Source organism: Marinimicrobium sp. LS-A18 (genome assembly GCF_000463525.1).
In the GTDB taxonomy this organism is placed as follows: domain Bacteria; phylum Pseudomonadota; class Gammaproteobacteria; order Pseudomonadales; family Cellvibrionaceae; genus Marinimicrobium; species Marinimicrobium koreense.
Genome location: NZ_AWEP01000002.1, coordinates 1094191 through 1209533 on the forward strand (window position 1 = coordinate 1094191; position 115343 = coordinate 1209533).

The 115343-nt window shown below is 59.8% G+C and carries 100 protein-coding genes, 5 tRNA genes and 1 pseudogene (2 of these 106 only partly in view); 36 read left to right on the top strand and 70 right to left on the bottom strand.

What is annotated here, in order from left to right; all coding sequences use genetic code 11:
- The 9 genes from trpA to leuC all read right to left on the bottom strand — a co-directional run.
- On the bottom strand, positions 1 to 409 hold the 5' portion of the coding sequence (gene trpA / locus N645_RS0104820; RefSeq protein WP_024460383.1) for a tryptophan synthase subunit alpha. Its footprint begins 398 nt before the window's first position; 409 of the gene's 807 nt are visible here — the first part of the coding sequence; it begins with the start codon at positions 407 to 409; its stop codon lies beyond the left edge, outside the window.
- Positions 410 to 433: 24 nt separating this feature from the next.
- Positions 434 to 1678 carry a tryptophan synthase subunit beta gene (trpB, locus tag N645_RS0104825; protein WP_024460384.1) on the bottom strand — a complete coding sequence of 415 codons (1245 nt, stop codon included), beginning with the start codon at positions 1676 to 1678 and terminating at the stop codon, positions 434 to 436.
- Positions 1668 to 2306, bottom strand: coding sequence for a phosphoribosylanthranilate isomerase (locus N645_RS0104830; protein ID WP_036159871.1), 639 nt, complete (start codon positions 2304 to 2306; stop codon positions 1668 to 1670). Before N645_RS0104830 ends, trpB begins: the two co-directional genes overlap by 11 nt.
- An 80-nt stretch (positions 2307 to 2386) precedes the next feature.
- Positions 2387 to 3286, bottom strand: a complete 900-nt coding sequence (truA, locus tag N645_RS0104835; RefSeq protein WP_024460386.1) for a tRNA pseudouridine(38-40) synthase TruA — start codon at positions 3284 to 3286, stop codon at positions 2387 to 2389.
- Positions 3287 to 3434: 148 nt separating this feature from the next.
- Entirely contained in the window at positions 3435 to 6611 is a 3177-nt protein-coding gene (locus tag N645_RS0104840) for a FimV/HubP family polar landmark protein (protein WP_024460387.1), read from the bottom strand.
- Positions 6612 to 6971: 360 nt separating this feature from the next.
- Complete coding sequence (gene asd / locus N645_RS0104845) at positions 6972 to 8081, bottom strand: aspartate-semialdehyde dehydrogenase (protein ID WP_024460388.1); 1110 nt, start codon at positions 8079 to 8081, stop codon at positions 6972 to 6974.
- A gap of 245 nt (positions 8082 to 8326) precedes the next feature.
- Positions 8327 to 9406 (bottom strand): 3-isopropylmalate dehydrogenase, encoded by a 1080-nt coding sequence (gene leuB / locus N645_RS0104850; RefSeq protein ID WP_024460389.1) that lies wholly within the window; start codon positions 9404 to 9406, stop codon positions 8327 to 8329.
- A gap of 303 nt (positions 9407 to 9709) precedes the next feature.
- Positions 9710 to 10357 (bottom strand): 3-isopropylmalate dehydratase small subunit, encoded by a 648-nt coding sequence (leuD, locus tag N645_RS0104855; protein ID WP_024460390.1) that lies wholly within the window; start codon positions 10355 to 10357, stop codon positions 9710 to 9712.
- Positions 10354 to 11790 carry a 3-isopropylmalate dehydratase large subunit gene (leuC, locus tag N645_RS0104860; protein WP_024460391.1) on the bottom strand — a complete coding sequence of 479 codons (1437 nt, stop codon included), beginning with the start codon at positions 11788 to 11790 and terminating at the stop codon, positions 10354 to 10356. Before leuC ends, leuD begins: the two co-directional genes overlap by 4 nt.
- Positions 11791 to 11911: 121 nt before the next feature.
- Between leuC and N645_RS0104865 the strand changes: the two genes are divergently transcribed.
- Both N645_RS0104865 and N645_RS0104870 read left to right on the top strand, forming a co-directional pair.
- The gene (locus tag N645_RS0104865) at positions 11912 to 12778 is read left to right on the top strand and encodes a LysR family transcriptional regulator (RefSeq protein ID WP_024460392.1); all 867 of its coding nucleotides are present in this window, start codon (positions 11912 to 11914) and stop codon (positions 12776 to 12778) included.
- A gap of 100 nt (positions 12779 to 12878) precedes the next feature.
- A complete protein-coding gene (locus tag N645_RS0104870) occupies positions 12879 to 13622 on the top strand; it encodes a TIGR04219 family outer membrane beta-barrel protein (RefSeq protein WP_024460393.1) in 744 nt (247 codons plus the stop codon).
- Positions 13623 to 13748: 126 nt separating this feature from the next.
- Here N645_RS0104870 and N645_RS0104875 read toward each other — a convergent pair whose 3' ends face one another.
- The 3 genes from N645_RS0104875 to prmB form a co-directional block, all read right to left on the bottom strand.
- Positions 13749 to 14522, bottom strand: a complete 774-nt coding sequence (locus tag N645_RS0104875) for an amidohydrolase (protein ID WP_024460394.1) — start codon at positions 14520 to 14522, stop codon at positions 13749 to 13751.
- A 91-nt stretch (positions 14523 to 14613) separates the two neighbouring features.
- Positions 14614 to 15711, bottom strand: a complete 1098-nt coding sequence (aroC, locus tag N645_RS0104880; protein WP_024460395.1) for a chorismate synthase — start codon at positions 15709 to 15711, stop codon at positions 14614 to 14616.
- A 38-nt stretch (positions 15712 to 15749) separates the two neighbouring features.
- Positions 15750 to 16667, bottom strand: coding sequence for a 50S ribosomal protein L3 N(5)-glutamine methyltransferase (gene prmB, locus N645_RS0104885; protein WP_024460396.1), 918 nt, complete (start codon positions 16665 to 16667; stop codon positions 15750 to 15752).
- A 199-nt stretch (positions 16668 to 16866) separates the two neighbouring features.
- On the opposite strand from prmB, the pseudogene folE reads away from it, so the two are divergent.
- Positions 16867 to 17409 (top strand): annotated as a pseudogene (gene folE, locus N645_RS0104890) (GTP cyclohydrolase I FolE); the annotation flags it as partial.
- Positions 17410 to 17432: 23 nt separating this feature from the next.
- Here the strand turns inward: folE and N645_RS0104895 are convergent.
- From N645_RS0104895 to N645_RS0104925, 7 genes are all read right to left on the bottom strand, one after another.
- Positions 17433 to 18326 carry a DUF4892 domain-containing protein gene (locus N645_RS0104895; protein ID WP_238559202.1) on the bottom strand — a complete coding sequence of 298 codons (894 nt, stop codon included), beginning with the start codon at positions 18324 to 18326 and terminating at the stop codon, positions 17433 to 17435.
- A 106-nt stretch (positions 18327 to 18432) separates the two neighbouring features.
- Positions 18433 to 19314 carry an alpha/beta fold hydrolase gene (locus N645_RS0104900; RefSeq protein WP_024460399.1) on the bottom strand — a complete coding sequence of 294 codons (882 nt, stop codon included), beginning with the start codon at positions 19312 to 19314 and terminating at the stop codon, positions 18433 to 18435.
- Positions 19311 to 20252 (bottom strand): ABC transporter substrate-binding protein, encoded by a 942-nt coding sequence (locus tag N645_RS0104905; RefSeq protein ID WP_193744949.1) that lies wholly within the window; start codon positions 20250 to 20252, stop codon positions 19311 to 19313. The genes N645_RS0104900 and N645_RS0104905 overlap by 4 nt, the downstream gene beginning before the upstream one ends.
- 14 nt (positions 20253 to 20266) lie before the next feature.
- Positions 20267 to 20734: a phosphohistidine phosphatase SixA gene (sixA, locus tag N645_RS0104910; protein WP_024460401.1), complete on the bottom strand. Its 468-nt coding sequence runs from the start codon at positions 20732 to 20734 to the stop codon at positions 20267 to 20269.
- 9 nt (positions 20735 to 20743) lie between these two features.
- Positions 20744 to 21130 (bottom strand): DUF4389 domain-containing protein, encoded by a 387-nt coding sequence (locus N645_RS0104915; protein ID WP_024460402.1) that lies wholly within the window; start codon positions 21128 to 21130, stop codon positions 20744 to 20746.
- Complete coding sequence (locus N645_RS0104920; protein WP_024460403.1) at positions 21130 to 22149, bottom strand: NAD(P)H-dependent glycerol-3-phosphate dehydrogenase; 1020 nt, start codon at positions 22147 to 22149, stop codon at positions 21130 to 21132. The genes N645_RS0104915 and N645_RS0104920 overlap by 1 nt, the downstream gene beginning before the upstream one ends.
- Positions 22150 to 22637: 488 nt before the next feature.
- A complete protein-coding gene (locus N645_RS0104925; RefSeq protein ID WP_024460404.1) occupies positions 22638 to 23174 on the bottom strand; it encodes a flavin reductase family protein in 537 nt (178 codons plus the stop codon).
- A 175-nt stretch (positions 23175 to 23349) separates the two neighbouring features.
- Here N645_RS0104925 and N645_RS0104930 point away from each other — a divergent pair.
- The 8 genes from N645_RS0104930 (at position 23350) to N645_RS0104965 (ending at position 28343) form a co-directional block, all read left to right on the top strand.
- A tRNA-Pro gene (locus N645_RS0104930) sits at positions 23350 to 23426 on the top strand.
- Positions 23427 to 23451: 25 nt separating this feature from the next.
- A tRNA-Arg gene (locus tag N645_RS0104935) sits at positions 23452 to 23528 on the top strand.
- Positions 23529 to 23689: 161 nt separating this feature from the next.
- Positions 23690 to 23765, top strand: a tRNA-His gene (locus N645_RS0104940).
- 111 nt (positions 23766 to 23876) lie between these two features.
- A complete protein-coding gene (folD, locus tag N645_RS0104945; RefSeq protein WP_024460405.1) occupies positions 23877 to 24725 on the top strand; it encodes a bifunctional methylenetetrahydrofolate dehydrogenase/methenyltetrahydrofolate cyclohydrolase FolD in 849 nt (282 codons plus the stop codon).
- A 10-nt stretch (positions 24726 to 24735) separates the two neighbouring features.
- Positions 24736 to 25431: a pseudouridine synthase gene (locus N645_RS0104950; RefSeq protein WP_369755037.1), complete on the top strand. Its 696-nt coding sequence runs from the start codon at positions 24736 to 24738 to the stop codon at positions 25429 to 25431.
- On the top strand, positions 25424 to 26455 hold the full coding sequence (locus tag N645_RS0104955) for a methyltransferase (RefSeq protein WP_024460407.1): 1032 nt from the start codon (positions 25424 to 25426) through the stop codon (positions 26453 to 26455). The genes N645_RS0104950 and N645_RS0104955 overlap by 8 nt, the downstream gene beginning before the upstream one ends.
- Before the next feature lie 326 nt (positions 26456 to 26781).
- The gene (locus N645_RS16620; protein ID WP_024460408.1) at positions 26782 to 27198 is read left to right on the top strand and encodes a carboxypeptidase-like regulatory domain-containing protein; all 417 of its coding nucleotides are present in this window, start codon (positions 26782 to 26784) and stop codon (positions 27196 to 27198) included.
- On the top strand, positions 27195 to 28343 hold the full coding sequence (locus N645_RS0104965) for a lipase family protein (RefSeq protein WP_024460409.1): 1149 nt from the start codon (positions 27195 to 27197) through the stop codon (positions 28341 to 28343). The genes N645_RS16620 and N645_RS0104965 overlap by 4 nt, the downstream gene beginning before the upstream one ends.
- Positions 28344 to 28393: 50 nt before the next feature.
- On the opposite strand, the gene N645_RS0104970 is transcribed toward N645_RS0104965, so the two are convergent.
- Both N645_RS0104970 and N645_RS0104975 read right to left on the bottom strand, forming a co-directional pair.
- The gene (locus tag N645_RS0104970) at positions 28394 to 29143 is read right to left on the bottom strand and encodes a methyltransferase domain-containing protein (protein WP_024460410.1); all 750 of its coding nucleotides are present in this window, start codon (positions 29141 to 29143) and stop codon (positions 28394 to 28396) included.
- Between the two features lie 3 nt (positions 29144 to 29146).
- Positions 29147 to 29770, bottom strand: a complete 624-nt coding sequence (locus N645_RS0104975) for a DNA-J related domain-containing protein (protein ID WP_024460411.1) — start codon at positions 29768 to 29770, stop codon at positions 29147 to 29149.
- 241 nt (positions 29771 to 30011) lie between these two features.
- Here N645_RS0104975 and N645_RS0104980 point away from each other — a divergent pair.
- Positions 30012 to 30087: transfer RNA gene (locus N645_RS0104980), tRNA-Asn, on the top strand.
- A 260-nt stretch (positions 30088 to 30347) separates the two neighbouring features.
- Here the strand turns inward: N645_RS0104980 and N645_RS0104985 are convergent.
- From N645_RS0104985 to N645_RS0105005, 5 genes are all read right to left on the bottom strand, one after another.
- On the bottom strand, positions 30348 to 31247 hold the full coding sequence (locus tag N645_RS0104985) for an Abi family protein (RefSeq protein WP_024460412.1): 900 nt from the start codon (positions 31245 to 31247) through the stop codon (positions 30348 to 30350).
- Positions 31248 to 31533: 286 nt separating this feature from the next.
- Positions 31534 to 33039, bottom strand: coding sequence for an alpha/beta fold hydrolase (locus N645_RS0104990; RefSeq protein ID WP_193744950.1), 1506 nt, complete (start codon positions 33037 to 33039; stop codon positions 31534 to 31536).
- Positions 33040 to 33077: 38 nt separating this feature from the next.
- A complete protein-coding gene (locus N645_RS0104995; RefSeq protein ID WP_081665874.1) occupies positions 33078 to 34613 on the bottom strand; it encodes a bifunctional diguanylate cyclase/phosphodiesterase in 1536 nt (511 codons plus the stop codon).
- 322 nt (positions 34614 to 34935) lie between these two features.
- Entirely contained in the window at positions 34936 to 36141 is a 1206-nt protein-coding gene (locus N645_RS0105000; protein ID WP_024460415.1) for a glycoside hydrolase family 26 protein, read from the bottom strand.
- Between the two features lie 175 nt (positions 36142 to 36316).
- Complete coding sequence (locus tag N645_RS0105005; protein ID WP_024460416.1) at positions 36317 to 37072, bottom strand: AsmA family protein; 756 nt, start codon at positions 37070 to 37072, stop codon at positions 36317 to 36319.
- A gap of 129 nt (positions 37073 to 37201) precedes the next feature.
- Here N645_RS0105005 and N645_RS0105010 point away from each other — a divergent pair, with 129 nt between their 5' ends.
- The 3 genes from N645_RS0105010 to N645_RS0105020 all read left to right on the top strand — a co-directional run bounded on the left by N645_RS0105010 (position 37202) and on the right by N645_RS0105020 (position 40127).
- On the top strand, positions 37202 to 38755 hold the full coding sequence (locus N645_RS0105010; protein WP_024460417.1) for an FMN-binding glutamate synthase family protein: 1554 nt from the start codon (positions 37202 to 37204) through the stop codon (positions 38753 to 38755).
- On the top strand, positions 38748 to 39260 hold the full coding sequence (locus tag N645_RS0105015) for a DUF3806 domain-containing protein (RefSeq protein ID WP_024460418.1): 513 nt from the start codon (positions 38748 to 38750) through the stop codon (positions 39258 to 39260). The genes N645_RS0105010 and N645_RS0105015 overlap by 8 nt, the downstream gene beginning before the upstream one ends.
- A gap of 294 nt (positions 39261 to 39554) precedes the next feature.
- Entirely contained in the window at positions 39555 to 40127 is a 573-nt protein-coding gene (locus tag N645_RS0105020) for a TMEM165/GDT1 family protein (protein WP_024460419.1), read from the top strand.
- Between the two features lie 143 nt (positions 40128 to 40270).
- Here the strand turns inward: N645_RS0105020 and N645_RS0105025 are convergent, their stop codons facing one another.
- Positions 40271 to 40693, bottom strand: a complete 423-nt coding sequence (locus N645_RS0105025; protein ID WP_024460420.1) for an HIT family protein — start codon at positions 40691 to 40693, stop codon at positions 40271 to 40273.
- A gap of 573 nt (positions 40694 to 41266) precedes the next feature.
- Here N645_RS0105025 and N645_RS0105030 point away from each other — a divergent pair.
- Positions 41267 to 43096, top strand: coding sequence for a DEAD/DEAH box helicase (locus N645_RS0105030; protein WP_024460421.1), 1830 nt, complete (start codon positions 41267 to 41269; stop codon positions 43094 to 43096).
- A gap of 178 nt (positions 43097 to 43274) precedes the next feature.
- Here the strand turns inward: N645_RS0105030 and N645_RS0105035 are convergent, their stop codons facing one another.
- Positions 43275 to 43556 carry a hypothetical protein gene (locus N645_RS0105035; protein WP_024460422.1) on the bottom strand — a complete coding sequence of 94 codons (282 nt, stop codon included), beginning with the start codon at positions 43554 to 43556 and terminating at the stop codon, positions 43275 to 43277.
- 27 nt (positions 43557 to 43583) lie between these two features.
- The gene (rapA, locus tag N645_RS0105040; protein WP_024460423.1) at positions 43584 to 46508 is read right to left on the bottom strand and encodes an RNA polymerase-associated protein RapA; all 2925 of its coding nucleotides are present in this window, start codon (positions 46506 to 46508) and stop codon (positions 43584 to 43586) included.
- 185 nt (positions 46509 to 46693) lie between these two features.
- Between rapA and N645_RS0105045 the strand changes: the two genes are divergently transcribed.
- Positions 46694 to 47590, top strand: coding sequence for a D-hexose-6-phosphate mutarotase (locus tag N645_RS0105045; protein ID WP_024460424.1), 897 nt, complete (start codon positions 46694 to 46696; stop codon positions 47588 to 47590).
- Between the two features lie 127 nt (positions 47591 to 47717).
- On the opposite strand, the gene N645_RS0105050 is transcribed toward N645_RS0105045, so the two are convergent.
- The 6 genes from N645_RS0105050 to N645_RS0105075 all read right to left on the bottom strand — a co-directional run bounded on the left by N645_RS0105050 (position 47718) and on the right by N645_RS0105075 (position 56086).
- Positions 47718 to 48701: a malate dehydrogenase gene (locus N645_RS0105050; RefSeq protein WP_024460425.1), complete on the bottom strand. Its 984-nt coding sequence runs from the start codon at positions 48699 to 48701 to the stop codon at positions 47718 to 47720.
- 217 nt (positions 48702 to 48918) lie between these two features.
- Positions 48919 to 50103, bottom strand: coding sequence for a lipopolysaccharide assembly protein LapB (gene lapB, locus N645_RS0105055; protein WP_024460426.1), 1185 nt, complete (start codon positions 50101 to 50103; stop codon positions 48919 to 48921).
- A gap of 5 nt (positions 50104 to 50108) precedes the next feature.
- Positions 50109 to 50408 (bottom strand): lipopolysaccharide assembly protein LapA domain-containing protein, encoded by a 300-nt coding sequence (locus N645_RS0105060; protein WP_051174265.1) that lies wholly within the window; start codon positions 50406 to 50408, stop codon positions 50109 to 50111.
- Positions 50409 to 50435: 27 nt separating this feature from the next.
- Entirely contained in the window at positions 50436 to 50726 is a 291-nt protein-coding gene (gene ihfB / locus N645_RS0105065) for an integration host factor subunit beta (protein WP_024460428.1), read from the bottom strand.
- Between the two features lie 385 nt (positions 50727 to 51111).
- Complete coding sequence (gene htpG, locus N645_RS0105070; protein ID WP_024460429.1) at positions 51112 to 53013, bottom strand: molecular chaperone HtpG; 1902 nt, start codon at positions 53011 to 53013, stop codon at positions 51112 to 51114.
- 622 nt (positions 53014 to 53635) lie between these two features.
- Positions 53636 to 56086 (bottom strand): exo 1,3/1,4-beta-D-glucan glucohydrolase, encoded by a 2451-nt coding sequence (locus N645_RS0105075; RefSeq protein WP_304412286.1) that lies wholly within the window; start codon positions 56084 to 56086, stop codon positions 53636 to 53638.
- 194 nt (positions 56087 to 56280) lie between these two features.
- Here N645_RS0105075 and N645_RS0105080 point away from each other — a divergent pair, with 194 nt between their 5' ends.
- From N645_RS0105080 to N645_RS0105090, 3 genes are all read left to right on the top strand, one after another.
- On the top strand, positions 56281 to 56700 hold the full coding sequence (locus N645_RS0105080) for a secondary thiamine-phosphate synthase enzyme YjbQ (RefSeq protein WP_024460431.1): 420 nt from the start codon (positions 56281 to 56283) through the stop codon (positions 56698 to 56700).
- 89 nt (positions 56701 to 56789) lie between these two features.
- Positions 56790 to 57761, top strand: coding sequence for a DnaJ C-terminal domain-containing protein (locus N645_RS0105085; protein ID WP_024460432.1), 972 nt, complete (start codon positions 56790 to 56792; stop codon positions 57759 to 57761).
- A gap of 2 nt (positions 57762 to 57763) precedes the next feature.
- Positions 57764 to 58084 (top strand): chaperone modulator CbpM, encoded by a 321-nt coding sequence (locus N645_RS0105090; protein ID WP_024460433.1) that lies wholly within the window; start codon positions 57764 to 57766, stop codon positions 58082 to 58084.
- A 4-nt stretch (positions 58085 to 58088) separates the two neighbouring features.
- Here the strand turns inward: N645_RS0105090 and N645_RS0105095 are convergent, their stop codons facing one another.
- Positions 58089 to 58760 carry an RluA family pseudouridine synthase gene (locus tag N645_RS0105095; RefSeq protein ID WP_024460434.1) on the bottom strand — a complete coding sequence of 224 codons (672 nt, stop codon included), beginning with the start codon at positions 58758 to 58760 and terminating at the stop codon, positions 58089 to 58091.
- A gap of 35 nt (positions 58761 to 58795) precedes the next feature.
- Here N645_RS0105095 and N645_RS0105100 point away from each other — a divergent pair, with 35 nt between their 5' ends.
- The gene (locus tag N645_RS0105100) at positions 58796 to 59017 is read left to right on the top strand and encodes a DUF2970 domain-containing protein (protein ID WP_024460435.1); all 222 of its coding nucleotides are present in this window, start codon (positions 58796 to 58798) and stop codon (positions 59015 to 59017) included.
- Position 59018: 1 nt separating this feature from the next.
- Here the strand turns inward: N645_RS0105100 and N645_RS0105105 are convergent, their stop codons facing one another.
- Positions 59019 to 59501 carry a MarR family winged helix-turn-helix transcriptional regulator gene (locus N645_RS0105105; protein WP_024460436.1) on the bottom strand — a complete coding sequence of 161 codons (483 nt, stop codon included), beginning with the start codon at positions 59499 to 59501 and terminating at the stop codon, positions 59019 to 59021.
- A gap of 167 nt (positions 59502 to 59668) precedes the next feature.
- Positions 59669 to 59806, bottom strand: coding sequence for a hypothetical protein (locus N645_RS18145; RefSeq protein ID WP_170162818.1), 138 nt, complete (start codon positions 59804 to 59806; stop codon positions 59669 to 59671).
- Between the two features lie 373 nt (positions 59807 to 60179).
- Here N645_RS18145 and N645_RS0105115 point away from each other — a divergent pair, with 373 nt between their 5' ends.
- Positions 60180 to 61844 carry a nitrite/sulfite reductase gene (locus N645_RS0105115; RefSeq protein WP_024460437.1) on the top strand — a complete coding sequence of 555 codons (1665 nt, stop codon included), beginning with the start codon at positions 60180 to 60182 and terminating at the stop codon, positions 61842 to 61844.
- The gene (locus tag N645_RS0105120) at positions 61828 to 62337 is read left to right on the top strand and encodes a DUF934 domain-containing protein (protein ID WP_024460438.1); all 510 of its coding nucleotides are present in this window, start codon (positions 61828 to 61830) and stop codon (positions 62335 to 62337) included. Before N645_RS0105115 ends, N645_RS0105120 begins: the two co-directional genes overlap by 17 nt.
- Before the next feature lie 84 nt (positions 62338 to 62421).
- On the opposite strand, the gene N645_RS0105125 is transcribed toward N645_RS0105120, so the two are convergent.
- The 11 genes from N645_RS0105125 to N645_RS0105175 form a co-directional block, all read right to left on the bottom strand.
- Positions 62422 to 63531, bottom strand: coding sequence for an alkene reductase (locus tag N645_RS0105125; RefSeq protein ID WP_024460439.1), 1110 nt, complete (start codon positions 63529 to 63531; stop codon positions 62422 to 62424).
- A gap of 162 nt (positions 63532 to 63693) precedes the next feature.
- Entirely contained in the window at positions 63694 to 64716 is a 1023-nt protein-coding gene (gene yiaK / locus N645_RS0105130; RefSeq protein WP_081665876.1) for a 3-dehydro-L-gulonate 2-dehydrogenase, read from the bottom strand.
- 21 nt (positions 64717 to 64737) lie between these two features.
- Positions 64738 to 65907, bottom strand: coding sequence for an ABC transporter permease (locus N645_RS0105135; RefSeq protein ID WP_024460441.1), 1170 nt, complete (start codon positions 65905 to 65907; stop codon positions 64738 to 64740).
- A complete protein-coding gene (locus tag N645_RS0105140) occupies positions 65904 to 66659 on the bottom strand; it encodes an ATP-binding cassette domain-containing protein (RefSeq protein ID WP_024460442.1) in 756 nt (251 codons plus the stop codon). Before N645_RS0105140 ends, N645_RS0105135 begins: the two co-directional genes overlap by 4 nt.
- Before the next feature lie 12 nt (positions 66660 to 66671).
- Positions 66672 to 68198, bottom strand: coding sequence for an alpha/beta hydrolase (locus N645_RS0105145; protein WP_024460443.1), 1527 nt, complete (start codon positions 68196 to 68198; stop codon positions 66672 to 66674).
- A gap of 17 nt (positions 68199 to 68215) precedes the next feature.
- The gene (locus N645_RS0105150) at positions 68216 to 69361 is read right to left on the bottom strand and encodes a patatin-like phospholipase family protein (RefSeq protein ID WP_024460444.1); all 1146 of its coding nucleotides are present in this window, start codon (positions 69359 to 69361) and stop codon (positions 68216 to 68218) included.
- Between the two features lie 19 nt (positions 69362 to 69380).
- Positions 69381 to 71009 (bottom strand): AMP-binding protein, encoded by a 1629-nt coding sequence (locus N645_RS0105155; protein WP_024460445.1) that lies wholly within the window; start codon positions 71007 to 71009, stop codon positions 69381 to 69383.
- Between the two features lie 179 nt (positions 71010 to 71188).
- On the bottom strand, positions 71189 to 71995 hold the full coding sequence (locus tag N645_RS0105160) for a dienelactone hydrolase family protein (RefSeq protein ID WP_036159877.1): 807 nt from the start codon (positions 71993 to 71995) through the stop codon (positions 71189 to 71191).
- A gap of 108 nt (positions 71996 to 72103) precedes the next feature.
- Complete coding sequence (locus N645_RS0105165) at positions 72104 to 72415, bottom strand: YqfO family protein (protein WP_024460447.1); 312 nt, start codon at positions 72413 to 72415, stop codon at positions 72104 to 72106.
- 37 nt (positions 72416 to 72452) lie between these two features.
- Positions 72453 to 73310: a protein-glutamate O-methyltransferase CheR gene (locus N645_RS0105170; RefSeq protein WP_024460448.1), complete on the bottom strand. Its 858-nt coding sequence runs from the start codon at positions 73308 to 73310 to the stop codon at positions 72453 to 72455.
- Between the two features lie 49 nt (positions 73311 to 73359).
- On the bottom strand, positions 73360 to 74313 hold the full coding sequence (locus tag N645_RS0105175; protein WP_024460449.1) for a chemotaxis protein CheV: 954 nt from the start codon (positions 74311 to 74313) through the stop codon (positions 73360 to 73362).
- 213 nt (positions 74314 to 74526) lie between these two features.
- Between N645_RS0105175 and flgA the strand changes: the two genes are divergently transcribed.
- The 5 genes from flgA to N645_RS0105200 all read left to right on the top strand — a co-directional run bounded on the left by flgA (position 74527) and on the right by N645_RS0105200 (position 77229).
- Complete coding sequence (gene flgA, locus N645_RS0105180; RefSeq protein ID WP_081665878.1) at positions 74527 to 75297, top strand: flagellar basal body P-ring formation chaperone FlgA; 771 nt, start codon at positions 74527 to 74529, stop codon at positions 75295 to 75297.
- Positions 75298 to 75436: 139 nt separating this feature from the next.
- The gene (gene flgM / locus N645_RS0105185) at positions 75437 to 75754 is read left to right on the top strand and encodes a flagellar biosynthesis anti-sigma factor FlgM (RefSeq protein ID WP_024460451.1); all 318 of its coding nucleotides are present in this window, start codon (positions 75437 to 75439) and stop codon (positions 75752 to 75754) included.
- An 83-nt stretch (positions 75755 to 75837) separates the two neighbouring features.
- Positions 75838 to 76317, top strand: coding sequence for a flagella synthesis protein FlgN (locus N645_RS0105190; protein ID WP_036160249.1), 480 nt, complete (start codon positions 75838 to 75840; stop codon positions 76315 to 76317).
- An 89-nt stretch (positions 76318 to 76406) separates the two neighbouring features.
- Positions 76407 to 76482: transfer RNA gene (locus N645_RS0105195), tRNA-Arg, on the top strand.
- Between the two features lie 36 nt (positions 76483 to 76518).
- Entirely contained in the window at positions 76519 to 77229 is a 711-nt protein-coding gene (locus N645_RS0105200) for a 16S rRNA (uracil(1498)-N(3))-methyltransferase (protein ID WP_024460453.1), read from the top strand.
- A 10-nt stretch (positions 77230 to 77239) separates the two neighbouring features.
- Here N645_RS0105200 and N645_RS0105205 read toward each other — a convergent pair whose 3' ends face one another.
- The 3 genes from N645_RS0105205 to ttcA form a co-directional block, all read right to left on the bottom strand.
- Complete coding sequence (locus N645_RS0105205) at positions 77240 to 79684, bottom strand: bifunctional diguanylate cyclase/phosphodiesterase (RefSeq protein ID WP_024460454.1); 2445 nt, start codon at positions 79682 to 79684, stop codon at positions 77240 to 77242.
- 47 nt (positions 79685 to 79731) lie between these two features.
- The gene (gene ald / locus N645_RS0105210) at positions 79732 to 80844 is read right to left on the bottom strand and encodes an alanine dehydrogenase (RefSeq protein WP_024460455.1); all 1113 of its coding nucleotides are present in this window, start codon (positions 80842 to 80844) and stop codon (positions 79732 to 79734) included.
- A gap of 78 nt (positions 80845 to 80922) precedes the next feature.
- Positions 80923 to 81804, bottom strand: coding sequence for a tRNA 2-thiocytidine(32) synthetase TtcA (gene ttcA, locus N645_RS0105215; protein WP_024460456.1), 882 nt, complete (start codon positions 81802 to 81804; stop codon positions 80923 to 80925).
- A gap of 567 nt (positions 81805 to 82371) precedes the next feature.
- Between ttcA and N645_RS0105220 the strand changes: the two genes are divergently transcribed.
- Entirely contained in the window at positions 82372 to 83124 is a 753-nt protein-coding gene (locus tag N645_RS0105220; protein WP_024460457.1) for a flagellar brake protein, read from the top strand.
- A gap of 140 nt (positions 83125 to 83264) precedes the next feature.
- Positions 83265 to 84836 (top strand): PAS domain-containing methyl-accepting chemotaxis protein, encoded by a 1572-nt coding sequence (locus tag N645_RS0105225; protein ID WP_024460458.1) that lies wholly within the window; start codon positions 83265 to 83267, stop codon positions 84834 to 84836.
- A 16-nt stretch (positions 84837 to 84852) separates the two neighbouring features.
- Here N645_RS0105225 and gorA read toward each other — a convergent pair whose 3' ends face one another.
- The 10 genes from gorA to N645_RS0105275 form a co-directional block, all read right to left on the bottom strand.
- A complete protein-coding gene (gene gorA / locus N645_RS0105230) occupies positions 84853 to 86220 on the bottom strand; it encodes a glutathione-disulfide reductase (RefSeq protein WP_024460459.1) in 1368 nt (455 codons plus the stop codon).
- A gap of 247 nt (positions 86221 to 86467) precedes the next feature.
- Positions 86468 to 87889: a DUF3482 domain-containing protein gene (locus tag N645_RS0105235; protein ID WP_024460460.1), complete on the bottom strand. Its 1422-nt coding sequence runs from the start codon at positions 87887 to 87889 to the stop codon at positions 86468 to 86470.
- On the bottom strand, positions 87886 to 88932 hold the full coding sequence (locus tag N645_RS0105240) for a DUF2868 domain-containing protein (RefSeq protein WP_024460461.1): 1047 nt from the start codon (positions 88930 to 88932) through the stop codon (positions 87886 to 87888). Before N645_RS0105240 ends, N645_RS0105235 begins: the two co-directional genes overlap by 4 nt.
- Before the next feature lie 110 nt (positions 88933 to 89042).
- The gene (locus N645_RS0105245) at positions 89043 to 89276 is read right to left on the bottom strand and encodes a hypothetical protein (protein ID WP_024460462.1); all 234 of its coding nucleotides are present in this window, start codon (positions 89274 to 89276) and stop codon (positions 89043 to 89045) included.
- Between the two features lie 121 nt (positions 89277 to 89397).
- On the bottom strand, positions 89398 to 90795 hold the full coding sequence (gene cysG, locus N645_RS0105250; RefSeq protein ID WP_024460463.1) for a siroheme synthase CysG: 1398 nt from the start codon (positions 90793 to 90795) through the stop codon (positions 89398 to 89400).
- A gap of 199 nt (positions 90796 to 90994) precedes the next feature.
- Complete coding sequence (gene serS / locus N645_RS0105255) at positions 90995 to 92287, bottom strand: serine--tRNA ligase (RefSeq protein ID WP_024460464.1); 1293 nt, start codon at positions 92285 to 92287, stop codon at positions 90995 to 90997.
- A gap of 203 nt (positions 92288 to 92490) precedes the next feature.
- Positions 92491 to 92865, bottom strand: coding sequence for a fluoride efflux transporter CrcB (crcB, locus tag N645_RS0105260; protein WP_024460465.1), 375 nt, complete (start codon positions 92863 to 92865; stop codon positions 92491 to 92493).
- Positions 92865 to 94217 carry a replication-associated recombination protein A gene (locus N645_RS0105265; RefSeq protein WP_024460466.1) on the bottom strand — a complete coding sequence of 451 codons (1353 nt, stop codon included), beginning with the start codon at positions 94215 to 94217 and terminating at the stop codon, positions 92865 to 92867. The genes crcB and N645_RS0105265 overlap by 1 nt, the downstream gene beginning before the upstream one ends.
- On the bottom strand, positions 94217 to 94837 hold the full coding sequence (lolA, locus tag N645_RS0105270) for an outer membrane lipoprotein chaperone LolA (RefSeq protein WP_024460467.1): 621 nt from the start codon (positions 94835 to 94837) through the stop codon (positions 94217 to 94219). Before lolA ends, N645_RS0105265 begins: the two co-directional genes overlap by 1 nt.
- Positions 94838 to 95289: 452 nt before the next feature.
- On the bottom strand, positions 95290 to 97638 hold the full coding sequence (locus N645_RS0105275; protein ID WP_024460468.1) for a DNA translocase FtsK: 2349 nt from the start codon (positions 97636 to 97638) through the stop codon (positions 95290 to 95292).
- 264 nt (positions 97639 to 97902) lie between these two features.
- Here N645_RS0105275 and trxB point away from each other — a divergent pair, with 264 nt between their 5' ends.
- The 4 genes from trxB to infA all read left to right on the top strand — a co-directional run bounded on the left by trxB (position 97903) and on the right by infA (position 101137).
- Positions 97903 to 98850, top strand: coding sequence for a thioredoxin-disulfide reductase (gene trxB, locus N645_RS0105280; protein ID WP_024460469.1), 948 nt, complete (start codon positions 97903 to 97905; stop codon positions 98848 to 98850).
- 53 nt (positions 98851 to 98903) lie between these two features.
- Positions 98904 to 99608, top strand: coding sequence for a leucyl/phenylalanyl-tRNA--protein transferase (gene aat, locus N645_RS0105285; RefSeq protein WP_024460470.1), 705 nt, complete (start codon positions 98904 to 98906; stop codon positions 99606 to 99608).
- A 41-nt stretch (positions 99609 to 99649) separates the two neighbouring features.
- Positions 99650 to 100360, top strand: coding sequence for an arginyltransferase (locus N645_RS0105290; protein WP_024460471.1), 711 nt, complete (start codon positions 99650 to 99652; stop codon positions 100358 to 100360).
- Between the two features lie 558 nt (positions 100361 to 100918).
- Entirely contained in the window at positions 100919 to 101137 is a 219-nt protein-coding gene (gene infA, locus N645_RS0105295) for a translation initiation factor IF-1 (RefSeq protein WP_024460472.1), read from the top strand.
- A 113-nt stretch (positions 101138 to 101250) separates the two neighbouring features.
- Here infA and clpA read toward each other — a convergent pair whose 3' ends face one another.
- Positions 101251 to 103524 carry an ATP-dependent Clp protease ATP-binding subunit ClpA gene (gene clpA / locus N645_RS0105300; RefSeq protein ID WP_024460473.1) on the bottom strand — a complete coding sequence of 758 codons (2274 nt, stop codon included), beginning with the start codon at positions 103522 to 103524 and terminating at the stop codon, positions 101251 to 101253.
- Positions 103525 to 103547: 23 nt separating this feature from the next.
- On the bottom strand, positions 103548 to 103934 hold the full coding sequence (clpS, locus tag N645_RS0105305) for an ATP-dependent Clp protease adapter ClpS (protein ID WP_024460474.1): 387 nt from the start codon (positions 103932 to 103934) through the stop codon (positions 103548 to 103550).
- A gap of 275 nt (positions 103935 to 104209) precedes the next feature.
- Between clpS and cspD the strand changes: the two genes are divergently transcribed.
- On the top strand, positions 104210 to 104515 hold the full coding sequence (cspD, locus tag N645_RS18465) for a cold shock domain-containing protein CspD (protein ID WP_024460475.1): 306 nt from the start codon (positions 104210 to 104212) through the stop codon (positions 104513 to 104515).
- 118 nt (positions 104516 to 104633) lie between these two features.
- Here the strand turns inward: cspD and N645_RS0105315 are convergent, their stop codons facing one another.
- Positions 104634 to 106868: an NADP-dependent isocitrate dehydrogenase gene (locus N645_RS0105315; RefSeq protein WP_369755129.1), complete on the bottom strand. Its 2235-nt coding sequence runs from the start codon at positions 106866 to 106868 to the stop codon at positions 104634 to 104636.
- Between the two features lie 95 nt (positions 106869 to 106963).
- Here N645_RS0105315 and N645_RS16630 point away from each other — a divergent pair, with 95 nt between their 5' ends.
- Positions 106964 to 107545 (top strand): pseudouridine synthase, encoded by a 582-nt coding sequence (locus tag N645_RS16630; protein ID WP_036159882.1) that lies wholly within the window; start codon positions 106964 to 106966, stop codon positions 107543 to 107545.
- A gap of 474 nt (positions 107546 to 108019) precedes the next feature.
- On the opposite strand, the gene sucD is transcribed toward N645_RS16630, so the two are convergent.
- The 5 genes from sucD to N645_RS0105345 all read right to left on the bottom strand — a co-directional run.
- Positions 108020 to 108892 carry a succinate--CoA ligase subunit alpha gene (sucD, locus tag N645_RS0105325; RefSeq protein WP_024460477.1) on the bottom strand — a complete coding sequence of 291 codons (873 nt, stop codon included), beginning with the start codon at positions 108890 to 108892 and terminating at the stop codon, positions 108020 to 108022.
- A 122-nt stretch (positions 108893 to 109014) separates the two neighbouring features.
- Positions 109015 to 110178 (bottom strand): ADP-forming succinate--CoA ligase subunit beta, encoded by a 1164-nt coding sequence (gene sucC, locus N645_RS0105330; protein WP_024460478.1) that lies wholly within the window; start codon positions 110176 to 110178, stop codon positions 109015 to 109017.
- A 138-nt stretch (positions 110179 to 110316) separates the two neighbouring features.
- Positions 110317 to 111756 carry a dihydrolipoyl dehydrogenase gene (lpdA, locus tag N645_RS0105335; RefSeq protein ID WP_024460479.1) on the bottom strand — a complete coding sequence of 480 codons (1440 nt, stop codon included), beginning with the start codon at positions 111754 to 111756 and terminating at the stop codon, positions 110317 to 110319.
- Between the two features lie 112 nt (positions 111757 to 111868).
- Positions 111869 to 113146, bottom strand: coding sequence for a 2-oxoglutarate dehydrogenase complex dihydrolipoyllysine-residue succinyltransferase (gene odhB, locus N645_RS0105340; RefSeq protein WP_024460480.1), 1278 nt, complete (start codon positions 113144 to 113146; stop codon positions 111869 to 111871).
- Positions 113147 to 113198: 52 nt separating this feature from the next.
- On the bottom strand, positions 113199 to 115343 hold the 3' portion of the coding sequence (locus tag N645_RS0105345) for a 2-oxoglutarate dehydrogenase E1 component (protein WP_024460481.1). 690 nt of this gene lie beyond the right edge of the window; the window shows 2145 of its 2835 coding nt (coding positions 691-2835); its start codon lies off the right edge, out of view — the gene reads right to left on this strand; its stop codon occupies positions 113199 to 113201.

Here is a 115343-nt window from a genome sequence, read left to right on the forward strand (position 1 = left end):
CCGCCTCTTCCGGCGGCAGGTCAACCGTGAGCAGCCCGTCGACGCCCGCCTCGGAGGCCAACTGCGCGATGGTGTCGTAACCCATGCGCTCGATCGGGTTGGCGTAGCCCATCAGTACCACCGGTGTATCGGCGTCGGTTTCCCGAAACTGCCGCACCAGCTCCAGGGTGCCGCGCAGGCTGATTTTGTGCTCCAGCGCCCGCTCGTGGCCCCGTTGGATCACCGGCCCCTCCGCCATCGGGTCGGAAAAGGGAACCCCCAGCTCGATGATATCGGCACCCTGCCTGACCAGTTCGTGCATCGCGGGCAGCGTGGCTTCGGGGTAAGGGTCACCATTGACGATATAGGTCACCAGGGCTTTTCTTCCCTGCGAGCGCAGGTCCTGCAGGCGTTTGGCAATACGACTCATGAATTCTCTATCCTGATTCTGCGCTTACACTTCGATGCCATCAAGCTTGGCAACAGTAAGAATGTCTTTGTCTCCACGGCCGGAGAGGTTCACCACAATACTCTGATCCGGACGCATGGTCGGCGCCAGCTTTTCGGCATAGGCCAGGGCATGGCTCGACTCGAGCGCGGGCATGATGCCTTCTGTCAGGGTCGTTTTACGGAACGCCGCCAGAGCTTCCTGGTCATTGATCGCCACGTAATTGACGCGCCCCTGATCTTTCAACCAGGCGTGCTCCGGACCCACACCCGGATAATCCAGACCGGCGGAGACCGAGTGGGTCTCGATGATCTGACCGTTTTCGTCTTCCATCAGATAGGTCCGGTTGCCGTGCAGTACCCCGGGAATGCCGGCGCTCAGCGGCGCGGCATGGCGCCCGGTCTCAACGCCGTCACCGCCGGCCTCGACGCCGTACATTTCGACACTGTCATCCCCCAAGAAGGGGTGGAACAGACCGATGGCGTTGGAGCCGCCGCCCACACAGGCCACCAGGGCATCGGGCAGACGACCGGTCTGCTCCAGGCACTGGGCCCGGGCTTCGCGACCGATCACCGACTGGAAGTCGCGCACCAACTGTGGATAGGGGTGCGGACCGGCCACGGTGCCGATGATGTAAAAGGTATCGTCGACGTTGGTGGCCCAGTCGCGCATGGCCTCGTTCATCGCGTCCTTGAGGGTGCGGGAACCGGAGGTCACGGGAATGACTTCGGCACCGAGCAGCTTCATCCGATAGACGTTCAGGGACTGGCGCTGGACGTCCTCAGCCCCCATGTATACGCAACACTTGAGACCGAGCCGCGCCGCCACAGTGGCCGATGCCACGCCGTGCTGCCCTGCCCCGGTCTCGGCAATCACCCGCTGCTTACCGGTGAACTTGGCCAGCAGTGCCTGACCAATGGTGTTGTTCACCTTGTGGGCACCGGTGTGGTTCAGGTCTTCCCGCTTGAGGTAAATCTGGGCGCCACCCAGTTCGCGACTCCAGCGCTCGGCGTGGTACAGCGGGGATGGGCGCCCGACGTAGTAGGCCAGATCCTTGTCGAATTCCGCCTGAAAATCCGGATCGTTTTTCAGGTCGCCGTAGATGCGCTTGAGCTCATCCAGGGCATAAATCAATGTCTCGGACACAAACCGCCCGCCATAAGGGCCAAAGTGGCCATCGGCGCTGGGAAACTGGCTGTAGTCGGTGTCAGAGTACCGTTTGCTTGAAAACGCTTGAGTCTTAGAGTTCACCTTGATCACCGTTGAGGGCGTTAAACATAAACTGGTTTACTTTGCCGGCATCCTTGAGACCGGGCGACGCTTCTACCCCGCCACTGACATCCACGCCATAAGGGCGGGTCGCGGAGATCGCCTGACGGACGTTGTCGGGCGTCAGGCCACCGGCCAGAATGACCGGTCGTTCAGGGTTACGAGGCACCCGCTCCCAGTCAAAGGTTTCTCCGGTGCCACCCGGGACCCCTTTGCGGTAGGCATCCAGCAAAAAACCAGACGCGTGTGGATGCTCGGCCATGGCGGCCATCACATCCAACTCAGGACGCATACGCAACGCTTTGATATATGGACGCCCGTAGCGGACGCATTCGTCGGCCGTTTCATCGCCATGGAACTGCAGCAGCTGCAGGGGCACTTCGCTTAGCACCGCGTCGATCGTGGCCGGTGCGGCATTCACAAACAGCCCGACCAGGGTCGCGAACGGCCCTACGGTGCGGGCGACGGCTTTTGCCTGCTCAATGTCCACGGCCCGGGGGCTGGCCGGGTAGAACACCAACCCCAGGGCGTGAGCGCCGGCTCTGAGCGCCAGTCGGGCGTCTTCCGAGCGCGTAATGCCGCATATTTTAACCCGAATGTCCTGGCTCATGTCCGCCCTGTCTGCCGCTGTGAAAACAGACCGGGGATACTAGCAGAAATCCGCACAAATTGCTGCCAGAGGCCGCCGGATCAGGGATTTTCCATCAATCCACCCAGAGGCTCGGGCACAAAAATCGGACCCGGCTGACCGCTGGGCAGGCCAAAGGCCGCCGGGTAATCGACGTGGACCAGGTACAGTCCGAAGGGCCGCGCCGTCACCCCACCGGCGCTGCGGTCCCGGGCCGCCAGGATATCCGCCGCCCAGCCCACCTCCGCCTCACCGGCGCCAATGGCGAGCAGAACGCCCACGATATTGCGCACCATATGATGTAAAAACGCGTTGGCCCGGACTTCGAGCACAATCAGGTCGCCGCGCCGGACGAGATGCAGGTAGTCTATCCGGCGAACCGGGCTGCGCGCCTGGCACTGACTGGCCCGAAAGGAGGTGAAGTCGTGCTCCCCAACCAGGGCCTGGGCCGCCTCACGCATGGCCCCGACGTTCAACCGCTTGCGGGACCAGGTAATGTGCTGGTGGGTCAGCGCCGAGTAGGTGTCGCGATCGGAAATCAGGTAGCGGTAGGTGCGTGAGCGGGCACTGAAGCGCGCGTGAAAACCGGGCTCAACCGGCCTGGCCCAGCGTACCGCCATATCAAAGGGCAACTGAGCACGGGTGCCGAGCACCCAGGCCTTTTCCGGCCTCTCGGCCAGGGTGTCGAAGTGGACGATCTGACCGGTGGCGTGAACCCCCGCATCGGTCCGGCCGGCGCAGATCAGGGAAATCGGCTCGTTGGCCACGGCGCTGAGCGCCCGCTCCAGATGCCCCTGCACCGTCGGCACCCCACTGGGTTGAGTCTGGAATCCGTGGTAGTGGGTTCCCTGATACTCGACCGCCAACGCGATCCGGCGCATCCCCTCGGGCCACTCGGTATCGGGAAAGATTTCGGCGTTGCGCTTGTAGGCCCTGGGCTGGGTCTGACTGGTTTCGGTCATCACTTACTCTTGCCTCGACAATCGGCCGTTTTAGAGAACTCAACCAGCCCCAAAAAACCGCCAATCCTGAAAAACATTGCCACCCCTGAAAAAACAAAGCCCTGCGCACAGGATGCGCAAGGCTTTGCAGGAGAACCAGCCGGAAAAATCAGCTTTCGATTCGACCCAACAGCTCCTCCGCTTCCTGCTGCTGCTGTTCGTTGCCCTCCTGGCGCACCTCTTCGAGGATGTCCCGGGCACCGTCCGCATCACCCATATCGATATAGGCGCGGGCCAGATCCAGCTTGGTCGCGGCCTCATCGGTGTCGGCGAGGAAATCCAGCTCCGCGTCCATATCTTCATCGGACTCCTGAGAATCCGACTCCGTGGCCGCTGAATCATCGGAGGCCAGCCCAGACAACGCCTCTTCAAACACCTGGTCTTCGTCGACATCGGTCGAAGCCGGCTCTGGCGCCTGATCGGCGGTGTCCGTCTGAGGAGTGCTTTCAGGCTCTGAATCGGACGCACCTTCGAGGTCGGCATCCAGATCGCTCATTTCTTCATCCAGGGAGGACAGATCCAGATCACCGGTTTCCAGGGCATCCAGGTCAAGATCGTCACTGTCATCCGCTGCGGGCTTCGCCTCCACTCCGGGCTCCTGGTCACGCTGAGCATCAGACCAGTCTTCGGCCAATGCATCGTCCAGGTCCGCAAACGCATCCTGGCCCGCCTCCTGTTCATCCTCAGAGGTCGCGTCCCGGTCCAGGCCGGATTCGTGTACGGTCAACTCGTCATCCGCGTCATCCTGAAAATCCAATGACAGGTCGTCGTCTTCAGTGACCGCTTCAGAACCCTTGTCTGAATCCGCGCCATCCATCGGCTCCAACGTCAGGGAAGAGGTCTCCGCAGGCTCCTCGTCCAGTTCGGAAAGCGCATCGTCCAGAGCTTCGATACCACCCTCGGAGGAGGTCTCATCGAGCTCAAAATTCCAGTCATCATCGGTGCTGACGCTGTCGGTGACGGGCGCATCGCTTTCGCCCATTTCATTGTCCAGCTTGAGATCCAGCTCGGGGAAATCATCCTGATCGCCATCCCCCGCTTCAGCGGTCTGCTCCGACTGCAGGGTGACCTGATCATCTTCATCGTCCAGATCAAAGTCCAGAGAGAATTCCTCGTCAGCCGCCGCAGGCTCGGACTCGTCAAAGGACAGGTCATACCGGTTCGATGAGGCATCCAGATCCGACTCGGTGGTGACCGGCTCGACGGTTTCATCCTCGAGATCCAGATCATCGTCCAGATCGAAGTTGAAGTCATCGTCCAGGCTCAACTCATTGTCATCCGTGGACTTCGCGTCACTCTGCGACGCTTTGGGTTCATCGTCCAGATCGAGATTGAAGTCGAAATCATCGCTGTCGCTCTGTTCGAGCGAGCTGAAATCGTCCTGCTCATCAGCAGGCGCAGAGGCTCCGGTATCCAGTGCGTTGACATCAAACTCTCCGGCACCGGGAATCGTGTCCCTCAGTTCGCCGGCTCGCTGAATGGCCGACCGATCATCGGTACCCAGCAGGGTGGAATAGTGGCGATCAAACGCCTCTACGTCGCGATTTTCGGCGTAGACTTCCAGCAGCTTGGACAGGATGGCCGGAGAAGCGGGCTCTTTGTCCAGCCCCTTGAGCAGCAGCTCTTCCGCCTGATCCAGCTTGCCGTAGGCGATGTAAATATCCGCCTCGCCAACCACATCACCGGTTTCGGCTTCAACGGAATCATCGGTCTGCTCATCCCAGGCGTCCGGCTCCTCAGGTTCGGCGTCTTCCTGCGCCAGATCGATACCGGTCTCGTCACTGCCCACCTCATCGGAGTCGAACTCTTCCGCGAAACCTTCTTCATCGAACGCTGGCTCAAAATCGTCATCGCTGTCCCGTTCAACCGGGGCTTCACCACTCTGGCGTCGACGCAGCAGAGCAAACACACCCAGCAGAACGACCAGGACACCGGCACCGATCCACAGGAGGTTGTCCATTACGTGATCCATCAGGGTCTTTTCCTGAGGAATGGAGCGCACAACCCGCTTGCTGCGGTCCACCGGTTCTTCCTGCGCGGGCGCGGCAGCCTCAGAGGTGTCTGCCGCGGCGGCGGGTGACTCAGCCTCAGCTTCGGCCTCCGGAGACGGTTCGGCCGCAGCCACATCGGCGGCTTCGTCCTGGGCCTGCTCCGCTTCGCGGTTTTGTTGGGCGCTGGTCTGAAGGGCTCGCAACTGCTCATTGCTGGCTTCAATCAGGCTTTCCATGGTATCGATCTGCGCTTCCAGCTCTTCCACGCGAGAGGACAGTTCCCGGTTCTCACGGCGACTCTTTTCCAGTTCTTCCTGGGCGGCCGACAGCTCAGCCTGCAGCTCGGAGCCGGAATCCGTGCTGGCACCTCCGCCCTGCCCGGCCTCACCGGAGTTACCCTGGCTCGGCGCCGCCAGGCGCACCTGACCGCTGACATCGCTGGGACCGCTGCGCTGGCTGGTGCTGCGCTGACCGGCATCCAATTGGGCACCCAAAGCACCACCGGACCACTCACGATTGTGTTCGGCCACTTCTCGTACCGCATTCTGCGGGTTCAGGTTGCGAATTTCGTCTCGGTTGGGCAGGCGCAGAACCTGCCCCTCGCGGAGCAGATTGATGTTGCCATTGATGAAGGCTTCGGGATTTTTGCGCTGAATCGCCAGCATGGTCTGCTGAACCGACAGGTCGCGCCCTGGACGAACCCGCAGGGCAATCTCCCACAGGGTGTCGTTGGACGTAACCGAATAGGTGTCGCCGTCGTAGCCTGCCTGGGGGCGGGTATCAGATTCAGCACGCTGACGCGGCTGGGGGCGTGTTGCGGGTTGACGCTCGGCGGTCGACCGGGTGCTGCCCGAGGTGGCGGACTGCACCGGCTGGGCCTGACGCTCGTCATCGAAGGTGGGCAGATCCAGCAGGAAGGTGTACTCGCGCAGCAGGCGGCCACTGGCCCAGCGCGCCTCCACCAGGAAGTTCATGTAGGGTTCCCGCACCGGCTGCTGCGTGGTTACCCGCACAATCGGACCTTCGGGATGGTCCAGTAACAATTCAAACTCAAGCTGGCCGTAGAACGCCATGCGCTCAAGGCCGGCACGCTCAAAATCTTCCTGAGAAGCCAGCCGGACGATGATCTCGTTGCGACTCAACCCTCTGAGATTGGTCAACTGGATGTCCGCCTGGAAGGGCTGATTGAGCGCCGACTTCAACTCGGACTCCCCAAGCCCCAGGGCAAATCCCGGTTGAGCAACCAGCAAGGCGGCCAATCCGATTACAAAACTCAGCTTACGAAGCAGATGCATAGGACGATCCTTTATTATCTCCCTGGCCCCATGTGCCCGACTGAAGTCATCGACTCTCCCGTCGATTTTGACGGCACGGTGAACCTGTTTTGGCTTAGCAGGAGTTATAAAACCTAGAATAATTCTTCACTAATGGCTGTAAGTATTCATTATAAGTAGCTTTTTATCAACACTTAAGCCCGTCAACTGGGGGGCTTTATGGCATGTTTTTATACATTATTTGCACCGCCGCACAAAAAATAACGATTTTGACGCCGGCCGCGGGGAACTTTTCTGAGATCCGGATCGACCGCCCCACCCTTTTATACAAAAAAGCCCCGCGCGGTCAAACCGGGCGGGGCTCGTTTCAGCCGAGGACGATCAGGCCTCTTTGAGAATGCGCAACACGCGACGCAGCGGTTCAGCCGCACCCCACAGGAGCTGGTCGCCCACGGTGAAGGCGGACAGGTACTGAGACCCCATGTTCATCTTGCGCAGGCGACCCACCGGCACGGTGAGGGTACCCGTCACGGCCGTCGGCGTCAGGTCACGCAGGGTGGCGTCACGCTCGTTCGGCACCACTTTGGCCCACTGGTTGGCCTCAGCCAGCATGGACTCGATCTCATCCAGCGGCACATCTTTGTTCAGCTTGATGGTCAGCGCCTGGCTGTGGCAGCGCATGGAGCCGATACGCACGCAGAGCCCATCGATGGGCACCGGGTTGTCGCTGCGACCGAGGATCTTGTTGGTCTCGACGTGCCCTTTCCACTCTTCTTTGCTCTGGCGGTTGTCCAGCTGCTTGTCGATAAACGGCAGCAGGCTGCCCGCCAGGGGCGCTCCGAACTGGTCGGTCGGGAAGTCGTCGCTGCGCATGGCGGCGGCCACTTTGCGGTCGATATCCAGAATCGCCGAGGCGGGATCTTCCAGCTCACTGGCGACCGAGTCGCGCAGGCCCCCCATCTGGTTGAGCAGTTCGCGCATGTTCTGCGCACCGGCACCACTGGCGGCCTGGTAGGTCATGGAGGTGGCCCATTCGACCAGGTTGTTCTGGAACAGGCCACCGAGGCCCATCAGCATGAGGCTGACGGTGCAGTTGCCACCGACGTAGTTTTTCACGCCTTTGGCGATGCTGTCTTTGATGACGTCCAGGTTGACCGGGTCCAGCACCAGAGCGGCGTCGTCGGCCATACGCAGGGTGGAGGCGGCGTCGATCCAGTAGCCTTTCCAGCCGCTGTCGCGCAGTTTTCCGAACACTTCAGTGGTGTAGTCACCGCCCTGACAGGTGACAATGGCGTCGAGGGCCTTGAGGGCGTCCAGGTCAAAGGCGTCTTTCAGGGGCGGCACGCCGTCCACCACCGCAGGGGCTTTACCACCGGCGTTGGAGGTGGAGAAGAATACCGGCTCGATGTCCGCAAAGTCGTTCTCTGCCTGCATGCGCTCCATCAATACGGAGCCGACCATGCCGCGCCATCCGATAAAACCTACTTTCATAATAGTTCTCTCTTTCTCAGTGAGTGAATTCTGCTGTTGCCTTGAATGTTTGTCGTCTTACGGTAGTCCGGTCTGAGGTGGAGGATACCGTTCGAAGACCCGCCGTAAACCCATCCCTGGGGGCTTCTCATCGGCATCCATGCCTCAGAGAGTCTTCGAACGGTATCCTCCACCTCAGACCTCAGTGCCAAAGTTCGCGTAGGGCGGATAAGCGCGAAGCGCGCATCCGCCGTTACCCAACCAGACTAAGCTTTCAAAGCCGCAACCACCGCATCGCCCATTTCCGCCGTGGACACCTTGCGACTGCCCTCGGTGACGATATCCGCGGTGCGCAACCCCTGGTCCAGCACTTTGCCCACGGCCGCCTCAATGGCGTCAGCCGCATCGGTCATAGACAGAGAATAGCGCAACATCATCGCGGCGGACAGTATGGTCGCCAGCGGGTTGGCGATGCCCTGGCCGGCAATATCCGGGGCCGAGCCGTGGCAGGGCTCGTACATGCCGCAGCCATTTTTATCCAGGGACGCCGAGGGCAACATGCCGATGGAGCCGGTAAGCATGGCGGCGGCGTCGGAGAGGATGTCGCCGAACATGTTGCCGGTCACGATTACATCGAACTGCTTCGGCGCGCGCACCAGTTGCATGGCGGCGTTGTCCACGTACATATGAGACAGTTCCACGTCCGGGTACTCCGGCGCCAGGCGGTCCATGACTTCGCGCCAGAGCATGGTGGCTTCCAACACATTGGCTTTGTCTACCGAGCAGACTTTCTTGTTCCGCTTACGCGCCATTTCGAACGCGGTACGACCGATGCGCTCGATTTCGCTTTCGCTGTATTTGTAGGTGTTGAACCCTTCCCGCTCGCCATTTTCCAGAGTGCGGATACCGCGCGGTTCACCGAAGTAAATGCCGCCGGTTAGTTCCCGTACGATCAGAATGTCGAGACCGGAGACCACTTCCGGCTTGAGGCTGGAGGCCTCAACCAACTGCGGGTAGAGCATGGCCGGGCGCAGGTTGGCGTATAGCTCCAGGGAGGAGCGGATTTTCAAAAGACCTTTTTCCGGCCGGATGGCCCGATCCAGCTTGTCCCATTTCGGGCCGCCCACGGCGCCGAGCAGAATCGCATCGGACTGGCGGGCTTTTTCCAGGGCTTCGTCGGCCAGAGGTACGCCGTGTTTGTCGATGGAGCAACCGCCCATCAGGTCTTCTTCAAAGCTCAGGCCGAGCTGGAACTGGTCGTTGACCACATCCAGTACTTTTTTGGCTTCGGCCACGATTTCCGGGCCAATGCCGTCGCCCGGGAGTAGTAGAATCTGTTTTCCCACTGGGGGTCTCCTGTTTAATTCCTGGTAGATATTTGTAATCTTCGGTCTACGGTAAATTCGGATATTGTGTTAACGGCGGATGCGGGCTTCGCCCTCCGAGGCGTCGGACCGATCCGCCCTACGTGCACCTCGGCAGTTGGCCTTGGGTGACGGCGGATGCGCGCTTCGCCCTTATCCGCCCTACGCGAACTGCCGTGCTATTCGTAGGGCGGATCGGTCCGACGCCTCGGAGCGCGAAGCGCGCATCCGCCGAAACCTCACGGGATTACCGAGCGCCGCATCCGCCGTCACCCAACTATTTCTTTACCGCAATCCGTCAAAAAGCCAGGGGGCGTCTTTGCGGCGCTGCGCTTCGTAGGCCTCGATCGCATCGGCATGCTCCAGCGTCAAACCGATATCATCCAGACCATTCAGCAGACAGTGCTTGCGAAACTCATCGATCTCGAATGCAAACGACTCGCCGCTCGCTGTGGTGACCGTCTGCTGCTCCAGATCGATGGTCAACTGATACCCTTCCTGTTCATACATCTCGTTGAACAGGCGGTCGACAACCTTCGCATCCAGAACGATCGGCAAAAGACCGTTCTTGAAGCAGTTGTTGTAAAAAATCTCCGCAAAACTCGGCGCGATCACACAGCGGAAGCCGTAATCGTCCAGCGCCCAGGGCGCGTGCTCACGACTGGAACCACAGCCGAAGTTTTCCCGGGCCAGCAGTACCGTCGCCCCCTGATAGCGCTCAAAATTAAGCGGAAATTCCGGGTTCAACGGGCGCCCGGTGCACTCCTGATCCGGTTGCCCTTCGTCGAGGTAGCGCAGTTCGTCAAACAGGTTTTTGCCAAACCCGGTGCGCTTGATCGACTTCAAAAACTGCTTGGGGATGATCATGTCGGTATCGACATTGGCGCGATCCATGGGCGCCGCGATACCGGTCATCTGGGTAAAGGATTTCATGCGGCCTGCCCTCCAGTAATTTCACGCACATCGACAAAATGGCCCGCAATGGCGGCCGCCGCGGCCATTGCCGGACTGACCAGATGGGTGCGACCACCGTAGCCCTGACGTCCCTCGAAGTTTCGGTTCGAAGTGGAGGCACAGTGCTCACCGGCACCCAACTTGTCGGCGTTCATGGCCAGACACATGGAACAGCCCGGCTCACGCCATTCGATACCGGCGTCGATAAAGATTTTATCCAGGCCTTCTTTTTCCGCCTGAGCTTTCACGGTACCGGAGCCCGGTACCACAATCGCTTCTTTGACTGAATCGGCTTTGCGTTTGCCTTTGACCACCGCGGCCGCCGCCCGAATATCTTCAATCCGGGAGTTGGTGCAGGAGCCGATAAACACCCGATCGAGCTTGATGGAGCGCATCGGCTGTCCGGCCTGAAGCCCCATATACTGCAGGGCCCGCTTCATGCTTTCGCGCTTGACCGCGTCGGCTTCCGCTTCCGGGTCCGGCACAGAGTCGTCAATGGACACCACCATCTCCGGCGAAGTCCCCCAACTGACCTGTGGCTTGATGTCCTCACCGCGCATTTCCACCACGCGGTCGAAGTGCGCGCCTTCGTCGCTTTTGAGGTCGCGCCAGGCTTCCACGGCCTTGGTCCAGTTTTCGCCTTTGGGCGCATAGGGCCGACCTTCCACATAGTCGATGGTGGTCTGATCCACCGCCACCATGCCCGCGCGGGCGCCTGCTTCGATGGCCATGTTGCAGACGGTCATCCGCCCTTCCATGCTCATATTGCGGAACACATCGCCACCAAACTCGATGGCATAACCCGTGCCGCCGGCGGTGCCGATCTTGGCGATGATGGCCAGGACCACATCTTTCGGAGTGACACCGGGGCCGAGCTCACCGTCGACCCGGATCAACATGTTCTTCATTTTCTTGGCGACCAGACACTGGGTGGCCATCACATGCTCCACCTCACTGGTACCAATGCCGTGCGCCAAAGCGCCCAAGGCACCGTTGGTGGCGGTATGGGAGTCGCCACAGACGATGGTCATGCCCGGCAGACTGGCGCCGGACTCAGGCCCGATCACATGCACAATGCCCTGGCGCTGGTCGTTGATCTTGTACTCGGTGATCCCGTACTCGTCGCAGTTGTCGTCGAGGGTTTTCACCTGAATCAGGGACACCGGATCCTGAATACCGGACACGCCCGAGGCCCGCTCCTTCGAGGTGGTCGGGACGTTGTGGTCCGGCGTGGCCAGGATGGAATCGGCCCGCCAGGGTTTACGACCCGCCAAGCGCAGGCCTTCGAAGGCCTGGGGCGAAGTCACTTCGTGGATGATGTGCCGATCGATATAGATCAAGGCGGAGCCATCGTCGCGCTTTTGCACGAGGTGGGCATCCCACAATTTGTCGTAAAGGGTTCTGGCGCTCATAAGGGTTGTCTTCTCAAAGCAGATCACGATTTAGGCGTATTTTAAGGGGCCGCAACCAATAAAACAAATTTATAATTTTTATCTATTGCATTCCATTATGGAATGGATAGACTGACAGCTTATGGATACCCAGCATCTGCAAGCCTTTGTCGCCGTCGCCGAAACCGGCTCGTTTTCCGCCGCCGGCCAGCGCCTGCACCTGACTCAGCCCGCCGTGAGCAAGCGCATCGCCACCCTGGAGCAGCAACTGAACAGCCCCCTGTTCGACCGGGTGGGCCGGCAGATCAGTCTCACCCATGCCGGTTTATCGTTACTGCCCAATGCCAAGCGGATTCTGCAGGAGGTGGCGGACGCCGAACGCGCCATTACCGACCTTCAGGGCGAGGTGCGCGGCGCGCTGAGTATTGCCACCAGTCACCACATCGGCCTGCACCGCCTGCCCCCTACCCTTCGCCACTTCACCGAGCGCTACCCCGAGGTGAAACTGGACCTGCACTTTCTGGATTCGGAGCAGGCCTATGGGGAAGTGCTGCAAGGACGCTTTGACCTGGGCATTGTCACTCTGGCGCCGGAATCGGACCCTCGCATGGCCGAGGACATCATCTGGCGCGACCAACTGCACTTCGTGGTGTCGCACAATCACCCCCTGGCCCAGCGAAAGTCCCTGACATTGGCGGATCTCAGCCCCTGGCAGGCGATTTTGCCGGACACCAACACCTATACCACCCGACTCGTTCAGGCGCTGTTCGACGAGCAGTCCCTGACGCTTGATGTGGGCATGGTGACCAACCACCTCGACACCCTGAAGATGATGGTTTCGATTGGGCTCGGCTGGGGAGTGCTACCGCAAACTCTGCTGGGTGATGGTCAAGTACACCCTTTGCCCCTGGATCATACCGTGATCACTCGCAACCTCGGGGCCATTCATCACAAACAACGCAGCCTGAATAACGCCGCGCGGGTCTTCCTGCAGTTATTACAGGGATAATCCAGCCGCGCTGATTTGCTCTGCGTCACACTTTTTGTAGCCTGCTCTGCTAAGATACGGGGCAGTCCATTCACCCAACCAACACAATGGGAACGATGTTATGAAAAAAGTAATGCTTGCAAGTGGTCTGATGCTGGCTGCACCGCTCGCCTCAGCGGATTTTCTCGGCGTATACGCGGGCGCTGGCCAATGGCAAAGCGATTACTCCGGCGTCATCGGTGATGCCAATAACGATATTGATGTCAACGAGCTGGGCCTGAACGAAAGCGACAACAACTTCTTTTACGTCGCGTTCGAACACCCGATTCCGCTGCTACCCAATGTGCGTCTTCAGCACACCGACCTGAGCAGCTCTCAGTCGGCCACCATCGTCGACACCTTCACCCTGGACGGCGAGACTTTTACCCCCGGCGAAGTGGCCACAGACGTTGACCTGACCCATATCGATGGCACTTTGTATTATGAATTACTGGATAACTGGGTGAGCTTTGACCTGGGCCTGACCATCCGAAAATTCGATGGCTATGTACAGGCCGAAAGTGAAACGGTCGGCAATTCTCAGAACGTCGTGTTGGATGAAGCCATTCCCATGGTGTACGGCAAGGCCCGTTTTGATCTGCCGTTGACCGGCCTGTCTGTGGGCGGCCAGGCGAACGTGATCAATTACGACGACAACAGCCTGAGCGACATGAGCGTCAACGTGGCTTATGACTTTATTGACTCTATGGCGCTGGATCTGGGTATTGAAGTCGGCTACCGGCAGATGAATCTGGAGATCAATGAGGACGTGACCGCTGATGTGGAATTGAGCGGGCCTTATGCGTCGTTGAATCTGCATTTTTAAAGGGTGGTATTCGGAGTTTGGTAACGGCGGATGCGCTTCGCTTATCCGCCCTACGCCACCTCCGTAGCCAAGCGTAGGGCGGATAAGGCGAAGCCGCATCTGCCGTTACCAAATACGACATCACGCTCACCGCAAAATCTCAAACCCATCCGCATCCAGATGGGCGGGAAATGACTCACGATATTGGGTCAGCCTTTCCGCACTGAGCACTGCAGTAAAACACCCTTCGCCATCCTCTGCATCGACCAACACCTCGCCAGCGGGACCATAAATGGCACTGTCACCACAGTAGTCCTGATCCTTCTCATCCACGCCGATACGATTCACGCCCGCCACGTAGCTCAGGTTTTCAATCGCCCTCGCCTGCAGCAGGCGTCGCCAATGTAACGACCGGGCGGCCGGCCAATTGGCGACATACAGGGCCAGGTCATAATCGCCCCGATTGCGACTCCACACCGGGAAGCGCAGGTCATAGCAGATCATCGGCAGAACACGCCAGCCATTCAACTCGACCAACACCCGCTCCTGTCCCACGGCGTAACGCTTGTGCTCGCCGGCCATACGAAACAGGTGCCGCTTGTCATAGTGTACCCAGCTACCATCGGGGCGCATCCACATCAGGCGATTACTGTATTGGTCATTGTCCTTCACCACCAGAGAGCCGGTCACCACAGCATTCAGCTCGGACGCCCAGTGCGCCAGCCACTGCCAGGCGCGCCCGCCCACAACTTCAGCGTGGTCCCGCGCCGTGGCGCTAAATCCGGTGGTGAACACTTCGGGGAGTATCACCAGGTCACTGCCCCGGGCCCGCTCCAGCCAGGGTTCATAGCCGGCCAGGTTACGCTCGGGGTCATCCGGTGCGATGGGGGTCTGAATCAGGGATAAAGTGAGGTCTTGCATACACAGGCTCCCGGAGATTCTCGGAGCCCGGCAGGTCAGGAAGGTGGCATGCCGGGATAAAGGCCCAGCATGCCACAGTCACCACGGGGAATCACGACTGTGCGGGAATCACCGGCGTATCGACACGCACGTCCGCATTCTGTGCCCGGTGACGCAGGCAGTGATCCATCAGCACCAGAGCCAGCATAGCCTCGGCAATGGGGGTTGCGCGAATGCCCACGCACGGGTCGTGACGTCCGGTGGTGATCACCTCCACCGGTTCGCCCTGGACGTCAATGCTGCGCCCGGGCACCCGCAGACTGGAGGTGGGTTTGAGGGCCAGATGAGCCACAATGTCCTGGCCGGAGGAAATGCCGCCCAGAATGCCGCCGGCGTTGTTGGAAGTAAAACCTTCCGGGGTCAGCTCGTCACGGTGCTCGGTGCCCTTCTGGGCCACGGAATCAAAGCCCGCACCGATCTCCACCCCTTTCACGGCGTTGATGCTCATCAGCGCGTGGGCGATATCGGCATCCAGGCGATCAAAAATCGGCTCGCCCAGCCCCGGCTGCACGCCGCTGGCCACCACAGTAATCTTGGCGCCCACAGAGTTGCCCTCTTTGGCCAGCGCCTGCATGTAGGTCTCCATTTCCGCCACCTTGGAGGCGTCGGGGCAGAAGAAGGGGTTCTCGCTGATCTGATCCCAATCCACCGACTCGATCGCAATGGGCCCCAACTGCGACAGGTAACCGCGCACTTCGATGCCGTAGCGCTCGCGCAGGTATTTTTTCGCGATTGCACCGGCCGCCACTCTCATGGCGGTTTCCCGGGCGGATGAGCGGCCGCCGCCGCGATAGTCGCGCACGCCGTACTTGTGGTGATAGGTATAGTCCGCGTGAGCCGGGCGGAACTGATCCTTGATCTTGGAGTAATCCTTGGAGCGCTGATCGGTGTTTTCAATCAACAGGCCAATAGGCGTACCCGTGGTTTTGCCCTCGAACACGCCGGACAGAATCCGCACCTGATCGGCTTCGCGCCGCTGAGTGGTATAGCGGGACTGACCGGGCTTGCGCCGGTCCAGGTCGAGCTGCAGGTCTTCCTCGGACAGCGCCAACCCCGGAGGGCAGCCATCCACCACAGCGCCCAGCGCGGGGCCGTGGCTTTCGCCAAAGGTGGTCAGGGTAAACAGTTTGCCAAAGCTATTGCCGGACATAATCGGTTCCGAATTTCTCTTAAACGCAAAGGGAGGAATTATACCTCAGAAAAGGCCGCCAGCGCCCGAGCGCTCAGCACGAACACCCCGTGACCGCCCCGCTCGAACTCCACCCAGGTAAAGGGCAGCTCGGGAAACGCCTGCTCCAGAGCCACCTGGGAGTTGCCCACTTCCACCACCAGAACCCCATCCTCGGTCAAATGCCGGGGGGCCTCGGCGAGCAGGCGCCGGGTGAAGTCCAGGCCATCATCCCCAGAGCCCAACCCCAGCTCAGGCTCGGCATGATACTCCGCCGGCATGCTGGCCAGATCGCGGGCATCCACATAGGGCGGATTGCTGACGATCAGATCGTAGCGACGCTCACCGAGGGCCGCGAACCCATCGGACTCCAGGGCCTCAACCCGCCCCTCCAACTGATGAGCCTTGATGTTGGCCCGGGCGACGTCCAGCGCATCCGGGGAGATATCGCTCAGGTCGACCTGAGCCTCGGGAAAGGCATAGGCACAGGCAATACCGATGCAGCCGCTTCCGGTACACAGATCCAGCACCCGCTCCGGCTCCACTTCCAGCCAGGGCTGAAAGCCGGCTTCAATCAACTCGGCGATGGGCGAGCGCGGGACCAGCACCCGCTCGTCCACCGCAAAACGCAGACCACAGAACCAGGCTTCGCCGGTCAGATAGGCCGCCGGCACCCGCTCGCGGATGCGTCGATCCAGCAGCGCGGCCACGGTCTCCCGCTCGGAATCGGTCAAGCGCGCATCCAGCCATTCCTGACGACTGTTCTGCACCGGCAGGTGCAACGCATGCAACACCAGTTGGACTGCCTCATCCCAGGCGTTGTCGGTGCCGTGGCCGAAGAACAGCCCCTCGGCATTGAAGCGACTGGCACCCCAGCGAATAAAATCTCGAACGGTTTTCAGCGGTGCCCAGGGCGGCACGACATCGGCAGATGACACGAGGCGGATCCTTTGTAATGCGGTAAAAAACCGCTATTGTACCGGTTCTGAGGCGTCGATGGGTCGCATTTCACCAAACCGGAACCGGTGATCCCGAACGACCGTCAGGCCGTAAAAAACCCTTTACCAATTTGGCCGCTTGACGTAGGGTAGCCGCCCTCCTGATAAGCTTGCAGGCCCCTACAGGGTTGAGGAACAGACAATGAAAGAACATTTTGCCCGGATTATTGAAGGCATCGGCGAAGATCTGACGCGTCCGGGACTGGTGGATACCCCCAAGCGGGCCGCCAAAGCCTTCCAGTTTTTGACCAAAGGCTACGAGCAGGACCTGGAGGAAGTCGTCAATGGCGCCCTCTTCCCCTCCGAGTCCAGCGAAATGATCATGGTCAAGGACATCGAGCTGTACTCCCTGTGCGAGCACCATCTACTGCCCTTTATCGGCAAGGCTCACGTCGCCTACATTCCCACCGGGCATGTGCTGGGCCTGTCAAAGGTCGCCCGGATCGTGGACATGTTCGCGCGCCGGCTGCAGATCCAGGAGCAACTCACGGTACAGATTGCCGAGTCCATCCAGAACATTACCGGCGCCTCGGGCGTGGGCGTGATCATTGAGGCACAGCACATGTGCATGATGATGCGCGGCGTGGAAAAGCAGAATTCGGTGATGAAAACCTCGGCCATGCTGGGCACCTTCCGCAGCAACCAGGCGACCCGCACCGAGTTTCTGTCACTGCTTCGCTAGCGCGTCTCAACGCTGTCCGATATTCAGCGCTCGGGTAACCGCACCACTTCCACCCGGGCGCTGCGCTCCCCCTTACCCGCCGGAGACAGACTTCCCAGCCCAAAGACCGGGAGGCGCTGCTCACTGACTCCCTGCGCTTTGAGTTTCTCCCGCACTTGCTCGGCGTAGTGTAGCGACTGGGATTGCTGCGCCTCCAGGGAGTCCGCGGCGTAATCATGACCGACCAGCGCCACCACCCAATCGGATTCCTGCCGCAACAGGGTGGCCAGCGCGTCGATGGCCGGTTCGGAAACCGACACCTGCCAATCCTGCGCAGAACCCACCACATCAAACCCGGGCAGCACAAAATAGCCCGCCTCACGCAAGCGTTCACCCAGCACCGCAGGACTCAGGGTCAGCGCCGGCCGATCCACTTCCGGCATCTGCACCAGATCCAACTGGACGTAAACCCTCCGGTTGCCCCGACGCACCGCGTACAGACTCGCGTAGTAAACCGTGTCATCGCGCACGACTTCATACACACTGTAATACTGAAATTGATCCAGACCGTATAACTGAATCACGTTGAAGTGATTGTTGGCCCAGTTGATACTCCCACCGCACTCGCGCTCCTCACAGGCAAACAGCTCACGGGCACGACCACTGGTCAACTGCTCTTCGTAAAATCGGAAACCTTCACGAGCGCTGAAACCCGACGGCAACTCCAGCGTGCGCCTGAGCACATTGCCCTGAACGCGCTGCTCCCGCTCCGCTGACCAGGTTCCGCCAACTTTCTTGAAGGTGGACAGCGCCAGGACATAGGTCTGATCCGGGCGGTACTCACGCATCATGACCCGGGCTTCCGGAAAATCCTCCAGTCCAAGAAATTCCGGTACTTGCGTACTACTCTGCGCAACCGCGACGGTTGTGGCCAACAAAAGGGCCCACCCCGCCACCGCCAACATCACAATGAAAGGCAGAGTGCGATAACACCTCAAACGCATGTCATTCTCCCATCAAGACCGGACCACCGAGTGGAGCTATTCATTGGTGGAGTTCATTCCATCCCAACGCCTGACCGTTGAAAAACCGGCGTAAACATTCGGCCACCTGTGGCGCCTGGGACTCCAGATGCAGGTGATGCCCTCCCGGCAACTCAATCCAGTTGAGTCGATCGGGAAACCGCTGCAACGCCTCCCGATAATGACTGAATAATCGCGGAATGCCGTCCCGCCCGAGAATCATCGCCATATCGGCCGTGGCACTGGTCAGAAACGCCTCGATATAATCCTCGGTCAGTTTTACCGCGGACGGCGCGAGCAGCCGCTGATCGGTACTCCAGGAGTAGCCACCGTCAACGGCTTTGGTCCCACGCTCGGTCAGCGCCCGGGCCGCGTCGATACTCAGCGGAAACATGCCTCTGGCACGTGCTTTGGCCGCCCGGGTCAGATCCCGGTAAACACTGAGCGGTTTATTCCGCAGCGCACTCATTTCCAGGATCGAACGGGCCAGTTGTCGCGGCGCCGCCTGGGGTTGATGCACTTCCGGCCACAGCGCTTCAATCAGTGCCAACCGGGTAATACGCTCGGGAAACGTGCCTGCCGCGATCATGCCGATAATCCCGCCGCGCGAGTGCCCCAGCAGCGAAAACCGGTCCCACCCCAGTTGATCCGCCACCTCAAACAACTCCGAAACATCTTCCCAGATATTGTAGGGGCCGACACCGGCACGGTGTCCGCTGCGACCGTGTCCGGCGAGATCCAGCGCGACGATGTGGGTGCCCGGAAGCAGCGGCGCCAGCGCATTGAAGGTCGCGCTGTTATCAAGCCAACCGTGCAGCGCCAGAATCGGTTCACCGCCCGGCTCACCCCATTCCTGAGCCGCCAGGGTCATGCCCGGGAGAGTAAAGATCCGCTCGTGACTCATGGACGACCCGCTTTGTGCTGCGCCGAATCAGCGGTGGCATCGTCCGTTATGTCGGGGTGCCACCACAACTCGGAACGATCCAGAGGCGTGCGCTCCGGCAGCAGCGGATTGGTCAGTTTCAGCACGTGGCGCTCATTCAACGCCGCGCGCTCAAAAATCGGACGCTGACTCGGGTGCTGAAAGAACAGCTCATCAAAACTGCCGTCCGCGATCGCCCGCTCGAGCCCCTGCTCCAGCCGCTGCGCAAGTGCCGCGTTCTGGCGGCGCACGAAAAAGTAACTGGCCGCCGGGTAGTGCAGCAACAGACTCGGCTCAACCTTAAGATCGAGCTCCGGACGCTGCGCCACTTCCGCCCAGGGTTCATTGAGAGCACGGGGGATATAATCAATGCGTCCGTGCCGCAACATGGTGAACAGGGAAAAATAACCACTCGTGGTCACGGGCAGCTCATTGTGCCGAAGGATATCGGTATCCGGCCAATCCGCCGCTTGCCCGGCCACATGTCGGGCAAGCGCTTCCAGTGTTGTCGCGTCGGAAAAACGGGCATGATCGTCGCGTCTGACCACAAGCAACCGGTAACCCGCCATCCCCTTGGTCAGTGGGATGCGCACGGGTCGTAAATGGCGCTCGCGATTGCGCGTGGTCATGCTCCAGAGCACGTCGATTTTTTCACCCGCAGAAAGCAACCGGAGGATGCGCCCCTGGGGAACGCGCAAGGGCACCGCCTGCAGACGGTAATCGCCAAAGTCTTCCCGGGTTTTCTCCATGGCCAGGCGTAGCAGTTGCTCGAAATAGTCGTTTCGCTGGTCCAGGGGACTGCTCATATCCGGGTAGCGCACCACCAACGGCTCGCCGCCTTCGGTCGACGCCAGCGAGGCTCCACTCCAGAGGATAAGGGTGGCAATTCCGGCACACAAGATTCGAGACCAGGTCGCCACCGGAGCCACCATGATCAGTCTTCCCGGTGACGGAGCCAGCGTAATTCTCCGACACCACCGGCGACCACATCCAGGGTCAGACAGGCGACGGACGCCGTACCCATGGTATAGCGACCCGGTTCGGCGCCAGTCAGATAATGAATAAGATCGCCGACCAATGGCATGTGACTGACCAGCATCAGGTTATCCTCCTCACAGGCCTGCAACTGGGCACACAGCGCCTCGAGGTCGGCCTCCGGGGTCAGCAGCTCGGTTTCAACCGGCTCGGCCCCGCGGCCCAGGACCTGATTGACGATTGCGGCCGTCTGCCGGGCGCGGCGGTAAGGGCTGACCCACAACTGATCCAGATCGGACAGCTCGTCGCTCAGCGCGTTGGCCACCCGCTCGACATCCGCCTCACCCCGGGCGGTCAGGGGGCGCTCGGCATCGGATGACGCTTTGGCCTGAGCCTGACCGTGACGCATAATGAACAGGGTTTTCATTCAAACACCTCAGTTGCGCGAACGATCGTCGCCGGTCTCTTCCCGCTCGTCTTCTCGGGATGCTGGTGACTCAGTCTCCGCAGCCCGGGGGCTGCTCGCAGGTGCGGATGACACCTCTGAAGCCTCCGGCCAGTCACTGAATGGGAATGGCTTGCCATCGCTACTGTAGGTGAGAAACTCCAGAGCGCGATAGATATACAGCGCCAGGGATTTTCCAAACTGGCGCAGGTTCCGATTGGGGCTTCCGGTCAGCAGCGCAAACAGGAATTGCAGTACGATCACAACCCCCATAACCACCCCGGCGACATAAAGCAGTACGGCAAACAACAGCATATAGACCAATCGCAGCCAATGCTTGCCCGAGGTCACATTGGTTTTCAGAGTTTCGCTATCCATCAGTCTGCTCCCATATATTCCACGTCGTGGTTTTGTTCACCCAACATCAGCTTTCGGGCGACATCGGCGATTGCCTCACCTTCGAATAGTACCGCAAATAGCCCCGAAACCAGAGGCATATAAACACCCAGCTCGTCCGCCTTCTGTTTGACCTGGCGCAGGGTGTTGACCCCCTCGGCCACCTGCCCCAACCCCTGGATGACCTCCTCCAGAGGCTGTCCCTGCCCGAGCGCGTAGCCTACCCGGTAATTACGGCTCAGGTCCGAGGTGCAGGTGAGGATCAGATCGCCCACACCCGCCAACCCCAGAAAGGTCATTGGGTTCGCCCCCATGGCGGCAGCAAAACGCCCCATTTCCGCCAGGCTTCGGGTCAACAGCATCGCCTGGGTGTTGTGCCCCGCCCCCAGAGCGGCGGCCATGCCACACACAATGGCATAAATGTTCTTCAATGCGCCACCAAGTTCCACTCCGTAGCGATCCGGGTTGGCATAGACCCGGAAGGTCTCCGAGCGCAGGCAACTCTGCACCTGCTGGATCAACGCCTCGCTCTCGCTGGCCACCACGGTACCGGTCTGCTGTCGGGCGACAATTTCCTTGGCGAAGTTGGGGCCGCTGAGCACGCCAATGGCGTGGTCGGGCAACTCCTGCTCGAGGACCTGGCTCATCAGGGTGAAGCCCTCCGGCTCAATGCCCTTCGCCGTACTGATCACCATCGCCTGTTTGTGCAGCAGAGGCGCAATCTGTCGGGTGACCGCCCGAAAGGAATGGCTGGGAATCGATACGAACACCAGGTCGCTGTCGGACACCGCCCGGGCCAGATCCGAGGTCACCTCCAGGCCGTCGGCCAGACGCTGCCCCGGCAGGTAACGCTGGTTCTCCCGCGTCGACTGGGTCTCGGTGGCACTGGCGGAGTCCCGCATCCAGAGAAAGGTGCGAACGCCATTTTCGGCAATGATATTGGCAATGGCCGTTCCGAAGCTTCCGCCTCCGAGTACGGCCACCGTGAGCTTTTGGGTCATAGGATTAGATCCGTCCTGCATTGATACCGATCGCTTTAAAGTGTAGCCCGCTTCGGCGGGCCGGGAGATGACAACCCACCTATTCAGCGAAGGCGGATTGGAGACATAAAAAATTCACATTTTTCTTGTCCACATTTTCTGTGGATAACTTGGTGGATACTTTTTGGGAAAGTGCCTCGAACCCGCATCATCTCTGACCGTTGCACAGATTGTCCAAAAAATAACCGGCTCAATTTTTTCTTTATTTATCAATATGTTACGAATGTCAACCAGGGATATAGTGAAGTTTTCGCACTCTGTCGGAACCCTTGACAAGTACCGCACTGCTAATGTGCATAAACCAGTTAGTGAACCTTAACCGCGAAACTCCCGTAGCCACAAAACTTTCATAAAGCAAGCGTATTATTGCGCGCTTTCGGGACTACTTTGACGCCATACGTGCGCCCGAACGAGGCGCACCGAGGCCATCGTCAAACACCTGCCAGGCTTCAGCGGGGCGCCAGCGCACCGTAGCCACCATCGACATAGATCAGCGGGTCTACCGCCAGCTCGCCGAGCTTCACTTCGTGAATCCGGGCCACCACGATATGGTGGGTGCCATAGGTCATTATCTGGTCCGACTCGCAGAAGAAGGTCGCCTGGGCGCCCGCCAGGTAAGGCACCTCATCCCGCCCCTGACGCCAATCCCCGATACTGAAGCGCGGCTGGTCGCCCTCGAAACCGGCACACCGATTGGAGATGGCCTGCTGATCAGACCCCAGGATATTGATGGCGAAAGGCGTGCCTGGCGTGGATAGATGCCCTTCCAGCGCCACCTGTTTGTTCACGCAGACCAACAGGGACGCGGGGTTGTCTGAGACCGAGGTGACCGAAGAGACCGTCATGGCATGACGTTCACCATCGTCCGAACGGGTGGACAGCACCGATACGCCGGAGGCCAGACGACGCATCCCCATCTTCATGGCCATACCCAGTTCGGCCTCTTGCGGGTGATCGACCTCGTGTTGCTTGGGGGTATCCTGCATGCTTACTCCTCACATCTGGTAAGCCGCTATTCTGACGAGCCGCCGTGACAGACACAAGTGCCACTGAACGCCCGAACCTTGCGAGGCCAATTTACCGTTGACGCGGTGAGGCACCATCGGTATTATGCGCACCTCGCGAATGACGGCGTCCACTGGATGGCCATTCGGTCTATGGCGGAGTGTAGCGCAGCCTGGTAGCGCGTCTGCTTTGGGAGCAGAATGTCGGGGGTTCGAATCCCTCCACTCCGACCACTCGCCTGCGAGATTTCCCAGCCATGCGCCCGTAGCTCAGCTGGATAGAGCACCCGCCTTCTAAGCGGGTGGTCGCAGGTTCGAGTCCTGCCGGGCGCGCCATCTTCAAGTGGGGCACTGAATCCACTGAAAGATCGGAAGGCTCGTCAGACGACAAACCTGTATCAGGGTAAGACCTCAAAGGTCTGGATTCATACCGAAAACTTCGGTAGAGTACGCACCCTGAAATTGACCCCGGCAATCGGGGGCAACACCTTGCAATGGTGGCTGTAGCTCAGTTGGTAGAGTCCTGGATTGTGATTCCAGTTGTCGCGGGTTCGAGCCCCGTCAGCCACCCCACTTCCCCCTTTCTGATTCCCCTGCAACACCACAACGGCGCTTTGCCTGAGCAGAGCACTGTGGGACAATAGCGCCCTTTTCTACTCCAGCCCAGCATGAGGAATTCGGTCCATGCCAGCACAGATTCTCGACGGTAAAGCCCTCGCCAAAAAAACCGAGCAGGAGCTCGCCCAGCGCGTTGCCGATCTCAAGGCCCGCAGCAATGGCCAGGCCCCAATTCTCGCCACCATTCTGGTCGGCGATGACCCCGCCTCCGCCACCTACGTAAAAATGAAAGGCAACGCCTGCGAGCGCATCGGGATGGAATCCCTGCGCATCGAGCTGCCCGCGAGCACCAGCACCGACGAGCTGCTGGCCAAAATTGATGAGCTGAACAACGACCCCAACGTGCATGGCATTCTGCTGCAACACCCGGTACCCGAGCAGATTGACGAGCGTCGCTGCTTCGATGCCATCAGTCTGGAAAAAGACGTTGACGGCGTCACCTGTCTCGGCTTTGGTCGGATGAGCATGGGCGAAGAAGCCTACGGCTGTGCGACCCCCAAAGGCATCATGCGCCTATTGGAAGCCTACGACATCGAACTGGAAGGCAAGCACGCGGTCGTGGTCGGTCGCAGCGCCATTCTGGGCAAGCCTATGGCCATGATGCTGCTCGGTGCCAACGCCACCGTCACCATCTGTCACTCGCGCACCAAAAACCTGCCCGAACTGGTTCGCCAGGCCGACATCGTCGTGGGCGCCGTTGGCCGCCCGGAGTTCATCAAAGCGGACTGGATCAAAGACGGTGCCGTGGTGGTCGATGCCGGTTACCACCCGGAAAAGGTGGGCGACATTGAACTCAAGCCCCTGGTCGACCGGGTCAGTGCCTATACCCCGGTGCCCGGCGGCGTCGGCCCCATGACCATCAACACCCTGATTTACCAGACCGTAGAGTCCGGCGAAAAGAGCATCGGCCAGTAGCGAGTTCGGCATGGCCATGCGCCTGGACAAATACATCAGCCAATGCACCGGCCTGTCCCGCAAGGGTGTGCGCATCGCCCTCTACGGCAAGCGGGTGCAGGTCGATGGCGTCACCACCAAAAGTGTCAGCCAGGCACTGACCGGGAACGAGCAGGTCACGCTGGACGGCGAACCTCTCGCTCTCCCCCGGGCCCGCTACCTGATGCTGCACAAACCGGCCGGCACCCTCAGTGCCACCCAGGACAGCAGCCAGCCCTGCGTACTGGATCTGCTGCCGCCGGCATTGGCGGACGGCCTGCAGATTGTCGGCCGCCTGGATAAAGACACGACCGGCCTGCTGCTGTTGACCGACGACGGCGCCTGGAACCACCGGATCACCTCCCCCCGGCGCGCCTGCGCCAAGGTGTATGACGTTACCACCGCCGACCCCATTGCGCCGGATGTCGCCACACAGTTTGCCGAAGGTATTCTGCTTAACAATGAAAGCAAGCCGACCCTGCCGGCCACTCTGGAACAACTGGACGAGCGGCGGGCCCGAGTCACGCTTCAGGAAGGTCGCTACCATCAGGTCAAACGCATGTTCGCCGCCACGGGAAACCGGGTCGTCGAACTGCACCGGCTCGCCGTGGGTGGCATTGTGCTCGACCCCGAACTGGCACCCGGCGACTTCCGTCCGCTGACCGAGGATGAGATAGCCCGTGTCTGACAGCGCCTCTCAATGGCTTCTGGAACAGATCCATTCGGCCCGGGGATTGGCCAGCCTCTGGTGTCTGGATGAGCACGCCCAAGGCGAGACCCTGCCAAACGCTTCATCCCTCAGCGTGATCACCAACCGTTGGGATCAGTCAGAACTCACCCGCCACGCCGCCCTGGATACCCACTTCAGTGATTTTGATTTCTCAACCTGGGCCGACGGTTCACTGGACCGAGTGTTCTATCGCGTCTCCAAAGAAAAACCGGTCGTGCACCACATCATCAACGAAGCCGGCCGCTGCCTGAAGCCCGGCGGTGAGCTGGTCCTGTGCGGGCACAAAACCGACGGCACCAAAACCTATATCGACAAAGCCTCCGCGTATCTGGGCCAGCGCGAGAAGGCCAAAAAAATGGGGCAACTCTATGTTGCGCGCCTGGTCCGGTCGGACCGCCTGGCAACGCCACTGGATGACAGCGACTACACCATTCCACGCCCCATTTTCACCGACGATGACGTTCAGTTTTTCAGCAAGCCGGGGCTGTTCGGCTGGCAGAAACGGGATCGGGGCAGCGCCCTGCTCTGGGAACAGGCGGCGCCCCATCTGCAGACTTCAGGCGCTGAAACCCTGCTGGACCTCGGCTGCGGCTACGGCTATCTGGGGTTGATGACCCACCGCCTGCCACTGAAGCGGCGAGTGTTGACCGACAACAACGCCGCCGCCCTGGCCATGGCGGCCTACAATACCGAACACAATGGTATTCCCGCCGAAGTGATCGGCGCCGACTGCGGCGAGCGCATTACCGACACCTTTGATGCTGTGCTGTGCAATCCACCCTTTCATCAGGGATTCGGTGTCAGCGGGGATTTGACCGACCGGTTTTTACGCAGTGCCCACACTCACCTGACGCCCACGGGGCGAGCCTGGTTTGTGGTGAACCGATTTATTCCACTGGAACAGAAAGCCCGAGGACTCTTTACGCACGCCGAGGTACTGGCAGACCGGGACGGTTTCAAAGTGATTGAGCTTCGCCGCTGATCCCCGCACAGACGTTATGCCTGCAAGCGTCCACACGCCCGGCCCCGCCAAGAGCGAGACTTGGCTCACAAAACGTTGCCACTCTGGCGCAATTCTCACCCTGCCATTTTGCCCACTGGCTCACTTTGCTATGATTGTGACGCTGGCCGAGCCAGCGAGTATCAACACCGCCAGGACAGCGCTCAACGACAAGGAAAGACGCCTACCCCCACCCTTTCCAGACTGCGCGCCGTTCCGGCTATTACATGATAGTCCCGGAGAGACCGCCCATGCGACAAACACTATGCGGCATCGTTTTGCTATTGATCAGTCAAGGAGGTTTGGCTATGTCCCTATTTGACATCGGAAAAGTCTGTGTATTTTCTAAGGTTAACGCACAGCTCTTGCTCGACGGGAAGCCGATCAGTGGCGTTACAGTCACTAGGACATGGAACTGGGATAAACGAGCGTCCGATTCAACCGTAACAGATATGAACGGTTATTTTTCCTTTCCCGCCGTGCATCAGCGCTCCGTCAAGCCGTTACTTCCTTTAGAGATAACCATTACTCAGCAGCTATCCACAACACACAACGGCAAAGAGTACATTCTGTGGCGCGGAGCCAAGCGAGACAGTGAGGAACAATCTGAGCTTGACGGAGCGCCGTTCAACCTGACGTGCGAACTGACGAACGAAGAACGTTTAATTGATACCTACAGGTCACCCATTCTGACGCTATGTCACATCAAGGAGGACTTACCATGAACGGCATTGAATTGAACCTAAAGCTTAGCGCAAAGATCTCCGAGGACGTGTACCTGCTAGGTGACAGCATAGGAATGAGCTTGTTCAAAGCAAGGTACAACGATCGGTTTCAGTTTGAAGGGGAAAATTTTCACAAAGTTAAGACCGGTGCATTCATAGTAGTAAAAAAGCCCAGCACAATGTTGATCTTGGCTAAAGGGAAAGGGGCTCACGAACAAGAGGCGTTCATCACATTCAAAGGCACATCAAGCCTCTACGACGCATTAACCGACCTCAATGCCGGAATCAAGACATCCCATACCGGTACGCCGATTCACCAAGGGTTTTACTACGCTTTCGACTCCGTACTGCACGACCTGAAAAAATTTATCGGCGAGCTGAAGGGTGTATCCATGATTCACTGCCTCGGGCACAGCCTTGGAGGTGCCCTGGCTTCTCTTGCGGCCGACTGGATACGCGCTCGCTCTTCCCTGCCCGTCAAACTGTACACCTTCGGAAGCCCGCGAGTTGGGCTCGACATGTTCGCCCGAAAGTGTACATCACGCCTGAGTTCCAACAACATATACCGGGCCTACCACCGCACCGATCCCGTCGCGATGGTACCTACCTGGCCGTTCACTCACATCCCAACCCGGGATGTGGACTATCGGATTCAATCCCCGGTCGCCGCCATCCCCTGGGAGTACCACAAGATCAAGCGCTACGTGGACTCAGCCGACAGCGCAGGCTCCTGGGAGGTCCTCAAAAACAACCGCCCTCTGGGATACCTGGACAGCACCATCGAGAAATGGCTGGAATCGGACGGACTCGTATCCTTCAGCGCCCGGTCACTCGAACTGGTGAATGCCGCATTGATGTACGTGTGTAAAAAAGTGCTCCACGCCACGGGTATCGCGTTAGTGGTGGCGGGCGCCACGACGCTGACATTGATGGACCGGCTGGCAATCTTTCTGCACAAGGCCGTAGAAGTTTCATCCGATGTCAGTAGCTGGGTGTTTCACCTGGTCAAAAAAATGGCGTCGCTGATTGGTATCATGGTGGTGGAGGGAACCAGCCTGACCGTCAGCTTTATGCGTGCCGTCTTTCTACGTCTCCAGCAACGCATTGCGAGTATGGTGCAGAGCGCGGGACGGGACTTGCGGTAAGCGATGCCTCAGACCTCCCTTCAGCGTCGGGTCGCACAAGACCCTGATGACTAACGCAAAGTCCGGCGGCGATACCGCAGCCGGCATTGCGCCCGCCCCTGGTCCAGTTCGGGATACGCCTGCAACCTAGCTTCATACGTCTCCCACTCCGGTGCCTGCCGAAAGAAGGCGCCAATCGCGTTGGCGTAGTGCGGCGTGCTGAAGCGCTGCGCCTCGGCCCAGCGTCGGCGAATCACGCGATCTCTGCAGAGCGCCGACGCACGCAACTGCGCCTCACTTTCGAAATTCATCACCAGAGCACCGCCCGGCGCCACCACCGACCAGAGGGCGCTGCACCAGTTTGTATCAGCCGCAATGGCGCGCTCCGCTTCGCCGCCCACATGGCCGAACAGATCGTCAATCACCAGATCAAACCCCGGCCCCCGATACTGTGCCAACCATTCCCGTGCGTCCGCCTCAAGCAGACAGACATTGGCCGCCGAGGCACCGAACACCTCTCGCGCCACCTGCAGATGCACCGGGTTCAATTCAATCCCGACAATCAGGTCCGGGCTCAGAAACCGGTTCAACTGACACACCACAGCGCCACCGCCAACGCCCAGCAGCAACACCCGTGACGGACGCCCCGACCGGAGCGCAAAGGCGGGCAGCAACAACAGGTCCCAGACGCTGCCGGTTACCGGCTCGGCGGGATTGTATTGACTGTGGAATACGCCGTTGGTGTACAGGCGCAGACTGTTGCCCGCCCGACGGACCTCGTAGCGATCCTCACCCTGTTGGCGCAACCAGACCAGTGCCACCGGCTAGCGACCCCGCCCAAGTACCGCCATGGCGGCGTTGATCTGCTGCAGACGTCGCTCGGAGCCGCCCCGATCCGGATGGTGGTCCATCGCCAGACGACGGTAGCGCTGCTTGATTTCTTCCCGGGTGACCGGGTCCGTCAGCTCCAGCGTCGCCAGGGCCTCTGCCCGCTCCTGGTCGGAGGGAGCCGCACCCTGCCCCAGTCGCTTCCAGAAACCCGCCAGCAGTTCCACCACCGTCTCTTCGGTCGCGTTGTCGTAATACGACCAATCCAGGTAGAACTCGCGTAAGGGCCCTGCCTCTGCCTCGGACACTGCCCGGGCGCTCTCCCCGTCTGCCAGCGGCCGCAGATAGATCGCCAGGGGCGAGATCACCAGCGCCTGCCCCTGCCGGGCAAACTCCTCCTGGAGCCGATGCAGGGCGTTGAACACCTGAAAGTGCACCCGAAACAGGGTCAGCGGATGAAAACTGTAGTCCCGATCCACCAGTCCCTGGGCCTTGAGGCCTTTGATCAGGGTAAACTCGGTCTGGGCCACCCCCTGGGCGGCCTGCAGGAGTTCCCGAACGGGGCCGATCAGCGGGTTGCGCTCCCCCTCGTCGGGCAGCCTTTGTGTCTGTTCAGTCATAGCCGCCAGTATAGGGAAAGCGGCCTGGATTACCAGCAGAAGACCCGGCGCCAAGCACCAACCCTCTCAATCTAACCCGTTGAAAAAGCACCAGTTATTACCCAAAGTGCACAGAGAACACCCAAATTGCACAAACCGTCACCAGGCCACCCCAAAAGGGGCACTTTTTTCTGAAAAAAGGGTTGACCGATCCAAATCCGGACTATAGGATACGCACCACTTCCAGACAGGAAGGCGCCACTCCGCCTTAGCTCAGTTGGTAGAGCAAATGACTGTTAATCATTGGGTCGCTGGTTCGAGCCCAGCAGGCGGAGCCAAATACGAAGAAACCACCCACCTCGGGTGGTTTTTTTATGGACCAATGATTAGCGCAGCCGCGCCGTTAATCATTGGTGAATTCCAGTGGAATTCACCTAGTTCGAGCCCAGCAGGCGGAGCCAAATTACTAGCCAAGCGCTAGACCAGAAACCACCCACCTTGGGTGGTTTTTTTATGGGCTTCAATCTCCATTGAGCGAGCGCCTCACAAAAAATCATACCACTTATACTCTGGACGCCCCAGAAACCCATAGCCTCCCCTAGGTGCTTTCATCAGTCCAGACGGGCAACGCTCTCCAGTCCACAGGGAACCCCATCTTCTGCGTGTCCACCCTATAGACCTCCAGCAGCTCTAGCAGACGGTTTTTCCATTGGCTGCCGGGACTAATAATGCTCATGAGGTACACCAGCATCACCAAGGAATTGTAGATGTTTCGGGTACTCTGCGTTGTCATATTGCGATTCAGGCCAGGCGGTTTAGATTTGGGTAGCGGCATAGTCACAGTCAGGCGGCGGTTCCACACTCGGCTGTGATGGGCGCAGAGGTTTCGAATGTACGTCAGATGACGAACAAAGCCCTTCAACACTCGCTGGTCAAGGTTATAAGTTCTGGCAACTACAGCACGATCCGAAGGCACCATCTGAGTGATCCAGCGCGACAGCATACCAAATGACATGATTTCACTGACGGCCCACACAGGAGGTGATGCAGGCCGATGATAGGTGCGCTGGTAATGCTGAATAAAAACCTCTTCTGACCGAGCCACCTCTTCTTCCAATTTGGCCAGATGGCGAGCGTGGAGCTTTAAGTTGGCCGCGTGCCGGGCGTCCAGATGGGCATGCGGGCCGTGTGCGTGTGCCATGTGATGTGCCCACTGAGCTCGCAGGGAGACCTCAACACGCTCAATCGCGTCCAATAGATGAAGACGGAACTCGCGATCAAAGTTATAGAGATCAAGCACGTCGTCGAAGGTAGCGCCACGCTGGAACCGGTGAGAGGCATGATCCGCCTCCAAGGGCAGCCAGTACCCCGCCAACCGATAATAATTGATATGGCGTAAATAGTGTTTTGCTCTCGCCTCATCTTCAACCGTAAGGCCACGGGATTCAAGGAGGCGGATTTGCTGCTCATGGGTAGTGGCGGGTTTGGTAAAATCCATTTTCACCCCTTCAGAAAAAAGTAACCCGCCGGTTTGAGGGTACTCCGAGGAGCATAGCCTTGGCGGGTATTGTCGGTGCAGATGGTATCTCAAAGCTTACAATTACGAAAGTATGATTCGCTCTATCAAGTAGCATTTTTAGTATATATAGGGATATCCAGGTTACTCTGCGCCCTCAGGCAGCCCTGGAAAGACCTGTCTCCCCGAGGCCATTCCAGGCGCGCCCCGGTACACGCCAAGAGGAATTGGGCCGACACCTTTCAAGATCGCGCAACACCTAACCATTCTACTCAGGCAAATTCACGCACTCCGGCGTCCACTCCCGCTCCGGGTGGTCCAGAAACTGGCCCAGTGCCGCCTCAACACAGGTGTCCGACCATATCACCGAGTGGCCGACATCTTCGGCGATATAGAGCTGAGCCTCTGGCCAGCGACGGGACACATCGCGAGACCACTGCGCCGGTGTGACTGGGTCCAGTTCGCCGGCCAATATCAGCGTGGGCGTAGCGGGCGGCTCTAGGGGTGGCAGAGGTTCATCGGCGGAGCCCAACCAGCGACAGATGTAACTGTCCCAACGATCCATATAGGCGGCGTAGCGTGGGTAGCGGGCCAGTTCCGCACTGTAGGCGGCCTTGGTGCCCAGCGTATGGTCGAAGCAGTTCACCGCCATGAACGTCAGCCTTGAGAGGCCGCCCTCCAACGCCTGGTTGATGAAGGATTCCACCAGCGGGGTCACTCGTTCTGGTTCTTCGCTCACAACCCCCTGCAGCGCCTCGACGATCATCGGCCAATCGCCATGGTTATACAGGGCGCTGAATACCGTGGTCATCATTCGGTGATCATCCAGTACCACGTCAATGGATTCCGTTCGGTACCAACTGTCCACGGACAATTCCAGTGGCTGATTTTCCAACGTTTTTAGGGCCTGCATCAGCAAGGCGTTCAGGTCCGGCACCGACTCAGCGCAACCCTGCCGCCCTTGGCACCAGCGGATGAAACGCTCGAGACTTTCAGTTACCACTCCGGGCCAACTGATCAGCCCGCCCTGGTCCGGGGGATAGAGTGCATCCAGCACCAGCGTTCTTACCGGCGGCGGCCCCTCATGACTCAACGCAACCGTCGCCAGCGCGAGGCGCGTACCATAGGACACGCCGACCAGGTTGAACTGTTCGTAGGGCAACAGGCGCATCAGGGCCGCCAGATCCGCGGCGCTTTGCCGGGTACCAAACTGATCTTGACGAAAGTGCCCCGCAGCCTCCAAGTCCGCAAAACAGGCTTGCAGCAACTCGGCGGCTTCCCGTGCCTCCCGCTGCGGATCAATATGCTGAGCAACGGTCTGCTCACTGTAGGTGTCATACTCCGGGCAGGTCAGCGCGGGCTCGCTTTGCCCAACGCCGCGCCGATCCATCAGAATCAGGTCACGGCGCAGATTGCTGTATTCCTGCCAGGACTGCCAGAATTCGATGCTGTGTTTATCGAGCCCGGCCGAACCACCGGGGCCGCCGGGCAAGTAGATCACCGGGTCGTCCCGTCGCTCGGCCGAGCTGGAACGGAGGATGACCACCGGCAGGTGAAAACGCTGCTCACCCGAGTCGGTCACATAGCCGGGCGTCAGCAGGTCGGCGCAACGCACGTCTTTGCGCCAGTGGCTCTGGAAACCGCAGCCGCGGTAGCGAAGCTCATAGTCGGCGGCAACCGCCGATGCGTCGTCGGGCGCAGGCTTTGTTGCTTCGGCCGCTGCCGGATCCGGGGGGAGATCAATAATCCAATAGCTGGCTGCTGCGCCCGCCATGCCCAAACCCAAAACCCATATCCACCAGAGTCTGCGCATCAAGCGTTGACCGTTTGCTGCAGAACCAGAGTCCGGTATTCATCCCCCGGCATGGGGCGGGCCAGCCAAAAGCCTTGCAGGTAGTCCACACCCAGGCCTTCCAGGGCCAGACTCTGGGTTTGCGTTTCCACGCCTTCGGCCACGACTTTCAGGTTGAGTGCCTGCGCCATGGCCACGCTCGCCTCTACCAGTGCACGATCCTGCCGGGATTGATCCATGCCCTGCACAAAGCTGCGATCAATTTTCAGATAACTGAAGGGATGTTGGCGCAGGTAACTGAGTGACGAGTAGCCCTGACCGAAGTCATCCATGGAGATGGCGACCCCCAGGTCGGTCAATTGATTGAGAACTTCCGCCGCTTCGATCACGTTGTTCAGTAGTACGCCTTCGGTGATTTCCAGAATCACGCACTGCGGGTCGATACCGGATTCGTGCAACGCCTGCTGCAAGTCAGTGACGATGTACCCATGCACAAACTGCTTGGGGGAAACGTTCACCGAGATGGTCAACGGCTGACCACTCTCCCTGATCAGTTCAACCGTACGGGAAAAGGCTTTTCGGAGCACCATCATGCCCAGTTTGCGAATCTGCCCGCTCTGCTCCGCGACCGGAATAAAGTCCGCCGGTGAAATAAACCCTTCCGCCGTGCGCCAGCGCACCAGAGCCTCGGAGCCGGTGCAGCGCCCTTCAACCGGCTCGTACACCGGCTGAAAGAAAACTTCCAACCCATCCTCTTCCAGCGCCTCGCGTAATTTCTGCTGAAGATCAAAACGATGCTGCAGGCTGGTGGCCATTTCCGGCTGATAAAAATTGAAGCAGTGTTTGTATTTTTTGCTGTGATGCAACGCCAGATCGACGCTGCGCATCAGGCCCAACAGCTGTTGGCCGTCGTCCGGATAACAGGCCACCCCGGCACTGGCGGTGACGGTCAGCTCCATACCATCAAGAGTAACCGGTTCGGTCAGTGTCTCGAGCAACGCACCGGCACGGGCCGCCACCCGATGACGGCTTTCGGTACCGGCGCACATCATCAGAAACTCATCCCCGCCCTGGCGTACCAGATGCTCACCGGGGCCGAGCTGGGCCTTGAGCCGCTCGGCAAGCGCGACGATCAGTTGATCCCCCGCCCTGTGGCCCAGACTGTCATTGACCTGTTTAAAGTCATCCAGGTCCACCAGGATGACACAGAAGCCTTTGCCGCTGCGTTCAGCCTGCCCCAGCAACCGCCGCATGACCCGTAGACCGAAGCGGCGATTCGGCAACCCCGTCAGGTAGTCGGTGTAGGCTTTGCGGCGCACGAGAGACAGGTGCCGGCGTTTCAGATCGAGCTGCCGGGAGAGCGCCCAGTTCAGCCGATAGGCCAACAGGTAGATGATGACGCTGGAGGCGATGACGAATAACCAACCTTTGGTGGTCTGCCAGAACAGGAAGCTGGTGGAGTCTGCGGCGACCAACCAGTACAGCACCCGATCGGATAGCAATATCCACAAGGAAGCGAGCGCGAGGTAAATCAGAGCTATCCGTACTGGGGTCATAAATGGTCAGTATCACTTCAACAGGCTTGCCTTGAGGATAGCAGCCATAGAACGATGCGACCATATGTCGGCGCTTTTTTGCTCCACAATAGACTATGGCAATCACTGTTATAGCGACTGCCCGTTGCTATACTTGGCTCAGGTGTCCGCCGAGGGCTGTGCAGTGACGGGAGTTTCGCCCCTACGAGCGCCCATCTCGGCGCTCCTGATGCCGGTCCCCTGCGGCGGCAAGCGCCGCGGAAAATCCCCTCAGGGCCGGTCAATCAGCCGACAGACGGCAGCCCAGCGGACACCCTCTTCCCTGTGTCCCGGCGCATCAGCGCTACTCGTACAGGGGTGGCAGATCGGCCTCAAACAGGGTCGCCGGATGTTGATAGAACTCAATGAAATCGTCCGCCGCCGGATGATCCGGGTACGGCACATAGAAGTGATCCCGGCTCTCCCGCTCACGATTGGCGTTACGCCACACCTGCATATACACAATCTGTCGCGTCCACTCGTTCGCCTGCCAGCCTTTGAGCAGCCGTTCGGTGAAGAAGTCTGACTCGAACAGCGTATCCTGGCCACCTTCGGTCATGGCCGCCAGCTTGCCCCGCTGCGCCGCCAATTTGGCCAAGGCACCCAGACTGGCAATAAATCGCTCGGCATCTTCCTCCGGTGTGGCAGTGTTGGCGGAATGGCCCAGATCCCAGTAGTTATCAATACCGAGAATATCCACGTAGTCATCACCGGGGTAGCCGTAAAGATAGGACGATTCAAACTGATCCAACGTCAACCGACTGCGATCCGGAGAAAATGCGTACAGCAACTGGTGGAGCTGTTGCTCTTGGGTCAGATAGTCCACGGTAAAGCGCCACAAGGCTCGATAATCCTCCTCGGATGTCGGCCCCTTGCCCCACCAGAACCAGTCGCCATTGTGTTCGTGCCAGGGCCGGAAAATCAGCGGCATGGGGCCGGTGCGGCCATCGGGCAATGACACTTCCTGGGAGCGGGCGAACGCCGCAAATTGATCCAGCGCCAGGCGCAGGTCCTGATGGTATCGCCCGCCCGGCAGCAGCTCGGCGGCGCCGGCGTCGGTTTCCCAGGAGCTGCTGCCGGTACCCGGGTGGGTCATATGCCAGGAGATACTCACCACCCCACCGCGGCGGTAGGCATCACGCATCCAGTCGCGCATTCGCGCAAAGGGGACGCCGTCCAGGTTCCGGGCATCGTTCAGCTCCAGGTGTCCCAGGTCCCAGCCGTAAAGCGCGGGGTAGTCACCCGTGGTGAGTCTGACATCGGAGCGCCCGGAGTCATCACGCCACTGTACCCCGTACGCCAGGCTGTCCTGATGACCGAACAGAAAGCCCTCGCCTTTCAGCCGGTGCAGGTTGCGCCAGAGCGCCTGGGCGGCGGGATCAATGTTTTCAGTGATGGGCTCGGCGGAGCCAGCATTCTGTTGCGGGGCGTCGGATCGAAGCGCTGAGCAAGCCGTCAGCAAGGCAACCAGGCCCGCCAGCAGGCCGTGAAAGACGGTGGTCCTGACCATATCACACCTTGTTTATTGGGTTATTGACGTTGTTTTGGCACGCTGCCGTCGACCGGAGCGGTTCGACGCCCACGGATTGTAATCGGTTACACTACCAGGATGCAATTGTCCTCTGGCAGAAGAGAAAAACATTCAGGGGAAATCCCCGGGGCGAAACCCCGGGGAGGCAGGTGGATCAGCGGTTGAGCAATGACCGGACAGCGTCGACTTTTTCCTTATCGTCATCGGACATACGGGACTCCAGCTCCTCTTTCAGAGCGCCCTCGGCCTCCGAACGCACTTCCGCTTCCACCCGCTGGCGGGCCTGCTGCAGAAGCGGGTCGAGAATCGCCCGGGTCAGCTGGGCCGGGGTCAACCCCTGCTCACGGTCACCCAGGTTTTCCAGGTTGATGTCCCTCAGCGTCAATTCACGATTGCCCAGTTCGTCCGAGCTCAAGTTCAAACCGGCGTTGGTGAAGCTCAGTTTCTCCACCATAAAGCGCACATCGGGGCTGGCGGTGGTGGACTTGGGTGCTTCTTCCCGGGAGCCGGAACTCATCTGGTCCAGCAGGGTTTTGAGGTTGATCTGGGTCAGGTCTCGATGCTCGGCATTGAGCTGGGCACCATCGACTTTGATCTCCTCAATAACCACCACATCCTCGGTGATCGAACTCGGGCGAATATCCAACGTCACATCGCCCACGCGAAAAATCGGCCGATTTGAATAGCCTTGCGGGTTGGCAATGGACAAGCCTCTGATGGTGCCCCGCCCCTCGGTCAATTCAATATGTACCCCATCCACCTGCACGTCCGTTTTGGTCACCGTGGGCCCCACCGACTCGATGGCCGCTTCGACCAGAGTGTCCAGGTTGCGCAGGCCGATAAACAGCGCGATGGCGATGACAACGATCAGGGCCACCAGAATGCTGACTATGATTTTTGTGGCTTTCATGGAGGTTCCTCGGTTTCTGACAGGGTGTTGTATGGGGTGCGACATGGTCGCAGACCACTAAAAGCCTTATGATAGCGGCCAGCTTGAACTCACGCCAATGCCATTTTCGGTCCGACAGTGAAGGTTGCCATGTTCGACGATGTATTTGCTCTGAAATTGCTGACCATTCTGGTCCTGATTTTTGTCACCCTGATCGGGGTCGGGCTGCTCACCGTGGCCGCCATGTATGTGGTGGATGTTACCCAGCGCAAACACACCATTCGCCGGAACTATCCGGTGATCGGTCGCTTTCGGTATTGGTTCGAGCACCTGGGCGAATTTTTCCGGCAGTATTTTTTCGCCATGGACCGCGAGGAAATGCCGTTCAACCGGGCCGAACGCGCCTGGGTTTACCGGGCGGCCAAAAACCTCGACCTCAACCTGGCCTTCGGCTCCACCCGGGACCTGAACCCGTCGGGCACGGTACTGTTTCTGAACTCGGCTTTCCCCACTCTGGAGCAGGACGCCGCCATGCCCTCGGCGGTCACTATTGGCCCCTATTGTCGGCATCCCTACACAACTTCGGCCTTTTTTCATATTTCCGGCATGAGTTATGGCGCCCTCTCCGCGCCGGCGGTGCGTGCCCTCTCCCGAGGCGCCGCCAAGGCCGGTTGCTGGCTGAACACCGGTGAGGGCGGCCTTTCGCCCTTCCATGAAGAGGGAGGCGGCGATCTGGTATTCCAGTTGGGCACCGCCAAGTACGGCGCCCGGGACCTGAACGGTAAGCTCTCGGACGAAAAGCTGACCCAACTGGCCGCCAAAGAGGCGGTCAAGATGTTTGAGATCAAACTCAGCCAGGGGGCCAAGCCCGGCAAGGGCGGCATTCTTCCGGCGGAAAAAGTCTCCGCCGAAATCGCCGCCATTCGCGGAATTCCCGAGGGGCATCCCTCCATCAGCCCCAACGGCCACCCGGATATCCGCTCGGTGGACGACCTGCTGGATATGATTGATCACATTCGCCAGGTGACCGGCAAACCCGTGGGCTTCAAAACCGTGCTGGGCGATAAGCAATGGCTGCGGGATCTGGTGGCCGCCATCCGCACTCGCGGGGTGGATCGGGCGCCGGACTTCATCACCCTGGACAGCGCCGACGGCGGCACGGGTGCGGCCCCACAACCGTTGATGGATTACGTCGGGCTACCGCTCAAGGAAAGCCTGCCCTGGTTGTGCAACCTGCTCAGTGAAGCGGGCCTGAAAGAGCGCGTGCGCGTGATCGCCTCCGGCAAGCTGATCAACCCCTCCATGGTGGCCTGGGCCATCGCCTGCGGCGCCGACTTTGTGACCAGCGCCCGGGGCTTCATGTTTTCCCTGGGCTGTATTCAGGCGATGCAGTGTCACAAAAACACCTGCCCGACCGGGGTGACGACTCACGACCCGAAACTGCAACGGGGCCTGGACCCCACCGACAAGGCCGAGCGGGTGGCCCACTATCAGCGCAACCTGACCTACAGCGTCGGGCTGATCGCCCACGCCTGCGGCGTTCCGGAGCCGCGTCTGCTGCGCCGTCACCATGTGCACATGGTGTTACAATCCGGCCTGTCTCAGCCCTTGAATGAACTCTACCCGGAGCCCATCACTCTGATAGAGAACGGCGAGGATTCGCCCGCACTGGATTCCAAACCCAAAGAGGTAACCCATGAATAAATTGTGTTTCGGTCTGGGCCTGCTGCTCCTGCTTGCCGGCCCGGCCACCCTGGCCCAGGAGGTCACGATTGAGGACCTGGCCTGGATGGACCGCAACCACATGGCGCAACAGGTACAGCGCGTGGATGACCTGGCGCGCACCCGGGTCGGCAGCCAGATTCGCGAGGACCTGAGCGACCTGACCACGCTGCAGCGGATTGTCGATCGCGAACTGATCGATCAGGACGACCGGTTGACGCTTCAGGCGCTGGGCGCGGTGCTGGGCAACGTGATGGCCGCCGAAGTGGACGAGCTGGAATGGAAGATTTACGAGGACAACCGGGGCCGTAGCCGGGCACTGTGTGTCGAGGGCACCGAGGAGTGCCTGTTTCCCATCACCATGCTCTCCCGGAGGATGGAGGTGGGGCTGAAGCCCGACGTGCGTCAAGTGTATAAAGACGCGCTGGCGCTGATTGAACCCTATTTGCCGGAGCTGCCCTACGGCGGGGCTGCCAGCCGTCGCTGAAGCCCGGCCATCACGGCCCCTCGGAGCCCCTCCGGAGAACGGCGAACGATTCGCATTTGACTTGCGGAGCAACACTTTCTAAAATGCAGCCCTCTCTCGGGGGAGTAATCGGCCAGCGCGCAGTATCGCTGGCGTTACTGTCAACATAATTGCGCCACAGCGCATGGCAGTAACACCCCACCCTGCGGCTCCCGCCGCACGGGTCGGGCTGATGAGACCTGAGGTACAGACGCTTATCCCGGCGGGGTGGTGTGTGTATCTCTGTCTAACAGCCCCGCCCGGACGACGTTTTTGATGGAAGCACTGATCGGATCGACTCTCGCCGTGGCTCTGGCCGAAATCGGCGACAAAACCCAGCTCCTGGCGCTGCTTCTCATTTCCCGTTATCACCGCCCCTACGCCATTGCCGCCGGCATTCTGGTCGCCACCCTGATCAATCATGCCCTGTCCGCCCTGCTGGGCAGCTGGCTGGCGGACCTGATACCCGCACAGTGGGTGCCCTGGATACTCGCCAGCAGCTTTCTGCTTGTCGCCCTGTGGACCTTGATTCCCGACAAGGCCAGCGACGAGCCTGGCCGCTTCCATCAATACGGGCCGTTTGTGGCCACTCTGGTGCTGTTTTTCCTGGCGGAAATCGGCGACAAAACCCAGGTCGCCACGGTGGTGCTGGCGGCCAAGTTCGACGCCTTTCTGATGGTGGTGATCGGCACCACCGTGGGCATGTTATTGGCCAATATCCCGGTGCTGTTTGCGGGCCGCTGGCTGATGGACAAGATTCCGCTCAAGTACGCCCGCATCAGTGCTTTCATGTTGTTCGTGATTCTGGCGGTGGTGACGTTGATTCATACCAATGGGCAAGTACATTGACGTGATACATAGGGTTCAGCTTGGGTTACGGCGGGTGCGCGCGTTGCGCTTACCCGCCCTACGCAAACCACGGCAGGTCGTGTAGGGCGGATAAGGCCGAAGGCCGCATCCGCCGTTACCAACCCCCGACCACACCGGCCCATTCAACTCAAATCCGCTTCACCATGCCCTTGAGCAACCAACACCTTGCGAATCTTCTGCGCCGCCGCCGCCAGATCCTCGGCGTCGGCACTGCTCGCATGGTCAAAACTCAAATCCCCCATTGAATCCAGCGGCACCAGGTGGATATGGGTATGCGGTACTTCCAGACCGGCGATCATCATTCCCACCCGCTTCGCCGGATAGGCCTCTTTCAGGCCCTTGGTCACTTTCTGGCTCACCTGCATCAGATGGCTGAGCAAGGCCGGCGGCAGGTCATCCCAGTGATCCACCTCCTCCCGGGGCACCACCAGCACATGGCCTTCACGAATCGGTTGAATGGTCATGAAGACCACGGCTTTGTTGTCTTTCCAGACAAAGTGGCCGGGGAATTCGCCGGAAATCACTTTCGAAAATACACTGGCCATAGGTCGTCTCCTTTTCAACAAAAGTTTGCTCGCAATAGGATAACACCAATAAACCACTACAGACTTGGGTTACGGCGGGTGCGCTCCGCTTACCACGCCCTACGCATTACAACTTGTGACCAGGCAGGTCGCTGTGTGGGGTTGGTATTTCAGGACTCTCGAAGGCATGGATGCCGACGAGAAGCCTACAGGGAAGTATTCACGGCGGGTCCTGAAATACCAACCCCACACAGCGACCGGGCTAATTGCACCTATCGATTCTTGAAGAATTTAAAGCTGGTAACTGCATAGAAATGCGCCTATAATGCGCGCCTCTTCAGTTAAGCCCTCTATGCGTTTGGGGAAATGGTGTTACGGGGCAGAGCTGAGACGACAGGGACCTGTCATGGCTGCAAGAGTGCAGCCCAGGCGACCGCCCACTGGCGGAACACACGCCCAACGTGCCGCGATAAGGCCCCGGACCTGCCGAGATCGCACCCTCTGATCACCCGACAACACCCCCTGACCACGCCGCGCCCATTATCCCGCTGCTCCGGCCGCCGCGCGCCTATTGCATATTGAGGCTAACACTCCATGACCGAACAAACCCCCTTGCTGTTTACCGACCTGGGCCTGTCTGAACCCGTGCTTCAAGCCATCCAGTCCGTCGGCTACGAACAGCCCTCGCCGATCCAGGCGGCCGCCATCCCGGCCCTGCTCGACGGCAAAGACATCGTGGGCATGGCCCAGACCGGTACCGGCAAGACGGCCGCCTTCGCCCTGCCCCTGCTCTCGCGCTTCAACCCCGAGCAGCGCGAGCCGCAGATTCTGGTCCTGGCACCGACCCGCGAGCTGGCCATTCAGGTGGCCGAAGCGTTTCAGCGCTATGCCAGCAAGCTGAACAACTTTCACGTGCTGCCGATTTACGGCGGCGGCGACATGGGCGGCCAGTTGCGCCAGCTCAAGCGCGGCGCCCAGGTGGTTGTGGGCACCCCGGGTCGGGTAATGGACCACCTGCGTCGCGGTACGCTGGACCTGTCCAAGCTACAGAGCCTGGTGCTCGATGAAGCCGACGAAATGCTGCGCATGGGCTTTATCGACGACGTCGAATGGATTCTGGAGCACACACCCAAAGAGCGTCAGACCGCCCTGTTCTCGGCCACCATGCCCAGCCAGATCCGCAAGGTTGCCAGCCAGTATCTGAACAGCCCCCAGGAAATCAAAATTGCCAGCAGCACCTCCACCGGCGCCAACATCGAGCAGGTGTACTGGATGGTCAGCGGCACCAACAAGCTCGATGCCCTGACCCGCATTCTGGAAGTCGAGCCGTTCGACGGCATGATCATTTTCGCCCGCACCAAGAACGCCACTGTGGAGTTGGCAGAGAAACTTGAGGCCCGCGGTTATGCAGCGTCCGCACTGAACGGCGACATGAACCAGCAACTGCGCGAGCGCACCATTGAGCGGCTGAAGAACGGCAAGCTGGATATCGTGATCGCCACCGACGTGGCCGCCCGTGGTATCGACGTGGAGCGGGTCAGCCACGTACTCAACTACGACATTCCGTACGACAGTGAAGCCTACGTGCACCGCATTGGCCGCACCGGTCGTGCCGGTCGCAGCGGTAAGGCGATTCTGTTTGTGGCACCGCGCGAGAAGCGTCTGCTGTACGTGATCGAAAAGGCGACCCGCCAGCCGATCAAGCACATGGAGTTGCCGACCGGCGCCGCCGTGACCGCTCATCGTATTGATCAGTTCAAGCAGTCGATTCAGCAGGTATTTGATACCAGTGTGGATCTGAGTTTCTTTAACGATCTGTTGGCCGATTTCAGTCATCAGACGGACCGTTCACCGGAGGAGATTGCCTCGGCCCTCGCCTATCTGGTGCAGAAAGAGCGCCCGCTGCAGGTGAAGCTGGCCGAGATTCGTCCGGAGAAACCCAGCACCAAGGGCAAGAACAAGCTGGCTCGTGAAGCCAAGGCCGGCAAAGGGCCGAAGCCCCGCGTCAATGATTCGGACCTGCAGCGCTATCGGTTGGATGTGGGCCGCAGTCATGAGGTCCGTCCGGGGGATATTGTCGGCGCCATTGCCAATGAGGCGGGTATCGACAGTCAGTATATTGGTCACATCAAGTTGTTTGATGAGTTTTCCACGGTGGATCTGCCCAAGGGTATGTCGCCGGAGGTGATGCAGTTGCTGAAGAAGGTGCGAGTGCGCAATCGGCCGCTGAATATTGCCGAGGACACGGGTCCGCGCAACGATGGTCCGGTGCCGGATTTCAAGCGTCGCGGTCCGAAGCCGGGCGATAAGCGTGCGCCGGGTAAGTTTGCGGGTAAGGGCAAGCCGGATGGTAAAGGTAAGCCGAAAGCGAAAGTGCGTGATCGTGACGTGAAGAACAAAGGTTACAGAAAGAAAACCGTTTAACCCTTTGAATTAACATAACGGCCGGCGGGCACGGGATTAACCCGTTGGAGACCCGCCGTAAACCCTTCCCTGGGGGCTTCTCGTCGGCATCCATGCCTCCGAGAGTCTCCAACGGGTTAATCCCGCGCCCGCCTCAGTGCCAATCAGCTCCAATTTAAGCGTATCTACGTTATATTTTTTACTCGTCAAACATCTGAATCATGTAGCCGCCTTTGATGGCGGCCTGCATGGCTTTGTCGGCTTCCACGACGCGAGGGTCTTTGCGTAGGGTGTCGGCCACGTATTTGCGGTTTTCAATTTCGATTTCGGTGAAGCCCGCACGCATCAGGTAGATTTTGCACAGTTGTTCCGCACCGAATAAATCCACGTAGTCGATGTAGACGATAAACGGCTTTTTGTCGCCGGCTTTGATGTCGTCGCGATCCGCACGCGCGGTGCCATTGGCGGAAAATATATACATTCAGAATCCTCTGGGACGGCCGGGCCGTCATACCGTCATAATGACACGCACTGCGTCCATTCGCAGTTGCGCACGATTCAAGTACTGCTCGGAATCCGCGAGCTGTTTTTCAAGCGTTTCGATTTCCTGGTGGCGGACGTTCGGGTTCACTTCGGCCAATGCCCGCAGGCGCTCAAGCTCTGCGGACAGCGCTTGGGTCACTCGTGTGCGTGCGTCGTCGATCAGGGCCTGTTGCTTGGGTGCGACCAGGGCTTCGGCCTGGTCCATCATTTCCGCCAGTTGTGGGCGGGCGTGGCGGACGAGGTCCTGGGCGCTGGGGCGTGGGACTTTTTGCAGGAGGCTGTCGAGCTTGCCCGCTGCGAGTGCGCCGCTGAGGTCTTTGCCTTTTGGATCGAGCAGAACCCGCAGGACCGATTCAGGCAGGTAGCGGTCCAGTTGCAGTGCGCGCGGCGCCGGGCAGTGCAGTACGAACAGGGCTTCCAACAGCAGGGTGCCGGGCTTCAGGGGCGGTAGTTTGATGGTGGCCAGAGCGGTGTTGCCGAATTCGCTGTGGGCAATCATTTCCTGGGCGCCATGTACCATTGGGTGCTCCCAGGTCAGGTAGTGCATGTCTTCCCGGGACAGGGCGAGATCGCGATCAAAGGTCACGGTCATGCCCTCTTCCACCAGACCGGGGAAGTGGGAGACGCGCATCTGTTCGCTCGGGTGCACCACCCAGCTCTGTTCGCCGTGCTCGTCCTGATCAATCCCGAAAGCGTCGAACACCCGCTCCAGGTAGGCCGGCAGCGTTTCATCGGAGTCCTGTTGTTCCAGCGCCTCGACCAGAGGTGCGGCTTTTTCCGGCTGGCAGGAGTTCAGCTCCAACAGGCGATCCCGTCCGGCCTGCAATTGCGCCCGCAGGGCTTCGGCACGCTCGCGGGTGTCGTCCAGCAGTGCATCGAATGCGGTGTCGTCGACATCGGTGAGCGAGGCGAGCAGTCGCGCTTCAAACTCATCGTACAGTGTCCGGCCAATGGCACAGGTGTGCTCGAAGGCGTCCAGGCCACGGTGATACCAGTACAGCAGGTGTTCCTGGGCGGTATCCGCGTAGTGCGGCGTATGGATATTGACCTGCCCCTGTTGGCCGATGCGGTCCAGGCGACCGATGCGTTGCTCCAGCAGGTCCGGGTTCAGAGGCAGGTCAAACAGCACCAGGTCCTGGGCGAACTGGAAGTTGCGCCCCTCACTGCCGATCTCCGAACAGATCAATACCTGAGCGCCGGCTTCCTGATCAGCAAAATAGGCGGCGGCCCGGTCGCGCTCCAGCAGACTCAGGTGCTCATGGAAAACGGCCGAGGCGATGCCTTTGCGCAGGCGCAAATAGAGTTCCAGTGCCTGGGCGCTGTCGGCGCTGGCGCAGATGACCAGCACCTTGTTGCCGCGCTGGCTTTTCAGAAAATCACTCAGCCAGTCGACCCGCGGGTCCACCAGCCACCAATCGGCCCCCCGGTGCTCGAACCAGAAATTTTCCGGCCGCAGTTGTTCGTCCAGAGGCCGCTCGCTCAGGGCCATCAGGTCATCGTCTTCCAGGTCCAGAGGATGGTTGTGCAACTTGCGCTCCGGGAAGCCGGATACCGACGCCCGGGTATTGCGAAACAGTACCCGGCCGGTGCCGTGGCGATCCAGCAGGGCGTGAATCGCCTGCCCCACGGCTTCACTCGGCTGGTCCTTGGCCTGGGCTTTGAGGCGTTTGAGTTCCGCCTCCGACAGGTAGTCGGTCAGGGCGCTATCCAGTGCGTTCACTACATCGCTTGAGCTCCCATCACGGGCGGCCAACAAACCCTGCACCCGCTGATTGAGCGCTTCGTAGCCATCGTGCTCGGCGAGAAAGGCATTCAGGTCATGGTAGCGATCCGGGTCCAGCAGGCGCAGACGGGCGAAGTGGCTTTCCACACCCAGCTGCTCCGGTGTCGCGGTCAGCAGCAACAGGCCGTCCGAGACTTTGGAGAGTCCCTCAATGCAGCGGTAGGAGGCACTGGGCTCGCCATCGTGCCACTGAAGGTGATGGGCTTCATCCACCAATAACAGATCCCAGCCGGCTTCTACCGCCTGCTGGTAGCGCTGCTCACTGCCGGTCAGAAACTCCAGGGAGCAGAGAATCAGCTGTTCGCTTTCAAAGGGATTGTCCTCGGCCTCGGCAATCACAATTTCTTCGTCATCGGGCAACAGGGACGGATCGATATCGTCCAGCCCGGCCATGCCCTGGCAGCGCGCTTCATCCAACAGCGTAAAGCTCAGGTTGAAGCGTCGCAGCATTTCCACCAGCCACTGATGCTGCAGACTTTCGGGCACCACTACCAGCGCGCGACGGACCCGCCCGGTCATCAGCTGCTGATGCAGAATAAGGCCCGCTTCGATGGTTTTACCCAGGCCAACCTCATCCGCCAAGAGCACCCGAGGCGCCTGACGTCGCCCCACTTCGCTGGCAATGTACAACTGGTGTGGCAGCGGTTGAATGCGCGGACCACTCAGGCCATAAACCGCGCTCTGCCGGTGGCGGTGCAGAGTATCCAGGGTCTTGTGGCGCAGGCTGAAATGAGTGTACTTGTCGATCTGCCCGGAAAACAGGCGCTCGCGGGGCGTGCTGAATTGGACAAAGCTGTCCAGTTCAAACTCCGGAATCAGGTGCTCGTCCCCTTCCTCGGTATAACCTTTGTAGGCCAGCAACAGCCCCTGCTCCATGACCTCGGCGATGGTGATGGTGGTGCCGTCCTGGTGGCTGATCACCTCGTCCACCTGATAACGGACCCGACTGACCGGCGCACTGCGCAGCGCGTAAGTCCGACGCTGACCGGCGGCCGGGAACCCCAAGGTGACCTGTCGCTCGTCGGTTTCCAGGACGATGCCCAGACCCAGTTCCGCTTCGGTGTCGCTCACCCACCGCTGACCAATGACAAATTGCTGTTGACTCACGCCGGCCTCTTTCTTTCGCTGATTTCAGGGTGCGCATGATACTGGCTGCGTGGCCGAAAGCCAAAGGGTGAGCGGGCGGCGGAGCAAAATAGCCGGTTTTGCCACCGGCAACATGGTCTGTTTTCCCCCATTTGGCGTAAAATAGGACGGTTTTTCTTCACAACGTCCGTCGACGAGGAGTCACTATGCCCGCATTGGCCGATCTGGTGCGCCCCTACGCGGGGATCACTTTGACCGACAGCAAAACCCTGTTTCCCGACGCTCAGGGCACAGGACTGCCCCTGATTCGCATTGACACCGACCTGTGTCAGGCCGTGGTCGCCCCCCAGGGCGCTCAGTTGCTGTCCTTCACCAAGGCCGACGGCACACCCCTGCTCTGGCTGAGCCCCCAATGCCAATTCGAGCCAGGCAAGGCGCTGCGCGGCGGGGTACCGGTCTGTCTGCCCTGGTTTGGCCCCCATCCCGACGAACATAAACCCCAGCACGGTTTCGCCCGCACCTCCGACTGGGCGCTCACGCAGGTGGCCCAGGCCGATAACGGTCGCTGCGAACTCTGGTTTGAACTGGAACACCCCGGCGATGAGCGGTTTACGCAACCCTTTACTGCAGCCCTGCGAATGGTATTGGGGCAGACCATTGAGCTGGAACTGAGCCTGACCAATCACGACTCCCACACCGCGGATTTCACCTGGGCGCTGCACAGCTATCTGCCGGTGCAGACACTAAGCGATGTTCGGGTGCCGGTGCTTGCCGGACGGGACTATCTGGACAACCTGCAGAACCACGCCCGTCTGAGGCAAAGCGGCCCCCTGACCTTCACCGGGGAAGTGGACCGGGTGTTCCCCGACGTGGAATCCGAGGTGACTCTGGAGCCAACACCGCGCCTGCGGCTGAGCCATGAAAATTGTCCCAGCCTGGTCACCTGGAACCCCGGCGCCGAAAAAGCGGCGGCCATGGACGATATGGGAGAAGGTAACGAACAGGGGTTTGTGTGTCTGGAACGGGGGGCGGTACTGGATGAGGGATGGACATTGGCGCCCGGCGAAACCCGTCGTGGGAAGGTGGCGATCAGTGCGGTGTAGTCGTCAGTCGAGGGATTGGATGAGGTGTCGGATTACGCGCTGAGCGCTAATCCGACCTACGGGCCGATCCTATTCAGCAGGTCGGATTAGGCCCGAAGGGCCGTAATCCGACACCACTAAAGCCGCCTTATGCCGGCAGCAGATCCTTCACTGCGTCACGCTCTTCCTGTAGCTCTTTTTCGGTGGCCTGCATCTTCTCGCGGGAGAAATCATTGATCTCCACACCCTGAACAATTTCCCAGTCGCCGTTTTTGCACACGCAGGGGAAAGAGTAAATCAGGCCCTTGTCGATGCCGTAGCTGCCATCGCTGTACACGCCCATGCTGACCCAATCACCTTCCGCACTGCCCAGCGCCCAGTCGCGCATATGGAAAATCGCCGCATTGGCTGCGGATGCCGCGGAGGAGGCGCCACGGGCATCAATGATGGCCGCACCGCGCTTCTGTACCACCGGAATGAAGTCACTCTCGTACCAAGACTGGTCAACCAGTTCCATGGCGTTGGTGCCGGCCACTTTGGTCTGGTGAATGTCCGGATACTGAGTCGAGGAGTGATTGCCCCAGATGGTCAGGTGGGTAATGTCGTTGATGGTTTTGCCGGTTTTCTGGGCCAGTTGAGTCAGGGCACGGTTGTGGTCCAGACGGGTCATGGCGGTGAACTGACGCGGATCCAGATCCGGAGCGTTGCGCTGAGCGATCAGGGCGTTGGTGTTGGCGGGGTTGCCGACCACCAGCACTTTTACGTCGCGGGAGGCGTGGTCATTCAGCGCCTTGCCCTGAACAGAGAAAATCTTGGCGTTGGCTTCCAGCAGGTCCTTACGCTCCATACCGGGACCACGGGGACGGGCACCTACGAGCAGCGCGTAATCGGTGTCTTTGAAAGCCACCGCCGGATCGTCGGTGCAGGTCATGCCTGCCAGCAGCGGAAAGGCACAGTCGTCCAGCTCCATGGCTACGCCTTCGAGGGCCTTGAGCGCCGGAGTGATTTCCAGCAGTTGCAGAATGACCGGCTGATCTTTGCCCAGCATTTCGCCAGCGGCGATGCGGAACAGAAGTGAGTAGCTGATTTGACCGGCGGCGCCGGTGACAGTAACGCGTACAGGTGCTTTCACAATGTGTCTCCGTTTTGGGTATAAATTCAGTGGCTTCCCCGGCGCCCGTAACCAATAAGGGGGCGGCTTCATCCGGCAGAAGTAGTGGCTGTCTTGTTGTGGGAGGTTGAACCGACGCAGCCTGACGGCCGGACATTATAGGGGATTGGGAGAAAATTTCACCCGTTTGGCGCCTATTAACTCCTGCGATGGAGGGGACACTACCGCCGAACCGGTACTACTCCCCTTCCACCCCGGTAATAGGTGTGATGCTGCCCCAGGTCTTGCAGCTGGGACACAGCCAGTGCAGCTGGTTGCCGGTGAATCCACATTTGCGGCAGTGGTGGCTGGGCTTGGCCTCCAACACCTGATCCACCAGTTGCTTGAGCAGTTGCAGGTTGTCTCGCGCCCTGCCCTCGGAGTGCAGCAGATACAACTCGACCAGCCGGTTCAACAGCTTGATGGTGGGCCGCTGACGCAGATGCTCGGCGATAAAATCCGCCGCCGCGTAATCATCCCGTGCCCAGCGCACCTGCTCGGCCATTTTGATCACCAGGGAGCTGCTCGGATATTGGGCCAGCAGCTCTTCCAGATAACGCTGCAGCCCTTTACTGTCACCCAGGCGCTCGTAGCAGGCACATACCAGCTCCAGACTCTCCACCACCAGCTCAGGGTCCTGGTGGGGAATGCGCTGCAGAATTTTCAGCGCTTCGCGTTCATTACCCTGGCCGTGTTCCAACTGGCCCCAGAGCAGGCTGGCGCGCACCGACTGGCGATCAAAGCCCAGCGCTTTCTGCAACTGGCGGCGCGCGGTGAGCAGATCGTTCCGTTCCATGGCGTCTTCCGCCAGCTCACAACAAAAGTGCGCCCGCGCTATGGCCCGCTCGCCGGTGTTTCGGCCAAAGCGACGCTGGCCGATCTGATTGGCGGCCTCAATGGCTTTTTCCCAGTCTTTTTCGTCCTGGTAGATTTCAATCAGGTGGGTGAGCGCTTCGGATTTATATTGGCTGTTTACATCCACCAACTCGTGGAGCAAGCCTTCCGCACGATCCAACAGCCCCGCCCGGATAAAGTCGCGGGCCAGTTCCAGCTGGGCTTCATGGAGTTGCGGAGTGGTCAGACTGGGGCGAGCCAACAGGTTCTGGTGAATGCGGGTGGCTTTGGCAATTTCACCCTTGCGACGCAGAAGATTGCCCAGGGCCAGGTGGGTTTCGAGGGTATCAGAGTTGACCTCCAGGGACTCGATAAAGGCATCCACGGCGCTGTCGGCCTGTTCATTCAGCAGGTAACTGAGCCCCTTGAAATACTTGGGGCCATAGTGCTGATTCTCCTGCTGCAGGCGACGACCACGCTGCCGCCAGCCGAGCAAAAAGCCCGCCGCAATCGCCACCATGATCAGGCCAAACAAGCCGATATCGACCATGGGCATCAATCCCGGATGGGTTGCAGGCGAAGTTGCTTGAGCTCTTTCTCGCACCGGGCGAGTTGTCGTTCACGGGCGCGCAGCTGACGGCGCAGTCGCAGCACCGGCGGCAGGCTGACCGCCATGCCCAACAGGGTACCCAACGCGGTGAAGATCAACAGCCAGACGCCCAGAGACAGGCTGGGAAGCCCCAATCCCATCAAAGTGACCGGTACCGCCTGAGCGTTTTCCAGCGCGAACCAGACGCCCAACAGAAACGCGAGCACCAACAGGGCGACTTTAATCCAGCGCAGAAGTGGTTTCATGGGGCGATAACCTTGGGATCGGGTGCGTCAGTGGTGCAGGCTTTCGTTAACACGATCGCGCATCTCCTTACCCGGCTTGAAGTGAGGGACATACTTGCCTTCGAGTTCAACCGTTTCGCCGGTTTTCGGGTTGCGGCCCATACGGGGGGCCCGGTAGTGCAGAGAGAAGCTTCCAAAGCCGCGTATTTCGATCCGCTCGCCGGATGAGAGTACGTCGGCCATGTGGTCGAGAATGAGCTTGACCGCTAACTCAATGTCTTTGACCGGCAGTTGGTCCTGTTGCTCGGCAATGTACTCGATCAGTTCCGATTTGGTCATGGCATTTGCCCTGTTATTGGAGAAGAGGGTCCCCGCTGTTTACGTCGCTGGGCACCCCGTGCTGGCCTTGCACTTATTTTTGTCCAATTTCAACAACTTAGGCTAGCTTATACCGGACCAGAGGTACAAGCAAGGGGGCGGATTTCAGGTCAAAGTATTGGGTGACGGCGGATGCGGCGGATTTGGGTAACGGCGGATGCGCTGCGCTCCGATGCGTCGGACCGATCCGCCCTACGCGGGATTCATTCCGCTGCGCTCGGCCGTAGGGCGGATCGGTCCGACGCATCGGAGGCCAGAGGCCGCATCCGCCGTTGCCCAACCACCGCAGCACGCGTAGGGCGGATAAGCCGAAGGCGCATCCGCCGTTGCCAAACCATGATGGCCCTTAGTGGCTCAATTCCAACAGCAGCTTGTTCAGGCGCTGCACATAAGCCGCCGGGTCTTCCAACTGGGTGCCTTCGGCCAGGTTGGCCTGATCGAACAGCACTTTGGCCAGATCGGCAAAGCGGTCTTCATCCGGCTCCTGATCCAGTTTCTGCACCAGCGGATGGTCCGGATTGAGCTCGAAACTGGGCTTGGACTCGGGCACTTTCTGTCCGGCCTGCTCCAGAATACGGCGCATCTGGGCGCCCATTTCATGCTCGGCCACCACCACACAGGCGGGCGACTCGGTCAGGCGATGGGTAATGCGCACCTCGGCCACCTCGTTCTCCAGGGCCTTCTTGACCCGCTCCAGCAGCGGCTTGAGTTCCTCGGCCTGCTTCTCCTGAGCCTGCTTTTCGTCCTCGGAGTCCAGCTTGCCGAGGTCCAGCTCGCCCTTGCCGGCGTCCTGGAATGACTTGCCGTCGTACTCCATCAGATGGCTCATCAACCACTCGTCCACCCGATCGAACATCAGCAGCACCTCGATGCCCTTCTTGCGGAACACTTCCAGATGCGGGCTGTTCTTGGCGGTGTTGAAGTTCTCCGCCGCAATGTAATAGATCTTGTCCTGGCCTTCCTGCATCCGGCTGATGTAATCATCCAGGGACTGATCCTGCTCTGGCTTGTCAGTGTGGGTGCTGGCAAAGCGCAGCAGCTTGGCGATTTTCTCGCGGTTGGCGAAATCCTCCGCCGGCCCCTCTTTCAGCACCTGACCAAACTCTGTCCAGAACTTCGCGTACTGCTCCGGCTCGTTCTTGGCCATTTTGGTTAGCATATCCAGCACCCGCTTGGTCAGCGCGGTGCGCATGGTGTCGATGTTCGGGTCTTTCTGCAGGATTTCCCGCGAGACGTTCAGGGACAGATCGTTGGAATCTACTACCCCTTTGATAAAGCGCAGATACAGCGGCAGAAACTGCTCGGCGTCATCCATGATGAAAGTGCGCTGTACGTAAAGCTTCAGGCCGCGAGCGCCGTCCCGGTTGTACAGATCAAACGGGGCATGCTCCGGCACGTACAACAGGCTGGTGTAGTCCAGCTTGCCTTCCACCCGGTTGTGGCTCCAGGTCAGCGGATCGGCATAATCGTGGCTGACATGCTTGTAAAACTCTTTGTACTCTTCATCGCTGATATCGGAACGAGAGCGGGTCCAGAGCGCGGTCGCGGTGTTGACCACTTCGTCCTCGGGCGCCTTATCCTTGTCCTCTTCGGAGGTCTGCAGCTTCTGCATCAGCACCGGAATATCGATGTGGTCGGAGTACTTTTTGATGATCGAGCGCAGGCGCCAGTCATCGGCAAACTCGTCGGCATCGCTGCGCAGGTGCAGCTCAATAGACGTACCACGGTCAGCCTTCTCGACGGTTTCGACACTGAATTCCGCCTCACCGGCACTTTCCCAGCGCACCGCTTCGCTGGCCGGCAAGCCGGCCTTGCGGGTGGTCACCACAACCTTGTCGGCGACGATAAAGGCGGAGTAAAAACCCACCCCGAATTGACCAATCAGTTTGGAGTCTTTCTTCTGGTCACCGGTCAGGTTTTTAAGAAACTGGGCGGTACCGGACTTGGCGATGGTGCCCAGATGCTCGATGACCTCGTCCCGGGACATGCCGATGCCGTTGTCGCTGATGGTGAGCGTCTTGGCTTCTTTGTCGACGCTGACACGCACTTTGAGTTCGCTGTCGCCTTCGTAGAGGCTGTCATTTTCCAGGGCTTCGAAGCGCAGTTTGTCCGCCGCATCGGAGGCGTTGGAGATGAGCTCGCGCAGGAAGATCTCGCGGTTGGAGTAGAGCGAGTGGATCATCAGGTGCAGCAGTTGTTTGGCTTCGGTCTGGAATCCAAGCGTTTCTTTATGGGCGTCCACGGTCATGGGTGCGTAGCTCCTGTCATACAATTGGCATTAAACACAACTCCCAACCATCACTGGTCGGGGTTTGAATTCTGTGGGTGGGTAATGGGGGCTTTCGGGGGAATATCAAGGGTTGGGGCTTTCACCTTGAGGTGGACTGCTACTCCGGCCAGAGGGCTGCGGGAGGTATACCGCTCCGGGACACGCCGTAAATACGTCCATGTAGGCTCATCACCCGCCGTCCAGGCGGGTGACGGTCCCGGAGCGGTATACCCTCCCTCCGCTGTGCCAGATTCAAAGTTTCGGGAACTAGCACCAGCGGTAATACTTGCCTTAAGGGACGCGTAGGGTGGATAAGCACGAAGTGCGCCATCCACCAATAACGAGGCTGACGACTTTACCAAAGGTGGATGACGGGGGTTTCACCCCCTTATCCACCCTACGATTTTAGAGAGTGTTTGGTGCAAAGGCGCTAATTCCCGGAACGTGAATCTGCCGCCGCGGAGGGAGGGTAGGTAGTTGCGAGACCGTCACCCGCCTGGACGGCGGGTGATGAGCCCCCAGGGATGGGTTCACGGCGTGTCTCGCAACTACCTACCCTCCCGCAGCCCTTTGACCGAAGCACTAAAGACCGACCGTCCTTTTAAAACGACCCTTTCTCAATACGTACACCCGAGAAAGTTAGCTCCAGCTCGCCTTCGGTCGCGAGGCTGAAGGGCTCGAGGACGCGGGTGAAGAACTCTTCCGGGGGGAGGACCAGGCCGAAATCCGAGCCGACGTCGGGGAAGCGGTCCAGGGCGATGGACAGTGTCTGCCAGCCCTGCCCCGCCAAAGCGCGCAGCTCTTCAGTGACATCCACCTGAGACAGCGCCGACGGGCCACAGCCCACGCGCCACTGCACCGGTGCCGTGGGGGCGCGATCCACCTTCACGTCCACCACCAGAGCGCCGTTAGCCTTCCAATAATCCGTCAACACCTGACGATCCCGGGTCGCCAGCGCCATGGCGCCGAAACCATCACCATTCCAGATCACCTGCCGGGCATCCTCCTGCACCTCACGGTCTACCGCATTCACCGTTACCGTGGACACTTGCACCTGGTTGCCCTTCATCACCGCCTTGTCGTTCACCTGGCCCTCGACTTCCACCTGCCAGGCGTCCAGCGGGCGCATCTTGAACAGCGTCCAGACATCCTCGGTAGCGGGTAGTCGCAGGCCCTCCTCCGACAGATCGTCGCCCAGCGGATCCTCCTGTCCGTAAGACAGACCGTAGCCGTAGGGAAACAGCGGCGCATAGCCGGGCTCGCCCATATTCAGGGGGCACTGATCCGGGCGGTCGGGCCAGGAGAAACTCAGCTTCCCCTTGATCGGATGACGCACCTGATCCTCGGTGTCGATAAACAACACGTCGGCAACGCCTCCCCCTTCGGTGCCCGGCTGCCAGATGACCACAAATGCATCGGAGGCGTTCAGCTCGCGGTTCACCCACAGCGGACGACCAGTAATAAACAGGGATACCACCGGAATGCCCCGAGCTTTGAGGGACTTGAGCAGCTCCCAGTCCCGCGTGTCGCGGGGCTTGTATTGGACATTCTGCACGTCGCCCTGCATTTCGGCGTAGGGGTCCTCCCCGAACAGGACGATGGCCACATCCACGGACTCGTCGCACTGACCGCCCGGACTGACGAACACCTCGCCACCGGCATCACGAATGGTGGCCTCAATGCCGGCGCTGACGGTGGTGGCGCCCGGAAAGTCCCGAGCGTCCGTTCCGGTGCCCTGCCAGGTGACCGACCAGCCGCCCACCTGCTTGCTGATATTGTCGATGCCGTCGCCCGCCAAAAGCACCCGCTGTTTTGGGTTGAGCGGAAGCAACTGATCGCGGTTTTTCAATAGCACCAGGGATTCACGCACCGCCTGACGGGCCACGTCCCGATGCTCTGGGGCCCCAATGAGTGACTGTCGACCCGCGAGGGTCCGGCTTGAGGGACGATCCCGCTCAAACAGACCCGCGCGCAACTTCACCCGCAGAATCCGACGCACCGCATCGTCAATGCGCGCCAACGAAATCGTACCGTCGCGCACTTGCGCTACGGTATTGTGGAACAGGGTTTTCCACTCGGGGTGTGGCACCATGAAAATATCGAGCCCCGCATTGATCGCCTGAGGACAGTTCAGCACATCGGCGCCGGGGATGAAGGCGTGACCATTCCAATCCCCCACCACCAGGCCATCAAAGCCCATCTGTTCTTTCAGGACACGGGTCAGCAGGTGATGGTGACCGTGGAGCGGCTCACCGTGCCAGCTATTGAATGACGCCATCACGGCCTGCACGCCGGACTCGATCGCACTGAAATAGCCCGCACCGTGAATGTCCCGCAAGCGCTCCTCGGAATCGACATTGTCACCCCGATCGATGCCGTTCACCGTGCCACCGTCACCGATAAAGTGTTTGGCGGTGGCAATGACATGCTGCTCATCCAGGCAAGTCTCACCCTGCCCCTGAAGCCCCCGCACCATCTCACCGGCATAGGCACGCACCAGTTCCGGGTCTTCCGCCCAGGATTCATAGGTCCGACCCCAGCGATCGTCTCTGGCCACAGCAACAGTGGGCGAAAAATCCCAGTCCAGACCGGTCGCGACAATCTCCCGGGCGGTCGCCTCGCCAATGCGGCGAATCAGTTCGGGATTGTGGGCAGCACCGAGCGCAATATTGTGTGGAAACAGGGTGGCCCCCACCAGGTTGCCCACCCCGTGCACCGCATCGGTTCCCCACATGATGGGAATAGGCAGGCGTCCATCCCGGTCATCCATAGAGGCTTCCCAAAACTGATCGGCCAGGGCGACCCAGTCACTCGCCTGAGCGTACCGGTCATTGTTGGGCACACTGCCGCCGCCGTTGAGCACCGAGCCCAAGTGGAAGTCCCGGATATCGTCCGGGGTCACCTGTTTGATCTCCGGTTGAATCATCTGACCCACCTTCTGTTCGAGGGTCATTCGATGCAATAGCGCGTCGATACGCTGCTCAATGGCATCATCCTTGGAAATGGCGCTTTTCAGGCGCGGCCAGGTCACTTGGCGGGAAGCGTTGAACATGACGACAGGGGCTCCGATTATTAAATGGTTTTACGGACTATAAGGTGGGGCATTCTAGCACAGTCGCCAATCCCATAAAGTCGGGGCTGCAAATTCAACAACACCGCGTTACCCTTTGTGTCTGCATGACGTCGAGTGCGCCATTTCTGGCGCCGACGTCCTCCACGCGACCGACCGATACAGGCAGATAACCTATGTGGCAACAGACTGAATTTCGCCTGCCCCCCAAAAGCCGGGGCTTCCACCTGGTCACCCAGGAAGTGCTCAGAGCCCTGCCCCCGCTGGACCACCTTCAATGCGGCCTGCTGCACCTGTTTATTCAGCACACCTCCGCCTCACTGACCATCAACGAAAACGCCGACCCGACCGTACGCGGTGACCTGGAGCGACACTTCAATCAGTTTGTCCCTGAGCGGGCTCCCTACTACGAGCATGACTATGAAGGCGATGACGACATGCCGGCTCACATCAAATGCACCACCATTGGTGCCAGCCTGACCATTCCGATTACCGACGGGCGTCTGAACCTGGGAACCTGGCAGGGAATTTACCTGTGTGAGCATCGCAATCACGCCGGCAGCCGCACCCTGGTCGCCACCGTTCAGGGAGAGTAAGTGCCATACTTGATGAATATCAATTTGCCCCAACCATTTAGGCGCTAAGGTTTGTTCGTATTGGGTTCCTGTGATTCGCGAGGTCACCGATGGAATACAAGGACTACTACAAGACCCTTGGGGTCGAGAGAAACGCCAGCCAGGATGAGATCAAGCGCGCCTACCGGAAGCTGGCGCGCAAGTATCATCCGGATGTCAACAAAGATGCCGGTGCGGAAGACCAGTTCAAAGAGCTGGGCGAGGCCTACGAGGTATTGAAGGACCCGGAAAAACGCGCCGCTTACGATCAGCTCGGCAGTAACTGGCAGCGCGGCCAGGACTTTGAACCACCTCCCGAGTGGGGACAGGATTTCGATTTTGGCGGCGCAGGACAACACTACCACGGCGGCATGGGTGCCGGTGGTTTCAGTGACTTTTTCGAAAACCTGTTCGGCAGCGGCTTCCGTCAAGGCGGCTTCAACCGAGAGGCCGGATTTGGCCAGGGCGGATTCCGGGGCCAGGGCGAGGATCAGCGCGCACGCATCCAGATCGACCTTGAAGACGCCTTCAGCGGCGCCACACGGCAGATTACGCTGCGCAGTCAGAGCGTGGATGCCCAAGGGAGAGTTCAGACCACCCCACGCACCCTCAACATCAAAATTCCCAAGGGGATAAAACCCGGGCAGAGCATCCGCCTGGCCGGTCAGGGTTCGCCGGGGCTTGGAGGCGGGCCCAGCGGGGATCTCTACCTTGAAGTGGAATTCAAGCCCCACCGCCACTTCCGGATGGATGGGAAAGACCTGTTCCTGGCGCTGCCGCTGACGCCCTGGGAAGCGGCGCTCGGCACCAAAATCCAGATCCCCACACCCACGGGCAAGGTCGATCTGAAAGTTCCGGAAGCGTCCCAGTCCGGACGCAAGCTCCGGCTCAAAGAGCGTGGCCTGCCCGGCTTTCCGCCGGGTGATCTCTACGTTGAGCTGAGCATTCATACACCGCCGGCCCACGACGGCGCGGCAAAAGCCGCCTACGAAAAGCTGGCAGAAGCAGCCCCATTCAACCCACGCCGTCATCTGGAGGTCTGATCATGTCCAAGGAGCAAACCCAATGGGTGACCGGTTCTATTGTCGAGGAAGAAGTTGAACTCACTCTGGGGGAACTGTGCCGACGCTGTCAGGTAGAGGCGGATTTCATTGTGGAGCTGGTGCAGGAAGGCGTGATCGACCCTCTGTCACCTTCCGCTCAACGATGGACCTTCAGCGGCCACAGCCTCACCCGCCTCAGGCGGGCCCGCAACCTGCATCGGGATCTGGGGTTGAATCTGGCCGGAGTGGCGCTGGTGATAGAGCTACTCGAAGAGCGGGAGCAGCTGTACCGTGAACTGGCTCATCGGCGACAAGAAAAATAGACGGCTAGAAGGGGGCCGCCGACTCAAAAGAGACGGCCTCACCCGATTCCGGGTGGTCAAAGCTGAGCATTGAGGCATGCAGTAGCAGACGCGGCGCCTGCTGGCGCACCGACTCCGGCGCATAGAATTCACACCCCAGTATGGGGTGTCCCAGCTCGGCACAGTGCAGGCGCAACTGGTGGGAGCGTCCGGTGACCGGAGAGAGCGCCAGGCGCGTGGTGTTGTCTTCCCGGTTGCGGGACAGCACCCGGTAATGGGTCAGTGCCGGTTTGCCGTCCTCAGAGATTTTACTTCGTGGGCGCCGCTCCGGGTCGGGGGCAATCGGCCACTCCATGACGCCCTGATCTTCCAGTACCAGGCCGTGTACTACCGCCGTATAGGTTTTTTTCACGGTGCGAGCCTGAAATTGGCGACTGAGGTTGGACAGGCTGGCCTTGGTGAGCGGAATCACCAACAGTCCGGAGGTATCGAAATCCAACCGGTGAACCGCGTGAACATCCGGGTGAGTTTCCCGCAGCCGGGCGATGACACTGTCACGATTGGCCGGATGACGGCCGGGGACGGTCAACAGCCGGGTCGGCTTATCCACCACCACAAAGCTGCTCTCCTGGCGTACAATCCCAACGTCCTCCTCACAGGGGGGCAGAACGGTCAGATGATCCGTTGAAGACGACATAATACGACTCGCAAATAAGACTATGAGGCCGAAACATGAGTGCCCCTGAAGACCCGGATAAAAAACCCAACCTGTTTCAGATCATCATCAGCACTCTGGCGGCCGCCTTTGGTGTGCAAAGCAGCAAAAACCGCGAGCGCGATTTCAAGCACGGCAGCATTGCCGCCTACATCATTTCCGGAGTGCTGTTCACCGCGATCTTTATACTGATCATGGTGTTCGTGGTTCGACTGGTGCTCTCCCAGGCCGGACAGTAAATCAGACGTGCTTCCAGAGCTGCGTGCTATCGATATCAACGGCCTTGAGCAGCTTCTGAATATTCCCCTTGAACGCCCGAAGCTCCGTCGGGTGCAACTGATTCAGAAAGCGGTTCTGGTGGATGACGGCCAGCTCATTGAGCGTTTCGACCAGTGCGTGTCCCGACCGGGTCAGGTGCACTTTCACGGAGCGACGGTCCAGACCGTCATGCTCACGCTGCACCAGTTGCTTGGTTTCCAGGCGGTCCAGAAGACGGGTGACCGCTGAGCGATCCACCGCAATATTATCGGCAATCTGGGCCGGCGTGTTGGCCAGCTCATGAAACAGCACGTTGAGGATCATCCACTGGGGCCAACTGACGTCATGCTCGGTCAGCGCCTCATTGAACGCCTCCCGCATCTGACTGGCCAGACGGTTGATCCAGAAGGTGAAACTGTTGTGCAGGTGCAGGCCTTTGGTGGCCGCTCGATCAGAACCCAGCATGACTCCCTCGCAATGACATCAGACAGGTGAAAGGAATCCTGCCAGACATTAATTGACAACGCAATTATTTCAATGCAAAGAGTCGGAAAGACATCGGGTGGGATCGGGGCGCTCTGATGGCAACGTCAAAGACACCCCCGGTCGATCAGTGTGCCGGCAAGAAAATCTTATTGGCCACTGACCCAGTAAACACAGGTGACCACGAAGATGGCAATCAGCGCCACCGCCGCCATGGCATCGGCAAACGCATCGCCCTCGTGGGCTTCATGGGTCTCATTTTTCATAACATCAGTCTGCTCAGACATTATTGTTATTCTCCTCTCGCCAAACGTGGTAAGGATAGGAGCGCTTTACAGCCATCAGCTGAGCCGCTTTACGCCCCTACAGGACAGTCGAATCTAATCACACCCCACCCGGATTGACAAGCGACCGCCGCCGGATATAACCAAAAAGCATTAGGATAGCGGAAAACATTCGTTCAAACCGGCCCCCGGTCTCTGGTATTTTTGCGCCCTCTGAAACGGGTGTGCGGCCGACCACCGCCTCCGTTCAGGGTCGCGCCGAAGCGGGTTTTGCTGTATCCTCCGCCGCGACAATACACCGGTTTACGGGCGCTATTGCATTAGCGTTCGCTAACATACCCAACCTTTCCCGGAAGTACAGGTAATACAGCCCTCTATGTACATCTATGACGAATACGACCGCCGCATCCAGGGGCAGCGCGTTACCCAGTTTCGCGCGCAGATGGAGCGGTATCTGGACGGCCAGCTGGAAGAAGCGGAGTTTCTTCCCTTGCGTCTGCAAAACGGCCTCTATGTTCAGCGCTTGGCGCCGATGCTGCGCATCTGTGTGCCCTACGGCCTGATGAACAGCCGCCAGTTGCGCAAAATGGCCCACATTACCCGTACCTACGACAAGGGCTACTGCCACATCAGTACCCGCCAGAACATCCAGCTCAACTGGCCCCAGCTGGAAGAAGTGCCGGACATTCTGGCGGAGCTGCTGGAAGTGGAAATGCACTGCAACCAGACCAGTGGTAACTGCATCCGCAACACCACCACCGACCAATTTGCCGGTGTCGCCACCGATGAGCTGGTGGACCCCCGCCCCTACTGCGAACTGATCCGTCAGTGGTCCACCTTCCACCCGGAATTCGCCTTTCTGCCGCGCAAGTTCAAGATCGCCGTGAGCGCCACCCAGGAAGACCGCGCCGCCATCCGCGTGCACGATATCGGCCTGCAGATTGTGCGCAATGATGCCGGCGAACTGGGCTTCTCCGTCTTCGTGGGCGGTGGCCTGGGTCGCACGCCGGTGATTGGCAGCCTGATCAATGAATTCGTACCCGAGCAGCACCTGCTGACCTACCTGGAAGCGATTCTGCGCATCTACAACCAGTTCGGCCGCCGGGACAACAAATTCAAGGCCCGCATCAAGATTCTGGTGCGCGCCATGACCCCCGAAGTATTCGCGGAAAAGGTCGAGCAGGAGTGGCAGCACCTGCGCGATGGCAGCGCCACCCTCACCCAGGCGGAAATCGACCGGGCCCACAGTTACTTCACCGAGCCGGCCTACGAAAGCCTGGATGATGCCGCCGCACAGGCCGAGCTCGACACGCTCGCCATCGACAACAAAGCCTTCTCCAACTGGCTGAAGCGCAACGTACGCGATCACAAGAAGCCCGGTTACGCCGCCGTCAACCTGTCGCTCAAGCCGACCGGTATCGCGCCCGGCGACATTACCGACCGGCAGTTGGAAATCATCGCCGACTTGGCCGACGATTTCAGCTTTGGCGAAGTGCGCACCACCCATGAGCAGAACATGGTGTTGGCGGATGTGAAGAAAGCCGATCTGTTCGACCTCTGGCAGAAAGCCAAGGCCGCCGGCTTTGCCACGCCCAACATCGGCACCCTGACGGACATCATCTGCTGCCCGGGTGGCGATTTCTGCTCACTGGCCAATGCCAAATCCATTCCGATTGCCGAGGCCATCCAGCGTCAGTTTGAAGACCTGGACTACCTTTACGATCTGGGTGACATCGACCTGAACATCTCCGGCTGCATGAACGCCTGTGGGCATCACCACGTCGGTCATATCGGCGTTCTCGGGGTCGACAAGAAAGGCGAGGAGTTCTACCAGGTGACTCTGGGTGGCAACTCCAGCAACGATGCCGCCCTTGGCAAGGTGATCGGCCCCTCTTTCACCGCCGAGGATATGCCGTCGGTGGTCCAGAAAATCATCGATGTGTACGTCGAGAAGCGGACCGAAGAAGAGCCCTTTATCGACACCGTCAACCGACTGGGTATTGCCCCCTTCAAGGAGCGTGTCTATGCCAAAGCTAGTTAAAGACGGCGCCATCGTCGACAACGAATGGACCCTGATGGCCAAGCCCGAGGGCGAGGCGGCCGAGGCGGAAGTACCCGCCGGACAGATCATTGTCCCGCTCTCGGTCTGGCTGGCCCAGAAAGAAGCACTCTCGGCCCGGAAGGATATCGGCGTATGGATCGATACCGACGAGACCGCCGATCAACTCGGTGAAGAGGCGCAGCGTTTCCCACTGGTCGCGGTGCACTTCCCGGCCTTCGCCGACGGTCGCGCCTTTACCAATGCGCGGCTGCTGCGCGAGCGTTTTGGTTTTACCGGCGAGCTTCGGGCCGTGGGGTATTTCCTGGCCGAACAGGCCTGTTACCTGCGCCGCTGTGGCGTCAATGCCTTCGACTTTGGTACCGATCGGGAACAACACCTGCAGGCCACCATCGAGGCACTGAACGACTTTACCGAGTACTACCAGGCCTCGGTCGACCAGCCTCAGCCGCTGTTCCGCCGTCGCGCCTCCTGACCGCGCCGCCCGACCTGAGCCCATAAAAAAACACCCCGACGGAGCCATCCGCGGGGTGTTTCTGTTTCGACGATCAGGAAAACCTTACGCGATTTCTGCCCGGGCTCTGGACTGCGCCAGGGTGGGATAGTCGGTATAGCCCTCCGGGCCCGAGGCATAGAAAGTCGTCGGGTCCGGTTCATTCAGGGGCGCGTCAATCGCGAAACGTTCCGCCAGATCCGGATTGGCGATATAGAGTCTGCCAAACGCGACGGCATCCGCCTTGCCTTCGGCCAGCCAGCGCTCGGCGCTGGTCTTCTCATAGTTTTCATTGGCGATGTAGACGCCGCCGAACTGCGCTTTCAGGTCCGGGCCCAGGCTGTCCTCCGCTTCGTGCTCCCGCGACAGGCTGTCCTCCGCTTCGTGCTCCCGCGAGCACAGAAAGGCCAACTCGCGCTTGCCAAGCTCGTGCGCCACATAACCGAACAGCGCGGCCGGGTCTTCATCACCCATGTCGTGGCCATCACCGCGCGGCGCCAGATGCACCCCGACCCTACCGGGCTCCCAGACGCTCAGTACCGCATCGGTCACCTCCAGCAGTAGTCGGGCGCGGTTTTCGATCGAACCACCGTACTGATCGGTGCGCTGGTTACTGTTGGTCTGCAGAAACTGATCCAGCAGATAACCATTGGCGCCGTGAATTTCCACTCCATCAAACCCCGCACGCCGAGCGTTTTCGGCCCCGCGTCGATAGGCTTCCACCAGCTCCGGAATCTCATCCAGGGTCAGCGCACGCGGCGTGACATACTCTTTTTTCGGACGAATCAGACTGACGTGCCCTTCCGGGCGAATCGCACTGGGGGCGACCGGTAGTTCGCCCTCCAGATACACCGGGTCCGAAATCCGGCCAACGTGCCACAGCTGCAGGAGAATTTTTCCACCCTCAGCGTGCACCGCCTGTGTCACCTTGCGCCAGCCCGCCACCTGATCTTCCGACCAGATTCCCGGGGTGTTCGGGTAACCAACGCCCATGGGGGTCACAGAGGTGGCCTCGGTCAGGATCATGCCCGCACCGGCACGCTGGCGATAGTACTCCGCCATCATATCGTTGGGCACCCGGCCTTTGGAGGCGCGACAGCGTGTCAGGGGCGCCATGATGATGCGATTGGACAACTGTAGGTCGCCAATCCGGATTGGGTCGGTCAAATGGGGCATGTTTCGTTCTCCTGAACAAAATCCGTAGAGCACGGAAAATCAATGAACGGATGTACGTGAACCCCTATTGCTTGGGATCATTTCCCCCTTTTAAATCCTCCCCGAGATGACCTTTACCTTCCTTTACGTGAGACGCCGCTTTCGTCTCTGCCACAGCACACGCTACAACGCCTGAATCGAGCCCCAGAGTGCGGCATCAACCGGTATGCCGCTCTGCCGGTTTTCCGCGCGTCGAGCCAGTACCGCCTCACCCGGATAGCGGATGACACCGTCGGGCTTTGCCGGCCGGGAGCGATGGAGATCGTCGATGATCGACTGGACAGCACCGCGTAAAGCGGGGCGATCGCCAAGCTGGTTGAGATCAATGGCGATAAAAACCTGAGACACACCATACTCCAGTGTCTGCTGACTGATATCCGCCGTGGAGCGGCCACCACTGAGCAGGGTGGCGAGCAGGTCCAGCATCAGCGACAGCCCCGCGCCTTTCCAGTAACCCACGGGCACCGGCCGCTGACTTTCAAGAATGGCCCGGGGGTCGTCAGTCATGTGCCCGGCGGTATCGTAACCCCCGGGCACGGACAGCTTACGCTGCTGTTCGACCGCCAATTCCATCGCACCGTAGGAAAATTGCGATTGCGCCATATCCAGGACAACCGCACCCGGTTCGTGAGGTACCGCCATCACCAACGGGTTGTTCCCCAAACGACAATCCGCAGCCCCCCAGGCCGGCAGGTTGGCGATGGTGTTGGTCCAACCGATAAACACAAACCCGCGCTCAGCGGCTTGCCAACCATAGGTACCACCGCGCATCCAGTGGTTGGTGTTCGCCAGTCCCACACAGCCCAATCCGTGAGATTCGGCCAACACCATGGCCCGTTCCGTGGCGGTGCAGGCATTGAGTATCCCCGCCCCCAGGTGTCCGTCCCACTGCTCCAGAACGCCCGCCGCCAGAGTGCGCTCGGGCTTCGCCGAGGGCACGACATGGCCGCGACGGATCAGGTCGACAAAACGGGGAAAGCGGTTCAGTCCGTGGGTGTAGACACCATCAATACTGTTATCGGTGAAGGTGTTCGCCAGGTGCGCCGCCTCGGTTTCTGCGAAACCCTCCCGGCGCAGAATGTCGCTCAACGTCTGAACGCTGAGCGCCGGACTGATCAAAATATTCTGAGCCTTGTGGGACAACATAGACTCCTCGACTTCATTGAATTACTGGAGAATCGACTCGTGACGATATCGGCGCACGGCCAGCGACATCAATAACACCGCCAACACGACGCAGCTGACACTGGAAAGCACCCAGTGCAACGGGACAATCGACTGCCCATTTACCAGTTGAGTCATCAGCTGATACTGACCGAGCAATGGAATCGCCATGGTGAGACTCTGCTCGGGAATGTTCAGGAACTGCAGCAGGAAAAACGGCAACATGGGCACCAGCATGGCAATGCCCAGCTGCGTCTGGGCCTCCTTGGTCGAACGAGCAAACGCCGCAATGACAAACAGGAACGCGGTCATCAGCAGGGCGACCGGCAAATGCAAAAACGCTGCGGCCACGAACGTAGATGCCGAAAAATCATAACGGCTGGTGAATACTCCATCGTCCAGCAGGCCGAACAGAACAAAGCCGCTGATCAAGGGCAGAATGAGAGACATCAGGACGAACGCCAGTATGGCGACATACTTACCCAGTACCAGTTGCCAACGCGGGACGGGCAAAGCCAGCAGCGGCTCCAGCGATAGCCGCTCCCGCTCCCCCGCGGTCGTATCCACCGCCAGATAGAAGCCACCCATCATCATGGAGAAGAGCAACATGAATGGCAGGATCAAGCCCATGAACGCCTCACCCGGCACCTGGGTGGAAACGTCCCGCTCGCTGATATGAAGCGGGTCAAAGACCTGCTCGTCCATCCCCCGGGCCAGAAACCGCAGGCTTCGCAAGCGGGCATCATAGCCATCGAGCACCGCCCGCAGTCGCCGCCGCTGCTGGGTCGCGTCGTCATCTCCACTGTGGTAATGAATCACCACCGGGGCGGGTCTGGCGTTGCGCAGAGCCGGTTCATAATCCTCCGGAATTTCCAGAACCAGCGGCAGGTCACCACGGCGCAGTGGCTCAATGAAATTCTCTTCCGTCGCTTCGGTATTGATGTTGTGCTCGGCAAGAAACGCCATCAGGTTGGGCGCCCGCTCGCGCCCGAACACCGCCACTGAGAGTGGCTGTTCCGTATCGACACTGAATTTATTGACGTTGAATACCAAGGGCCCGATCATCAACGCGGGCAACAGCAGAGGGCCGTATAGCAAGGTGAAAAACATGGAGCGCCGATCCCGCAAGTTGTCCCGGATCTCCTTCAACAGAATGACCCAGAACGACCTCATGGCTGCACCTCGGGCTGTTCACCAATGGCGGCCACAAAGGCATCTTCCAGATCACTTTGCCCGGTGCGTTCCAGAATGCCGGTCACGGTATCGGTCATGGCAATGCGTCCCTCACTGATGATGGCCACCCGGTCACACAGACGGGACACCTCCTGCATGATGTGGCTGGAGATCAACACACAATGGCCCTCGTCCCGAAGGCGGCGGAGAATCGTCCGCAGGTTGCGTGTGGCCATGACATCCAGACCATTGGTTGGCTCATCGAGAATGAGGGTGCTCGGGTTGTGAATCAAGGCGCGTCCCAGCGCCACCCGGGTTCTCTGTCCCTGGGAAAATCCCTCAGCCCGTCGATCGGCAAAACCTTCCATATCAAGCCGCTCAATCAGCTCACTGGCCCGATGATGCGCCTCCTCGGCACTCAATCCGCACAACTGCCCGTAGTACACCAGGTTTTCCCGACTGGTCAGTCTGGGGTACAGGCCGGCATTGTGCGGCAAAAACCCCAACCGCCGGCGGACTGCCAGGGGTGCTTTCACCACGTCATGACCGTCCACGCTGGCCAGGCCGCGGTCGGGTTTGACCAGCCCGGCCAGAATTCTCAAGGTCGTGGATTTACCGGCACCGTTGGGGCCGAGTAGACCGGTGATTTCCCCATCCCGCGCGTCAAAACTGACATCCACCAGCGCCTGGACCGGTGTCTTCTTGCGGCCCCTGGAGTGAAAGGATTTTACTAATGCCTCGGTGTGAATCACGTCAACGCCGCCTCAGGGTGATGGTCCGTTTCGGTCCAGAAACAGGGGAACCGTCTGCACTCTGTCCAGACAGTCCGCCGACAATGAACCCGGCTCCGCCGAGATGACAAAGCGCGCGATGATATCCGGCACACACCCCAGCAAGCCGACCTGGTGCCCCCGCTCCGGCACCACCAGGTGGCGTGCATTGCCCAGGGTCTGCATGAGCTGATCACCGTAGGCCGGTGGCGTAATCGGATCCCGCTCGCCGCTGAGCAACAAGGTGGGAATGTCCGATTTCAGGGGCGCTTTGAAATGCTCGCCCATCTCTCCGCGAGGCCAGGGCTCGCACATGGCTTTCAACCCCGCCAGAAACCCCGGCCCCATATAGGTGCCCTCGCCTTCCTCCGCACCGATCTGCGGATAAAAGGGCGCGTCCTCGGTACAGACCACACTGTTGTGCATACCCAGTGCGATATCGTCACTGATATCGAGCCGCTGCGCGAGCCGCGCCAGAGCAACCAAATTGTTGTCCCGAGCCGCCGAGTCAATCATCGGCGGCAGCACCGAAAGCACATCGCTGTTATACAGCGCCATGCGAATCACGTTGACCAGATGGGCGCGGGTGAACCTCAAGGTTTGCCAGCTTCCATCGCGAAGGGATTCATAGCGAACCTCCACCGGCTCCGATTCAAGCCGATCCAGCAGTTCGGTAATGTCCCGTTGCAGTTCGGGAAACCGCTCCCGACAAGGCGATGATTGATCGCACTGACGGATCAGTGCATCCAGGGCGGCCTGGCTGTGACCGGCTATTTGTGGGCCGAGACTGACATCGGCGGGCAGCACACCGTCCAGAACGGCCGTTCGGACCGCGTCCGGATACCGACGCATGTAAGTCTGCGCTACCCGAGTGCCATAGGAAACGCCGTACAGGTTCCAGCGGGACACCCCGAGCGCCTGACGCACCCGCTCCAGATCCCGCACCGCCACCTCGGTTGTATAGTGGCGCGGGTCGCCGTTGAAATCCTGCAAACAGGCCCTCGCCAGAGAGGACAATTGCGCGGGGTCCGGGTCGGCCAATGGCATGGCAGCATCATCCACCGCACAAGGCTGCGGGCTCGATTGCCCCGTGCCGCGTTGATCCACCAGATAGATATCACGCCGCCGGGCCAGTTGGGCAAAGGCCCGATCCAGGCGAAGAAAACTGCGACTGGCCGCCTGACCGGGGCCGCCGGCAATCGCCAGAACCGGATCATCCTGGACCTGAGCGGCGGTGGCCGGAAGACGCACGATCAGCAGATCGATCCAGACATCGTCCGGTCCCTGCTGCTCATAATTCTCCGGAACGCTCAAGCGGGCGCACTGCACATGGCGAAGTCGTTCGTTGGCTGTGAGAGCACAGTCGGAAAACTCCAGTTCTGTCCCCGAGGATGACAACGCCCCGACCTTACCCGCTTGAGGTTTATCGTCCGCCGCCAGGGCAAAGCCTATTACTGATAGCAGCGCAGGCAACAGTAGTGCGAACCAACGGTACCCGAATTTTCGCTGTTGCATGAACATCAACGGAGCCTCCCGGGTTACCCGCTTGTGACTCCAAAAAACGGCTTGAGTCGATCGGCTTCCCACATGGTGTCCTGGTAACCGAGTTCCATCAATTCGCCAATGAAAGACTGGTGAAACAACAGATAACTGGCCGCCGTCGCACCGCCTCCCTTCGCCGTCGCACCGATGGCACGCAGGAAAAAACGCAGGCTCTTGGGCAGGTTCCGCACCTTGCGCCCGGCGATATTATCCAGCTCCCGGGAGGGGGAAATGATCCGGTTATCCACCGCGCGCAGCGGTAAATCAGCGGCGGCAAGCTTGTCTTCGGGAATCATTCCGACCAGTTCATTGATGCGTTCCAGATGCTCCAGGTCTCCTTCCAGTGCATCGATGAAAGCGCTGTTGAAAAGCTGCCCGACAATCTGGGCCATGGACGGCGAGTGCCGTACGGTACGCCGATGCACCGGCTTGCGGGCTTCACGATTGCCACTGACCCCGACAATAAACAGGGATTCCGCCCCGAGGTGTAGCGCCGGACTGATGGGTGCCAACTGGCGAAGCGCACCATCACCGAAATATTCCCGATTGATGCGAACCGCCGGGAAAATGGTCGGAATGGCCGACGAGGCCAACAAGTGTTCCAGTTTCAGTCGGGTCGGCATACCGACTCTACGGTGGCGATTCCAGCCCTCCAGCTCGGGCGCCCCCTGAAAAAAACTGACCGACTGCCCCGAGCTGTAACCCATGGCATTGACCGCTACTGCATGCAGCTTGCCGCTGGCAATGGCGGCATCGAGATTTTCAAAACGTACCGACGTACCCAACAGATGCCACAAGGGACCGTTATCCAGCATCGACAGAGGCCGCGTGCGCCCGACCCCTTCGTTGAACAGGGAGAACCCGAGCAGACCCAGCCCGCGGGCCAGATCACTCCAGCCGTGGCGGTAGACCTGACCGGGGGTCAACCGCTGCCAGATGCCCGCCAGCGACTGGACTGACTCTCGAAAATTGCCCGGGTGGCACGCCAGCGCCAGCGCATTGATCGCCCCGGCGGAAGTGCCGCAAATGATCGGAAACGGATTGACGGTGTCCGCTGGCAGAATATTGGCCAGCGCCTGTAAAACACCCACCTGGTAAGCGGCACGCGCGCCACCTCCAGAGAGAATCAGGGCTCTTTTCATGAACACTCTCTAGCTGATGTCACGCACGGCCGGTTTTCGCTGGTTCCTCGTCCCGCAACTCACGCCGCAGCACTTTGCCCACGTTGGATTTGGGCAACTCGTCCCGGAACTCGACATCGTGCGGCACTTTGTAAGGGGTCAGATTTTTCTTGGCAAATTCCCGGACTTCTTTCACGGTCATGTCCCGGTTGGCGACGATATAGGCTTTGACCAGCTCACCACTTTCCTCGTCGGGCACACCCACGACCGCCGCCTCGACAATGTCCGGGTGGGTGCAGAGCACATCCTCCACTTCATTCGGGAAGACCTTGAACCCGGACACATTGATCATATCCTTCTTGCGATCGACAATCCGGATGTAGCCATCCTCCTGAATGACCGCCATATCGCCGGTTTTGAACCAGCCGTCCTCATCGAGTACCTGTCGGGTTTCATCGGGTCGATTCCAATAGCCCTTCATGACCTGGGGGCCATGCACGCACAGCTCACCGGGCTCACCGTTGGGGAGCGACTGCCCCTCTTCGTCGATCACCTTGCACTCTGTGTCCGGCATGGGTAGCCCGACAGTGCCCTGCTGGATCGCACCCGGCGGATTGATGGAAACCACCGGGGAGGTTTCGGTCAGGCCGTAGCCTTCAAAAATGCCGACACCGGTGACTTCTTTCCAGCGCCGTGCGGCAGCGGCCGTCAGCGCCATGCCGCCGGAGGCGGTCAGTCGCAAATGGCTGAAGTCCAGTTTGACGAAATCCGGATCCCGGCAGAGGGCGTTGAACAGGGTGTTCAACCCGACAAAGCAGGTAAACGGTTTGCCTTTGAGGGTTTTGACAAAACCTTTGATATCCCGTGGGTTGGGAATGAGCAGGTTGTGATTGCCCAGGGACAGCGCCGAGGTGATATGCAGCGTAAACGCATAGATATGGTAGAGCGGCAACGGGGCAATATAGTATTCCTGATTGACCCGGAACTCCCCTTCCATGTGCTTGTTCACCTGAAGCATATTAGCAACCAGGTTGCGGTGCGTCAGCATGGCGCCTTTGGCAACGCCGGTTGTGCCGCCGGTGTACTGGAGCACGGCGACATCGTCCGGAGACTGCTCGACTTTGCGATAGGCACCCTGAGCAAGCCCGAGCGCCTGGCGGAACTCAACCTGACGGGGAAAGTGAAAGCTCGGCACCATGCGTTTGATGTACTTGATCACGGTGTTGAGCAGCACCCGTTTCACGGGTGGATGGAGGTCCGCCAGCTCAGTCACGATCACCTGCTCGACCTCGGTGTCAGCCACAATCGAGGCGGCTTTGTCCGCGATGTTGGCCAGCACCACCAGCGCCCGTGCGCCGGAGTCCTGCAACTGATGTTTGACTTCCCGGGCGGTGTACAGTGGGTTGGTGTTGACCACCACCAGCCCCGCGCGTAGCGCGCCCAGGAGTGCCACCGGGTACTGGAGAATGTTGGGAAGCTGGATGGCAATGCGGTCGCCCGGCTGCAGGTCCGTGTGCTGCTGTAGATAGGCCGCAAATTGGCCGGAGAGACGGTCCAGATCGCCGTAGGTCAGCGTATGGCCGAGACAGCTGAACGAATCGCTGCGTTCGTACTGCCGCAGAGCCTCATCCAGAACCGACACGACGGTACGGTCATAATCCAGGGTCATAATCACTGTACTCCATTTCAGGGCCCGCTCCGTCTTCCTGTGAACCGCGGTGCCGGGCTTGATTTAGTGTTATCTACAGTGATTATCGGTGCCCGGCCAGGGACTTGCAACCGATGTCCCGCACTTTTGCGCCGCCACCCCGACATTGCTTGCCGAAGTGGCGAAACACCGTCAACCCGCTAGCGGAACAGGTCCTCAAGGAACTGTTGCGTCTTGTGCCAAGAATCCGCATCGGCACTGGCGTCATAGCTCAGCGGGAGCTCGAATTGACGCCCCAGCTCGGTCGCCTCCGGGTTGGTAAAACCATGTTGGGCACCGGCGTAGTTCACCAGTTCGTAGTCCACGTCGGCCTGACGCATTTCCGCCTCAAAGTCCGCTACCTGTTGGGCGGGCACCATCGGGTCCGCCTCGCCGTTGAACACCCTGACGGCGGCCTTCACATCTCCCGGCTGCGCGGGTGACTCTGCGGCCAACATACCGTGATAACTCACCACCCCGTCCAGGTCCACACCGGCGCGGGCCATGTTCAACACCACGGCGCCACCAAAGCAATAGCCCAGCGCGGCGATATCATCCGGTGCCACCATGGGCTGCTCACGCAACACCGAGAGCGCCTCGGTGAAGCGCGCTTTGGCCGCCTCTTTATCGCTCATCACGGCCTGCATGAACTCATTCGCCTGGCTGGGATGTTCCGCGTATTTATCCGAGCCATACATATCCAGCGCGAAGGCGGCATAACCGAGTTTGGCCAGCATCTCGGCGCGCTGACGGACATACTCGCCGTGCCCCCACCATTCATGCACGATCAATACACCCGGTCGGGTTCCGCTATGCGCATCGTCATACGCCAGGTAGCCGGTGAATGTCTCACCATCGACCTGATAATCAATTTCACGGGTCTGCAGCTCGGCCTGGGCGCTCAGGCAGACCGAAAGCAGGCTGCCGGCAAGCGTCCATCGAATCAAACGGGGGAACAGGTTGTTCATGACGAGTACTCCTTTTTCCTTTGGGGGATAAACATTGGGTAGAGCTATACGCCGCAACCACCGCCTTGTATCACTTTGGATCCTTGCTGAAACCGGAAAACCCGGGCCTCACAGTTCGGCCAGCTGCCAGACGTCGTACGCCGGTTCTTCGTAGGGATGGGCCGCCTTCAGGGCCGAAATGGCCGGGCGGATCAGATCGTCGGCGCACACCAGCTCGACGCGATACTCGGATACGCGCTCGACCTCGCCCTGACGCCCGAGAAACGGTTGACTGCCCGCCAGGGGTCGAAACTGCCCCTGCCCCAGACTCTGCCAGCAACAGCTGTCGTAATCACCGATACGCCCGGCCCCGGTGGCAAAGACGGCGGCTTTGACGGTTTCAAGATGGCTTTCGGGAACGAAAAAAGCCAGTTTGTACACGGCGTTTCTCCTCTCTCATCCTTTCTCGGGTCATTCGCTATTTGGCGCGATAGAGAATACCGGGGTCACACCGGACCATTTCGAACAGATGGGACGCTCCCGCCAAGCCCTCGGAAGAACCCAGAAAAAGAATACCGCCCGGCTTGAGCGAGCCGTGGATTTTTTCCAGAATCCGACGCTTGAGGTCAGCGTTAAAATAGATCAGAACATTGCGGCAAAAGACGATATCAAATTTGCCCAAGCCCGCGTAGGAATCCAACAGGTTCCAGGCCTTGAACTCTATTCGATCCCGCACCAGCGGCTTCACCCGCCAGACGTTCTCCCGCGGGTTGTCAAAATAACGCTCCAGCCGCTCGGTCGACAGACCACGCACCACCGACAGGCGATCGTATTCGCCCCGCTTGGCCTGGTCCAGCACGATGGATGACAGGTCGGTCCCGACAATCTGTACCGGTCGGGCCAGAGCGCCCATCCGCTGACGCCGGAATTCCTCCACCATCATGCTGATTGAATAGGGTTCCTGGCCCGAGGAACAGGCGGCAGACCAGATGCGGATCGGCCCGGCCATGCGGTGTTCGGTCTGCATCCAGGACGGCAGCAGGGTGTTACGCAGATACTCGAAGGGGTAGATGTCACGAAACCAGAACGTTTCGTTGGTGGTCATGACATCAATGACCTGCTCTTTCAGACGACGGTTCGTATTCTGCTTGAGCGCCCGGACCAGGTCACTGAACGAGGACAATTGATACTCTTCGAGCAGGCGCCGGATGCGATTGGACACCAGATACTGTTTATTGTCCCCCAGCGCAATGCCGCAGGCATCCTGCAGAAACTGACGAAAGTGATCAAATTCCGCCTGATCAAAATTGTCGCGTTTTCCCGCCGCATTACTCATCAATACTTACCGCTCAAAAGTATGCTCCCACGGTAGCCTGAGCCACCCCTCATTCGCTCTGTTCGAGCAGATCTTCGCCCGTCATGGCTCTGACCCGGTCATTGACCTGACGCGCCAGCTCATCCGGACTGAACTTGGCCAGAAAGGCGTCCGCCCCCACTTTCTTGACCATTGCCTGATTGAAAACACCACTGAGCGAAGTGTGCAGCAAAATATGCAGCCCCTTCAAATCCGGGTGATTGCGCATCTCGGCGGTGAAGGTATAGCCGTCCATCTCCGGCATTTCGATATCCGAGATGATCATCACCAGCGCCTCATCCGGGTTCTTACCTTGAGCGACCATATCCAGCAGATAGTCCAGCGCTTCGCGCCCGTCTTTTTTCAGGGTTGTCTGAATCCCGATGGACTGCATCACCCGCTGCACCTGCTTGCGGGCAATGACCGAGTCATCCACGATCAGGACATGTTTCTGGACCACCCGCTCGCTGATACCGTCTTCAATGACACCTTCACTGATCTGCTCATTGACCGGTGCCGCTTCCGCCAGAATTTTTTCAACATCCACGATCTCCACCAGCTCGCCATCGACCTCGGTAACCGCCGTCAGATAATGCGCTTTGCCGGCTCCCCGCGGTGGCGGATGGATATCACTCCAGTTCATATTGACGATCCGGTCCACCCCACGCACCAGGAACCCCTGGGCCGTGCGGTTATACTCGGTAATGATGACAAAACTCGACCGTATGTCTTCCAGTGGCGCCTTGCCCATGGCCTGATTCATATCCATGATCGACAGGGTACCGCCGCGGATATGAGCGACCCCACGTACCACCGGGTTCCGCCCGGGAATGGCATTCAGCGGCGGGCAGGGTAACACCTCTTTCACCTTGAACACGTTGATACCGTACAGCTGCCGTCCCCCCAAGCGGAACAATAGCAGCTCCAGCCGGTTTTCACCCACCAGACGCGTTCTCTGGTTCACGTTATCCAATACTCCGGCCATGGATGCCCCTTCTACCTCTGATTTCATTAAACGTCTATTAACCCACTGCCCGGGAGAATACGCCCACACCCCAACCGCGGATGCCCCGGCGCTCCCCGCGAGCATTCCGCCCGACGGCACGCTCCTTGCTTCAATAGTGCCGATAGTTCCGTTAGCGGCTGAAAACCGTCACGCTTTAACCTTTACCGTCATGCACAAAGAATAGGACAAAAGATGGGTCCCTGTCGCCTTTTTCAGAGCCTGAGCCAATGCTCCCCCCGGGGAGTCGGGCCGTTGTGCGGGCGACTGGCGGGCGCATTGCTGTTGGTTCTGCTCGCCGCGCTGGCCCAGGCCAGCCCGGAGAGCGCGTCATACCAGGATTTGAGCGAGCTCAGGGCCGACGTGCGGCAGTTCCTGGAGGCACACTACCGAGTTCCGTCAGTAAAGCGGACCAAGATTACCGTGGGCCGGCTCGACAGCCGCCTCCACCTGAAAGCCTGCGAGGCCCCTCTGGCGATGACGGTGAGCGATGAGGAGCGCAGCGGCGGAAATCTGACAGTGCACACCCGCTGCCCCGGCCCCACCGCCTGGGCGCTGTACGTCCCGGCGCAGGTGGCGGTATACCGTGAGGTCGCCGTCGCCAGCCGGAGCCTGGGGCGAGGTCACCGGATCGCCCGGGACGATATGACCATGGCATTGCGAGACACTGGCCAATTGCGTCAAGGTTTTGTCGTTGATGCAACGTCGGCTCTGGGGAAGGAGTTGCGCCGCCCGCTGAAGGCCGGCGAGCCGGTCCGGCTGGGGTTACTGATCGAGCCAACCGTCGTCGAACGGGGCGACCAGGTGCGCCTGCGCGCCCGGATGGGCACCATCAGCGTTGATACCACCGGCACCGCCCTGAGCTCCGGGCGGGTGGGAGAGCAGATCCGGGTGCGGAACGACCGCTCTGAACGTATCGTCAGAGGGCGAATCACCGGACCCGGGACGGTCGACGTGATTTTATAACGCGAAATGGGTCACATTTATACACAAAGAGTATTAAAGTTATAAGGATGCCGGCCGATAGTCTGGTCAGAAGCCCGCATTTTGGCTGGCTCCCGGTCTTCCGGCCGGCATCATCGAACATTTTGTTGGGGAACAAAATATGGTTATTGACTCAAACAACGGTATCAAGCCCGGCAACAACGGCGGCAACAACCGCCCCAGCACCGTGGCACCCCGAGAATCCGGTCCGCAATCCGGAGCCGCTGGCAGCAGCCCGCGTCCGGCGAGCCGCGACAGTGTTGAACTCAGTGCGGAGGCACAGAGCATGAACCGCCTGGAAGAGAACCTGGCGCAACTGCCGGATGTCGACGTCGAGCGCGTCGCCAGCCTGAAACAGGCCATTGCCGAGGGTCGATTTGAAATCGACCCCGAACGCATCGCCCAGAATATGCTCAATCAGGACGACCTGCTGGGATAACCCCCGCTGGCCCGGCGGGCCCCCAACACCGCCCGGGCCAAGCAGCGTTCGATTTTCGATGATCCGCCATGACCGAGGCCAACATGACTCCCCCAGCCGAATCCGTCAGCCAGATGCTGGCACACGACGCCCAAGCCATTGAAGAGCTCAGACAGGTGCTGTTGAACGAGCGCGAAGCGCTGGAGCAGCGCGATCTGGACGCCCTTCCCCCGCTCATCGACGCCAAAAACCGGCTCATGGCCGCACTCGGCGAGCACGCCCTGCAACGCCAAAGCTGGCTGGATGCCGCCAGGCTTCCCCACAACCACGAAGGCTGGCAGCAGTGGTTGCACCAGCGCCCGGACACCCGCGCACAGACCCCACAATGGCAAGAGCTCGCCGAGCACTTTGAGGCCTGTCGGGCACTCAACGATATCAACGGCAAAATCATTCAGCGCTCCCGGCAGACGGTGGGCACGCTCCTGGACCTACTCAGAGGACAAAGTAACGACGGTCCCTCGCTGTACAACGCCCAAGGCCGCTCCGGCCCTCAGGGCGGCTCCCAGACCCTGGTCAAGGCGTGATCGCCCCTAATGTCGGCTTGTGCCGGCGTAAGGCTTTTTAGTATAGTTGCCGCCCCTGTCGGCGCCCCCGGGCCAACGCGGCAGCCGATGTCCCCGTCGATTAACAGGATAAATCCTCCGCCTCCTAAGCGGAAGCTCCAGGTTCGAGTCCTGGCGGGGACGCCATTTTGTCGATTCAACGCCCGCAACCGGTCACCCCCAATGAACTTACTGCTGCTTGCCGACAGCGACCTGCTCAGTCCCACGGTGGCCGACCTGTCGGATAAGCGCCGACTCGACCACATTCTTCAGGTGCTCAAACCCCAGCTCGGTGACCGCCTGACCGTTGGCCGGCTGAACGGTGACTGGGGTACTGGAGAGGTGACCGAACTGAGCCGGGAGCGAATCCGGTTGTCCCTGACGCTGGATCGCCCGCCTCCGGAGCCTCTGCCCCTGACCCTGGTGCTCGCCCTGCCCCGCCCCCAACAGATCAAACGGATACTGCAGACCGTCGCCGGTAGCGGCGTCAAAGCATTGCACCTGATTCACAGCCGTCGAGTGGAGAAAAGTTATTGGCAGTCACCCAGCATCCATCCGGATGCGGTGGAGGCACAGCTGCAACTGGGGTTGGAACAGGGGTGCGACACGGTGATGCCGCAGGTGCACTACCATCGTCAGTTCAAACCGTTTGTGGAAGACACCCTGCCCGGGTTGATTGAAGGCCGGCTTGCTATGGTGGCCCACCCCTACGACGCCATTGCCTGTCCGGCTCAGGTGCAGGAACCGGTCACCTTGCTGGTGGGCCCGGAAGGTGGGTTCAATGAATACGAAATCGGCCGGCTCAGCGAACTGGGGGTTCAGGCGGTACACCTGGGGCCCCGCATTCTCAAAACCGAAGTGGCCATCCCTTTCCTTCTGGGACGCCTGTTCTGATACCCGGCCCTCAGGCGGACACGGCGTGCTCCGCCAACATGGCATCGAACGCCGACAGGGTAACGCCGGGGCTGAAATAGAACCCTTGATAGTAATGACAACCGTAGCGCTGGAGAATATCGAACTGAGCCTCCAGTTCCACGCCCTCGGCGACCACATCGAGATCCAGCAACCGACCCATGGTAATGATGGTTTCCACCAACACCCGGTCGTTGTGATCATCCACAATATCCCGGACAAAACTCTGGTCGATTTTCAGCACGGTCACCGGTAGCTGTTTGAGATAGCTGATGGAGGAGTAGCCGGTCCCGAAATCATCCAGGGAGAAGCTGATGCCCTGCTCCGCCAGGCGCCGCATGGTGACAATCGCTTCGTCCACCTGCTGAATCACAATGCCCTCGGTCACCTCCATTTCCAGCGAATTCTCGGGTATCGGGTAGCGTTTCAAGGTGCGCAGGACGTCATCGGCAAAGGCGGCGCGCCGAAACTGCCGGGGGCTGATATTGATGCTCAGACGCATACCCGGTTTCCACCAGCCCTGCGCCTGCCAGTGCACCAGAGTTTCACAGGCGGTTTCCAGCACCCATTGGCCGACATCCAGAATCAGCCCGGACGTTTCCAGAATGGGAATGAAATCCGCCGGCGAGATCAGGCCCTTGGTGGGATGGTGCCAACGCAACAGGGCTTCGGCGCCGACAATGGTTCCGGTGCCCATATCGATTTTGGGTTGATAGTGCAGCGCAAACTGCTTGCCCTCAAGCGCCCGATGCAGATCGCCCTCCATCACCAGCTGTCGGCTGACCTTGTCCGCCATGTCCTCATTGAAAAACTCGATCGCATCGCGTCCCTTCTCTTTGACCTGGTACATGGCGGTATCGGCAAAGCGCAGTAGCTCATGCACCGAGCTGTTTTTATCCGGATAGATCACCACCCCGACACTGCAGCTGATCCGCAAGTCCAGATTCTCTGTGTGGAAGGGACGGGAAATGATACGCCGGATTTTTTCACTGATTTCCCCCGCCCGCAGCGCGGCGGTCGACAGGTCTTTGTCCAGCACCGTCAACACCACGACAAATTCATCGCCACTCAGGCGGGCAACCAGATCCTCTTCCCGAACCGAGCTGACCAGGCGCTGCGCCACCTCCTTGAGAACCTTGTCGCCCACCGGGTGACCCAGTGAGTCGTTGATGTTTTTGAACTGGTCCAGATCGATAAACAGCACCGCACCGCAGTAGCCGTGCCGGGTCGCGCGACGGATTTCCAGGTCCAGACGCTCGACCAATTGCACCCGGTTGGGCAGATTGGTCAGGGCGTCGTGATGGGCCATGTGCTCCATCTTTGCCTGGGCATTCTTGCGCTCGGTGATGTCCACGGACACGTTCAGAGCCACCGTCTGATCGTAGTAATGGAGCGGCATGATGTGACTCTGCAAATAGAGTTTTTTACCTTCACGGGTGACAAAGGACTCTTCATTGATTTCCACATCAATGCCCTGACGAATCACCCGCTGATCGTTCTGCAGAATCAGTTCCACATCATCCACGGCATTGCGGAACAGGTCCCGTACGTCCTGTCCGCGCATGGTGTCGACATCGCGACCGACCATGCTCGCCAGCGCCTTGTTGGCAAACAGGTAGCGTCCCTCAATATCCCGGGCCCCGATCATCACCGGCAGGCTGTCGATAATCTGGCGCAGATGCCCCTCGCTCTTTCGCAACGCCAGTTCCACCGCGCGACGCTTGGCCAGCGACAGATCCACAGCGTTCAGCAATTGGTTACTGCTGTCCAGCAGTTGCGCCAGCTCATCGTGCCGCCCGGGCAAGGGCGTCAGGCGGCGGACGCCGGGCTCTTCCGGGTTGATGCTTTTGATTTCCCGGGACAGGCGCGCGAGGGGTTTGGCCACCACAAAGTAAAAGGCAAAAAACAGCAACACCACCAGCATCGCGTTGCGAACCAGCCCGGTGATCAGGTTGAGGCCCGACCGCTCGTAGAACGCCTGCAGCGCCTGATCCATATCGACAGTAAACGCCAGCCCCCCGGAGGCGGTCTGGCCGTAGCCCGGGATTATCAGGTCGGAATACAGCTCCCGGGTCTCGTCGCTGATCAGCGAGGTCAGCCACCGGGTCTGGGAGGGTTTCTGTGCGGTCTGGCCCTCGGCCAGGGTATTGCCCAACTCATCGGTGACGCGCACCCCGATGACAAAGTCATAGGCCAGCAGCCCATTGACCACTTCAGCGGACAGGTCATCATCCAGGGTGTGAACGGCGCGCATCGCCGGCGGCGTGGCCACTTCCATGACCCGACTGAACAGCAGGTTAAGCTCCTCACGCTGGTTGTCCAGATCCAGATACAACTGCACCGAGCTCATCAACAGGCCGAGCAGAAAGGCCAGGATGATGCCGATTTTCGCCAGCCGGAAAGAAACCCCCTGGAAAAGCGACGGTTCGTTCGTCATTTATGCTTATTGTCCTGTGAATGTCGTTTGTTTCAACAATTGGTAGCTTACTCCGGTCCGCCGCCGAACGCTACCCAGGGTTTGCCCAACGCCCGGGCGACCGCCTCGTGGGTGATCTGGCCCCGGTGCACATTCAGGCCCGCCCTGAGGCCGGGGTCCTGCTTCAGGGCCTGAAGGCCATTCTGCGCCAGCGCCTGCACATAAGGCAAGGTGGCGTGACTCAGCGCCAGGGTGGCGGTTCGGGCCGCCGCCGAGGGGATATTCGCAACACAGTAATGGACCACGCCATCGAGCGAAAAGGTGGGCTGACGGTGCGTTGTGGGCCGGGAGGTGGCGAAGCATCCGCCCTGGTCAATGGCCACATCCACCAATACCGCCCCCTTGGGCAAGGCCCCCAGTTGCTCCCGGGACAGCAGCTTGGGCGCCGAGTCGCCGGTTACCAGTACCGCACCGATCAGCAGATCGGTCTGCGGCAGCGCCTGCTCCAGCGCATCTTCGGTCGCGTACTCGCAGACCAGTCGCCCGTGAAACAGCGCATCCAGCTCCCGCAGGCGCACCAGGGACTTGTCCAGAATTCTGACCTGCGCCCCCAGCCCCAAAGCCATGCGCGCCGCCTGAGTCCCCACCACTCCCCCGCCGATGATGGTGACTCCCGCCGGCGGTACTCCCGGAACCCCTCCGAGCAGGATGCCCCGCCCGCCCTGATGCAGCTCCAGGTGATGGGCGCCCGCTTGGGTGGCGAGCCGCCCGGCCACCTCGGACATGGGGGTCAACAGCGGCAGGCGTCCCGCCTGGTCCGTGACGGTTTCGTAGGCAATGCAGGACGCGCCCGAGGCCAACAGCCCCTCGGCCTGCTCGGGGTCGGGCGCCAGGTGCAGAAAGGTGAACAGAATCTGATCAGGATTGAGCTGGCGATACTCCTCCGGCTGCGGCTCCTTGACCTTGACGATCAACTCGGCCTGGGCGAATACCGCTGAGGCGGAGTCCACCAGGGTGGCCCCCGCCGCTTCGTATGAGGCATCATCCAGGCCCACCGCAGCGCCCGCCTCCCGTTCGACCAACACGCTGTGGCCCTGGCACGCCAATTCCCGCACAGCACTGGGCGTCAGCCCTACGCGGTATTCATCGGTTTTGATTTCCCGGGGTACGCCAATCCTCATAGACACCTCTCTGCCTGAGACCTGTGCAACAGGACCTGTGTACCCTGAGTATAGGAGCTGGCCGCCGGCCGGGCTAACTCAGGAGACTTGCAGAGCCGGGATAAACTGCTGAACGCCGGCCTCGGCCTGGGCCTCATCCCCGGCGTCGGCCACAGCATCCGGATCCACTTTCAATCCGGCGAAGTCAAACAGCGCGGTATCCGCCAACTGAGAGGGGGCCACATTGCGGATGGCGGAAAAGATGGTCTCGGTGCGTCCGGGGTACTGACCTTCCCAGTCGGTCAGCATCTGCTTGATCACCTGCCGCTGGAGGTTCTCCTGGGAGCCGCAGAGGTTGCAGGGAATGATCGGGAACGCCTTGTACTCGGCAAAATCCGCCAGGTCCTGCTCTTTGCAATAGGCGAGCGGGCGAATCAGGACGTTGCGCTTGTCATCGGCGAGCAGCTTGGGCGGCATGGCTTTGAGTTTGCCACCGTAGAACATGTTGAGGAAGAGGGTCTCGATGATGTCGTCCCGGTGGTGACCCAGGGCGATTTTGGTCGCCCCGATCTCGTTGGCGAAGCTATACAGAGTACCGCGCCGTAAACGCGAGCAGAGCCCACAGGTGGTTTTACCCTCGGGAATCACGTCTTTGACGATGCTGTAGGTGTCGCGCTCGATGATATGGTACGGCACCCCGACCTGTTCGAGGTATTCGGGCAATATGTGCTCGGGAAAGCCGGGCTGTTTCTGATCCATGTTGACGGCGATCAGTTCGAAGCGGATGGGGGCGGTTTTCTGCAGGCTCATGAGGATGTCGAGCATGCCGTAGGAGTCTTTGCCACCGGAGAGGCAGACCATGATCCGGTCGCCCTCTTCAATCATGTTGTAATCGGCAATGGCACTGCCGACCTGACGACGCAGGCGCTTTTGCAGTTTGTTGTATTCGAGGCGCTCTTTGCGCACGGCGGGCTGACTCATAATACTCTCGATGTTCGACGGTCCGAAAAATGCCGCCATTGTACGGATTTTAGCCGCCCCAGGGAATTGCCGCCCTTAGCGGCAGGCAGTTGCCGCTTTGCCTACTGAACATTGGCTCTTATGGGACTTCGCATAGAGGGCTGCGGGAGGGAAGGTCTCTTTGAGACACGCCGTGAACCCATCCATGGGGGCTCATTACCCGCCATCCAGGCGGGTAACGGTCTCAAAGAGACCTTCCCTCCCTCCGCTGTGCAAACATAACGTTTCGGGAAATAGCCCGCCCAGCAAACACATGCTTGAGGTGCGTGAAACGGGCTACCTCCACCGCCCTTGACGTTGGCACTAGCGGAGGGAGGGTAACCCCCTTTGGGGACGTCACCGGCCTGGATGGCCGGTGCAGAGCTTACAGGGACGTATTCACAGCGGTCCCCAAAGGGGGTTACCCTCCCGCAGCCTTCCCTGCGAAGTCCCAAAATTTCGATCTGCACAATATGGCACACCCATTGCAAACTCACTCGTAACCGGCAAAGAACCGTCCGTTTTATCGACCTGGAATACGAGTCACCTATGGCCCTGTTGCGAGCACTGCTGCAAAAACTCTCCGCCAACGAACCCACTGAGCGGCCGGCGCCCACGCCACAGGCTCCTGCGCCCGAAGCCGAGTGCGTCAAACACCTGCGCCCGCTCGCCGAACGTCGGCAACTGCTCGCCGTGCGCCATCAAGGCAGCGAATACCAAAGCCTCATCCTCGCCCTCGACACCCAACGGCAACTCCTTTGGCTCGACGAACTCTTCCCCCGGGCGCTCAACCTCGAACCTGGCGACGAGCTGACCGTCAGCTACCACGAAAACGGCCGCCTGTTCGAATTCAGCGCCCCGGTGGTTGGCTGGAGCACGCCCCAGCGAAGCGGCGGGCTCGCCCTGCCCTTGCCCGAACAGTTCTACCTCGGCCCCCGACGTCGCTGGCCCCGCCTGGACGTCTTCGGCTGGTACCCGATCAGCGCCCGTCTCGGTGTACCCGGGCTGTCCCCCCTGTGCGGAGAAATCCTCAACCTGTCCGCGGGCGGTATACGACTCGGACTCACCGGCGACTGGCGACCGTTCCTGCACCACCGAGACATACTCCCGCTGTGCGAATTCACCGTCGCCCCGGGACTCAAGGTTCGCTGCCGGGTGCGCGTCTGCGCGTTCAATCTCAGTCAGCGGCCCTGGCGTCAGACCCGGGTCAGCCTGTCTTTTGTCGACCTCCCTTCCGAGACCCAAAATGCCCTGGCGGCCTTTGTGATCAATCAACAGAGCCGCACACTGGCCGCCGCCTGAACGCGTGAGAATTCACTCAACTTAACGCCCGTGCGGTCGATAACGCGAATAGGTCAACTACCCTGAAAGGGGTGGTTTCATCTAACATCGGCAAATAAATGCCGGCTAGACGTTATCGCGGTTACCGCTGAGGACACTGTATGCGCAACAACGGCCCCGTGACCGGCCGCAACGTTCCGGTGAAACCCGGCGATGAACTGGTTTCATCGACGGACACCAAAGGCACCATCCAATTTTGCAACGACACCTTTCAGGAAATTTCCGGCTTTACCCGGGATGAGCTGATCGGCCAGCCGCACAATATGATTCGCCACCCCGAAATGCCCGAGGCAGTCTTCGGTGTGATGTGGGGCGCGCTGAAAAGCGGTCGGCCCTGGATGGGCATTGTCAAAAACCGGTGCAAAAGCGGCGATCACTACTGGGTGGATGCCTACGTCACGCCGCTCAAAGACCGCGGCCAGGTGCAGGGCTACGAGTCGGTGCGGGTTCATCCGGACGCGGAGCGGGTAGCCCGGGCCGAGGCGAGCTATCGACGGATGCGTGCCGGCAAGCCGGCCTGTCCGCGCTGGTTGAGCCTGTGGCATGCGACTCGAACACCGGTTCAGATCGGCGGCATTGCATTGCTCGTGCTGTTGCTGGGCAGTTGGCTGCTGGGGTTGCTGACCCCGACCCTGGCGTTTGCCGCCCTACTGGGGAGCGCCGTCATCGGCGGTGCTACCCAGGCTCTACTGGCAAAACACCTCAACGTCAGTTTGAGCCGTGCCCGGGCCATCATGCACGACCCGATCGCGGCCTATATTTACACCGGTCGCAGTGACGCTTTGGGTGAAATCGAGTTTGCGCAATTGGCGCTGCGGGCGCGCCTGCGTACCGCACTGGGGCGCTTTGGCGAATCCGCCCGGGAATTGCATGGCCACGCCGCGCAAGCGCAGGCGCAGGCGGCACAGACCCACCGGGGGATGGACGAGCAACAGCGGGAAACCACCCGGGTGGCCGTGGCCATGCAACAGATGGCTCAGGCGGTGCAGGAAGTGGCCAGCGGCGCCTCGGATACCTCCGAGGCTACCCAAAGTGCCCTGGGAGAAGTCCAGCGTGGCGGCACGGTCATCAACACCGCCAGCGGTGCGATCGGTGACCTGTCCCGGCAGGTGGACAATCTGGGGCAAGTACTGGAGCGCCTGACCGCCGACAGTGGCGAGATTGCCAAGGTGGTGGATGTCATTCGGGGTATTGCCGAACAGACCAACCTGCTGGCACTGAACGCGGCGATCGAAGCCGCCCGCGCCGGTGAGCAGGGGCGCGGCTTTGCGGTGGTGGCCGATGAGGTGCGCACCCTGGCACAGCGTACCCAGGACTCCACCGGGCACATTCGCAACATCATTGAGAAGCTCGGTGAAGCCACGGGACAAGCCGGGGAGAGTATGGAGCAGTGTCTGAGTCTGGTCGATCGCAGCGTGGGCGAAATGGACAATGTACAGCAGGCGCTGTCGACCATTTCCGCCGCTGTGGAAAAAATCGATCAGATGTCACACCAGATTGCCTCCGCCGCCGAGGAGCAGTCGGCGACGGCCGTGGATATCGAACAGAACACCCAGCATATCAGCGACATTTCCGACCGCACCCAGAAAGAGGTCGCCGAGGCGGAAGCGCTCAACAAGGAAATGGAGCACTTGTCCGAACGTCAGTTGAACCTGATTGTGCGTTTCGATTAGCGAGAGGTAACCGTCGTCACTCATTGACGCGGGCGACCGGCTGACGCAGGGTGACAAACTCTTCCGCCAATGTCGGATGAATACCGATGGTGCGATCAAAGTCCGCTTTGGTCGCACCGGCGGTCATGGCCACACCCAGGCCCTGCATGATCTCACCCGCCTCAGGCCCCACCATGTGGCAACCCAGCACCCGGTCCGTATCCCGATCGACGATCAGTTTCACCAACGCCCGCTCGTCCAGATCCGGCAGGGTATATTGCATCGGGCGGAAGGCGCCCCGGTAAATATCCACGTGAACGCACTCCTTTCTGGCTTCTTCCTCGGTCAGACCGCAGCTTGCCATGGGCGGCTGACTGAACACCGCGGTGGGAATGTGCCGGTAGTCCACCCGCTCATTCATGCCGCCGAACAGGTTGCGGGCCAGGGCCATTCCCTGAGCCAGGGCAACCGGCGTCAGTTCATCGGGCCCGGTCACGTCGCCCAGTGCGTAGATGGACGGCTCGTCGGTCTGAAATTCTTCGTTCACCTGAATACGGCCCGCATCACTCAACCGCACCGCCGTGTTCTCCAACCCGAGCCCATCGGTTTTCGGCTTGCGCCCGGTAGCGTACATGACCTGCCCGACCGATAGCGTATTTCCCTGATCGGTATGAACCGTCAGTACATCGTCCGCGTTTTTCTCAATGCGCGTGATGTCGGTATTGAAGTGCAGGTGTATGCCTTTCTTGGGTAGCTCCTGCGCCAGATGCGTCCGCACATCCTCATCGAAACCGCGCAAAAACAGCTCCCCGCGATAGCACAAGTGGGTTTCAACACCGAGGCCATTAAAAATCCCGGCAAACTCCACCGCGATATAACCACCGCCAACGATGACAATGCGCTCGGGCAGACTGTCCAGATAAAACGCTTCGTTGGAGGTGATGGCGTGCTCGATACCCGGCACCTCCGGCATCCAGGGCCAACCGCCCACGGCAATCAGGATGCGCTCGGCGGTGTAGGTTCTATCGCCAACAGCCACGGTGTGCCCATCAATCAGGGTACCGGTACCGTTGATGATTTCCACTCCGGCGGTGTTGAGGAGTTTGTCGTACACCTGATTGAGCCGTTCGATTTCGCGATCTTTGTTTGCACGCAGTTCCTGCCAATCAAACTTGATGGCACCCGCGTGCCAACCATAACCGGGGGCGGAGTGAAATGTTTCCCGATAGTGGGAGGCAAACACAAACAGCTTTTTGGGCACGCACCCCACATTGACGCAGGTTCCACCAAGGTAGCGCTCTTCAATAATGCCCACTCTCGCCCCAAACTGCGCCGCAAACCGACTGGCCCGAACCCCACCGGACCCCGCGCCGATCACCAGCAAATCGTAATCGTATTGGCTCATTTTTGTCATTGCTCCTGTCGGTTTTCTGTTTCATGGTTTGGTGACGGCGGATGCGGCCTATGGCCTTATCCGCCCTACGCGACCTTTGGCACTGAGGGGCGGGAAGGGGAAGCCCTTTCAAGACCGTAAGCGGAGGGACTCCGCGCGTCGAGCCCCCAGGGATGGGTTTACGGCGTGTCTTGAAAGGGCTTCCCCTTCCCGGCCCGGACTTGATGCTACAACCGAACCACTAAGCTCGAAGACACAATCAAACCCAACTGGTTTTTTCTTCCCGCGAAAACGCCTCGTCCAAGGAAACCCGTAACTGATGTTCCACCCAACGAACCAGAGCGTCCTGATGTTTGGCCTGCCAACGCCCCTGTTGAATACGCTTTGCCCAACCCAACAGTTGCACCTGCTCCTCTCTTGGCCACGTACCCGCCTCAGAACGCAACACCACCGCACTGCGCTCCGCGTGCGGTTTCAACCACAACTGACGGGTGAACGTCAGCGCCCGGGCCATTACCACCAACGGAAAATTGGGGTGCTTTACCGGCCCCATCACCTGCTTTTGACGGGCCAGCGGCAGCCAGCCCAAACGCCTGCCCGGCAACTCCCGGCTGGCCAACCAACCGCCTACCGACCCGATGACACCACCGGAAATCGCACCGGTCAACAGCGAGGCACCGCCCAGTCCGGCATCCACCGCCAAGCCAGTTGCCGCGCCCGCACTGCCGCTGACCCAGAGTAAATCCCGCTGTTTGAGGCCCCAGAGGTACCAGGTTTCGGTATTCATCAACTCATCGGCGTCCAGTTCCCAGCCGCTGTCCCGCTCCAGTTCGCTGGTGCGATGGCCCCAGGCTTCACGCAGGTGACGGAAAAAGTCGGTTTCGCGCTCATCCAATGCGCGGCGCAACTGTTCCTCGGCCCGCTGGCGACCGATGGCACCGGGCACCTGTACCGGCTGGCGTTCCACCAGCTGCTCCGCCCAGTAGGCGGCCAGGGCGTCGCTGACATTGGTCAGACGCTGTTGGTCGCGCGTGGCCAGCCCCTGAATCAGCCCCTGTATTGGGGCAGACCATTCCGGGGTCAATTCCCCCATGGCGCGCAGCAACGCCTGGCGAGCCGGCAGCGTCGCGGTAAGCGGGTTGAAGACCCGCACCCACTGAAAAAATTGGCCGAGGGTTCGCTGCCAGGTCTCGGTTTGTGACTGGGGCGCCATGGGGTTGATTACCGCCAGCCTCGGCTGTCCGGTCCAGCGCAGGATTTCCATTTCCGCTTCGTCCATCGGCGAGGGCGCCTGGGCGCCGTCCACCACATAGAGAATACCCGCGCCTTCCATGATCGGCCGGAGCAGAGCGACCTCATCGGGGAAGCGCTCAGCGTGGCCCGGTTCCGCCAGGAAGGCGCGCACCCGGTCTGGCCGTGCGCCGGGGCTGACCGGTTCGCGCTCCAGCCAGGCCTGTACCTGACGCGCCCGCTGAAAACCCGGCGTGTCGACCAGAGTCAGTAACACTCGGCCATTCAGCGAGAACTCGAACCGATCCGCCCGGCGCGTGGTACCGGAGGCCGGGCTGATCCGCACGCTGTCGTTCTCGGTCAGCGTCGAGACGATGGAGGACTTGCCCCGGTTGGGGTGGCCCACCACGCACAGCATGGGCGTTGGGTATGACGATACGGATCGGCTCATTCGGTCACCCATTGCAGCTGCTGCTCACCGGCGAACTGACGCCAACTGGCCAAGTGCCGCTCGGGTTGGGTCTGGGCATCCACCACGGCCCGAAGTCCCTGTCGGGCCACGCCGGCATTTCTTACTTGTGCGACCAGGTCGGCCAGCTCTCCCACGGGGGAGCGATTGGCGGGCACTTGCCACAACACGGCGGCGGGCGGTTTGGCCAACAGGGCCTCCAATTGAAGTTCGTCGTCGGACCAGAGTTCGCCCCCCAGGGTCGGTTGACCCTGTTGGTGCCGCTCCCAGTTGATCACCAGGGCGCCGTCCCAGGCACTCAGGGGCGAGGCCGCCACGGGGGCCAACCTTGCACCGCCACCCTGGCTGGTCCCGCGGATAGCGGGCCCGGGAGACTGAGCGTTCAGTTGACGCAAGCGGATCACCCCGACCACCGCGAGCAGTGCCCGCGGCACCAGGTTGTAAAACAGCAGGCTGGCCATCAGGAACGGCCACCAGTCCCCTGCCCGCTCGGTGCCCGAGGCCCGGGGATCAATGCGCACATAGCGGGTCGCGTCCAACAAGGCGGCATCCGGCACCGCCGCCGACCAGAACCACGCCCAGGGCGCCGCCAACCACTGCAGCAAGCGCAGAGGGCTCTGATCGCCATCGAGCAAGGTGGAACTCCAGCCAAAGGCCAGATCGGTGAACAGGAGTAGCGTCAGGAACCCCAGGATCATGCCCAGCCCGAGCAGAAGCCAAAAGCTCTGCAGACCGATCAGCATGTGCCAGCGCTGGCCGGGCTTGGGATACCAGTGGAGGGTTTTATGGCCCCAGCGGAACAACCAGGGCCGGTCGCGCCCAAAGGCGGCGGCTCCGGCGGCGGCCAGGGTGCCCAGGAGGGGAATTCCGGCCCACAGCCACCAGAGCCAGAGCACGTTAAGTCGGCCGCCCGGCGCGTAGCTCAGTGACGCGGCGGCAATCAGCCAGCCGATGATCACCGCAAGCGGCCAGAGCCAGAAAGGTAATTGCAGGCGGGCATCAGTGATGCCATTGGAGTGGGTCATTCCGTCCCCGGGTCAATCGAAAGATCAGGGGAGATTTAACCACACTCGGAGGGGCGCCCGCGAGCGTTAAGGCCCGCGAGCAGCGGTGCGGTCACCCGAGGGGGTAAGCGTCACACCTCGATATCGATTTTGCGCCGACGGCGCCGGTCACCGGAACGCATATCCACCAGGGGCTTGATATCCCGGCGGCGGCGATCACCTCGACGGCGCTCGCGGATGGGCGCCACGGGTGTGGTATCCAGCACCTGTTCGCTCACCGGCATGGTTTCGTCTTTGGCCCGAGTGGTGTTGATCTTGGTGCGGGCCGACGGTGGCAAGGTGCTGGTTGGGCCTATGTAGGTCATGGTGACCTCCGATTCAGTTCGGACCGTCAAAACGACGGCGCTTACCTCTCATATCGGTCTTGGACTCGAAATCTTGACTGGAAGTTCGTTATTTTGTGATCAAAGTCTCGCCACTGTCAATTTATTGACTGCCGGACCGCTCCGGAGAAAACCAGCTCAGCTCGTGATGTAACTGCACCACCTCACCCACAATCAGCAGCGTCGGACCGTGCACATCGCTCTCGGCCACCCGCTGGGGCATGGTTTCCAGGGTCCCGATCAGTACCCGCTGATCCTGGGTCGTGCCCTTCTCCACCAGTGCCACCGGCGTCTGGGGCGACCGACCATGGCGAATCAGAACCTGACAGATTTCCTCCAGTCCCACCAGGCTCATATAGAACACCAGCGTCTGCCCCGGCAACGCCAGCTCGGGCCAGGTGAGGTTCGGGTTGTCGGTTTTCAGGTGACCGGTGATAAAGCGCACCGATTGGGAGTGATCGCGGTGGGTGAGCGGAATACCGGCATAGGCCGCACAGCCCGAGGCCGCGGTAATGCCCGGCACCACCTGGAAGGGAATCTGGTGCGCGGCCAGCAGGTCGATCTCTTCGCCGCCACGACCAAAGATGAACGGGTCGCCCCCCTTCAGGCGCAGCACTCGCTTGCCCTCCTGGGCGAGCTTGAGCAACAGTTCATTGATGTTTTCCTGCGGCATGTGATGATCACTGCGCCGCTTGCCGACATAAATCCGGTCCGCATCCCTACGCACCAGCTCCATCACTTCCGGGGACACCAACCGGTCGTAGAGCACCACATCGGCCTGCTGCATCAGGCGCAGGGCTTTCAGGGTCAACAACTCCGGATCACCGGGGCCGCCCCCCACCAGGTACACCTCGCCCTGGGTATCGACATAATCGGGATTGGCCAGATCCTCGGCAATGGCTTTCTCGGCCTGCTCGTCCTGACCACTGAACACCAGCTCGGCAATCGGCCCCTGCAAGACTTTTTCCCAGAACCGGCGTCGATTCTCCTCACTGAACGACTGCTTCACCCGCTCCCGCCAGCGGCTGGCCAACTGAGCCAGACGGCCATAGCTTTTGGGGATCAGGGTTTCCAGCTTGGCCCGAACCATCCTCGCTAACACAGGCGCCTCACCGCCGCTGGAAATGGCAATCACCAGGGGCGAGCGATCGACAATCGCCGGGGTGATAAAACTGCAGAGTTTGGGGCTGTCCACCACGTTGGTGGGCAGATAGCGGGCCTGGGACTCTTCCGAGATACGCGCGTTAAGTTCGTTGTCATCCGTCGCAGAACAGACCAGCACCACATCGTTCAGATCGGTGGATTCGTACTCCCGGTATTGCAATTCACCACCGCCCTGCTCCGCCAGCTCTTTGAGCTCGTCCGAAATCTCGGGGGCCACAATGCACAGCCGCGCCCCGGCGCGGGCCAACAATCGGCCTTTGCGGGTGGCAATGTCGCCGCCGCCGACCAGAAGGCAGCGGCGGTTTTTCAAATCAAGAAAGACGGGGAAATAATCCATGGGGTATCACCGAGGGTGGAGCGAAGTCGAGTGAGGTAACGGCGGATGCGGGCTGCGCCCTTATCTGCCCTACGCCAACTGCCGTGCCATCCGTAGGGCGGATAAGCGGCCCTGCCGCGCATCCGCCGTTACCGAAACTCCAGAGACCAACTGTCGGATTACGCGCTTTGCGCTAATCCGACCTACAGGACACTCCGGTTTAAACCGGGGTGTTTACGCCCAGGCTTTTCAGTCCACCCATGTAGGGCTGCAACACTTCCGGGATGGTGATGCTGCCATCTTCCTGCTGGTAGTTTTCCAGCACCGCCAGCAAGGTGCGACCAATCGCCAGGCCGGAACCATTCAGCGTGTGCAGCAGCTCCGGCTTGCCGGTTTCCGGGTTGCGGTAGCGGGCCTTCATGCGGCGCGCCTGGAAGTCCCGGAAGTTACTGCAGGAAGAAATCTCCCGGTAGCGCTCCTGGGATGGTACCCATACCTCAATATCGTAAGTTTTCGCCGCCGAGAAACCAATGTCGCCACCGCACAAGATGACAGTGCGGTACGGCAGACCCAGCTTCTGCAGAATCGCCTCGGCGTGGCCGGTCAGTTTTTCCAAGGTCTCATCCGACGCTTCCGGTCGGACAAACTGCACCAGCTCCACCTTTTCAAACTGATGCTGACGAATCAGGCCGCGAGTGTCTTTACCGTGCGAACCGGCTTCACTGCGGAAACAGGGCGTGTGGCTGACAAACTTCATCGGCAACTGGTCCGCTCCGTCGAGCAGCACGTTGCGCAGAATATTGGTCACCGGCACTTCCGCTGTGGGAATCAGGTAGAAACACCGCTCATCATCCAATTTGAACAGGTCTTCCTCAAACTTGGGCAACTGGCCGGTGCCGGTCAGCGAATCCGAGTTCACAATAAAGGGCACATTCACTTCCTCGTAACCGTGCTCCTCAATGTGGGTGTCCAACATGAACTGCGCCAGGGCCCTATGCAGACGGGCAATGCCTGAGCGCAGCAACGCGAAACGCGCACCGGTCAACTTGCTCGCGGTATCAAAATCCAGCCCACCCAGGCGCGCGCCCAAGTCCACATGATCGACAATCGGAAAACCGAACTCGCGCGGCGAACCCCAGCGGCGCACCTCGACGTTATCGTCTTCGCTTTTACCTTCGGGCACTTCATCGGCGGGAATATTGGGAATGCCACTCAACAGGTCATCCAACTCCGCCTGAATCTCATCCAACTCCGCTTCGGCTTTACCCAGGGCCTCTTTTAGCTCACTGACCTGGGCCAGCAGGGGCTCCACATCCTCACCCCGCTGCTTCGCCTGGCCAATCGATTTGGCGCTGGCATTGCGCTCCTTCTGCAGGTTCTCGGTCTTAACCTGCACCTCACGACGGCGCTCCTCCAACGACGTCAGGCGCGCAACGTCCAACTCATAACCACGCTTCTTCAGCGCCTCGGCCACCGATTCGGGATTGCTACGAACAAGTTTTGGATCCAGCATAAAAATGTCTTATTCAGGTCAATAGGTTAGAAGATAGAAAACTGTCTAACTTCCCGGAAATCTCAGGATGGCACCGAGTGGGTTCGGGTGCCTTTACCCGGGACCGTCGGAGGCAGGATGCCGACGCAGAGCTACAGGGAAGTATTTATGCGGGTCCCGGGTAAAGGCACCCGAACCCGCCTGCCAATCAGAACCACTACCGCTTAAAACAGAAGGCGCGCAAAATACACCGACGCAAAAACAGCAACCAGGCAACTCATCAACGTGACCAGCGAATAAACCACCGCCATCGTCGGCGCCCCATTCTGCCAGAGCAACAACGCATCCAACGAAAACGTCGAAAAGGTCGTCAAAGCCCCCAGAAAACCCGTAATCACAAACGGCCGATACTCCGGCGCAACAAGCCCCTTATCGACAATCAATACAAAGGCCAGGCCCACAAGAAGACACCCGAGCACATTCGCCACCAGCGTCCCCAACGGAAAGCGCGTACCCATCACCGGAAACAGCCAGGTCGTCAAACCAAACCGACCCATCGCCCCCAGAGCACCGCCCAAAGCCACGGCCAACCACTGCATCAATCGCTCTCCTGGCTATAACGCCGAGTCGGGCTCTTGGCATCCAGCTCGCGGAAATAGGCCAACTTCTCCCGAATCCGTTGCTCAAGCCCCCGCTCCACCGGCTCGTAATAGACTCGATCCGCCAGCTCTGGCGGCAAATAACACTCACCCGCGGCGTAAGCGCCGGGCTCATGGTGGGCGTACCGATACTCCGCCCCGTAATCCATGGACTTCATCAACTTGGTGGGGGCGTTGCGCAGATGCACCGGCACCTCATAGCCCGGCTGCTCGCGCACCTCGGCCATCACCGTATTGAAGGCATTATACACAGCATTGCTTTTGGGTGCCGAGGCCATATAAACCACGGCCTGGGCGATGGCCAACTCACCCTCCGGACTGCCCAGGCGCTCCTGGGTATCCCAGGCCGCCAGCGCCAGAGGCAGCGCGCGCGGGTCGGCATTGCCGATATCCTCACTGGCGATGCGGACAATGCGCCGGGCGATATAGAGCGGATCGCAACCGCCATCGAGCATCCTGGCAAACCAGTACAGCGCGCCGTCCGGGGAGGAGCCCCGCACCGATTTATGTAAGGCGGAAATCTGCTCGTAAAACAGATCCCCGCCCTTATCAAACCGGCGAACATCGGCGGCCAGCACCTCCTCCAGCACCGCCCGGTCGATCACTTTCTGACCGTCGCGCTCCTCCGCCAGATCCGACGCAATCTCGAGCAGATTCAGCGCCTTGCGCGCATCGCCGTCCGCCGCCTTGGCCAGCGTGTCGAGCCACTCTTCCTCAATCCGGATGCCGTCGTTTCCGAGACCTCTATCGGTATCCTCCAGCGCCTGGTGTAACACTTGGCGAATATGCTCAAACTCCAGTCCGCGCAGCACATACACCCGGCAGCGGGACAACAGCGCGTTGTTCAGCTCAAACGAGGGGTTCTCGGTCGTCGCACCAATAAAGATCAGCGTGCCGTCTTCCACATAAGGCAAAAACGCATCCTGCTGCGCCTTGTTGAAACGGTGCACCTCATCGACAAACAGAATGGTTTTGCGCCCCCGGGCGGCCCGCTCCTGCTCGGCCACCTGCACCGCCGCGCGAATATCCTTCACACCCGCCAGCACCGCAGAAATGGTCTGAAAGCGCGCATCCGCCTGCTCGGCGAACAATCGCGCCAGAGTAGTCTTCCCCACCCCCGGCGGCCCCCAAAGAATCATGGAGTGCAGGTGACCGCGCTCAATGGCGTCGCGCAGCGGCTTGCCGGGCGCAAGTAAATGCTCCTGACCGATATAGTCCGCCAGGTTACGCGGCCGCATCCGCGCTGCCAGGGGCTGATAAACCGGCTCGCTTTGAAACAGATCGCCCGCCATCAATCCACCAACACATCAACGCCGTCGGGAACCTCAAAGGTAAACCGACCGTCATCGATGGACTCATTGCGTTTCAGATCGGACAGAGTAAACCGGGTGATCTGGTCCAGATTGTCATCCATCCGGATTTCCCGAAGCAGATCACCGTCAAACGTCAGCACCAGCGCCGCGAACAAACTGTCATCATCCTTCGGCTCCAGACGGAACGCATCCCACCCCTCATCCGTTTGCGAGTGGGTGATCTCAAACTGCTCATTCAGCGCGGTCAGCTCATCACTGAGAATCAGCGCCGGCGTATCCTGCAGCTCCTCATCGAACTCACGCACCGTCACCTGCATCAGATCCGGGTCGTACAGCCAGATGGACTCGTGATCCGACACCAGACGCTGCTCAAACGGCTCCCGTGTGTGCCAGTCAAACTTGCCCGGGCGCGCCATAGCGAAATCCCCCGAGCTCTCCTCCAGCACCTCGCCGTCCATATCGATCAAGACCTGGGTGAACTCGCCTTGCAGGCTGGTCATGGCGTCCAGGCGGGAGCGCAGTTCCGCGGTCGAGTCGGCGTGAAGGGGGGTGCTCAGCAGGAGCAGGGTTGAGGTGATCAGAGCGTAGAGTCGATTCATAAATAGTGGCTCGGTTGTTTGGTTGTGTTCTTTGGACCCAGGAAGGTGGTAATAAAGTTCCGGGGGTCGTTTTGTCGGATTACGGCCTTTGGCCTAATCCGACCTACGGGTATTTCGGTGGTTTTTTTGGTGGATGACGCCCTTTGGGCTCCGATGCGTCGGACCGATCCACCCTACGTCATTACCGCAGCATCTGGTATTGGGTTACGGCGGGTGCGCCTTCGGCTTACCCGCCCTACGCGACCTCAGGTGGAAGCTGGCACTGAGGCGAGAGAGGGGAATACCCCTCGGAGACTCTCGGAGGCATGGATGCCGACGAGAAGCCCCCATGGGCCGCTCATTGGCTCCTGCCATCGCGGCATTCGTGCATCCATGCACATCATGGGTTTACGGCGGGTCTCCGAGGGGTATTCCCCTCTCTCGCCGGTCTCTCTCGAAACCACCATACGAAATCAGTTTTTGGGGACCAAGACCTCTCGGTTGCCGTTGTGGCCGGCTTCGGAGACTACACCGGCGGCTTCCATGGTATCGATCAGGCGGGCCGCGCGGTTGTAGCCGATGCGTAGCTTGCGCTGAACCCCTGAAATCGACGCCTTGCGTGAATCAATCACAAAGGCCACCGCCTCATCGTAGAGGGCATCCCCCTCACCGGCATCACCGCCCTCTTCCCCTCCGGGCATACCCGGTACCGGAATCGAACTGGTCGTACTCTCATCCGTCACCCCATCAATATAATTCGGCTCACCGCGCTTCTTCCAATCCGCCACCACCTTGTGCACCTCATGATCATCCACAAAGGCCCCGTGGACCCGCACCGGATTGCTCGTGCCCGGGGGCAGATACAACATATCCCCGTGGCCCAGCAGCTGCTCCGCCCCACCCTGATCCAGAATCGTGCGTGAATCAATCTTCGAGGACACCTGAAACGCAATCCGCGTCGGCACGTTCGCCTTGATCAGACCGGTGATCACATCCACCGACGGGCGCTGGGTCGCCAGAATCAGATGGATACCCGCTGCCCGTGCCTTCTGGGCAATACGGGCAATCAACTGTTCCACCTTCTTGCCGACGATCATCATCATATCGGCAAACTCATCGATCACCACCACAATCGCCGGCAGGTGCTCCAGATCCGGCGCCGTGGCCTCCTCGGCCCCCGGCTCGTAGTTCTCTTCCGGTTTGAACAGCGGGTCTTTCAGCGGCTCTCCGGCCTTGCGGGCCTCATCCACCTTGCGGTTATAGCCGGCCAGGTTGCGAACCCCCAGGGCGGCCATCAGCTTGTAACGCCGCTCCATTTCCCCGACGCACCAGCGCAGGCCGTTGGCGGCGTCTTTCATATCGGTAATGACCGGGGTCAACAGGTGCGGAATGCCCTCATAGACCGACAGCTCCAGCATCTTCGGGTCCACCAGCATCAGTCGTACTTCGTCCGGAGAGGATTTGTACAACAGGCTGAGCAGCATCACGTTCACGCCCACGGATTTCCCCGAGCCAGTGGTACCCGCCACCAGCAAGTGGGGCATTTTGGCCAGATCCGCCACGATGGGTTCGCCGGAGATATCGTGACCCAGGGCCATGGTGAGCACGGATTTGGCCTTGGCATACACATCCGAGGCCAACACTTCACTCAGGCGCACGATTTCCCGGTGCTCGTTGGGAATCTCAATCCCCACCACCGATTTGCCGGGAATCACTTCCACCACCCGCACGCTGATCACCGCCAGCGAACGGGCCAGGTCTTTGGCCAGATTGGTAATCCGGCTGGCCTTGACCCCGGGGGCGGGCTGAATCTCGAACCGGGTCACCACAGGCCCGGGCTGCACCGAGACCACCTCGACCTCGATCCCGAAGTCCTTGAGCTTCAGCTCTAGAAGACGGGACATGGCTTCCAGGGACTCTTTGGAATAGGACTTGTCACTGTGTTCATCGGCCGGATCCAGCAGATCAATCGAGGGCAAGTCACCCTCCGGAGGTGAACTGTCCTTGGTATCGAACAGCGAAGCCTGCCGGGCCGGCTTGGGCTGGGGTTTGGGCGGGGCCTTCTTGACCGGTTCGCTGATCGTGGGCGGCACCCGCTTGGCGGTTTTCTCAACCTGCTTGGCAACGGCTTCCCGACGCGTGCGCTGGGCCTCTCTCGCGGCTTTGCGCTCGGCCCGCTGGTGCTGCCAGTGCTGGAAGCCCGAGCGGATTTTATCGAGCAGTACCAGGGTCAAGCGCCCGGTTTCATCCATCAGTGCCAACCAGGACAGGTCCGTAAAGATGGTGATACCGAACAGGAAAATCGACAGCAGAATCAGGGTGCCACCGGTGTAGCTGAAGGCGCCTTCAACGGCCTCGGCCACCGAAGCGCCCATCAGACCACCATTGGAAAACGGCAGGCTGGCCCCATCGGGGTAGTGCATGCTGGCAATACCGGTACCCGCCACCATCACCAGGATCAGGCCCACCACCCGCAGCGAGATCAGCAACCAGTCGAACCCGGGCTGACGCTCCCGATCCCGAAATACCTGCCAGGCCCGGTAGGCCAGAAGTACCGGAAACAGGTAAGCCAGATAGCCAAACAGCGACAGGAACACATCGGCCAACCAGGCCCCGGCCGGGCCGCCGGCATTGCGAATGCGGCTGTTCTCTCCCGTGTGCGACCAGCCCGGGTCCCCGGCGTCATAGGTCACCAGTGCCAACATCAGGTACACACTGATGGCGGCCAGGCCGATCAGGGCGCCTTCTTTGACGATGCGCACCAGTACACTGTCGGCGGGCGCGGCGTCGTTACTGGCGGTGGAGGCTTGAGAACGCTTCAAACGGGTTAATCCTGTTGAGTTGTAAGAATGACGGCGGCTATTCTATCGGCCCGGACGGGGTTTGCAAAAGCGACCCGTTCATAGACTCGCCCCGGACCCGAAGGGACCGATAATAGCGCAAAGCGATAAAACCGAGAGATTACCATTAAAGAAAGCAATACTTGGCATTGGTTCATACTATTTTGCGCCCCGAGAGCGATTCACTTATGATGAGCGCCTTCAAATTTCCCCCTCACTCTCAATTGACGTAAAGGACAGCAAATCATGAGCGAAGCACAGCATCATCGCCTGATTATCCTCGGTTCGGGTCCCGCCGGTTACACAGCGGCCATCTACGCGGCCCGCGCCAACCTGAATCCGGTGCTGATCACCGGCATGCAGCAGGGTGGCCAACTGACTACCACCACGGATGTGGAGAACTGGCCGGGCGGTGTGTCGGACCTCCAGGGGCCCGACCTGATGGTCGAGATGCAGCAGCACGCTGAGCGTTTTGACACTCAGATCATTTTCGATCATATCCACGAAACCGACCTGAGCGAGCGCCCTTACAAGCTGATCGGTAACGAAACCTACACCTGTGACGCCCTGATCATCGCCACCGGCGCCTCCGCCCAGTATATCGGCCTGCCCTCGGAAGAGGCGTTTATGGGTAAGGGCGTCAGCGCCTGCGCCACCTGTGACGGTTTCTTCTACCGCGATCAGAAAGTCGCCGTGGTCGGCGGTGGTAATACCGCCGTGGAAGAGGCCCTGTACCTGTCCAATATCGCCAGCGAAGTGACCCTGATTCACCGTCGCGACAAGCTTCGGGCCGAGAAAATCCTGCAGGACAAGCTGTTCGCCAAGGCCGAAAATGGCAACGTGAAGATCGTCTGGGACCACACCCTGGACGAAGTGCTGGGCGATGACAACGGCGTCACCGGCGCCCGTCTGCGCAGCATGCTCAACGAGAGCACCCAGGAAATCGACGTCCAGGGCGTATTCATCGCCATTGGCCACAAGCCCAACACCGATATCTTCGCCGGTCAGTTGGACATGAAAGACGGCTACATCAAGATCAAGAGCGGCCTGAATGGCAACGCCACCGCCACCAGTGTGCCCGGTGTGTTCGCCGCGGGCGACGTATCCGACCACGTCTACCGTCAGGCCATCACCTCGGCCGGTGCCGGCTGCATGGCGGCTCTGGACGCGGAAAAGTATCTGGACGACTTGTAACCGGGTCGCTCCCGACCTGTTCACCGGCCCTTCGGGGCCGGTTTGACGCACTCATGATTACCCTTCCCTGGCTTGAGCCCGACACCCTGGACTTTCCGCCCACGACCGAAGCCCTGGATGAACCCAACGGGCTGCTCGCCGGTGGCGGCGACCTGTCTCCGGAACGACTGACGCGCGCCTACCGCCTGGGTATTTTTCCCTGGTACGAAGAGGGTCAGCCCATTCTGTGGTGGACACCCGACCCTCGCGCCGTGCTCTTTCCCGACCATCTGCACGTGTCCCGTTCCCTGCGCAAAACCCTCAAACGAGGGGAATATAGGGTCACCTGTGACCAGACTTTCGAGGCGGTCATGCGCGCCTGCGCCGCCCCCCGCGACGGCGCCTCCGGCACCTGGATTACCGATGACATGCTGGCCGCCTACACGCGCCTTCACCGTCAGGGAGTGGCGCATTCCATCGAAGTCTGGCAGGAAGAGCGCCTGGTGGGAGGGCTTTACGGCCTCGCCCTGGGCCGCGTCTTTTTTGGCGAGTCCATGTTCAGCCGGACGGACAATGCCTCCAAGGTCGGCTTTGTCCACCTGGTCGCCCAACTCAAGGCGTGGCATTTTGAGCTCATCGACTGTCAGGTGGGCAGCGCACACCTGTTCAGCCTTGGGGCGGAGGAAATTTCCCGTGAAGCCTTCGAAAAAATCCTGCTAGACTATGCCTATCTGCCCTCGATCAGCGGTCCCTGGCACCTGAATCAGCCCGTGCTATAGACCGACGCCCAGAGATAGACTTCCCGACGGGAGGAGACATCATGACCGACCTGTCGAACCTCAAACTCTTCGCCACCCAGCCCCACCCCTGCAGTTATCTGGAGGGAGAGGAAGCCACTACCCTGTTTATCGACCCCAACGCGCCGGTTGATCAGGACCTGTACAGCCAACTGTCCCAGATTGGCTTCCGCCGCAGCGGCGCGCACCTGTACCGGCCGCACTGCGCCCAGTGCAGTGCCTGTGTGTCCTGTCGCATTCCGGTCGAACACTTCCGCCCCAACCGAAAGCAGCGCCGTTGCTGGCGGCGCAATGAGGACCTGACGCTAGCCATGGTGGAGCGGATTGATGCCGATGAGCACTACGAGCTGTACGCCCATTACATCAACACCCGCCACCGGGACGGGGACATGTACCCACCCTCACGAGCCCAGTACGAAGCGTTTTTAAGCCGGGCCTGGGGCGTGACTCAGTACCTTGAGGTGCGAAATGCTGAGGACCGACTGCTGGCGGTTGCGGTGTGCGACCGACTGGATGACGGGCTGTCGGCGGTGTACACCTTTTTCGACAGCCGGGAGGACCGCCGCAGCCTGGGGGTTTTTGGCATTCTGGCCCAGGTGGAGCAGGCCAAAGCCCTGGGCTTGCGGTATGTGTATCTGGGGTATTGGATCAAGCAGTGTCGGAAGATGGATTACAAGACCCAGTATCGGCCGTTGGAGATGTTGGTCAATCGTCGCTGGATTAGGGTTAACTGACCAACTCTCTTACCTAGTAGATATGCGTGACGTCCGGTCCGCCGGTGAGGTATACCCTTCGGAAACCCGCCGTAAATACATCCCTGTAGGCTTCTCATCGGCATCCATGCCTCAGAGAGTTTCCGAAGGGTATACCTCACCGGCAGCCCTCAGTGCCAAATGAAACTTTTCTTGGGATGTGGCGTGTGTTTACGGCGGATGCGCTTCGCTTATCCGCCCTACGCGTGACTTAAGCTCTTACGAAGTTCGGAGGCCCGGCAAGGGGAATACCGTTTGGAAACTCTCTGAGGCATGGATGCCGATGAGAAGCCCCCAGGGATGGGTTCACGGCGGGTTTCCAAACGGTATTCCCCTTGCCGGGCCGGACGTGACGCGTCCAAACGACGAATAAGCCGCCTCAAACCACCTTTTATCCAGCCAGCACTTGGCCTTTCGGCTCATTTCAGGCACAATTCACGCCTATTTTTGGCCCTGCGGGGCAATCATTCAGACTTACCCTGTGCACGATGTCTGAAGTTCGACGACAATGCACTCACAGAAAGCTGAGGAAACGGCCGAATGGCGAAAGAAGACAATATTGAATTTGAAGGTGAAGTAGTCGATACCCTGCCCAATACCACTTTCCGCGTAAAGCTGGAAAATGGGCACGTGGTGACCGCGCACATCTCTGGCAAGATGCGTAAAAACTATATCCGCATCCTCACCGGCGACAAGGTCAAGGTCGAAATGACCCCCTACGACCTCACCAAAGGTCGCATCACCTACCGCTCCCGCTAAGCACCCCTTCGGCGCCCTGCCCGCCCGGCGCCGAACAGTCTGGTTACCGACAAAAAACCCGCGCCTCCTGACGGTGGCGCGGGTTTCGTTATGCCTGTGGAAAAGTGAGTCGATCAGGCCTTGCCATCTACCCTGATCGCCAGCTCGTCCTTGTCCGGATCCACGCCCACATACACAGAGCCGCCATTTTCGGCCAATTCTCCGAAAAGCACCGCTTCCGCCAAAGGCTTCTTGACCTTCTCCTGGATCAGACGAGCCATGGGTCGGGCGCCCATTTTTTCGTCATAACCGTGCTCGGCCAGCCACTGACGAGCCTCGTCGGTCACCTCCAGAGTGACTTTCTTGTCGTCCAACTGGGACTGCAGTTCCACCAGGAACTTGTCCACCACGGTCTTGATCACATCCATACTCAGGGCGCCGAACTGCACGACCGCATCCAGTCGGTTGCGGAACTCGGGGGTAAAGGACTTTTTGATCGCCTCTTTGCCATCGGTGGTGTGATCCTGATGGGTGAAGCCGATGGACGGCCGGCTCATGTCCTCCGCGCCCGCATTGGTGGTCATCACCAGAATGACGTTGCGGAAGTCCGCCTTGCGGCCGTTGTTGTCGGTCAGGGTCCCGTGGTCCATCACCTGCAACAGCAGGTTGAACACCTCGGGGTGCGCCTTCTCGATCTCATCGAGCAACACCACACTGTGGGGATGCTTGGTTACCGCATCGGTGAGCAGGCCACCCTGATCAAACCCGACGTAGCCCGGAGGCGCACCAATCAGCCGGGACACCGTGTGCCGCTCCATGTACTCGGACATATCGAAACGGATCAACTCCACACCCAGGCACTTGGCCAGTTGCCGGGTCACCTCGGTCTTACCGACACCGGTGGGCCCGGCGAACAGGAAGGAACCGATGGGTTTCTCGGCGGAGCCCAGGCCGGCGCGCGACAGCTTGATCGCGGTCGACAGGGTATCAATGGCCTCGTCCTGCCCGAAAACGGTCATCTTCAGGTTGTCGTCCAGCTTGCGCAGTTGCTCCTTGTCCGAAGAGGAAACGCTCTTCGGGGGAATGCGCGCGATCTTGGCCACCACCGCCTCGATATCGGACACGCCGACGGTTTTCTTACGCTTGCTCGGCGGCTGCAGCTGCTGGTAGGCCCCGGCTTCATCAATCACGTCGATCGCCTTGTCGGGCAGGAAGCGTTCATTGATGTAACGCTCTGACAGCTCCGCTGCGGTGCGCAGCGCCGGATCGGTGTAACGCAGCCCGTGATGCTTCTCAAAGCGGCTCTTGAGCCCCTTGAGGATCTGATAGGTCTCATCCACCGTCGGCTCTTTGACATCCACCTTCTGAAAGCGCCGGGACAGAGCCCTGTCCTTCTCAAACACGCCCCGGTATTCCTGATAGGTCGTGGACCCCATGCAGCGCAATTCGCCGGAGGACAGCAGAGGCTTGAGCAGGTTGGAGGCGTCCATGACACCGCCGGAGGCCGCCCCCGCACCGATGATGGTATGAATTTCGTCGATGAACAGAATCGCATTCTTCTGCTTTTTCAGCTCACCGAGCAGCCCTTTGAAGCGCTTTTCAAAGTCACCACGGTACTTGGTGCCGGCGAGCAGAGCGCCCATATCCAGGGAATAGACCACGCTATCCGCCAGCGCCTCGGGCACATTGCCGTCCACCACGCGCTTCGCCAGCCCTTCGGCAATGGCGGTTTTACCCACCCCGGACTCGCCCACCAGCAGCGGATTGTTCTTGCGCCGACGGGAGAGAATCTGGCTGACCCGCTCCACCTCGTACTCGCGCCCCACCAGGGGATCAATACGCCCCTGCATGGCCTGCTCGTTCAGGTTGGCCGCAAAACTCTCCAGAGGACTCTGGCTGGGCGACTCACCGCCGATGGCATCATCATCGTGCTGCTCCTGAGCGGAGTCGTTGCCGTGATCGGACTGCCCGGCCACCTTGTGGATGCCGTGGGTGATGTAGTTGACCACATCAATGCGGGCAATACTCTGCTGCTTCAGGTAGTAGACCGCCTGACTTTCCTGCTCACTGAAGATGGCCACCAGCACATTGGCACCGGTCACCTCCTGCTTTCCCGAGGACTGAACGTGGAATACCGCGCGCTGCAGTACCCGCTGGAAGCCCAGTGTCGGTTGGGTTTCCCGCTCGGTGTCGTCTTCCGGAATCAGAGGCGTGGTGGAGTCGACAAATTCGATCAACTCCTTGCGCAACTGGCCCAGGTCCGCACCGCAGGCACGCAGGACATTCGCCGCCGATTCATTATCGATCAACGCCAGCAACAGGTGCTCAACGGTCATGAATTCATGCCGCTTTGAGCGCGCGCCCTTGAACGCCAGGTTCAGGGTAATTTCGAGATCTTTACTTAGCATCGCTGATAACCTCTACTGCAGAGTCACCGGTCGTCGTCTTCCACTGCTTCGATTTCACACAACAGCGGATGTTCATTGTCCTTGGCAAATTGATTGACCTGGGCCGCCTTGGTCTCGGCAATATCCCGAGTATAGACACCACATACGGCTTTACCTTGGGTATGTACTTTGATCATGACCTGGGTTGCCTTCTCCCGGTTCATGGAAAAAAAGATTTCCAGCGTCTCCACCACAAAATCCATGGGTGTGTAGTCATCGTTGAACATGACTACCTTGTACATTGGCGGGCGGCGCAGTTTGGGCTTGTCCTCCTGCACCGCCACATTGCCGTCCCCTTCGGCCGCATCCGGCTCTTTGGCCAGCATCGGCTCTTTACTTAAGGTTAGATGATAGATCGCCATTTTTCCCATCAGTACCGAAAAAGGTTGCGTAAAAATGTGTAATCCAGCCGGGCTGCCCGACCGGGATATACGCTTCATTGTACCGGAACGATGCCCCGGTCACCTACCACCTTCCCGGGCCGCACACTTGACACGGGAAGGAAACTTCGCTAAAACGAGTGACGTTGGTCAAAAAAGCAACAAAGTGACGAGCTAGTTAAGCACTTTGAGCAATAAACCAACACACTCTAATAACGATTAACGATGAGGCCTGCGCGCCTCTCCGCAACAGAAGGATACCCCCCATGCCTACAGGTACCGTCAAGTGGTTCAATAACGCCAAAGGCTATGGCTTTATCCTGCCGGACGAAGGTGGCGAAGATCTGTTCGCGCACTACTCGGCCATCCAGATGGAGGGTTATAAAACCCTTAAGGCGGGTCAACTGGTCGCGTTCGATATCACCAAAGGTGATAAAGGCTACCACGCCACCAACATCATTTCTTCCGATGCCCATCAGGCCGACGAGCGCGCCGCCGCCAACAATGGCGCCGGAGAGCGACGGGACTTCGATTCCGCCCCCGGCAAGCCGGCCGCCGTCACGACTCACTGACCGAGTCGCCACGCACCGATCCTGATCCGATCTGAAACAAAAACCCCCGGCGCCCTGATGGACCCCGGGGGTTTTTCGCACCATCAAGCACCCTTCCCTGTGCTGTATATGGCGTCGATCAGGCGTTTTTCAAGGCATCCAGCGAGGCATTGAGCGTTGCGCTCGGGCGCATGACGTCAGACACCTTGCGGGTAACCGGACGGTAGTAGCCACCGATGTCCACCGGCTTGCCCTGCACGCCGTTCAGCTCGGCCACGATCTTGTCTTCCTCGGCCCTCAGGGTTTTCGCCAGCTCGGTGAAACGCTGCTTGAGCTCGGCATCGTCAGACTGAGCCGCCAGTGCTTCTGCCCAGTACAGCGCCAGGTAGAAGTGACTGCCCCGGTTGTCCAGCTCGCCGGTTTTGCGCGAGGGTGACTTGTTGTTTTCCAGGAAGTCCGCATTGGCCTTGTCCAGGGCATCGGCCAGTACCTTCGCCTTGGCATTGCCGGTGACCTTGCCGAAGTGACGCAGTGATTCCACCATCGCCAGGAATTCACCCAGGGAATCCCAACGCAGGTGATTCTCCTCCAGCAGCTGCTGAACATGCTTGGGGGCCGAGCCGCCGGCACCGGTCTCAAACAGGCCGCCGCCATTCATCAGCGGCACAATGGAGAGCATCTTCGCACTGGTGCCCAACTCCATGATCGGGAACAGATCGGTCAGGTAGTCGCGCAACACGTTACCGGTCACGGAAATGGTGTCCTTGCCCTGACGGATACGCTCCAGGGAGAAGGTCATCGCATCCACCGGCGCCATGATGTGAATTTCCAGGCCACTGGTGTCGTGCTCTTTCAGGTACTGCTCCACTTTCTTGGTGACCTGGGCGTCGTGAGCGCGCTTGGAGTCCAGCCAGAACACGGCCGGGGCGCCACTTTCGCGAGCACGGTTGACCGCCAGCTTGACCCAGTCGCGGATCGGCGCATCTTTGACCTGGCACATGCGGAAGATATCACCCGCCTCGACGCTCTGCTCGATCAGCACCTGGCCGCTGGCATCCACCACCTGAACCTTGCCGCTGGCCGGCACTTCAAAGGTCTTGTCGTGTGAACCGTACTCTTCGGCCTTCTGGGCCATCAGACCAACGTTGGACACGCTGCCCATGGTGGTCGGATCGAAAGCGCCATTGGCTTTACAGTCGTCAATCACAGCCTGGTAAATGGTGGCGTAGCAGCGATCCGGGATCACGGCCTTGGCATCGTGGCGAGCATTGTCCGCGCCCCACATCTTGCCGGAATCACGGATCATGGCGGGCATGGAGGCATCGATGATCACATCGCTGGGGACGTGCAGGTTGGTGATGCCTTTATCGGAGTTGACCATGGCCAGACGGGGGCGTTCGTTGTACACCGCCTCCACATCGGCAAAGATGGCCTTGCGCTGATCTTCCGGCAGTTGCTCAACACAGGAGTAGAGATCGCCAATACCGTTGTTGGCATCAAAGCCGACCGACTTCAGGGCCGCCTCATGTTTTTTCAGCGCGTCGGCATAGAACACTTCCACGGTATGACCAAACAGAATCGGGTCGGAGACCTTCATCATGGTCGCCTTCAGATGCAGCGAAAAGAGCACGTCTTTGGCTTTGGCGTCTTTGATTTCGGCTTCCAGGAAGTCCCGCAACGCCTGCTTGCTCATGACCGCCGCGTCAATGATCTCGCCGTCGAGCAGCGCGGTTTTCTCTTTCAGGATCTGAGTGTCGCCCGCATCGGTGACCAGCTGAATTTTTACGTCGGTGGCTTTCTCCACCAGCACGGACTGCTCGCTGCCGTAAAAATCGCCGTGGGACATGTGAGACACGTGAGACTTGGAGTCGGCGGACCAGGCACCCATTTTGTGCGGGTTCTTGCGCGCATACTGCTTGACCGAGGCCGGAGCCCGACGGTCGGAGTTGCCTTCGCGCAGGACCGGGTTAACGGCACTGCCTTTCACTTTGTCGTACTTGGCTTTGACCGCTTTCTCTTCATCGGTCTTGGGCTCATCCGGGTAGTCCGGCAGGTCGTAGCCCTGCTTCTGCAGCTCTTTGATGGCCGCCTTCAACTGGGGAATGGACGCACTGATATTAGGCAGTTTGACGATGTTGGCTTCCGGCGTTTTGGCCAGCTCGCCCAGCTCAGCCAGATCATCAGCGATGCGCTGTTCTTCGCTCAGACGCTCGGGAAACTGGGAGATGATCCGTCCGGACAGGGAGATGTCACGGGTCTCAATCGCGACGCCGCAGGGTTCGGCAAAGGCGCGAACGATGGGCAGCAGAGAGTAGGTCGCCAGCGCGGGCGCCTCGTCAGTTTCCGTGTAGATGATTTTGGATTCGGTCATGATAAGCTGTCACTCCATCTTGTCTGGGGGTGTGCCGGTGTTTTGATCGCGCGCATTATACCAGTAATGACCACGCCCGGCATGAAACGAGGTTATCTGTGGCACGTCTGTTGTTGTTCAATAAACCTTATGGGGTACTCACTCAGTTCACCGATGCCCAGGGCCGGGACACTCTGGCCCGTTACATTGATGTCCCCGGTGTCTACCCGGCCGGCCGTCTGGATCGCGACTCCGAGGGCCTGCTGTTGCTCACCGATGATGGCCAGGTACAGCACCAGATCGCCCACCCGCTGCACAAGCTGCCCAAGGTGTATTGGGTGCAGGTGGAGGGCGCGCCCGACAAGTCGGCTCTGCAGGCGTTGCGTGAGGGTGTCACGCTCAACGACGGCCGGACTCGCCCGGCCAAGGTAAAAGTGATTCCCGAACCGCCCCTCTGGCCCCGGAACCCGCCGGTGCGGGAGCGCAAATCCGTTCCCACCACCTGGCTGGAGCTGACCATCACCGAGGGCCGTAACCGTCAGGTCCGCCGGATGACAGCGGCGGTCGGCCACCCCACCCTGCGCCTGGTCCGCGCCCGCATCGGCACCTGGTCCCTGGATCAGTTGCAACCCGGCCAGTACCGGACGGAAAAACTTCATCTGCCCAAAGCGCCGGCCAAGCCTTCATTGCGTAAGCGTTGAGTTGCTGCTCTCGGCGGAACCTTACCAGGTACTTCACCAGGCACTTCGCATTGTGGCGCTGCGGGTGGGTATACCACTGCAAGACACGCCGTAAACCCATCCCTGGGGGCTCATTACCCGCCGTCCAGGCGGGTAACGGTCTTGCAGTGGTATACCCACCCTCCGCTGGTGCCAACTGAACGTTGTTTGGAGATAGCACGTTTTGCCACTAAAAACCCTCGGTACCCGTCTGCAGGCAGTCGGAACAAGATGGGCGATGCGTCGATGGCAATTTGTTGGCACTGAGGCGTTGGGGAGGAATACCATGTGGAGACTCTCTGAGGCATGGATGCCGATGAGAAGCCTACAGGGATGTATTCACGGCGGGTCTCCACATGGTATTCCTCCCCAACGCCGGACTAAAACGTCGCTCAAGAAATAAGACAACAGACACAAAAAAGGCGGCTCGCAGGCCGCCTTTTTTGACTGAAAGACTTACCAGCCAGTGGCTTCTTTCAGCGCCTGGCCGATGTCCGCCAGACTGCGTACGGTTTTCACACCGGCGTCTTCCAGAGCGGCGAACTTCTCGTCAGCCGTACCCTTACCGCCAGCAATGATCGCACCCGCGTGCCCCATGCGCTTACCCTTCGGTGCCGTGACACCCGCGATGTAAGACACCACCGGCTTGGTGACGTTGGCCTTGATGAACGCGGCGGCTTCTTCTTCCGCGCTACCACCAATCTCACCAATCATCACAATCGCTTCGGTCTTCGGATCGTTCTGGAACATTTCCAGAATATCGATGAAGTTGGAGCCCGGAATCGGGTCACCACCGATGCCCACGCAGGTGGACTGACCGTAACCGAAGTCGGTGGTCTGCTTGACCGCTTCATAAGTCAGGGTACCAGAGCGGGACACGATGCCCACCTTGCCCGGCTTGTGAATGTGGCCCGGCATGATGCCGATTTTGCACTCACCCGGCGTGATCACACCCGGGCAGTTGGGGCCGATCAGGCGCACGCCCAGCTCATCGCACTTCACTTTACAGTCCAGCATATCCAGAGTCGGAATGCCTTCGGTAATGCACACGATCAGCTTGATGCCGGCGTTGGCCGCTTCCAGGATCGAGTCCTTACAGAAGGGAGCCGGTACGTAGATGACGGACGCTTCGGCGCCGGTTTCGGCCACGGCTTCCGCCACGGTATTGAACACCGGCAGGCCCAGGTGAGTCTGGCCACCCTTGCCTGGGGTGACACCGCCGACCATCTTGGTGCCGTAGGCAATTGCCTGCTCAGAGTGGAAGGTACCTTGGGCACCGGTGAAACCCTGGCAGATCACTTTGGTATCTTTGTTGATCAAAACGCTCATTGTTGAGTCCTCAAATTCTGTGTTGCTGCGGAGTGTGAAACCGTCCCTGGTGTTTGGGTCCAGCCCGGCCGTCCTGGCCGGTCGCTAAGGGCGCTGCGGAAACATTCAGTTTCCGGTCGCCCTTAGCCCTCCGCGGCTTTAACCACTTGCTGAGCAGCGTCAGTCAAGCTGGTCGCGGCGATGATGTTCAGACCGCTGTCCGCCAGTACTTTGGCGCCCAGCTCGGCGTTATTACCTTCCAGGCGCACAACCACCGGCACCTTCACGCCCACCTCTTCCACGGCGCCAATCACGCCTTCGGCGATCAGGTCACAGCGAACGATACCGCCGAAGATGTTGATCAGAACAGCCTTGACGTTTTCGTCAGACAGAATGATTTTGAACGCTTCCACAACGCGCTCTTTAGTGGCACCGCCACCGACGTCCAGGAAGTTCGCCGGCGCACCACCGTGCAGCTTGACGATGTCCATGGTGCCCATGGCCAGACCAGCGCCGTTTACCATGCAGCCGATGTTGCCATCGAGTGCCACGTAGTTCAGTTCCCACTTGGCGGCGTGAGCTTCACGGGCGTCTTCCTGGGACGGATCGTGCATTTCGTGCAGGTCGTCGTGACGGTACAGGGCGTTGCCGTCGATCGCCACTTTGGCGTCCAGGCAGTGCAGGTCACCGGCCGGAGTGATCACCAGCGGGTTGATCTCGATCAGTGCCACGTCCTTTTCTTTGAACAGCTTGGCCAGGCCCAGGAAAATCTGTACGAACTGCTTGATCTGCTTGCCTTCCAGGCCCAGCTTGAAGGCCAGGTCGCGGCCCTGATAAGGCTGAGCACCAACCAGCGGATCGATGGTGGCCTTGAGGATTTTTTCCGGCGTTTCCTCAGCCACTTTTTCGATTTCCACACCGCCTTCGGTAGACGCCATGAATACGATGCGGCGAGTGGAGCGATCGACGACCGCACCCAGATACAGTTCTTTATCGATGTCGGTGCAGGTTTCAACCAGAATGCGGCTGACCGGCTGACCGTTTTCGTCAGTCTGATAGGTCACCAGGTTTTTGCCCAACCACTGCTTGGCAAACGCTTCGATTTCCGCCTTGGTTTTCACCAGCTTGACGCCACCAGCCTTACCGCGGCCACCGGCGTGAACCTGGGCCTTGACGACGAACTCGGTACCACCGATGGTGTCCGCTGCCGCTACCGCTTCAGCGGGGGTCTGGGCGGCGACACCCTTGGAGACGGGCAGTCCGTACTGAGCGAACAGTTGCTTACCCTGATATTCATGCAAATTCATGGTGCAGTTCCACATTGTCTGTTGCCGGACCGAGGTCTCTTACGGCATTTCCGGCAAGAATGACCAATTAGCAGACCGCGCCTTGGCGGCCTGCCCCCTGGGTTGAGTTCTCTAACTCAGTGTCATTTCTCGTTATTATTAGCGCTTCTTCTTATTGGCGACATGGATCGCATGACCATGAACCGCCAAGGCTGCTTCATGCACAGCTTCAGACAGAGTCGGGTGGCCAAAGACCATCAGACCCAGATCTTCCGCACTGCTGCCGAATTCCATTGCAATCGCCACCTGCTGGACCAGATCCGCCGCACTCGGTCCCACAATGTGAGCGCCAAGAATGCGATCGGTGTCCGCATGGGCAATGATTTTGACCAGGCCGCCGGTTTCATTGGCCGCCATGGCACGGCCGCTGGCCGCAAACGGGAAAGTACCGACGTTGTAGGGCTCGCCATCGGCTTTGATCTGCTCTTCGGTACGACCGACGGAAGCCACTTCCGGATGAGTGTAGATCACATTCGGAACCACATCGTAATTCATGACGGTTTTCTGACCGGCAATACGCTCGGCAACCATCACGCCCTCTTCAGAACCTTTGTGCGCGAGCATGGGGCCGCGCACCACATCACCAATGGCCCAGACACCGGGGGCGCCCGTCGCACACAGGTCGTTGACGTAAATAAAACCGCGCTCGTCCAGGTTCACACCGCTGTCTTCCGCCAGCAGGCCTTCGGTGTAAGGACGACGCCCGACACAGACGATCAGCTTGTCAAAGGTCTCTTTCTGCTCTTTACCGTCTTTATCGGTAAAGGTCACGGTCACTTCCTTACCCTTGACTTCGGAGCCGGTCACCCGGCAGCTCAGCCGAATATCCAGGCCCTGCTTGGTGAGGATTTTCTGGGTTTCTTTGGCAATCTGCTGATCCATGATGGACAGGAATTTGTCCATAGCTTCAAGCACCACCACATCGGAGCCCAGACGGTTCCAGACACTGCCCAGTTCCAGACCGATCACGCCCGCGCCGATCACGCCCAGACGCTTGGGTACCGCATCAAACTCGAGAGCACCGGTGGAGTCGACGATCACGTCGTTATCAATTTTGGCGACCGGGATATCGATGGGCTTGGAGCCCGACGCCAGGATGACGTTATCCGCCTCGAGGGTTTTGGTTTTGCCGTCGTGACCGGTCACTTCCACCTTGCGGTTGGCGAGCAGTTTGCCCGTGCCGAAAACGGAGGTGACGCCATTGGCCTTGAACAGGGCCGAGATGCCGCCGGTCAGTTGCTTGACGATGTTGTCTTTGCGCTGAATCATTGAGGGCACATCAATCTCGATGCCCTTGGTCGAAATACCGTGTACTTTGAAGTCGTCTTTGGCTTCATGATACTTGTAGGAACTGTCCAGCAGCGCCTTGGACGGGATACAGCCCACATTCAGGCAGGTGCCACCATTGACGCCCTTGCCTTCGCTGTTCTGCCACTTTTCAACACACGCCGTTTTCAGGCCCAGCTGCGCCGCGCGAATCGCCGCAACGTATCCGGCCGGGCCAGAACCAATGACTACCACATCAAATTTATCAGACATATTTCATTTCCCAGGTTTACAAGGCTGCCTGGCCCTCGCTTCATCGGGCCAAACACCATTATTCGGTCAGTGAGCTATACCAAAGCGGGCAGTAACCTGCCCGCTTTGTTCATCAGATTTCCAGAAGGATGCGCGCCGGATCTTCCAGCAGGTCCTTGATGGTGACCAGGAACTGAACGGCTTCTTTGCCATCCAGCAGACGGTGGTCGTAGGAGAGCGCCAGGTACATCATCGGCAGGATTTTCACCTCGCCATTGACCGCCATCGGGCGCTCCTGAATCTTGTGCATGCCCAGAATGGCGGATTGCGGAAGATTCAGAATCGGAGTGGACAACAATGAACCGAAGACCCCACCGTTGGTGATGGTGAAGGTACCGCCGGTCATTTCCTCAATACCCAGCTTGCCATCACGGGCGCGCAGACCGTAGTCGCGAATGGTGCTTTCGATATCCGCCAGGCCCATGCTCTCAGCGTTGCGCAATACCGGCACGACCAGGCCTTTGTCGGTAGAAACCGCCACACCGATATCCTGATAGCCGTGGTAGACAACATCATTGTTGTCGATAGAGGCGTTCACGGCGGGGAAGCGACGCAGCGCTTCGGCGGCGGCTTTCACAAAGAAGCCCATAAAGCCCAGACGGGTACCGTCGTGCGACTTTTCGAACTGATCTTTGTACTTGGCCCGCAGCTCCATGATCGGCCCCATGTTCACCTCGTTGAAGGTGGTCAACATGGCGGTGGTGTTGGAGGCCTCGAGCAGACGCTCGGCAATGCGCTTGCGCAGACGGGTCATCGGCACGCGCTTCTCGGCACGATCGCCGGCGGGCGCTTCGACTTCCGCGGCTTTGGCCGGGGCACTGCTCGACGCACTGGCTGCCTTGCTGTCACCGGATTTGAGGAAGTTGGCCACATCCTCTTTGGTGACCCGACCGTCTTTCCCGGTACCCGGCACGCTATTGGGGTCAATGTTGTTTTCATCGGCCATTTTGCGCGCAGCAGGGCTGAGCAGTTTTTCACCGTCATCGCTGGACGCCGACTGGTCGCCGCTGTCCGCGGGCTTGCTCTCGGACTTCTCTTCCGATTTCTTCTCGTCGGAACTATCACCTTTGTTTTCGTCCTTGGCACCTTTGTCGTCACTCTTGGAGCCGGCCGCGCCTTCTTCAAACTTGGCAATGACTTCATTGCTCAGGACGGTGTCGCCCTCTTCTTTCAGGATTTCAGACAGGCTGCCGTCTGCCGGTGCCACCACTTCCAGCACCACTTTGTCGGTTTCAATATCGACAATCAATTCGTCGCGGGAAACAGCTTCACCGGGCTTTTTGTGCCAGGTGGCGATGCTCCCGTCCTGAACAGATTCGGGGAAAGTCGGGGCTTTGATCTCAATAGTCATTCTTTGTCCTTAGCAATCGCTGTGGATTCTTTGTCGAACACAGGCTCCGGCGTCAAACGCTCAGAGCCTCATTGATGAAACGCTTCTGCTCTTCCAGATGCACGGAGGCATAACCCGCGGCCGGTGCCGCTGATGGGTCGCGCCCCACATAGCTGAGATAGAGGTCCGGGTTGTGATCATTCACCACACGCCGCATGTGGTGCTGGCTGCTGTACCAGGCACCCTGGTTCATGGGCTCTTCCTGACACCAGACGATATCCTTCAGATTTTTGAAAGGCGCCAGCGCCTCTTTCAATTCTTCTTCCGGGAAGGGGTAGAGCTGCTCCAGACGGACCAGAGCCACGTCATCCTGTTCACGTTCCATGCGCTCTTCCAGCAGGTGGTAGTACACCTTGCCGGAACAGAGCACCACCCGCTTGGCTTTCGCCGGGTCAACCTGCTCATCGGTGATCACATTGTGGAAGTGACCGTTGGCCAGATCTTCCAGGCTGGAGGTCGCCAGCTTGTGACGCAGAATCCATTTCGGACTCATGACCACCAGTGGGCGACGCATCGGGCGGATCACCTGACGGCGCAGCATGTGAAACACCTGAGCCGGGGTGGTCGGAATACAGACCTGAATGTTGTGCTCGGCACACAGCTGCATAAAGCGCTCCAGACGCGCGGAGGAGTGCTCCGGGCCCTGCCCTTCGTAGCCGTGTGGCAACAGCATGGTCAAGCCACACAAGCGACCCCACTTGTGCTCACCACTGGTGATGAACTGGTCGATGACCACCTGCGCGCCGTTGGCGAAATCGCCAAATTGGGCTTCCCAGATGATCAGGCCGTTCGGGGTGGTGGTGGCATAGCCATACTCGAACGCCAGCACCGCCTCTTCGGACAGGAAGGAGTCATACAGATCCAGCGCTGGCTGATCCTCTTTGAGGTGACGCAGCGGGATATAGGTGGAACCGTCTTTCTGACTGTGCACTACTGCGTGACGGTGTGAGAAGGTGCCTCGCCCGACATCCTGACCGGTCAGGCGGACGCCGTAGCCCTGATCCAGCAGCGTTGCGTAGGCGAGTGTTTCCGCCATGCCCCAGTTGATGGGCAGAGCGCCACCGGCCATCTTGCGACGGTCGTCGTAAATCTTGCCGACCTGCTTTTGCACCACCACGCCGTCGGGAATCTCGCACATCTTGTGACCGAGTTCCTGCAGACGTTTCAGGTCGAAGCTGGTATCGCCCGGCGTATTCCAGTCGTGGCCGATGTAGGGCGTCCAGTCGACAAACAGCGAGCGGTCCGGCTCACTGACCAGGCCGTTGGCCACACTTTCACCGCGGTCCAGGGCGGCGCGGTAGTTGTTCATCATTTCGTCAACTTTCTCCGCGGTCACCACGCCAGCTTCCACCAGTTTGTCGGCGTAGAGCGCACGGGTGGTTTTTTGCTTGCGGATCAGTTGATACATCAAAGGCTGGGTCGCCGAGGGATCATCAGCCTCATTGTGGCCGCGACGACGGTAACAGACCAGATCGATCACCACGTCTTTCTTGAACTCATAGCGATAGTCCGCCGCCAACTGGGCCGCAAACAGCACCGCGTCCGGATCGTCACCATTGACGTGGAAAATCGGCGCTTCCACCATCTTGGCCACGTCGGTGCAGTACTCGGTGGAGCGCATGTCTTCGCGCTTGCTGGTGGTAAAGCCCACCTGGTTATTGATCACCAGGTGTACGGTGCCGCCGGTGGCATAGGCTCGAGTCTGGGACATCTGGAAGGTTTCCATGACCACGCCCTGACCGGCGAAGGCCGCGTCCCCGTGCACCACGATGGGCAGCACCTTGGCCCCGATCGGGTCTTCACGGCGATCCTGGCGGGCCCGTACCGACCCTTCAACCACCGGAGAGACGATCTCCAGGTGCGACGGGTTGAAGGCCATGGCCATGTGCAGTTCGCCGCCCGGGGTCATGATATTGGAGGAGAACCCCTGGTGGTATTTCACATCGCCTGAGGTGTCCACCAGACGCTTGGTGCCTTCGAACTCGCCAAACAGTTCTGACGGGCTCTTACCGAAGATGTTGACCAGGGTGTTCAGACGGCCACGGTGAGCCATACCCAGCACGATTTCTTTTGCGCCGTAACCGCCCGCGCGGTTGACGATCGCATCCACCAGCGGAATAAAGCTCTCGCCCCCCTCCAGACCAAAACGCTTGGTCCC

Excerpts from the sequence above, each read along its gene's own strand:
- lpdA (WP_024460479.1), bottom strand. The coding sequence starts at position 111,756 with ATGTCTGATAAATTTGATGTGGTAGTCATTGGTTCTGGCCCGGCCGGA.
- sucC (WP_024460478.1), bottom strand. The coding sequence starts at position 110,178 with ATGAATTTGCATGAATATCAGGGTAAGCAACTGTTCGCTCAGTACGGA.
- N645_RS0105190 (WP_036160249.1), top strand. The coding sequence starts at position 75,838 with ATGACTCCCCCAGCCGAATCCGTCAGCCAGATGCTGGCACACGACGCC.
- N645_RS0105025 (WP_024460420.1), bottom strand. The coding sequence starts at position 40,693 with ATGGCCAGTGTATTTTCGAAAGTGATTTCCGGCGAATTCCCCGGCCAC.
- leuD (WP_024460390.1), bottom strand. The coding sequence starts at position 10,357 with ATGAAATCCTTTACCCAGATGACCGGTATCGCGGCGCCCATGGATCGC.
- N645_RS0105170 (WP_024460448.1), bottom strand. The coding sequence starts at position 73,310 with ATGAGTAATGCGGCGGGAAAACGCGACAATTTTGATCAGGCGGAATTT.
- aroC (WP_024460395.1), bottom strand. The coding sequence starts at position 15,711 with ATGTCCGGCAATAGCTTTGGCAAACTGTTTACCCTGACCACCTTTGGC.
- N645_RS0104995 (WP_081665874.1), bottom strand. The coding sequence starts at position 34,613 with ATGACCCCAGTACGGATAGCTCTGATTTACCTCGCGCTCGCTTCCTTG.
- flgA (WP_081665878.1), top strand. The coding sequence starts at position 74,527 with ATGGGTCCCTGTCGCCTTTTTCAGAGCCTGAGCCAATGCTCCCCCCGG.
- N645_RS0105155 (WP_024460445.1), bottom strand. The coding sequence starts at position 71,009 with ATGACCCTGGATTATGACCGTACCGTCGTGTCGGTTCTGGATGAGGCT.
- ihfB (WP_024460428.1), bottom strand. The coding sequence starts at position 50,726 with ATGACCAAATCGGAACTGATCGAGTACATTGCCGAGCAACAGGACCAA.
- N645_RS0105090 (WP_024460433.1), top strand. The coding sequence starts at position 57,764 with ATGTCCAAGGAGCAAACCCAATGGGTGACCGGTTCTATTGTCGAGGAA.
- N645_RS0104875 (WP_024460394.1), bottom strand. The coding sequence starts at position 14,522 with ATGCAAGACCTCACTTTATCCCTGATTCAGACCCCCATCGCACCGGAT.
- N645_RS0104840 (WP_024460387.1), bottom strand. The coding sequence starts at position 6,611 with ATGCATCTGCTTCGTAAGCTGAGTTTTGTAATCGGATTGGCCGCCTTG.
- clpA (WP_024460473.1), bottom strand. The coding sequence starts at position 103,524 with ATGCTAAGTAAAGATCTCGAAATTACCCTGAACCTGGCGTTCAAGGGC.
- N645_RS0105035 (WP_024460422.1), bottom strand. The coding sequence starts at position 43,556 with ATGTATATATTTTCCGCCAATGGCACCGCGCGTGCGGATCGCGACGAC.
- odhB (WP_024460480.1), bottom strand. The coding sequence starts at position 113,146 with ATGACTATTGAGATCAAAGCCCCGACTTTCCCCGAATCTGTTCAGGAC.
- N645_RS0105020 (WP_024460419.1), top strand. The coding sequence starts at position 39,555 with ATGGAAGCACTGATCGGATCGACTCTCGCCGTGGCTCTGGCCGAAATC.
- N645_RS0105100 (WP_024460435.1), top strand. The coding sequence starts at position 58,796 with ATGAGTGCCCCTGAAGACCCGGATAAAAAACCCAACCTGTTTCAGATC.
- ald (WP_024460455.1), bottom strand. The coding sequence starts at position 80,844 with ATGAGGATTGGCGTACCCCGGGAAATCAAAACCGATGAATACCGCGTA.
- aat (WP_024460470.1), top strand. The coding sequence starts at position 98,904 with ATGATTACCCTTCCCTGGCTTGAGCCCGACACCCTGGACTTTCCGCCC.
- N645_RS0104965 (WP_024460409.1), top strand. The coding sequence starts at position 27,195 with ATGAACGGCATTGAATTGAACCTAAAGCTTAGCGCAAAGATCTCCGAG.
- N645_RS0104925 (WP_024460404.1), bottom strand. The coding sequence starts at position 23,174 with ATGCAGGATACCCCCAAGCAACACGAGGTCGATCACCCGCAAGAGGCC.
- N645_RS0105145 (WP_024460443.1), bottom strand. The coding sequence starts at position 68,198 with ATGTTCATGCAACAGCGAAAATTCGGGTACCGTTGGTTCGCACTACTG.
- crcB (WP_024460465.1), bottom strand. The coding sequence starts at position 92,865 with ATGCAGTGGTTGGCCGTGGCTTTGGGCGGTGCTCTGGGGGCGATGGGT.
- N645_RS0104975 (WP_024460411.1), bottom strand. The coding sequence starts at position 29,770 with ATGACTGAACAGACACAAAGGCTGCCCGACGAGGGGGAGCGCAACCCG.
- N645_RS0105265 (WP_024460466.1), bottom strand. The coding sequence starts at position 94,217 with ATGGCGGGCGATCTGTTTCAAAGCGAGCCGGTTTATCAGCCCCTGGCA.
- N645_RS0105000 (WP_024460415.1), bottom strand. The coding sequence starts at position 36,141 with ATGGTCAGGACCACCGTCTTTCACGGCCTGCTGGCGGGCCTGGTTGCC.
- cspD (WP_024460475.1), top strand. The coding sequence starts at position 104,210 with ATGCCTACAGGTACCGTCAAGTGGTTCAATAACGCCAAAGGCTATGGC.
- sixA (WP_024460401.1), bottom strand. The coding sequence starts at position 20,734 with ATGAAAACCCTGTTCATTATGCGTCACGGTCAGGCTCAGGCCAAAGCG.
- N645_RS0105240 (WP_024460461.1), bottom strand. The coding sequence starts at position 88,932 with ATGACCCACTCCAATGGCATCACTGATGCCCGCCTGCAATTACCTTTC.
- gorA (WP_024460459.1), bottom strand. The coding sequence starts at position 86,220 with ATGAGCCAATACGATTACGATTTGCTGGTGATCGGCGCGGGGTCCGGT.
- N645_RS0105045 (WP_024460424.1), top strand. The coding sequence starts at position 46,694 with ATGCCCGCATTGGCCGATCTGGTGCGCCCCTACGCGGGGATCACTTTG.
- yiaK (WP_081665876.1), bottom strand. The coding sequence starts at position 64,716 with ATGTTGTCCCACAAGGCTCAGAATATTTTGATCAGTCCGGCGCTCAGC.
- N645_RS16620 (WP_024460408.1), top strand. The coding sequence starts at position 26,782 with ATGTCCCTATTTGACATCGGAAAAGTCTGTGTATTTTCTAAGGTTAAC.
- infA (WP_024460472.1), top strand. The coding sequence starts at position 100,919 with ATGGCGAAAGAAGACAATATTGAATTTGAAGGTGAAGTAGTCGATACC.
- sucD (WP_024460477.1), bottom strand. The coding sequence starts at position 108,892 with ATGAGCGTTTTGATCAACAAAGATACCAAAGTGATCTGCCAGGGTTTC.
- N645_RS0105235 (WP_024460460.1), bottom strand. The coding sequence starts at position 87,889 with ATGAGCCGATCCGTATCGTCATACCCAACGCCCATGCTGTGCGTGGTG.
- leuC (WP_024460391.1), bottom strand. The coding sequence starts at position 11,790 with ATGAGCGCCAGAACCCTTTACGACAAATTGTGGGATGCCCACCTCGTG.
- N645_RS0105200 (WP_024460453.1), top strand. The coding sequence starts at position 76,519 with ATGAACTTACTGCTGCTTGCCGACAGCGACCTGCTCAGTCCCACGGTG.
- N645_RS0105010 (WP_024460417.1), top strand. The coding sequence starts at position 37,202 with ATGTTCGACGATGTATTTGCTCTGAAATTGCTGACCATTCTGGTCCTG.
- N645_RS0105205 (WP_024460454.1), bottom strand. The coding sequence starts at position 79,684 with ATGACGAACGAACCGTCGCTTTTCCAGGGGGTTTCTTTCCGGCTGGCG.
- cysG (WP_024460463.1), bottom strand. The coding sequence starts at position 90,795 with ATGGATTATTTCCCCGTCTTTCTTGATTTGAAAAACCGCCGCTGCCTT.
- N645_RS0105125 (WP_024460439.1), bottom strand. The coding sequence starts at position 63,531 with ATGCCCCATTTGACCGACCCAATCCGGATTGGCGACCTACAGTTGTCC.
- N645_RS0105060 (WP_051174265.1), bottom strand. The coding sequence starts at position 50,408 with ATGAAACCACTTCTGCGCTGGATTAAAGTCGCCCTGTTGGTGCTCGCG.
- N645_RS0105245 (WP_024460462.1), bottom strand. The coding sequence starts at position 89,276 with ATGACCTACATAGGCCCAACCAGCACCTTGCCACCGTCGGCCCGCACC.
- N645_RS0104900 (WP_024460399.1), bottom strand. The coding sequence starts at position 19,314 with ATGAGTCACGAGCGGATCTTTACTCTCCCGGGCATGACCCTGGCGGCT.
- lolA (WP_024460467.1), bottom strand. The coding sequence starts at position 94,837 with ATGAATCGACTCTACGCTCTGATCACCTCAACCCTGCTCCTGCTGAGC.
- N645_RS0104985 (WP_024460412.1), bottom strand. The coding sequence starts at position 31,247 with ATGGATTTTACCAAACCCGCCACTACCCATGAGCAGCAAATCCGCCTC.
- N645_RS0104920 (WP_024460403.1), bottom strand. The coding sequence starts at position 22,149 with ATGACCCAAAAGCTCACGGTGGCCGTACTCGGAGGCGGAAGCTTCGGA.
- N645_RS0104865 (WP_024460392.1), top strand. The coding sequence starts at position 11,912 with ATGGATACCCAGCATCTGCAAGCCTTTGTCGCCGTCGCCGAAACCGGC.
- N645_RS0105220 (WP_024460457.1), top strand. The coding sequence starts at position 82,372 with ATGGCCCTGTTGCGAGCACTGCTGCAAAAACTCTCCGCCAACGAACCC.
- N645_RS0105015 (WP_024460418.1), top strand. The coding sequence starts at position 38,748 with ATGAATAAATTGTGTTTCGGTCTGGGCCTGCTGCTCCTGCTTGCCGGC.
- N645_RS0105095 (WP_024460434.1), bottom strand. The coding sequence starts at position 58,760 with ATGTCGTCTTCAACGGATCATCTGACCGTTCTGCCCCCCTGTGAGGAG.
- ttcA (WP_024460456.1), bottom strand. The coding sequence starts at position 81,804 with ATGAGTCAGCCCGCCGTGCGCAAAGAGCGCCTCGAATACAACAAACTG.
- clpS (WP_024460474.1), bottom strand. The coding sequence starts at position 103,934 with ATGGGAAAAATGGCGATCTATCATCTAACCTTAAGTAAAGAGCCGATG.
- N645_RS0105105 (WP_024460436.1), bottom strand. The coding sequence starts at position 59,501 with ATGCTGGGTTCTGATCGAGCGGCCACCAAAGGCCTGCACCTGCACAAC.
- N645_RS0105135 (WP_024460441.1), bottom strand. The coding sequence starts at position 65,907 with ATGAGGTCGTTCTGGGTCATTCTGTTGAAGGAGATCCGGGACAACTTG.
- N645_RS0105175 (WP_024460449.1), bottom strand. The coding sequence starts at position 74,313 with ATGGCCGGAGTATTGGATAACGTGAACCAGAGAACGCGTCTGGTGGGT.
- N645_RS0105075 (WP_304412286.1), bottom strand. The coding sequence starts at position 56,086 with ATGTTCAACGCTTCCCGCCAAGTGACCTGGCCGCGCCTGAAAAGCGCC.
- N645_RS0105225 (WP_024460458.1), top strand. The coding sequence starts at position 83,265 with ATGCGCAACAACGGCCCCGTGACCGGCCGCAACGTTCCGGTGAAACCC.
- htpG (WP_024460429.1), bottom strand. The coding sequence starts at position 53,013 with ATGACCGTGGACGCCCATAAAGAAACGCTTGGATTCCAGACCGAAGCC.
- N645_RS0105150 (WP_024460444.1), bottom strand. The coding sequence starts at position 69,361 with ATGAAAAGAGCCCTGATTCTCTCTGGAGGTGGCGCGCGTGCCGCTTAC.
- N645_RS0105005 (WP_024460416.1), bottom strand. The coding sequence starts at position 37,072 with ATGAAAGCCACAAAAATCATAGTCAGCATTCTGGTGGCCCTGATCGTT.
- N645_RS0105120 (WP_024460438.1), top strand. The coding sequence starts at position 61,828 with ATGCCAAAGCTAGTTAAAGACGGCGCCATCGTCGACAACGAATGGACC.
- N645_RS0105115 (WP_024460437.1), top strand. The coding sequence starts at position 60,180 with ATGTACATCTATGACGAATACGACCGCCGCATCCAGGGGCAGCGCGTT.
- N645_RS0105030 (WP_024460421.1), top strand. The coding sequence starts at position 41,267 with ATGACCGAACAAACCCCCTTGCTGTTTACCGACCTGGGCCTGTCTGAA.
- asd (WP_024460388.1), bottom strand. The coding sequence starts at position 8,081 with ATGAAAGTAGGTTTTATCGGATGGCGCGGCATGGTCGGCTCCGTATTG.
- N645_RS0104870 (WP_024460393.1), top strand. The coding sequence starts at position 12,879 with ATGAAAAAAGTAATGCTTGCAAGTGGTCTGATGCTGGCTGCACCGCTC.
- truA (WP_024460386.1), bottom strand. The coding sequence starts at position 3,286 with ATGACCGAAACCAGTCAGACCCAGCCCAGGGCCTACAAGCGCAACGCC.
- trxB (WP_024460469.1), top strand. The coding sequence starts at position 97,903 with ATGAGCGAAGCACAGCATCATCGCCTGATTATCCTCGGTTCGGGTCCC.
- N645_RS0104950 (WP_369755037.1), top strand. The coding sequence starts at position 24,736 with ATGGCCATGCGCCTGGACAAATACATCAGCCAATGCACCGGCCTGTCC.
- N645_RS0105160 (WP_036159877.1), bottom strand. The coding sequence starts at position 71,995 with ATGAACAACCTGTTCCCCCGTTTGATTCGATGGACGCTTGCCGGCAGC.
- N645_RS0104915 (WP_024460402.1), bottom strand. The coding sequence starts at position 21,130 with ATGGATAGCGAAACTCTGAAAACCAATGTGACCTCGGGCAAGCATTGG.
- N645_RS0105085 (WP_024460432.1), top strand. The coding sequence starts at position 56,790 with ATGGAATACAAGGACTACTACAAGACCCTTGGGGTCGAGAGAAACGCC.
- N645_RS0105080 (WP_024460431.1), top strand. The coding sequence starts at position 56,281 with ATGTGGCAACAGACTGAATTTCGCCTGCCCCCCAAAAGCCGGGGCTTC.
- N645_RS0105290 (WP_024460471.1), top strand. The coding sequence starts at position 99,650 with ATGACCGACCTGTCGAACCTCAAACTCTTCGCCACCCAGCCCCACCCC.
- flgM (WP_024460451.1), top strand. The coding sequence starts at position 75,437 with ATGGTTATTGACTCAAACAACGGTATCAAGCCCGGCAACAACGGCGGC.
- serS (WP_024460464.1), bottom strand. The coding sequence starts at position 92,287 with ATGCTGGATCCAAAACTTGTTCGTAGCAATCCCGAATCGGTGGCCGAG.
- N645_RS0104990 (WP_193744950.1), bottom strand. The coding sequence starts at position 33,039 with ATGGCGGGCGCAGCAGCCAGCTATTGGATTATTGATCTCCCCCCGGAT.
- folD (WP_024460405.1), top strand. The coding sequence starts at position 23,877 with ATGCCAGCACAGATTCTCGACGGTAAAGCCCTCGCCAAAAAAACCGAG.
- N645_RS18145 (WP_170162818.1), bottom strand. The coding sequence starts at position 59,806 with ATGTCTGAGCAGACTGATGTTATGAAAAATGAGACCCATGAAGCCCAC.
- lapB (WP_024460426.1), bottom strand. The coding sequence starts at position 50,103 with ATGGTCGATATCGGCTTGTTTGGCCTGATCATGGTGGCGATTGCGGCG.
- N645_RS0104830 (WP_036159871.1), bottom strand. The coding sequence starts at position 2,306 with ATGAGCCAGGACATTCGGGTTAAAATATGCGGCATTACGCGCTCGGAA.